Genomic DNA, 115,343 nt, shown 5'->3' with positions numbered 1-115,343 from the left:
ACGACCGCCGTATAGCGCGCGCAGGAATCCGACAGCACGGGCAAGGTTTGCAGATGCGCCTGGAGCTTGCAGGCGCCGCCGTAGGTATCGACATCGAAGGAATGCGCTTCCAGTCCGGGGATGTCCGGCCGCAGCAGTTCGCTGCCGACCGCGAGAATAAGACGTTCGTATTCGAGCGTGTCGTTGATGCCATCGACTTCGATATGCACGAGACGCTTCGCGGTGTCGATGCCCGTTGCCTTGCCTTGGATCAGCCGCACGCCGGTGGGATCGAGCACGCTGTCCAGCGGCACCAGCGAGGAATCGAGCGGTTGCTCGTAATTGCGCACTCGCACGCTGTGATAAGGCTGCGGATTGACGATCACGACTTCCGCTTTTTCTGCTGGCTCGTTGAGTTCATCGAGCTTGCGCGCGGCGGAAAGCGCGCTCCATAGCCCTGCAAAGCCCGCGCCGATCACCACGATTCGCTTCATGGCCTTCCCCATTCGAGTTCGTGCCTTGTCTACCCTCCGGCATGGACAGACGCGCTTAGCCGTTGCTTATTTTATAGGCGATTCGTGAGGGGAATGGGGCCGCGCGTGAATATTTGTTCAGGGACACTAAGTTCTGTCTAAGGGAAGCGCTGGAACATGAGTCATGGATTGGTCGGGTTTTCGCCAAAAGTGATTTCGTTCTTTCGGTATTTACCCTGATCTCCGACCTTCCTAAACTGTATTCAACGGTCGCTTAGGTGTCTTGGGACATCGAAGGCTGGCAAACCTTATTGGAGAAGGATCATGAAGAAGCTTATTGGTGTTGCGATTGCTTTAGCGCTGGCGGCGCCGGTTGCGTCGTTCGCGCAGTCGAATCAGCCGGTCACGCGCGCGCAGGTGAATGCGCAAATCGTGCAATTGGAGCAGGCCGGGTATAACCCCGCGCATTTGAACGATGCGAAGTATCCAGGGGATATTCAGGCTGCGGAAATGCGCGTTGATGCCGCGAATGGTTATGGCGGGGTGAATGATGGCGTGGCGCAATCGGGTGTGCGCGTTGCGGTTGCGCAGGATGTTGTGCCGACGTTTGCGCATCATTGATCGGGCGATGATGAGCCTGAGCGCCACGCTCAGGAAAAGCGCGGGGCGGCGAATGTATTGAGCCGCTCGTCATTTTCGACACGTGCAGCCCCGCGTGCATTTCCTCCTGTGCGTCGCGTTACTCCATAGCTCCGCAGGCGATCGATTCTTTTGGCAAACCTTATGAACCGGTCGGATGTCCCGGTGTCTTCGTTTGGTCCGTGAAAATCCCGCAAGCCGCGTCATCTACCGCAAAGGAATCGAGCGAAAGCCCAGGCCTTGATCAGCATAGTCCGAAACGATTGACAGTCGGCACCGAAATTAGGAATTTTCGTGGCTATCGGAATGTTTGCAGACCTCCGATAATTCGGCAGTGGTACCAATCATTTGGCAACGATTAGCCCTGTCCGATCATCGTTGCGCAGTCTTTTCCGGACGTGATCATTTATCGCCAGTCATGTTCGTTAAACATTGCAGAGTAGAGGAAGTCGATTTTCGGTTAGTCAGTAGTATCAACAAGCAAGATTCCGTCTGATGGACCCGCGTCTGCTCGCGGCCTACCTCGACGAAATTCGCTTCATGCAGGCGCTGGGTGGTGAATTTGCGCGGGCGCATCCAAAGATTGCTCGTCGCCTTGGCATGCTCGGAGAAGATGCAGAGGCCGAAGTAGGCGACCCCTACGTGCGCCGTCTGTTCGAGTCTTCCGCGTTCATCAACGCGCGCACGCAATTGCGCTTCGAGGACGAGTTCCCGCTGTTGACGCAAGCGCTGCTGTCCTCGGTGTATCCGAATTATCTGTCGCCCACGCCTTCGATTTCCATCGCACGGTTTTATCCCGGCGGCAAGGCGGGCGGCTTCACAACCGGCTATACGCTGGAGCGCGGCGTCGAGCTGAATGCCCTGAACTTACCCGGCGGAGAAAAGACCGCCTGCACGTTTCGTACAACGCAGGATGTCTCGTTCTATCCGGTGTCGATTCTGGATGGACGACTCACTCACGTTCCCCCTGATCTCCTGGGCCAGAGCCGTTACGTGCCGCCCGATCGCCCCGTATGCGGCGCCTTGCGTCTGCGCTTGCGCACGATCGGCGGCGTACCGTTCTCCTCGCTTCGCGGGCTGGACCGGCTGCAAATCTATCTGGCGGGCGATGAACGCGTCGCCTCGCATCTGCATGAGCTGATTCACACGGGTGCAGTGGTGTCGGTGATCGGCGGGCCGGGGCGCTTCAGCGAAGCGGGCTACGTGCCGCACGTCGTTCGATCGGATGCGGTCGTTCAGGACGGGCTCGGACCGGAAGAAACCGTGCTGCCGCTGGGGGCGCGCAAGTTTCTGGGTCACAACCTCGTGCAGGAATACTTCGCGTGTCCGAACCGGTTTTACTTCTTTACGCTGACGGGGCTCGAAGCCGGACTCGCGCGCATCGCCGGAAGCGAGGTGGAGATCATCGTGCTGCTGGACCGCTCCACGAGCGAACTGGCGCAGCAAGTGGATGCGTCGATGTTCGCGTTGTTCTGCGTGCCCGTGGTGAATCTGTTCAAGGTTCGCACAGCGCCCACGAAGCTGAAACAGGAAAGCAGGCAAGCGCGTCTCGTGCCGGTCGAGAACCGGCCTCTGGACTACGAAGTACATTCGGTGGAGATGGCCATCGGTCAGGTCGATAACGAGGAGGATTCGGAAGAGCTTCCCTTCTATCCGCTGCACGAGGCGCGCTTGCGCGATGAAGACGAAAACGGACGCTATTTCACCGTGCGTCGCGAACAACGCCTGAGCACGGCCAAAGGACGTTCCCATGATACGCGCGCACCGTATATCGGCACGGATTCGTTCCTGTCGCTGGTTGGCCGCGACGGCTTGCCCTATGTCGCGAAGGAATCTGGCGATAGCGATGAAGATCGCCGGATCAACTACCTCTCGCTGGACGCGTGGCTGACCAATCGCGACCTCGCAGGCCGCCTCGAATGCAACGGCGTGAGCGATCTGGACCTGCCGGAATCGACGCCGTTCTCGAGCGCGGGGCTGGTGCGCCCGCCCAGTCGATCGTTGCCACCGCTTGCCGTGGGCCGTAAGGCTTGGCTCATGTACGCGCAACTCAACATCGAATACGCGCACTTCGACGATTCCCACGACGAACCAAATTCGGGCGAAGGACTGCGCAGTCTGCTTCGGCTTTACGTGTCCGACGACCAGCCTGCGCTCAAGCGTCAGGTCGAAAGCCTGAGCGCGGCCACGCTCACGCCGGTCAATTGCGTGATACCCGGCAACGTGCCGCCCGTGGTTCGCGTGCTCGAATGTGCCATCACTTTCAATGAAGCCGGCTTTGACGGCGTGAGTCACCCGGCTGCTTCAGTCTGCGGCAGGTGATGCGCACGTTCATCATGGTCTCGTTGCCTTGGGAACGATCACCGAACGTCCTGTCGTGCCGGTCGAGCTTACCGGCTCGTTCACGAGGATGCGCGCTTCGGTGATGCGCCAACTGGTCAAGGCATCCGGGCTCAGGAACGTGAGCGAGAACGCGTTGGAGCGGGAAGTCACCTATGCCTTGCGCAGGCTGAAGATTCAAAAGCAACCGATGAACAAGGCCGTGTCGGTCAGGATGATGGTGATGATCGACAAGGAGACGCTCAAGGACATGCCTGCGCGTTTGAGCAAGGCGAAGCAGGCGCAATGGGCGGCGAGTGCGCTGCGCACGGCCGAGCAGGTCGAGGCGATGAACGTCGCCGCGCGGGAGCGACTCATCGCCGAGATACCGGTGACGGCGGCTGCGGCGAAGATGGGAGCGGGCGTGGCGAAGGCGGTTCCGGTGGTGGGCAATCTGATTGCAGCGTATGTGCAGATCGCGGGGATTGCCAGTACTGAGCAGGCGTTGGGAACGGCATCGGGGTTGGCGGAAGTGGAGAACAAGGCACGCGTGGCGGGTTCGGTGTCGCTGCTGGCGGCGACGTTTGCAGATACGGCTGATCGATTGATGCAGGCGATGGGGATTACTGAGTTGTCGGCGGGGCGGAGTGCTGTTCTGCGATTCATTGCGCGCTGGGCGCCGTTTGGCGCGAAGGTGTTTGGGGTGGTGGGGGCGGTGATTGGGGCGGTTTGTGATTTGCGAGAGATGCTTGTTGCTTTCGGCAAGGGCAAGCCCGGACTTGTCGCAGCCTATGGCTTGTCAGCGATAGGCGGAATATTGATCGCGATCGCCGTTGGCATCGGTGCCGAAGCTCTTCCCCTGTTGTTGGTTGGTGCCCTCGTATATCTGATTGCACAAATTTTGATCACCAAGTTTGGTGACGACGAATTGGCTACTTGGTTGAAGCGCTGTATATGGGGCAGAGACATATCGAACCGATATAAATCGTCTCAACAGGAAATGAGCGAGATGCCATCGTTCGCAGGAGTTTAAGATGGGCCCCAAAGAGATTTCTCAAGAAAATTTCCCCATTAACAGGGCGCTCACTGCGGAGGAACGGCAGAATCAGCTACGTCAGAAAGAGCGTCTGGACATTGTGCCGTTCTACAACGTATCGACGATTAAGTTCAATTCCACTTTTATGGAGCTGGTCGACCGCTGGTTTATATATCGGGGCTATGTGACGTTTGTTGGCCTATTTTTTATCGCGCTTACAGTGTTTATGGCGTTTATTGCGCTCACGGTCCCGGATTGGCATTTCGTGCCAACTTCAAAAGACTGGCTGGTTATCGTGTGCTGGTGGGCTATCTGTAGTCCAATCTGGGCCGGCCTGGTCTGGATGCTGTTAAAAGAATCATACCGCTGGACGCACTATCCGATCCGCTTCAACTACCGCAAACGCATGGTGTACGTCTTCTGCCTCGACGGCGTGATTCGCTCGGCCAAGTGGGACGATCTCTTTTTCACAGTCAGCCGGTGCACGCGGTCTTACACGGGTTCAGGCCCACAGATCTGGGACATTCGCGGCCACGCGCTCAAAGCAGACCGGCAAACTGTGGAATGGACCTTCGCCCTGCATGGAGACAGCGAAGAACCACGCCAATTGAAGAACTGTTGGGAATTCATCCGTCGCTACATGGAAGAAGGCCCGAAGGCGGTGTATGGCGATGTCCACTGGTGTCATCACGTCGCAAGCAGACGCGAGACGTTCCGCGAAGGCTTGTTCGCGCTGAACTTGAATCTGAACGGACTGCCCCGACTCATTCAGTGGATCTCCGCACCGGTGGTATGGCTCATTTCGATAGGCCGGCTCGTCGCGATCAGGACCAGCAAGATTCCGCAATGGCCGGCCGAAATCGAGGCGAAGTGCCAAATCGATGCATCGGACCCGTATCAGCGCACGGCAGCGCAAAACCCGCCGAAGTTTCCGATGGACCCGATCAGTGTCGTGCGTGAGCAGATCAGTCAATGAATGCTTTAACTAAGTTGGCTGAAGGCCCCGTTGTTACGGCGGGGCTACCGGAACCGCTCAGAAGAAGCACTTGGCATTACTCATCCTTCGGTATAGTACGCACTCAAAAATGACCAAGACCTTTCCAAGACGCATGAGATGAAGCGAATTTCTTTCCAACTTTGAAGTATTCCAGACGCGGAGGGCGACGATTGTGTATTGCATGACTTTAACAACCAAAAAGCGGATAAATACTGCCTTTAAGCATCGTATATCCACAATGCGTTCAAAAACTTCATAAAATCTCACTCAACAAACTCTATCTCCATATTGCGACAAACCTTATTTCCACATAGGATTGTCAAAAAGAGGCATGCAGTGATGAACACTGAGAGAATAGAGACATGAGTTTCGCGGCAATTAAAGAAAGTCGATGCTTCGAATCGAATTTGGAGCAGGGAGACAGGCAAGTACCGATGACCGGCAACCGCTATTTTGTGGGCCGATCAGCATTGCCCAATTAATTCAAAAGCCAGCGTCTCACACCTTCGAGAATAAAGGGTTTATATCCTATTCGGCGGCCACCACGTTCGCTGCGTTTGATTGCGTGCGGCTAAAGCTAACGTAGACATGCAAGAGCATGAGTCGGGCATCGCGTTGCTTAAAAGAAAAAGGAATTCGATCTTAGGGGATCTCAATGGCCTTCGATACTCCCATTACCCGCCGGACTTTCCTAAAAGTCATGAGCAGCGGCGCGGTAATTGCAATCTCAATCAGCAATCTACCCGCCGCCATGCTCGATTCATCGATGCAAACCATCGGCGACAACGACCCCGAATGGGCACCGATACCGGGAAAAGCACGCTTCAGAATCGACGGAATCCCAAAAGTCACCGGCCAGAAAATCTACGCACGCGACTTCAAAGCGCGCGATTTCCCCGGTTGGCCGCAGGAAGAAAACTGGTTGTACGCGCTGCGCTGCGACCGCGTCGATCGAGTCTATGAAGGCTACGACCTGAGCATGCTGCCGCCGGAATTGCGGCCCATCGCCATTGTCGATAACGATGCACTGCTCGCCCGAAAAATCGCGCTCGCGCCCGAACCCGATCCGATCGCGAATCAGGACATCTACTGGTTCGCCCGCAAGAGCAAGCTGGCGGATTGTTATGGCCAACCCGCCGCGATGTTGATCTTCGCAAACTTCGACACCTACCGCCGCGCCCGCACCCTGCTCGAATTCAACCATGCCGTGATCCGCTACGGCGCGCCGATCGAACCGCACGAGCGTGCCGCACCCGTCAAGTTCTCGCCGACGGCCACCTATGTGCGCAACGACGACACGGACTTCAACTACGTCAAGGATTATCAGACGGGCAGCGACGGCAAGCCCACGCCTCAATATCTTGAAGCGCTCGCCGCAGCCAGCGACAACATCGCGAAGACGATCAGGCGTAACGAGGATGCGGGCACGTGGTTCAAGGTCGGCGCATCGGGTGACAAGGGTTTCATGACGCCCGCCATGGACCCGATGTTCATGGAACCCGAAGCAGGGCTCGCGTGGTATGACGCGTCAAGCAGTGAACTGCGTCTGGTCCTCGGCACTCAGTCCGCAGGCGAGGATGCAGGCAGCGCAGCCGGACTGTTCGACAAAAGCGCGGTATCCGTCAAGAGCGTGCACATCTGCGCGTGTTACCCGGGCGGCGGCTTCGGCGGCCGCGACCGTTCCTACTTTCCGCTTTATTTGGCATTGGCCGCGCCGTTCGCGCGTGGCGCGCTGCGCTGGCAGCAATCGCGCTACGAGCAGTTTCAGGTCGGACTCAAGCGTTGCGAAACTCAGTTCACCGAGTCGCTCTGGTTCGATCGTCAAGGCAAGATTCAGGCAATCGATTGCGATTTCACGATGAACGGCGGCGGCAAGAAAAACCTCTCGCCGTATGTCGCGCAACTCGCAGCACTCAGCGCAATGAGCTGCTATGAGATCACGCGTGCGAGTGCAACCGCCGCTTCGCTATACACGCCGGAAGTATTCGGCGGTTCGCAGCGCGGCTTCGGCGGGCCGCAGGCGTTCATGGCCATCGAAACATTGATCGATGAAGCCGCGCTCAGGCTCGGCATGTCGCCATTCGCGATACGCCGAATCAATCTGCTGGGCAAAGCGCCTTCGCTCGGCAGAGGACGCGCGATCACCGGCGCACCGATCCTCTTCGATCTGCAACTCGATCAGGTGTTGGACGGCCTCGAAACGCATCCGCTCTGGCAAAACCGTGAGGTCATACGAGCGCAACGTCAGGCGCAGGGTTTGAGATACGGCGTCGGCGTCGCGATGGCGAACGAAGCGTTCGGCACCTCGGGAGACGGAATGTACGGCATGGTGGAGATACTTCCGGACGGCGGCATTCGGGTGCTCACGACCTATACCGATATGGGCAACGGCGCGGCGACCACGCTCGGGCTCGCTCCTTCCGAATATCTGGGACGCAACGCGCAGACCATTTCCATGAGCGTGGTCGAGCCGTTCAATGCGCTCGGTCTCGTCGGCATGAAGACGCCACGCAATCCTAACGAAGTGCGTTTTACCTCGGGTTCTTCGAGTGCATGTCTTGGCGCGTTCCATCAATATCACGCGGTAAAAGGCGCGGCTCAGGCGCTGCTGCTGCAAAGCGTGCTACCGGCGGCGTGCGCGCTTTGGCGCGAGAACGTGAAGGCATCCGAAATTAAATGGATGGACGGCGCGCTCACGACGAACAGCGCGAACAGGCCGCTTCCGTGGCGCGACCTTCTCCAGCAAATGCGCAACATGAACCTGCCGATCATCGCGGCCGTGCATGCGAGCTATGCCGGTTCGTTCTGGACGGGCACCTATCCGTTCGCGTCCGGTCCGGCGGATATCGAATACGACTACGTCGCCGTAGGCATGGACCCCGATCACCTCACGCCGCTTGATCGCGATCTGCATCAACCGATCGTCGATGGCGCGAAATTCCAGCGCACGACTTACGCGCCATCGGCGGCGCTCGTCGCCGTGTCCGTCGATGCGCTCGGTCGCGTGAAGGTCGAAGAAGTGGTGTCCTCGGTGAGCGTCGGGCGGCAGTTGTGTCCGGAACTCGTGCAAGGTCAATCGGAAGGCGCGGTCGCGATGGGCATCGGCAACGTGCTAACCGAAACGTGCCCGCTCGGCAACGAAGGACCGGGCGGCGGACGATGGAACCTCGATCGCTATCACATCACGCGTCTGACCGATATTCCCGTGCAGACCTTGCTCGCGCTGCCGCCACCCGGCGACGATCCGGCCAACGCGCGCGGCATCGCGGAGGCGGTCATGTGTCCCATCGCACCGGCCTTGCTCAACGCACTCGCAACGGCGACCGGCCAGCGTTTTCGTGAAACGCCGGTGACCCCCGAAATGATCAGGAGAGCAGCGTAATGAGCGGCGTTATTCGCATGCATGTAAATGGGCGCGCCGTCGAAGCATCGGCGGCGGATGGCGACATGAACCTCATCGATTTCCTTCACGAGCGACAGGATTTGACGGGCACGAAGCTGTGTTGCGGCATCGGCGTATGTCGTGCATGCACGGTCGGCACACGCAATCAGCCCGATGCACCGATGGAAAAAACGCTCGCATGTTCCACGCCCGTGAGCGCCATGCAGGACATGCACGTCTACACCGTCGAAGGGCTGGCGCAGGCGGGCAAACTGTCGCCGCTTCAACAGAGCTTTCTCGAATCGTTCGCGTTTCAATGCGGTTATTGCGCGTCGGGCTTTCTGATGGCGGCCACCGCCATGCTCGACCATCTGAAGGCGAACCCGATCGACGCGGCGCAACTCGATTCGGCAATGGAAGAATGGATCGGCGGCAATCTATGTCGCTGCACGGGTTACGTGAAATATATCGAAGCGATCCGAAAGATCGCGAAGCCTTATACCCGCGGCGGAGCGTGACGATGAGAACCTTCCTTCGCGCATTGCTAATCGTGCTCGCCTTCGCATCGCATTCGGTCTTTGCAGCCGATAAAGCCGAGCAATCGATCACGCAATACGGCCAGGAATGCGTCGATGAAATCGGCGAGATTCCCGCATTCGACTGCAACGCCGGCACGAACGTGCCGATCACGGTCAACAACAAGGTGCCGGAGCGCTACTTCGCGAACATGACCTGCGACCGGCCCGCTTTATTGCCCTACGATTCGCCGACCTCCGGACCCTGCACGCCTTACTCGAAGATCCTGAACCTCTCACACGGCGACACGCAGATTTCCGCGTTCTGCCGCAGAAAAATGATTCGCGCGGATAAAAGCCCGAATTACGATGAAGTCGATATCGTGTTGCATCACGCGAGCAACGGCAAGACGTGCTGGTTTCATGCGGAGCATTCAGGCAGCGCGAGCGGCTTCAATGCATCGCGCGTCCCGCCGCCGAATGAAAAGACGCCGCCGCCGGGCCACGTTTCGGCAGAAGCGTTCTGGTGGCCGCCCGCCGCGACGGCGACCAAGAAATGCATGTCCTGTCACGATGCAAGCCCGGTCATGTACAGCCCGTGGATCGGTCAGGTATGGAACCATGTGCCGACGGACCCGTGGGGCAAGTATCAGAATATTGGGGATTCCTTTGCATCGTGGACATCGCATGCGATCAGCACGCCGGGGAATACGTGCATCGGCTGTCACCGGATTGGCGACCAGCATAGCTGCGATATTTACGTGCCGCTCGCAGCGGGAATGCTGCCGCCGCCGAAGGGCAGCAACAAGCTCGCCGCGAGTTATCCGCTCAATCACTGGATGCCCATCGACAACAACAGAAGCAAGGCTGAATGGGACGCGGCGAACGTGGAGTCAGTGAAAAACCTGCTGACGTGTTGCTCGCCGGACGGCAAGAAGGACCCGAACTGTCACTTCTCGCCCGCCGCGCAGGGAAGTGCTAAACCTTGAAATCGGCCAGCATTACACCTTGTCGAATATTGTCGAGCGCGTGCGCGATATAGTCGATGGTCGGCTCAGGCGGTTCTTCCAATGGCGCCCAAACGAACCCGGAACACTTGTGCGGTTCCATGTTCGCGAGGGTGCCTGTCCATTCCCGGCACGTCAGAAAAAAGCTGATGCGGTTCTGTTCCGCATCGCGTCGCATCACCAGCGTGAATTCGAGTGAACCGGGAGTGATGATCACGCCCGCTTCCTCTTTCGATTCACGGATCGCACACGCTTCGATGGATTCACCGGGTTCCAGATGACCCGCGATCAGCGAATATTGCCCGTCTCTGTGCCCGGTGTTGGCTCGCTGAATAAACAGCACTTCGTTCCTTTCATTGCGGAACAACACGTTCACATCGACCACACTTTGCATTCTCGTCATTTTGTTCAGTAACCTAAATCCAAAGACTCAAAGCGGAAACCCGCTCGCAAACGCCTCGCGCAAATAACCGACGAATAGCGCGACCGCACGCGGCACATGCGGCGTATAAGGTCTCACCACATACAAATGCTCCGCGAAGCCGCCCACGGGCCGCCAATCCGGCAGCAGTACCACCAGCTTGCCCGACTGCACCGCCGCCTGCGCGGTGAAATCCGGCAATAGCGCGATGCCCAGATCGTCGAGCGCGGCATCGCGCAGAACTTCGCTGTTGTTCGCCGAAAACGGCCCATTGACGGCCAGCGTATGCGGCCCCGCCGATGACCGCCGCGCGCCCTTTCGCTCGAACGACCATACCGCCGCCGCCTGCGTGCGCGGATAAAACAGACAATCGTGCACTGCAAGCTCGGCGGGCGTGACAGGCGTGCCGCGACGCTTCAAATAAGCACGCGTCGCGACGATGACCGAATGCGTATCGCACAGCTTCCACGCGACATGCGTTTCCGGTGCCTGCGCGCTGTGCCGAATCGCCAGATCGAAGCCTTCGGTTGCAATCGAACTCAATCGGTCCGATGCATCGAGTTGAACCCGCACTTCGGGATGCGCATGCAAAAAGCCCTGCAATCGCTGCACGAGTTGTTGGCGCGCGAAGGCCATCGGCGCGGTCACGCGAATCAGGCCACGCGCCACGCCCGCCATTTCCCGCACGCTCGTGAAGCTCGCGGCAATGTGCTCGTATTGCGCGCGCGTGTCGTCCACGAGCCGGCGTCCTGCCTCGGTAAAGCGCACACTGCGGGTAGTGCGCGTGACGAGCGGCACGCCCGCCGCGCGTTCCAGTTCGGCAATCCGCTGGCTCATCGCCGCCTTCGACACGCCCAACCGCGCCGCCGCGCCCGTATAGCTGCCCTGTTCGGCCAGCACGGTAAGCCAGTGCAGATGCGTCCACAATGTTTCGATCTTCTGCTCGTCCATGCGTGGATTGTTTGTGGTTGCGAACAATGAGTTCAATCTTAACGTCTTTCCAGCGAACGCCGACGTTCTTACACTAGGCGTATTGTTCATCCAATCATCAGGAGACGAGATGCAAGCCTTCAACGATACCGCCGACGTGGTCCATTACATCAACGGCGAGCGCGCAAACGGCTCGGGCTCGCGCTCGCAGCCGATCTTCAATCCCGCGACGGGCGAGCGCCCGCGCAAGCTCGTGCTGGGCGAAGTGGCCGATGTGAACGCCGCCGTCGCGAGCGCGCAGGCCGCGTTTCCGGCATGGCGCGATACGCCGCCCATCCGCCGTGCGCGCGTCATGCTCAAGTTCCTCGAACTGATGAACAAGCATCGCGACGAACTGGCCGCGATCATCACCGCCGAACACGGCAAGGTCTTTACCGATGCGCAGGGCGAAGTGTCGCGCGGCATCGACGTGGTGGAATTCGCGTGCGGCATTCCGCAATTGCTGAAGGGCGATTTCACCGATCAGGTGTCCACCGGCATGGACAACTGGACGCTGCGCCAGCCGCTCGGCGTGGTCGCGGGCATCACGCCGTTCAATTTCCCGTGCATGGTGCCGTGCTGGATGTTCCCGGTGGCGATTGCATCGGGCAATGCGTTTATCTTGAAGCCGAGCGAGCGCGATCCTTCGGCGTCGCTGTTCATGGCGAAGCTGCTCAAGGAAGCCGGCCTGCCCGATGGCATTTTCAACGTCGTGCAGGGCGATAAGGTCGTGGTCGATGCGCTGCTCGAACATCCCGATGTGCGCGCGATCAGCTTCGTGGGCTCCACGCCGATTGCGAATTACATCTACGAAACGGGCGCGAAGCACGGCAAGCGCGTGCAGGCACTCGGCGGCGCGAAGAATCACATGGTCGTGATGCCGGACGCCGATCTCGAACAAGCCGTCGATGCACTGATCGGCGCGGGCTACGGTTCGGCGGGCGAACGCTGCATGGCCATTTCCGTGGCCGTGCTGGTGGGCGATGTCGCCGACAAGGTCGTGCCGATGCTCGCCGAACGCGCCAAGACGCTCAAGATCAAGAACGGCATGGAACTGGATGCCGAAATGGGTCCGATCGTCACGAAGCAGGCGTTGGAGCGCATTGAAGGTTATATCGCGCTGGGCGTGGACGAAGGCGCGAAGCTCGTCGTCGATGGACGCGGCTTCAAGGTGCCGGGTCACGAAGACGGCTTCTTCACGGGCGGCACGCTGTTCGATAACGTCACGCCGAACATGCGCATCTACAAGGAAGAAATCTTCGGGCCGGTGCTCTCGTGTGTGCGCGTGAAGGACTTCAACGAAGCGGTCGAACTGATCAACGCGCATGAATTCGGCAATGGCGTGTCGTGCTTCACGCGCGATGGTCATGTCGCGCGCGAATTCGGGCGTCGTATCGAAGTGGGGATGGTCGGCATCAATGTGCCCATTCCGGTGCCGATGGCATGGCACGGCTTCGGTGGCTGGAAGCGCAGCCTGTTCGGCGACATGCACGCGTATGGCGAAGAAGGCGTGCGTTTCTATACAAAGCAGAAGTCGATCATGCAGCGCTGGCCGGAAAGCACGGAGAAAGGCGCGGAATTCGTGATGCCGACAGCTAAGTAAGACTCCGAAGCAACATAGAACGCCCGCTCTTTCCGTGCAAGGATGAGCGGGCGTTTTGCCTTAAAGGGATATTCAACAATGAGCAAGAACGCATTGCTAAAGCTTCTTCGCATCGATACACCCATCATTCAAGCGCCGATGGCCGGCGTCAGCACGCCCGCGCTCGCGGCGGCGGTATCGAATGCGGGCGGTCTCGGCTCGCTCGGCGTTGGCGCGATGAACGCGGAAGGCGCGCGCAAGGTGATCCGCGAAACACGCGCGCTGACGGATGGGCCGTTCAACATCAACGTGTTCTGTCATGCGCCTGCCAAGATGAATGCGGACATCGAACGTGTGTGGATCGACTGGCTCGCGCCAGTGTTCGCGCAATATGGTGCAAAGCCACCCGAAACGCTGAGTGAAATCTATACGAGCTTCGTTGTCGATGAAGCCATGCTGAAGGTGTTCGTCGAAGAAAAACCGGCGGTGGTGAGCTTTCATTTCGGACTCCCGTCGAAGCGTTATATCGATGCGTTGCGCGAGGCGGGCATCACGCTTCTTGCATCCGCGACGAATCTGCATGAAGCCGAACAAGTCGCGAACGCGGGCATGGATGCCATCGTCGCGCAGGGCATCGAGGCGGGCGGCCATCGCGGTGTGTTCGATCCTGATGCGCATGATGACCGGCTTGGCACGTTCGCACTGACACGGCTGATCGCCAGCAAGTTCGACGCGCCGGTGATCGCAGCGGGCGGCATCATGGATGGCGCGGGAATTGCCGCTGCACTGGCACTCGGCGCGCAAGCGGCGCAACTCGGCACGGCGTTCGTGCCTTGTACAGAGACATCGATCGATGCGGGTTATCGTCGCGCCATTCTCGGCGATGCCGCCAAGCAAACCACGTTCACCGCCGCGATTTCCGGGCGTATCGCGCGAGGTCTCGTCAACAAATTCACCGCACTCGGCGACACCAACGATGCGCCTCGCGTGCCCGCCTATCCCGTCACCTACGACGCAGGCAAGGCCCTGCACGCAGCAGCAAAAGCACAAGGCGATTTCGCGTACGGTGCGCAATGGGCCGGACAAGCCGCAGCCCTCGCACGCGAATTGCCCGCAGCCGAACTCATGGCGAAACTCAAAGCTGAATTGCAGCAAAGCATAGAAGGATTGCAGCATTACGCGTCGCGCTGAACTCATGACGCAAACGATGTAAAGCTAAGTCGAAACGCTTCGTTGGACAGTGGGAAATCGAGTGCTTCAATGTCTGGACCGCATTTCAAGCGGCTCATTCGATTTCCCCCGCATTCCTACGGAGACCTTTCGATGTCCGACTTCGCCACGCTTTCAGCCAACGCCGCGCGTCAGCCTGCATCGCAACAAGAACCCTTTCAAGTGCGTCCCATCGGCGGACGGATCGGCGCGGAAGTGCGCGGCGTGACGCTCTCGGGCGCGCTCGATGATTCTTCCATCGCCGCGATCAACAGCGCGCTGCTCGAACACAAGGTGCTGTTCTTTCGCGGCCAGTCGCATCTCGACGACGAAGCTCAGGAAGCCTTCGCCGCGCGCTTCGGTGATACCGTGGCGCATCCCACGGTGCCATCGAAGGAAGGCACGAGCCGCCTGCTCGAACTCGATTCGAAGCACGGCACGCGCGCCAACTCGTGGCACACCGACGTGACCTTCGTCGATGCCTATCCGAAGATTTCGATCCTGCGCGGCGTGGTGATTCCGCCCGCTGGCGGCGATACGGTGTGGGCCAATACGGCTGCGGCTTATGGCAATTTGCCGAAGCCTTTACGCGATCTCGCGGACACGTTATGGGCGCTTCATTCGAACGCCTACGATTACGCCGCGACGCGCAACACGCCCGCCATCGATAACGAATCCGAGCGCGCCTATCGCAAGCAATTCACCTCCACGCTGTACGAGACCGAGCATCCGGTGGTGCGCGTGCATCCTGAAACGGGCGAACGCACGCTCGTGCTTGGCCACTTCGTGCAGCGCTTCGTCGGCCTGTCGCAGCGCGATTCCGACCGCTTGATCGAACTCTTTCACGATCATGTCACGCGTCTGGAAAACACCGTGCGCTGGCGTTGGACTCAAGGCGATGTCGCGATCTGGGACAACCGCGCGACGCAGCATTACGCCGTGGCCGATTACGGCGATGCGCACCGCGTCGTGCGCCGCGCGACCGTGCATGGCGATGTGCCGGTGAGCATCGACGGACGCAGAAGCCGCACGGTCAGGCAGGAAGCGCGCGCTTGAACTTGCATCGGCGATGGCATGCGTCATCGCCGCTTTCAAAACATACTTTCTATCGACGATGACATTGGGCCTGTTCAAACGCGCGCTGGGCGCGGCATTTCTTTCATTGTTCATCATGCATGCGCAGGCGGCTGAACCTGAAACCGTGCGTATCGGCGTGGCGCAGCAAGGCATGGGCGATCCGCCTACGTTCGGCGGCTCGCCTGCCGCGACCGCACAATTGCAGCATCGCGTCGAGGATGCGTTGCAACCGCAGCACGTCAAGGTCGAATGGGTCTTCTTCAAGGGCGCGGGACCGGCGGTGAACGAGGCGCTCGCGAACAAGCAAATCGACTTCGCGTATCAGGGCGATCTGCCTTCGGTGCTGGGTCGAGCGAATGGGTTGAAGACGCATTTGCTGCTCGCGTCGAACGTGCGTGCGGGCGTTTATCTCGCGGTGCCTGAAGGGTCCGACATCAAGAGCGTGAAGGATCTGAAGGGCAAGCGTGTCGGTATCTTTCGGGGAACGAATCTTCAGCTTGTCGCAGATAACGTGCTGAAGGAAAACGGCCTCACCGAGCGCGATCTTCACGTCATCAATCTCGATACGGCAGCGTCGCTCGCGGCGTTGGCATCGAAGGGCGTGGATGCAGTGTTCTCCGATTACACGCTGTTCAAGCTGCAACGTCAGGGGCTTGCGATGGTGATCTATGCATCGCGCGATGGCGGCATGCAACTCACGCGTCAGGCACATTTGCTCGTGCTCGATGACTTCGAACAGGCGCATCCCGATACGGTGCAGACGGTCGTGACCGCCGTCGTGCAAGCCGCGCAATGGCAATCCGACGAAGCGAACCGCAACGCGCTGTTTGCGCTGTGGGCGAAAAGCGGCGTGCCGGTGGAATCGTGGCAGGACGAGTACGCGAAGCAGCAATTGAAGGATCGTGGCTCGCCGCTGATCGACCCGTTTCTCGTCGCGCGTTATCAAGCTGTTGCCGATGACGCCTTGCGCTTGAACCTGATTCGTCAGCCCGTGAGCGTGAACGGATGGTTCGAGCCGAAGTATCTCGACCAAGCGTTGAAGACGCTCAAGCTCCAGAGCTATTGGCCGCGTTTCGATGCGTCGGGCAAGCCGCTTACGTCCTGATTTAACGGAGAACCGACTCATGGCGAACGCGCTTACCCGTGTTTTTCTGCCTGCGGAACGCGCTGGACATACCTTCTCCGGCGACACCTTGCGCGCGCTTGGTTGGTCTGCGCTGCCGTGGTTGCTGCCAATCGTGCTTGCATTGCTATGGGTGCTCGGCTCGCGCTATGGCTGGATTTCAGCGCAAGTGTTGCCGCCGCCTTCGCTCGTGTTCAGCACGCTCGGCGCGCTGGCATCGAGCGGCGACTTGTGGATGCACTTCTCCGCCAGCATGACGCGCGTCGCAGTGGGCTTCGGCGGCGGCGTGGTGCTCGGCGTGCTGCTGGGCGGAGCGCTCGGCTTGTCGCGCACGCTCGAAGCGTACGTGCTGCCGACGTTTAACGCCATCGTGCAAGTGCCCGTGCTCGGCTGGCTGCCGTTTCTGATGATCGTCGTGGGCATTGGCGAGCCGCTCAAGTTCTTGCTGATCGGCCACGCGGCGCTCGTGCCCGTCACGCTTTCCACGATGCAAGGCTTTCGCGAGACGCCGCCCGCGCTACGCGAAGTGGCCGCCGTGTACCGCTATTCGCGCTGGCAGACGGTCACGCGCGTGACTTTGCCATCGGCGATACCGGTGATCGGCACAGGCATCCGGCTCGCGTTCACCAAGGCTTGGCTCACGTTGGTCGTGGTGGAACTGGTGGCGTCGTCGGAAGGGCTGGGCTATCTGATCGTGTATGGACGGCAGCTTTTTCAACTCGATCTCGTACTGGCGTCGGTGCTGATCGTGGGCGCGGTCGGGTATGTCGCGGATCGTTTGCTCAGTCTGCTCGAAAGCAGGTTGCGGCGCGGTGAATTGAAAGGAAACTAAGATGTCCGATGTATCTATCGAACTTCAGGCGGCTCCTGCTAAAAGTGACGGCCAACGTTGGCGCGGCTTCGTGCTGCCGCTCGTGGCGCTCGCGATATGGTGGCTCGTCGCGCGCGACGTGAAGGGCGGGCATGGCATTTTTGTGTCGCCGGGGCAAGTGCTGCATACGGCGATCGAACAGGCGAAGAGCGGGGCGTTGGTGCGTGCGTTGTCGGCCTCTCTTGCGCGGGAGTTGACGGGGTTTGTCATCGGCACGAGTCTCGGGCTTGCGCTGGGCGCGCTGCTCGGCGTCTCGAAGCTCGCGAACCGCGCCATTGCGCCAAGCTTCAACACGTTCAAGCAAGTGTCGCTGTTCGCGTGGATTCCGCTCATCAGCGTGTGGTTCGGTCTCGGCGATGTCGCGAAGGTCGTGTTTCTTTCGCTCGCCGCATTGGTGCCCGTCGTCGTGCATACGAGCGATGGCATTCGCGCGGTGCCGCCGCGTTTGCTCGAAGTGGCGCGGGCGTTCCGATATAACCGCGTGCAGATGCTTGCGTATGTCGTGCTGCCGGCGTCGTTGCCGTCCATTTTCACGGGCGTTTATCTCGCGCTGATTTATTCGTGGCTCGCAACGCTCGGCGCGGAATATCTGTTGGTAGCGGGAAGCGGTATCGGCAATACGCTTGTGGATGGCAGCGAGCAGTTTCGGATGGACCTCGTTTTATTCGGCGTGATCGTGGTGGGCTTGACGGGCTGGGCGTTGAATTCGATCGCGCGTGCGGTGCAGCGGCGCTGGTTTTCCAGGGGGATATAAAGGATGGCTAAGGATGATGGACTCGCGTTGCATCACGTCAGCAAGCGCTATGAAGGCGATGCCGCCGCGCCGGTGCTCGAACGCATCGACCTCGATATTCGGCGAGGCGAATTTGTCAGCATCGTAGGCGCGAGCGGATGCGGTAAATCGACCTTGCTTCGGCTGATCGCGGGACTGGATGCGCAGTTCGAAGGCGAGATCGACTTCGAAGGCGAACGCGTGGTATCGACGGATCTTTCACGCGGCATCGTGTTTCAGGATCATCGGCTGTTTCCGTGGTTGAACGTGGAGCAGAACATCGCGGTGGCGCTGCGCAATGCGCCGCTTAATAAGCACGATAAGGCGCGCGCGGTGCAGGAGCATGTGGCGCTCGTTGGGCTGAACGGTTACGAGGCGCTCTTTCCGCATCAGCTTTCCGGCGGCATGGCGCAGCGGGTGGCGATTGCGCGCGGGCTGGTGAATCGTCCACGTTTGCTGTTGCTCGATGAACCGTTCGGCGCACTCGATGCCCTCACGCGCAGCCGTCTGCAACACGAGTTGCAGCGTATCTGGGCGCATGAGCGAATCACGATGGTGCTCGTCACGCATGATGTGGAAGAGGCGGTGCTGCTGGCCGATCGTGTCGTGGTGATGCAGGCGCGGCCGGGGCGTATCGGGGAAGTGATCGATGTGAAGCTGCCGAGGCCACGCGAGCGGAGCCATGCAGAGGTTGCGCGGTTGAGGGATGGGATTGTAGAGAAGTACTTCTCCGAGATTGAAGAAGCGTAGGGGATCACCGCCCCACATCAAGGCGGCGTGGGCGCGGCGCACGCACCGCACCGGCATGGACCGGGCTGCGGATGCGGTGCGAAACCTTCAGGCACAAGCGCTACGCCCACGGGCGTCCGTGAAAGATCGGCCACTGAGTTATTTCGCGCCAGCCAGCGAGAAGGCATCCCACTTCGGATCGATGGGCGTGTGTGGATTGTGGGCGAGCGCTTCCGCGACGAGCGGCTCGCATGCACCATAATCGGACCCGACGCTGTCGCTATGGGCCTGCGGGAAGTTCAGTTGCGTGACGCGTCCGCCCCAGCGATCCACCGTCGCCGTCATGCTGCATTTGCCTGCGCCGCCGACCTTGAGATCGAGAACGAGCGCGTTCAGGTCGAGCGCGGCATCGGAATTGGAAAAATTCCACTGCACTTCCATGCGGTCATCGGGACCGCCGTTGCTGACGAGTTTCATCGTCTTGTCAGGGATACCGACGGACTGCACCAGATCGAGCACATTCGAGCCGATCAACTGGCCCTGTGGATCGCGTGCTTCGTGAGTACGGTAGGCGCTGCAACCTGCGAGCAGCGAAACAACTAGCGAGACGGCTAGCGTCGAACGAGGCATGGAAACTCCTTGGGTCGTAGGGCGCGTTGGAATGCGGGTGGTGCGTGCGCGTTGATCGAAAATCGGTCCGACAGGAAGGGGAACGCACGGTTCCCGGGAATCGGTCAATCGTATGTTCTTTGGCAAGGGGTGTGCCTGGGGGCTTTGCGTTGATTACGCGCGCTTACTTAGTGAGTTGACAAGGAGGTTGAAAGGCGTTCGCTAGGAAACCACCGCGCCTGCCTTACGCTCAAATAACACGCGATCCAAGACCCAAACCAAAATCATCGTCCCTCCCATCAACGGAAACACCACGCCGAGCACAACCATCCCAACCTTCCACCCCCGCATCGGCGGCGACGACCGATCACGCGACGGCGCTCCAATCGCGCCTTTCGGCCTTCGCTTCCACCACATGACGAAACCGGTGATCGCCATCATCGCAAGACCCAATGAAATCCCCGCGCAAACGATCTGATTCGCCAACCCGAAGTACCGTCCCATGTGCAGCGACGTTCCATACGACACCGCCTGCGCCACGCCTCCATAGTCCTGATAGCGAATATCCTTGAGCACTTGTCCGCTGTACTGATCGATATAAACCGTGCGCTCTAGTTTAGGATCGGCGGGAAACCACGAAGCCGTGAACACGCCACTCGCCGAAGCAGGCAACACGAGATCGTATCCACCGCCGCCGCCGCTCACGCCCACTGAAGCAAGAATGTCCTTCACACGCTGCAAAGAAAGCCGCGTGCCCGCAGGAGTTTGCGAATCAGGCACCGTCGCATGGCTTACCGCCCAGGGCGTTTGCGTCAACGGTAAGTCGTCCATCACCATTCCGGGCATGGATGCATCGGCGTGGTGAGCGGTTGTCCCTGATTGCAACGCCAACCCGCCCCACGCACCCGCTGGCGTGCCCATGTTCGCACGCGTCGCCAATGCATTGAATTGCTTGCCCCACGATCCCGACCACGGCAACCCGCTCAACACGAAGAACAACGCACCGAGCGCGAGCCAGATGCCCATTACCGCATGCAGGTTCTTCCATAGCGGTCGGCCCTTGAGTGACAGACGCGGCAAAAACGCATGACGTGCAGTGGTTTTCTCGCGCGGCCACCATAACGCCACGCCTGTGCCGATCATCACGAGCGTCCAGCATGCGGCAAGCTCCATCAGCAATTCGCCGGTCTTGCCGAGCAAGAGTTTGCGATGAATCATGCGGTCCACCTGCATGAAGCGATCTTCTAAACTAAGCGTTCCGAGCACCGCGCCCGTGTACGGATTGACATAGACGCTTTGCTTTGCGCCGTCCTGGAGCTTGAATACGAACTCTGCGCTGCGCGATGGATCGTCGGATACGTGTAGGGTCGATGCAACCGCATTCGCTGGCATAGCGGCGCGCGCGTGTTCAAGCAAGGCATCTGCACTCAGCGCAGGCGTCGCGTGCGGCGTCACGATCAGCCGATCGTGATACAGCAAAGATTCGATCTGCGGCTGAAAACAATACAACGTTCCCGTTATCGCCAGCACAATGATAAAGGGCATCACGAAAAGCCCCGCGTAAAAATGCCAGCGCCAAAGCGTGCGGTATGCGTTCATGTCATGTTCCTTTTGATTCGGTGTCCGTTGCATCAAAACGCGTAGCGCATACCCGCGAAAATGCTGCGCCCTTCGCCCGGATAAAAGATCGCGTTCGATGCGGTGCGCGCATCGGCCACCGTGCTGATATCGCTTACGTAACGCTTATTGGTGAGGTTCCGCGCATCGACGAAGACTGAAAGGCCGGTGCGGAAATCCATGCCCGCCTGCACGCCAAGGAGCGTGTAGCCGGGCACGCGCAAGGTGTTGGCATCGTCGGCCCACGCGCCTGCGGGCACCCAATCCACGGACGCGGAAACGTGAAAGCCGTTGGGCCGCGAATAGCCGAGCATCGCGCGGATTACATTCACCGGCACGCCGGCAATGCGGTTCGAGCCGTATTGCGGATCGTCCTTGAAGCGAAAGTCGCTGAGGTTCCACACGCCCGACAAGGTGAGTTTGTCGCCCGCGCCCGCCTGCGCGAGATCGCGCATGACATCGACGGACACGCCTGCCTCGATGCCCTGCAACACGGTCTTGTTCGCGTTGAACGTGGCGGCGGGAATATCGGGATCGGTCGTGTATTGAAGCAGTTGATCGCGCACCAGCGAGCGATACGCGGTCAGATCCCAGCTCACGCGGTCCCGCGTGCCGCGCGTGCCGAGTTCGAGCGTCCACGCATGTTGCGACGCAAGCGGCGTGAAGCGCGTGGTGTTCGAAAACGTCTGCGTGAGATCGCCGAAGTCGGGCGTGTCCTGACTGCGCGTGATGTCGATATAAGCCTGAATATCGCGGTTCGGCTGCCACATGAGGCCAAGCTTCGGATTTACGCCGCTAAAGGCTTGGCTCGTCGATCTATAGTTGGGATCGGCCGCGAGACCGCCATGATCGACATACTGGCGCACATCGCGCAGCGCCTTGAAGCCTGCCATCAGCGCCACGGTCGGCAGAACGAACAAACGGTCCTCGACATACGCTTCGTAGTTATAGGCGCTCTGCGTCGAGTTGAGCGTCTGCGTGCCTTCATTGCCCGACACGTTCACATATTGCCGCGCCTGCGTGTTGCCGCCGAAAAAACGCGCGCCCGCGATCACGTCATTGCGCATGCCGCCGAGATCGAGCGTCGCCGTATAGCGCGGCGCAATGCCGTACGTCCAGCCGTCCTGATCGATCACCTGGAAGATCGGGTGATACAGGCTCTTGTGGATGCCCCAGGTCACGACGTCGAGTTGTCCCACATCGAGCTTGATGGTGGTTCGATTGGCGATGCGCTCGGTGCGCGTATCGCGCGCCTGATCGCCGGACAGGGCGCTTGCTGCTGCCTTTGTGGGATTGTTCAGCGCATCGCTCAAGGAAAGCGTGCCGGGCAGTTGTTGATCGATGACATATGCGCCGAGATAAAAGCGCGTCTCCACGTTCGGTGAGAATCGATAGCCGATGTTCGCATTGAATTGCTCATACTGGCCGCGATCGTGATCGCGATACCCGTCCGAATGATTCACCGAAAACGTGCCGATGAAATCGAGCGGCCCGGCCACGCGCGAGAACTGCGCACTGGCGCGCACGGTGCCGTAACTGCCACCTTCGAGGCGCACGATGTTGGGCGCTTCCGCCGTGTAGGCGCTTGGCGTGAGAAAGTCGATGGCACCGCCCAGCATCGATGATCCATACGCGAGACCGTTGCCGCCTTTGTACACATCGACGGACTGCAAGGCGAGTGGATCGATCTGATAGTAATCGCCGCTGCCATCCGCGAGATTGGTTGGAATGCCGTCCTGCAGGATTTCGAGCCCGCGCGTGTGATAGCCGCGCGCGATGCCCGAGCCGCGAATGGACAGCCGCAACTCTTGTCCATAGCGATTCTGGACGAACACGCCCGGCACGTTCTTGAGCACGTCGCGCAAGGTGAAAGCATAGGTGTTCTGATAATCCTTGCTATCGACGAAGCCTACCGAACCCACGGTCTGATCGATCGCGCGCTTTTGTTCGACGACGGTGGGCGAGGTCAGGGCGCGCTCGGCTTGGCCTTCGACGACGACGGCGGGCAACGTGGCCGGCGCGTCTTGCGCAAACGCTCGCGTGGCAAGTAACGCTAAAGCGAGCGCGGGCATGGACGGCACAAAGCCGCCGCGCGTGAATTGAACGGGCATGGGTTTTCTCTGATTGTTATGGTCGAACGTGGGCCGCACGTTTCATGGTCGACATGAAACGCACACAGGCACCGCTCTAAAAGGAAGCAACGATCAGATCAGAACCGGAGGTGCGCGAGGCTGCGCGAGGGTGAGTGGCGTAACGCGGCGTTCGCCTTGCACGAACGCGATGACGGGCGTTTGCGTTGCGTGGACGTCCAGCACGAAAAGCCCGCGCAGCGTGGGCAGTGCGGGCGCGTGCGCGAAGAAATGACAGTACGCGCAGGCCTGACCATCGAGATGCGCGAGGGAATCCGACTCGTGATTGCTACTGCCGGAATGATCGGCGACCTTTGCATGTGCCGAACATAGCTCTGTCGACAGATCAAAGGTGTGCTGCTGTGCTGCCAGCACTTGCGAAACCATCGGCGCGAACGTAATCAGCAGCATTGCGAGCAATGCAAGCATGAAACCGGTGCGTTGATGGAGACGGCGGCGCATGTGAAGCAGAGTCGTTGTGAAGATGGGAGTGTGCCGATTATGCCACTGACTTACGCTTGATTACATGCCTTTCGCGTGAAAAATTCCCGGTATTTTATGGGGTGTTGCTAGGTATTTGGCGAGGCTCGGGGTATCGGATAGCGGTGGGTGAGGTGTGGCGTTGTTCGTGCAATGGGCTTCTCTTGTATGTGCTTTTATTGCAGTAGCCGCCTCCCCGGCGGGGGGGTAACTTTCTTTGCTGCTGCAAAGAAAGTCACCAAAGAAAGCAGCTTTTTACCCCATGCACGATGGCTGGAGAGGGTTGGTCTGGATTAACGGATGCAGTGGCCGCAATAGGACTTCCCTCGCATAACCAGCCGCTTAGGCAACCTCGCGATCACGCGTTCAAAAAACAACCGCCAGTGGACCGCGCTCATTCATTCGGCCATGCGCTGCGCGCGCCGAGAACTTTAGAACGGAATCCCGCAGTCTATAAGCGCCCAGCCACATCACACTTACCCGCAAGATTGCTATTCGGTCCTACCTTGGTTAGTGCTCCGATTAAAAGGTGACTTGCGTTGGTATGCACGCTTTGCCCAGAAGCGCTTACCAAGGTAGGGCCGAATGACGACATAACGGTGAGGTGTGAGATGGCTGGGCGCTCATACGTTGCGGGATTCCGTTCTTACGTTCTCGGCGCGCGCAGCGCATGGCCGAAAGAATGATTGCGGTCCACTAGGCCAATAGAAATCGAGCGCGTGATCGCTAGGTTGCCTAAGCGGCTCGTCATGCGTGGACAGTCCTATTGCGGCCACTGCATCGGTTAATCCAGACCACCCTCTCCAGCCATCGTGCATGGGGTAAAAAGCTGCTTTCTTTGGTGACTTTCTTTGCAGCAGCAAAGAAAGTTACCCCCCCGCCGGGGAGGCGGCTACTGCAATAAAAGCCCAGACAAGAGAAGCCCCTTGCACAACAGAACAACAACATCACCCCGGCAACGACAGAAAAAACCAACCACCGTCCATCAGCCCAAGCGCCGCTGGCAAATTTTCACCTCTGCGGCGCCCCCTCCCACGCAGGCAAAGTCGCCCCGTGATAAACCGCAAGGATCGAAGAAGCCACATTCGCCTGCTGATAACTCTCGACAAGCGCTTTCACCCACGGCGCCTGCGCATCCTTTTGATTCACCGCGATGAAGTTGCGATACGGATTCCCCGTCACCTTCTCCTGCGCAATCCGTTCCTGCGGAATCTTGATTCCAGCCTTGATCGCCCAGTCGGTATTGACGACAGCAGCATCCAGATCGCCGATGGCGCGGCCCACAATCCCCGCATCCAGTTCCTTGATCTGCACATGCTTCGGATTGCTTGCAATATCGCGCGCGGTAGGCAGAAGCCCCACATTGTCACGCAGCTTGATGACACCATTGGCCTGCAACAGCAAAAGCGCCCGTCCTTCGTTGCTCGGATCGTTCGGCACGCCGATGGCCGCGTTCTGCGACAACTCATCGACGGACTTCACCTTGCGCGAATACAGACCGATGGGCTGCACATACGTGAATCCAACCGGCACGATAGCGTAATGACGCGCCTGAATCTGTGCGTCGAGATAAGGCTTGTGCTGGAAAGAGTTGGCATCGAGGTCATGTTGGGACAAGGCCTCGTTCGGCTGCGTGTAGTCGGAGAAGGTCGTGACCTTGACGGTCAGGCCGTGTTTCGCCGCATTCGCCGCGACCGCGCGCCACACGTCTTCGTCTTCACCGGACATGATGCCGACGCGCACCGTTTGATTCGCCGCGAACGACGGCTCCGCGCTCATCACGGCGCACGCGATCAGAACGGAAAACAGCACGGTTTGAAAGGGTCGCTTGATCTTCATGAATGGCCACGCATACGGGTTGAAAGAGACGTGATGCTAGAGGCGCGGCGCATGCACGGCAAATAACTTCGAACGCTATCGATATGCACGGAAGCCATTCAAGCGCTCTTTCATGAGTTGGAGTAACTTGGCGCGAGATTCCTTTCTCAAGCGACATCTCATGTCTTCAACCCGACAACTTCATCTCGGCGCGTTCATGCGCCCGGTCAGCCTGCATACCGGCGCATGGCGCTATCCCGGTGCGTATGCGGACGCCAATTTCAACTTCAAACATCTGAAGTACTTTGTGCAGACGCTCGAACGAGCCTGCTTCGATGCATTCTTCATGGCCGATCATCTCGCCGTGCTCAACATGCCCGTGAACGCGCTCAAGCGCAGTCACACGGCGACTTCCTTCGAACCGTTCACGCTGCTTTCGGCGCTGGCATCGGTCACGGAGCGGATCGGGTTGATCGCCACTGCATCGACCACATTCGACGAGCCGTATCACATCGCGCGGCGCTTTGCCTCGCTCGATCATCTGAGCGATGGCCGCGCGGGATGGAATCTCGTCACCACGTCCAATCCCGATGCTGCGCGCAATTTCGGACGCGAGGAGCACATGGAGCACGACGAGCGCTATCGCCGCGCGCGCGAGTTCTACGACGTCGTGACGGGCCTATGGGACAGTTGGGCCGATGACGCCTTCGTGCGCGATGCGGAAAGCGGTCTGTTCTTCGACCCGGAGAAGCTCCATGTGCTCGACCACAAGGGCGAATATCTTTCCGTGCGCGGGCCGCTGAATATCGCGCGGCCCGTGCAGGGCTGGCCGGTCGTGGTGCAGGCGGGTTCATCGGAAGCGGGCAAGCAGCTTGCAGCCGAAACCGCGGATGCCGTCTTCACCGCGCAATCGAATCTCGCTGCGGGCAAGCGCTTTTATGCCGATGTGAAAGGCCGCATGGAACACGCGGGCCGCGCGCGCGACGATCTGAAGATCTTGCCGGGCGCGTTCGTCGTGGTCGGCGAATCGCGCGACGAAGCGCAAGAAAAGCGCGCGCGGCTCGATACCTTCGTGCACGACGAAAGCGGTTTCGCGTCGTTGTCCATCGCGCTCGGGCATGACGTTTCCTCGTTCGATCCAGACGGTCCGTTGCCCGATATTCCCGAGACGAACGCCAGCAAGAGCGCGCGCGAACGCGTGATCGAGATGGCGCGTAACGAAGGTCTGACCGTGCGGCAATTGGCGCAACGCGTCGGCGGTTATTCGGGATTGCAGATGATAGGTACGGCATCCGACATCGCCGATGAAATGGAGCAATGGCTCGTCGAAGAAGGCAGCGACGGCTTCAATGTGATGTTTCCGTTCCTGCCGGAAGGGCTGGACGATTTCGTCGGCAAGGTCGTGCCGGAATTACAACGGCGCGGCATTTTCCGGCGCGCGTATGAAGGCACGACTTTACGCGAACATCTCGGTCTGACAAGACCCGCGAACCGTTTCTTCGATTCTCGCTGAAGCCATATCGTTATCACGATTCCTCGTTTAGCGGCTTGCTTGCGTGTTGCTAACATCGACCGAGTAAGGCATCGACGTTTATCGAGGAACTCACGCAATGTCCGATCGCAACACTCCGCCGTTTGTCCCCGCGCGCCGTCGCGCTATCTTCACGCTCGCTGCGCTCGGCGCAGGTTTATCGGCGGGATTCGCGCGCGCCGCCGATGCACCCAAGACCTTGCGCGTCGGCTATCAGAAGTACGGCAATTTCGTGGTGTTGAAGGCGCGCGGCACGCTCGACAAGCGGCTCGCGGCGCAAGGCGTGACCGTGCAATGGCTCGAATTTCCCGCCGGTCCGCAATTGCTCGAAGGGCTGAACGCGGGCGCGGTGGATATCGGCACCGTCGGTGAAACGCCGCCGATCTTCGCGCAGGCCGCGGGCGTGGATTTTGTGTACATCGCGCATGAACCGCCCGCGCCGCACGCGGAAGCGATCGTCGTGCCGAAGGATTCGAAGATTCAAAGCGTGGCGGAACTGCGCGGCAAGAAAGTGGCTTTAAACAAGGGCTCGAATGTGCATTACCTGCTGGTCGAGGCTTTGAAGAAGTCGAATTTGAAATGGTCCGACATTCAGCCCGTCTATCTCGCACCCGCCGATGCGCGCGCCGCGTTCGTGCAAGGCAGTGTGGATGCATGGGCCATCTGGGACCCGTATCTCGCCGCCGCCGAGAAGCAGGCGAACGCGCGCCAGTTGACGGATGCGAACGGCATAGTCAGCAACGTGCAGTATTACCTTGCCACGCGCAAGATCGCCGCCGCGCAGCCGCAACTCGTGCATGCGGTGCTCGAAGAACTCAATCAGGTGGATGCCTACGCGCGTGACAACGTCGCCGCCGTGGCCGCGCAGCTTTCGCCTTTGGTCGGTCTCGATACGGGCGTGCTCGAAACGGCGCTCAAACGCACTTCTTATGGTGTGCAGCAAATCGAACCGGCCACGCTTGCGTACCAGCAAAAGATCGCCGATGCCTTCACGGAACTCAAGCTCATTCCAAAGAAACTGGATGTGACCGAAGCACGCTGGAACGTAGCGTAAGCGTTCCTTATCACATCCGCATACATCCTTAGCGCGATTCAATGGTTCGCCCGTGGCCGACGCGTCGTTAGACTCGTCGGAGCGCTGGCGCATGCCCGCGATTTTTTACATCAACGTTACGACGAATTCGAAAGGCAGATTCCGCGATGAATGTTTTCTGGTTCATTCCCACGCATGGCGACAGTCGTTATCTCGGCACATCGCAGGGCGCGCGCTCGGCCAACTATGACTACTTTCGCCAGATCGCGGTCGCGGCCGATACGCTCGGCTATGAAGGCGTTTTGTTGCCCACGGGCCGTTCCTGTGAAGACGCATGGGTGGTCGCATCGTCGCTGATTCCGGCCACGAAGCGGCTCAAGTTTCTGGTCGCCATTCGTCCGGGATTGAGTTCGCCGGGATTGTCGGCGCGCATGGCATCGACCTTTGACCGGTTGTCGAACGGGCGTTTGCTCATCAACGTGGTGACGGGCGGCGATCCGAACGAACTCGCAGGCGATGGCGTGTTCAACGATCACGACACACGCTATGAAATCACCGATGAATTTTTGACCATCTGGCGCGGCATGCTGGAAACGTCGCATGAAAACGCAGGCTTCGATTTCGACGGCAAGCATCTGCGCACGCAAGGCGGCAAGGTGCTGTATCCGCCTGTGCAGAAGGCGCATCCGCCGCTGTGGTTCGGTGGTTCTTCACCGGCGGCGCACGAGATCGCGGCGAAGCACATCGACACGTATCTGACGTGGGGCGAGCCGCCCGCCGAAGTGGAAAAGAAGCTCGCAGATATTCGCCGTCGCGCGGCTGCCGAAGGGCGCGAGATGAAGTTCGGCATTCGTCTGCATGTGATCGTGCGCGAGACCGAAGAAGAAGCTTGGGCCGATGCCGACAAGCTCATCAGCAAGCTCGACGATGAAACCATCCGCCGCGCGCAGGCCTCTTTCGCGAAGATGGATTCGGAAGGCCAGCGCCGCATGGCCGCGCTGCATGGCGGCAATCGCGACAAGCTGGAGGTGTATCCGCATCTGTGGGCGGGCGTGGGCCTCGTGCGTGGCGGTGCGGGCACGGCGTTGGTTGGCAATCCGAAGCAGGTTGCAGGACTGATGAAGCAATACGCCGATCTCGGCATCGATACGTTCATTCTGTCGGGCTATCCGCATCTGGAAGAATCGTATCGATTCGCGGAACTCGTGTTTCCGCTGTTGCCGCGTTCTCAGCGCGAACAGGTGACCGGGCCGCTGTCGGGGCCGTTCGGGGAAGTCATTGGCACGTCGGAATTGCCGAAAGTTTCGCAAAGCTGAATATCGACATGAACGTGAATCCGAAACTGCGCCGCGTGGCCGCGCGTGCGCTTCCGTGGCTCGTGCCGGTGCTGATCCTGATTGCGTGGGAAGGCGCGGCGCGTTCGGGCGGTCTGTCCGTGCGCGTGCTGCCCGAACCGCTCGCCGTCGTTAAGGCTGCCTGGACGTTGATACAGTCCGGTGAGATGTGGGCCAACGTGAAGGTCAGCGCATGGCGTGCGCTGGTGGGCTTTGCGATTGGCGGCGGCATCGGCTTCGTGCTGGGCATGGCGACGGGGCTGTTCAAGCCCGCTGAAATCGCGCTTGATTCGACTGTGCAGATGATCCGCAATATTCCCGCCCTCGCGCTCATTCCGCTGCTGATTCTGTGGTTCGGCATCGGCGAGGAAGCGAAGCTCGTGCTCGTTGCGCTGGGTGTGTTCTTTCCCGTCTACGTGAACACGTATCACGGTATTCGCTCGGTGGATCGCGATCTGGTGGAGATGGCGCGAAGTTATGGCTTGTCTGGCTTTGCGCTCTACAGGCATGTGATTTTGCCGGGCGCGTTGCCGTCGATCCTCGTCGGCGTGCGTTTCGCGTTCGGGCTGATGTGGGTGATGCTGATCGTCGCCGAAACCATCTCTGCGCAAGCGGGCATCGGCTATATGACGATGAACGCGCGCGAATTCCTGCAAACGGATGTAGTCGTCGTCGGCATTCTGCTTTATGCGCTGCTCGGCAAGCTGGCCGACATGGCCGCACGCGCGATCGAACGCGTGACCTTGCGCTGGCATCCGGCGTATCAGAACGAGGCGCAATCATGAGCACGATTCATTCGACACTTGGCGGCAGAGCCGATGCGTTCATTCAACCGGTGCCGCGCAGCGCGCCGGTCGCACGCGCGCCTTCTTCCGGTCGAGATGCCGCGGTCAGTCTCAAAGGCGTGGAGAAACGCTTCGGCGAGCGTGCCGTGTTGCACGATCTCGATTTCTCGATCGAGCGCGGCAGCTTCGTTTCCATCGTCGGACGCAGCGGATGCGGCAAGTCCACCTTGCTGCGCCTGATCGCAGGACTCGATCAGGCGACGAGCGGTGTCGTGAAGCGCCATGCGGCTGCATCGGCGAACGAGTTGCAGGTGCGCATCATGTTTCAGGACGCGCGGCTGTTGCCGTGGAAGAGCGTGCTCGACAACGTGATGATCGGTTTGCCGCGCAGCAAGCGTGACGAAGCGCGCGCGACGCTTGCGGAAGTGGGCTTGTCGGAGCGCGAGAAGGATTGGCCATCGCGCTTGTCGGGCGGTCAGCGTCAGCGTGTGGCACTGGCGCGGGCGCTGGTGCATCGGCCTGATTTGCTTTTGCTCGATGAACCGCTTGGCGCGCTCGATGCGTTGACGCGCATCGAGATGCAGGGGCTTATTGAACGCTTGTGGCGGGAGCATAAGTTCACTGCGTTGCTGGTGACGCATGATGTGCAGGAGGCGGTGTCGCTGGGCGATCGAATCGTGTTGATCGAGGCGGGGAAGATTACGCTGGATGCTGCTGTGGCTTTGGATAGGCCGCGTATGCGTACGGCGCCGGGGTTTGCGGAGCTTGAGGAGAAAGTGCTGGAGAGGGTGTTGGGAGGGTGAGGTGTTGCGTTGTTCGTGGGAAGGGCTTCTCTTGTCTGGGCTTTTATTGCAGTAGCCGCCTCCCCGGCGGGGGGGTAACTTTCTTTGCTGCTGCAAAGAAAGTCACCAAAGAAAGCAGCTTTTTACACCATGCACGATGGCGGGAAAGTGTGGCCTGAATTAACGATGCAGTGGCCGCGTTAGGATGTCCCTCGGTTGATTAAGCGCGTGGGCAACCTGGCGATTTCGCGCTCGAATTCATTTACTTTAGTGGCCCGCATTCATTCTTTCGGCCATGCGCTTCGCGCGCCGAGAGCTTTAGAACGGAATCCCGCAGCGTATCAGCGCCCAGTCACCTCACACCTCCCCGCAAGATTGCTATTCGGCCCTACCTTGGTTAGTGATCCGACTAAAAGGTGACTTGCGTTGTTGTGTGCGCTTTGCCCAGAAGCGCTTACCAAGGTAGGGCCGAATAACGACATAACGACGAGGTGTGATGTGGCTGGGCGCTGATACGCTGCGGGATTCCGTACTAAAGCTCTCGGCGCGCGCAGCGCATGGCCGAAAGAATGATTGCGGTCCACTAACACGAAGGATTCGAGCACGCAATCGCAAGGTTGCCTAAGTGGCTCGTGATGCGTGGCAAGTCCTATTGCGGCCACTGTATCGGTTAATCCAGACCAACACTCTCCAGCCATCGTGCCTGGGGTAAAAAGCTGCTTTCTTTGGTGACTTTCTTTGCAGCAGCAAAGAAAGTTACCCCCCCGCCGGGGAGGCGGCTACTGAAATAAAGACACAAACAACAGCGGCCCCTCGCACGCAAAAAACCAACCCATCAACGACAGCAGACATATCAAAACGAGTGCCGCTGTCCACAGCTAATCGTCTTCCAAGGCGGCCATAACCGCCGCCTCCCCCACATGAAAAGCACTCAACTCATCCGGTTCGCATTGCGCGATCAAACCGGTCTCCCACGCGAGATATTGCCGAGCTGCATCGAGATTGCCGTCATGGCGATCATGCACGAAGAACAGATAGTCGATGCGCTCTTTGGGGTCCAGCCGGAACTCACTGCGATCCACTTCAAAACCAGCACTTTCCCAAGCATCCATCCCTTGAGCGAACACTGTCACATCGATAAAACCCGCATCGCGCAGATCCGCAGCAATGAGACTGGCTTGTCCCTTGGAATCGGCGAACAGCGTCAACGGCGTCGACTTTTCCGCATCGGCGTGAAGCAACGTATCGAACACGCGCGGACGAATGGTCCAATACGAATGCGCTGGACGTTCACGTTGATGCGCGGCACTCGACCGAACATCCAGCACGAGCGCATCGGGCTTGGGCGTACCATCGACGTCATCGAATTCAGGCTTGATCAAGCGCTCTTTCAACGCAAGCGTCGCATCCACAGTCGCGACTTCATAACCCATTTGCACAAGCCAATGCGCGACAACCGGCGCGCGTATGCCGTCATGATCGAGCAGCAGCAAACGCGCACCGCGCACCGCCACGTACTGATCGGTCGCCTGCACGAGCTGACCACCGGGCGCATGCTGCGCGAAAGCCCGCCCATCACGCTCGTATTCCTCGGGCGGGCGCACATCGAGCAGATAGGTGGTGCGGCTTGCATCGTCGATCCACGCGCGTGCGGTGCGTTCGTCGAGCGTGATTACGCCGAAGCGCCGCGCCAACGCCTGCGCACGACTCCGTGAGTCCGGCGATAATGATTCGTTATCCATATAAGTTCGACGGCTGCCATGTTCCAGTTCCAGCCCCGCGAGCGCCCAGCCTTGTGTACCGTTTTCCAGCGCGAATACATCGCGCCGAATGCCGAGATTGCGCAGGGTCTGCGCGCCGATGATACTGCGCGTGCGCCCCGCGCAATGAATCACGATGGTGGTATCCGGCGATCCGGCGAACGCATCGATGTGCGCGGCGAGTTCGCCGTTAGGCACGCACACCGCCCCGGGAATTGCCATTTTGCGATGTTCCTCGCGCGTGCGGCCATCGATCAACGCGATCGGACAGCCGCCACGTTCGGTGCGCCAGCGCTGTAATTGCGCAGCGCTCACATGCGGTGTGCCGTATTCGTGTTCGACGAGTTCGCCGAACGTCTTCGACGGCACGTTGACGCCGCGAAACAGCGTATAACCCGCACGTGTCCACGCATTCACGCCACCGTCGAGAGTCGAGATGTCGCGGTAGCCGAGTGTTTGCAATCGAATGGCTGCACGACGGGCGACCTGTTCGTCGCCATCATCGAACACGACGATGCGTACGCCCGCGCCCGGCAACAAGCGCGGCGCATCGAGTTCGAGACGGCTGAACGGCAGCGGCACCGCGAAGAACGGATGTCCTTCGCCGAACTGTCCGGCTTCGCGAACGTCGAGCAGGGCAAGCTCGCCGCCGTCGTTGAGCCAGGCGCGCAGGGTGGGTGCATCGATGAAGCGTAAGGCGTCGATGGGCATGGACAGGTCGTGTAAGTTGAACCGCGGTACAACGCTATTCTAGAAACGGTTCGGTTTCCGAAGGAACGAAACAATCATCCTATCGTTATTTCAACGTGTTCAAACGCTCACGGCTGCGCTGTGCCGTGGACGTGCCGAAGTCCACTACATCGATGGAATGAAGGCCATCGCGTTCGAGCTGCGCGACGAGCTGCAATTCCCACGCAAGATAGCCGTTCATTTGCGCGGCGACCTGATCGGGCTGCGCGTGATACGGGCTATACCACGCATCGTCGTCGCCGGTGAGGTTGTCCGTATCGCCCGAATCTTTCGGAAAGCCAAGCGCGAGCCAACGGCGCGTGCCGCCGATCAACGCGGCTACATCGTCGCGATGCCGCGCGAGTTCTGCCGCGACGACACCCGCGAGCACGCCATCGTTCGATGTCAGCACGAGCGGCGTATCGCGCGAAAGCCGGTGCAGATGCGTCGCAAGTTCGCTCGCCGCAATGAAGCGCGCACCCGCGATATGCGCACGCCTGAACGCAAGACTCCGATCGATATCGACCACTTGCGCACGCCCGTCGTTCAAATCGCGCGCCAGATGATCCGGCTCGATCCAGCGCGTGCGCGCACCATGCGGACGTACACGTAGCGGCTCCGGTCCTGCTTCGAACGATTCGGTGTCCAATGCATTGCTTGCCGCATCATCGAGGATACGCACGTCGAGATAGCCCAACTGCCTGAGCCACGACGCTGTCATGCGTGCGCGCACGCCATCGTCGTCGCGCAGCACCACGCGGGCGTGCAGCGTGCCGATGTATTCGTCCGTCGCCTGGACGAGTTGGCCGCCCGGCGCGGACCGCCAGCCTGCCGGATGGCCCGCCTCGTATTCGAGCGGGTCGCGCACGTCGAAGCGATACAGCGTGCGCTCCGTGCTTTCCTTCTCCAGCAAGGCAAGCGTTTCGCGGTTGATGACCGGCACGTCCGCTCGACGGGCGGCCGCCGCCGCGAGTTCACGCGCACGAGCAAGCGCGGCGGCACCCGGACGCGGCGCGGTGCGATTTCCCCCGTGTTCGAGTTCGAGTCCCGATAGAAGCCACGACATCGACCCGCCCGTGAGCGCGGCGACCGGATTCGGCACGCCCGCATTGATGAGCGATTGCGCGCCGAGAATGCTGCGCGTGCGCCCCGCGCAGTTCACGACGATCAGCGTCTCAGGCGAAGGTGCTGCCGCCAGCGCGCGATACACCAGTTCAGCGCCCGCGCAGTCGATGCCGCCAGGAATGTTCATCGTGTTGAATTCGTCGAACGGACGTGAATCGAGCACGACGAGATCATCGCCCGCATCCTGACGCGCCTTGAGCGTGAGCGCATCGATATTCGGCGTGCCGAGTGCATGTTCGATGACTTCGCCGAACGCCTTGCCGGGCACGTTGGTGCCGCTGAAGACTTCGAATCCCGCCTGCGCCCAGCCGTCCACGCCGCCTTCGAGTATCGAGACATCGGCATAGCCCCAGCGCGCGAGCAACGCGGCCGCGCGCGGCGTGTGCTCGCCGTGGGTATCGACGAGAACAACAGGCGTGCCGCGCCTCGGGACCAGGCGTTCGATCAGGAGTCCGAGCCGCCCCACCGGCGCGACCGATGAGTAGAACAAACGGCGACGCGCGGAAACACCTTCCTCGCGCACATCGAGCACGGCGAGTTCTGAACGTTGAGCAATCAGCGTGCGCAACTGCGCAGGGGAAACGGAGCGGGACATGAGCAGGAATCCTTTGCAATATAAAATCAGAAGAACGCGGCATGCGGCAGCGCGGCGCCATTCACGGCATGATCGCCGATGGCGCGCGCCTTGTAAGCCACCGGATTGTGCGAGGCAATCGTGCGGATGTTGCGCCAGTGACGGTCGAGCCGCGCGCGTTGCGTCGCCGCCGATGCGCCGCCTGCATCGAACAGACGCGTGGCCGCTTTCAACGCAATATCGTCGATGGCGACTTTCGACTTGGCTGCCTGCAACGCGGCTTCGATATAGAGCGCGTCGTCCTGCTTGCCCGCGAGCGACGAATCGAAGGCCGCGCCCAGCGTCGCGCCCGCGCGGAGCACGGCAGATTCCGCGATGAACGCCGCGCTCTGTAATTCGCCGACGATCTGTTGCAGGAGCGGATCGTCGGCGGGACGTTCGGCGCTTGCGTGGTAATAGTTGCGGCCGCGCGTCGCGACGAGCCGCGCGGCATCCGTTGCGATTCGCCGCACGATGCCCGCGATGATCGTGGTCAGCCACAACTGCGCGAAGGTGGCCTGATGCGCGATCTTCACGTCTTCGTCGAGCGGGAGTACGTCGCGCGCATCGACTTCGACATCGGTAAAGACGGTTGTGCCGCTTGCCGTCAAACGCTGACCGATGCCGTCCCAGTCGTCGCGCACATCCACGCCCGCTTGCCGCACGCCCACGCGCGCCACGACGAAGCGGCCATCCGGTGTCTTCGCATTCACCATGATGTGATCGAAGTACAGATTGCCGGTGCTGTAGAACTTCGTGCCGGTGAGACGAAAGCCCGCACCGTGCGGCACGAGGCGCGTGTTGCCATCGCCATCGCCGACATGTTGCGTGCCGTTTTCGCTTGCGCCGAGGCCGAACAGCTCGCCCGCGCGCACGCGTTCCAGCCAGCGCGCATAGTGCGGCAGATGCGCGGCGCGCTTCGCCTTTTCGACGAACGCAAAGTGATTGCGCAGGATGTGGGGGATATTCGAATCCGCCGCGCCGAGTTCGAGCACGAGTTCGTAGAGTTGCGGCAACGTGGCGCCCGCGCCGCCTTCGGAAACGGGCAGGCGGAATAGGCCCAGACCCGCTGCGCGAACGCGTTCGATGGCATCGCGTGTATCGGCTTCTCCCTGATCGCGCGCTTCGCTGCTCGCGGCGATATGGTCGATCAACGCGCGCAGTTCGCGGCTTCCCGGAAGGACGCTCTGCAAGGCGTTTCGAGGTGAGACGACGGCATTCATGTTTCGATTTCCTTATAAAAATTCAGCGATCGATTGCGATGCGCAAACCCGCTTGTTCCATCAACGGCAAGACCGCTTCGCCGAAGTACGCGAGATCCGGCTCGAAGTCGAAGAAGGTAAGTTGCACACCATCGACGCCCGCTTTTTTAAGGCGCAAGAGATCCTCCACCACGCGTTCCGGCGATCCGATGATCTGAATGTTCCCGCCCAGCACGCGTTGTTCGCGCTGATGGTTCGCCCACGCTTTCGCATCGCTACGGCGTCCGGTGAAGCCATCGACTGCGCCGAAGTCACCGTGCGAGAGAATTGCATCGTGATAGGCGTGCGCTTCGCGTTCGGTCGGGCGACACACGATCGTCGGATTGATCAGCGTGCGTATTTCGCGCTGGTTATCCGCTGCCGCTGCGCGAATCTGCGCGGTATGCGCGGGCAATACATCGAGCGCGGCATCGATCTGCGCGCCCGCCGAACTCGTGATGAAGATCAGGTCCGAATGTTTCGCTGCATATGCAATGCCCGCGGGCGAACTCGTCGCGTTGACGAGCACGGGCCGTCCATAACGCGGCTTCGGCGACGAGAACGCGTTCTTCGTCGAATACCATTCGCCGTCGAAGGTGAGGTTTTCGTCGAGCGTCCAGAGCTTGTCCATGAGTTCGACGAATTCAGCCGCCATGCGATAGCGCTCGTCATGCTCGAAATGCCCGCTGCGCCCGAACATTTCCGCTTCGTCGATGGAATGCCCCGTCACCATGTTGAGGCCCCAGCGTCCCTGCGAAATATGATCGAGCGTTGCGCCGAACTTGGCGAGATGCAGCGGATGCCAGTTGCCATAGAGAATGTGCAACGTCGAAACGAGCAGGATGCGCTCCGTGATCGACGCCAGCGAGGCAATGGTGATGAACGAATCCAGCGACAGATTGCGATAACGCATCTCGCCGCCGTGGCCGTCGCGCCCGAGCCATTGTGCAAGCCCGAACACAAGATCGAAGCCGAGCGCTTCGGCTTTTTTGGTTAGGCGTGCGTTGTAGTCGAAAGTCCAGTCGGTGGTGCGCGGCAAGGTGGACATCGACCAGCCGCCGCTTTGAATGGGCAGGAACAGGCCGAGCATCAAGGGCTGGCGCATGGCGCGCGAGAGCGGGCTGTCGGGAAATTCGGCGGGAGAGTTCATGCGATGTCGTGACCTGTGAATTGAACGGGACGTCAGGCGTTGCGCACGCCGGCCAGCGACGAATACGCGCCCATCGGCGTCGAACTGAAGCCGGTGAGATCCGCCGCGTGGATCGAATACAAGTGCAGTTCGAGCAGGTTGATCGAGGGCACCTGTTGCTGCGCGATGAGTTGCATGGCGTCGATGAAGGGCTTGCGTTTGACGGGATCGGCCTCGCTCACCAACCCTTCGATAGAGTGGTCCATCTCGGGCGTGCTGTAACCGCTCGCATTGCTCGACGTGGAGCCGGGCTTGATCTGTTTGGTCCAGTAGCGGCGCGTCACGCCGAGTTGCGGATCGGCGAAGGCGGAGTACCAGTTCGTGAGCGTGTCGAAGTCGTAATCGGCGTAGGCGCGGCGATTGAAGGTCGGCACGTCGGTAGCGATCAGTTGAAGCTCCACGCCGATTCGCCGTAACTGCGCCTGAATGAATTGCGCCGTCAGCGTGTATTGATTGCCGAACGGAAGCGGCAGATTGTTCAGGCGCAGGCGCACGTTGTCGCTGCCGCGCTTGAGGCCCGCTGCATCGAGCAAGGCTTCGGCCTGCGCGGGATCGAACTTGTATTGCGGCAGGTCCGGCTTGAAGAAGTCCTTCTGATAGCTCGGAATCGGTCCTTGCGCGGGCTTCGCGAGGCCATACCAGACGATGTGTGCAAGGGCATCGCGATCGATCGCATGCGCGAACGCTTGTCTCACGCGGATGTCCTGAAACTGCTTGCGCCGCATGTTGAAGTCGAAGAAGCAGACCGGCGCGATGCCATCGAACGCGCGGCTCGACACGACGAAACGCTTGTCGTTTCGCAGACGCGCGAGGTCGGGCAACGAGACGGCATCGGTCGGTGCATAGCGCAGGTCGCCGGATTCGAGCGCGGTCAGGCGCGCGCCCGCATCGGGGATGATGCGAAAGATGATCTGCTCGAAGTGCGGCGGATTGTTCTTGTCCCAGTAGTCGGGATTGCGTTCGAGCGACACGTAATTGCCGCGCTGCCACTCGTGGAACTTGTACGGTCCGTTGCCAATCGGCCGCGCGTTCAGCGGATTAGTGAGCGGCGGAGTGCCTGCGTAGAGATGCTTCGGCAAGATCTGTGTTTCGAAGCCGCCGAGTGCGGCCCACATGGCGGGCACGGGTGACGAGAAGCGAAAGACGGCGGTGTGCGCGTCGGGCGTGTCCACTGCATCGAGCGTGGCGAAGGTCGCGCCGCCGCGTGGATGGAAGCGCTTGGTCACTTCCATCAGCGAATACTGCACGTCGGCGGACGTGAAGGGTTGGCCGTCGTGCCACTTCACATCGTCGCGTAAATGGAAGGTCACGGTCTTGCGGTCGGGCGTTTCTTCCCATGAACGCGCGAGTTGCGGAACGGGCTTGAGCGCATCGTCGTATGTGATGAGACCGTCGAACAGATTCACCGACACAATGACCGCCGGATTGGAAATGTTCAGTCCTGCTACCCAGCCCGCCGGTTCAGGCACGATGCTCGCTTGAAGCACCGCGTGATCTTTGGCGCTGTCAGCAGCGAAAGCCAAGCCGGGCAGCATCGGCGCGGCGGCGGTGGCAGCGGCCATCTGAAAGAACTGACGACGCGTGATCAATTCGAATACTCCCCGTTCATGCAATGACAATAGGTTTAGCCGCGCTTTCTCCGGGCGCGACGCTGGTTGCTTCCTGATGCAGATGGCACGCCACTGTATGTCTGCGCGATAACGTCACCGGCTGCGGCTCGAGTTCGCCGCACACGCTCATGGCATGCGGGCAACGCTGACGAAATCGGCAACCTTGCGGAATATCGAAAGGGCTCGGCAATTCCGCCGACGTCGAATTCGATTCGGATGACGAACGAGATGCGCGAGAAGGAATGGAATCAAGCAGCAGTCGCGTGTACGGATGCGCCGCGTCCTTCCAAAGCCGCGCGCGCGGCACCACTTCGACAATACGCCCGAGATACATCACGGCAATGCGGTCCGCGAGATGTCCCACCGCCGCCAGATCGTGACTGATGAACAGATACGCCATGCCGCGCTGCTGCTGAAGGTCGCCAAGCAAATTGAGCACTTGCGCCTGCAAGGACACATCGAGCGCGGAAACCGGTTCATCGCAGATGACGATATCCGGGTCGATGGACAACGCCCGCGCGATGTTCGCGCGCTGCCGCTGTCCGCCGGAGAGTTCATGCGGCAAACGGTTCGCGAGCGATGGCGCGAGTCCCACTTGCGCGAGCAAGGTATCGATGCGTTCACGCCGGTCCGCACGCGTGCCGATGCCATGCAGTTGCAGCGGCAGAGAGAGCGTCTTGCGCACCGTCTTGCGCGGATCGAGCGCGGAGAGCGGGTCTTGAAAGACCATCTGTATGCGCTTGCGCCAGGGCAGTAGGCGGCGCGCGTTCAGTTGGGAGATGTCGGTGCCGTCGAGTCTTATCGCGCCGCTGTCCGCATCGATGAGACGCACCAGCGCACGGCCGAGCGAACTCTTGCCACAGCCGGATTCGCCGACGAGGCCCACCGTCTCGCCACGCGAGATGCCGAGCGAGACTTCATCGACGGCGGTGAGTACGCCGCGTCGCGTCCGGTAACGCACGCTCAGCGTGTCGATATCAAGCAGCATGAGCGTGCCTCGCTTCGATAAGTTCGGTATCCTGAGCGCGAATGCAACGCACGCCGTCTGCGCCGTGCACGTGCCACGGCGGCACGGCATCGCGGCAACGCGCTTCGGCGAACGCGCAGCGCGGAGCGAAGGCGCATCCGCCAGGTGCGAGACCGGGTGCGGGCACGGCGCCGGGAATTTCGGAAAGACGCGTGCGCGCGCCGCGTTCTTGCGCACCGTGCGGCGGACGCGCGCGCAGCAAACGCTGCGTATAGGGATGCAGCGGCGCATCGAACAGCGCATCGACGCTGCGTTCCTCGATCTTGCGGCCGGCGTACATCACCGCGACGCGATGCGCGAGTTGCCCGACGATGCCAAGATCATGCGTGATGAGCAGCAGCGCCATGCCCGTTTGCCGTTGCAAGGACGCGAGCAGCGCGAGAATCTGCGCCTGAATGGTGACGTCGAGCGCGGTGGTGGGTTCATCGGCGATCAACAGACGTGGTTCGCCCGCGAGCGCCATTGCGATCAGCACGCGCTGACGCATGCCGCCGGACAGCCGGTGCGGATAATCGTCGATGCGTCGCGCAGGCTCGGGAATGCCGACGAGGCGCAGCAATTCGAGCGCATCGCGGCGCGCAGCACGTCCACGCAATCCACGATGCAGCGTGATCGCTTCCTCGATCTGCCGTCCCACCGTGCGCACCGGATTGAGCGCGGAGAGCGGGTCCTGAAAGATCATGCCGATGCCGCCGCCACGTAGCGCGCGCCAGCCGCGTTCGTTGAGCTTGGTCAGGTCTGCGCCGTCGAAACGCATCGCGCGGCTCGTGACGTTCGCATCGGGTGCGGATAAAAGGCCCATGAGCGCGAGCGCCGTCGTCGATTTACCGCAGCCGGATTCGCCGACGAGCGCGAGCGTTTCGCCGGGCGCGATATGCAGCGAAAGCCCATCGACAGCCAGTGCCGATGCGCCATCACGCGTACGAAACGCGACGTTCAGTTCGTCCACCTGAAGAAGCGGTGAAGTCGTCATGCGCCGCTCCGCCGTGCGCCATGATGGCGCGGATTGGCCAGATCGTTCAGGCCGTTGCCGAGCAAATTCAGCGCGAGCACCGTGACCAGCACCGCGCCCCCGGGAATCGCGGTCATGTACCACGCGGTCTGCAAGGCTTCGCGTCCCGAACCGATCATGCTGCCCCACGTGACCACGTTCGGGTCGCCGAGACCAAGAAACGACAGCACGGCTTCGGTGAGGATCGCGTTGCCCGCGAGGATCGAGATCATCACGATGGCGGGTGTCATCACGTTCGGCAGCACGTGTGTCATGACGATGCGCGCCCGGCCCATGCCGATCACGCGCGCGGCCTGCACGTATTCCGCGCGGCTCACGCGCAGCGCTTCGGCGCGCACCAGACGCGCGACCTGCGGCCAGCTCGTCAACGCCACGCTCAGGACGATGGTCGGCACGCTCGGCCTCACCACGACCACCATGACGATGGCGAACAGCAGCGCGGGCATGGTCTGGAAGCATTCGGTGAGACGCATCAAGGCTTCATCGACGATGCCGCCATAGAAGCCTGCAACCGCGCCCACCAACGCGCCCGCGAGCGCCGCCAGAACGCCCGCCGCGATGCCGATTTCCAGCGACACGCGCGCCCCGTAGGCAATGCCGCTCAGAATGTCGCGGCCCATCATGTCGGTGCCGAGCGGAAACGCGCGGTCGGTGCCGGGCCACACGAACGGCGTGCCGACCATGTCCATCGGATCGTAGGCGGTCAGATGCTTCGCCGTTATCGCGATGATCAGGATAACGATAAACATCAGCGTGCCTGCAAACAAGCTCGGTGCGATGCGAAGTCTATTCAAGGTAAGGACGTGGCTCATCGTTCCACCTCGATACGCGGATCGAACCAGCCATAAGCCAGGTCCGCAAGTAGATTTACCGCAAGCACCAGCAACGAACTGACGAACAGAATGCCGAGCAGGAGATTGAGGTCGCGCGATGACACCGCATCCAGCGCGAGTTGCCCGAGGCCCGGCCAACTGAACACGGTTTCGATGGCGACGGACCCGCTAAACAGCGTGCCGAACTGCAACGCGGTCATCGTGACGATGGGCAACAGCGCGTTCGGCACCACATGCGACACCACCGCGCGCCAGCGCGATACGCCCTTGGCGCGCGCGGTGCGCACGAAGTCGAGCCCGGCCACTTCGAGCACCGAAGCGCGCATGAGCCGCGCGTAGATGGCGAGGTAATACGCGGAGAGGCAGAAGACCGGCATCGCCATATGCGCGGCGATGTCGCGAACATGCGCCCAGCCGTGCAGGTTCGCGCCGAGCGTGGTCATGCCGCCCGAAGGCAGCCAGTGCAGATGTGCCGAGAACAGCACCATCAACATGAGGCCGAGCCAGAACAGCGGCGTGGCGAAGCCGAGCGTCGCGATGACGGACACGAGCACATCGACCCAGCGCCAGCGCGATACGGCGGCCAACGTGCCCGCCGCGCAACCCACGATCAACGCGATCACGAGCGCGCTCACGAGCAGCAACGCGGTGGCCGGCAAGCGCTGTCCGATGAGATGCAGCACCGATTCGTTATAGCGGAACGACCAGCCGAGATCGAGATGCGCGAGGCGCTTGAGATACGCGATGAATTGAATCGCGAGCGGCTGATCGGTGCCGAACTGACGGCGCAATTCGGCCATGTATTCGGGGGTGGCCGCGCCCGCTTCCCCTGCGATCACGTCGGCAAGATCGCCCGGTGCGAGCCGCAGCCAGAAGAAGTTCGCAATGGCGATGACCGCGACCAACGGCAACGCCTGACACGCGCGTCGCAATGGATAGGGCCATGGCCGGTGCGTTACCGCGTTCGTGCTCATGTCGCACTCAGTCCCACATCGTCGAGCGACGCATATACGCCGATCGGCGTCGTGTTCACGTTTTGCAGACGCTTCGAATAGATGCGGAAGAACTTGAGTTCCGCGAGCGTGATGGAAGGCACGTCGCGCTGCGCGAGTACCTGCAATCGGTGAATGGCCTGCGTGCGCTTTTGCGGGTCCTGCTCCGTCTGAATGCTTTCGACGACCGCATCCATTTCCGGCGATGCATAGCCGGAACCGTTACTCCACGCCGCGCCCGCGATGATGTTCTTCGACCAGAAGCGGCGGATCACACCAATCTGCGGGTCGGCGAAGGCGGCGTAGAACGCGCTCATCGTGTCGAAATCGTGTTCGCTGAAAATCTTGCGCAGGTATGTCGGCAAGTCGTAGTTGATGAGCGTGACCTCCACGCCAATGCGTTTCAACTGCTGCTGAATGAACATGCCCGCGCGTTGATAATCTTCGCCGTACGTATGATTCAGATGATTGAAGCGAAGGCGCACGCCATCGGCGCCACGCTTCAAACCGGCTTCATCGAGCAAGGCTTCGGCACGCGCGGGATCGTAGGGATATTGCGGCGTGTCTGCTGTATAGAAGTTCTTTTGATAGCTCGGCACCGGCCCGGTCGCGGGCGTGGCGAAGCCATAAAACACCGCTTGCGCAAGCTGTTTCGTGTTGATCGCATGCGCGATGGCCTGCCGCACGCGCACATCCTGAAAGCGCTTCTGGCGCAGGTTGAAGTCCATGAAGAACATCGGCGCATTCGAGCGCCAGCCCTTCGAATCGATCACGAGATTCGGGTCTTGTTCGAGTCTGCGCGCTTCGATCAGCGATACCGGCGTGAGCGGTGCGTATTGCACGGTGCCGCTTTGAAGCGCGACGCTGCGTGCGCTTGCATCGGGAATGATGCGGAACACGAGTTCGTCCACGCGTGGCTTGCTCTTGTCCCAGTAGTCGGGATTTTTCGTCAAGCGGATGTAGTTGCCGCGGCTCCATTCCTTGAACACGAACGCGCCCGTGCCGACCGGTTTCGCGTTGTACGGATTGGTCAGCGGATCGGTGCCCGCATAGAGATGCTTCGGGAAGATGAACGCGGAGGACGTATCGAGGTAAGCCCAGATCACCGGCGATGGCTGCGCGAGACGGAACACGGCGGTGTGCGCGTCGGGCGTATCGACGGCGGTGATCTGCGCGAAAGTGGGCCGCGCGATGGGATGCACTTTCTTCGATACTTCCATGATCGAATACTGCACGTCAGCCGAGGTGAACGGCGTGCCATCGTGCCAGCGCACATCGTCGCGCAGCTTGAACGTGATGGTGCGGCGATCGTCCGATTCGGTCCATGAACGCGCGAGTTGCGGCACGGGATGGAAGTTTTCGTCGTAGGTAATCAGTCCATCGAATAAATTGCTCGATACGACATTGGTCGGATTCGCGGGCGTGGAACCCGAAGCCAAACCGGCTGGCTCGGGCAACGTATTGGCGACGAGCACCGTCGGCGCCGCGGCGTGTGCGGTCAAAGGCAATTCGAGCAAACCGGCGCTGGCGAGCGCGCTGCTTCTGATAAGAAATTCTCTGCGGCTGGGCATGGGCGATGAAGACGCGACTGCGTTGAGGCGGGAAGGGGAGAGAGAAATCGTAAGCCGCGTTCGACACCGTTCACAACGTAGGAAAAGTGATATTCGCTTCACATGCCACATGGAAAGCTTTTCAGCGTGCACTACGTTGGTTAAGCACTTTTGCTTGGTTTGAGCGTAAAGAACGGGGCGGGAGAATCTCGTATTTCTTTCATTCCGCTCACTCAGGTCGATTCTTATGAAGGCGTCTTTTACGAATCGCGTGCTTGTCATGGCATGCGCTTTCGTCGTGCTCGCGCTATCGGGCTGCAATAAATCTCATGAAGAACAAACGTCGTCCGCGCAAACGGAGGTGACCTACTTCAAGTATCCGGACAATCCCGCGTTCGATCTGGTGTATCTCGCCGACAAGCTCGGTTATTTCGATGGCACCCGCACGCGTCCGAAATATGTCGGCAAGATTTCCGCGCCGCAGATCATTCCGCTCGTGGGCACCGGCGAGATCGATTTCGGCACGCGCATGGTGCCGCTCGTCATATCGGCGATAGCAAGCGGCGCGGATATCAAGGTGGTGTCGGCAGGCGGTGAAACGCTGCCGGATGCACCGCATATGAAATATTTCACGCGCAGCGATTCAGGCATTCGCGGTCCCAAGGACTTCGAAGGAAAAACGGTAGCGTTCAACAGCTTCGGCGCGTGCGCGGAATTCGTCACCAAGAAATATCTCTCTCAGCATGGCGTGGACGTGTCGAAGGTGAACTGGCTCGTGGTGCCGGATAACCAGTCGCAACAGGCGCTCGTCACGAAGAACGTGGATATCGCGATCATTCATCCGCCGTTCTCGGGCGCGGCGGAAGCGGACCCGCAACTGCACAAGCTATGGAGCGACTGGGATGAGGATGGCGGCCTGGGCGGCATGGCGCCGTATAGCGTGAATGGCGCGTTTGCGCGGGCGCATCCGCAGGCGGTGAAGGACTTCGTCACCGCGATTGCGAAGGCGGGCAATTGGGTCAACGAGCATCCTGACGAAGCGCGCAAGCTCACGGCGGAAAGGCTCGGCATCGACGTGAAGCTGGTCGAGCGTTACGCGTATGTGAAGGATCTCGTCGTGACGGAGCCGCCGATTCAGTATTACATCGATATTCTTGAACAGGCCGGCAAGATTCCCAAGGACAAGGTTCACGTCAAGGACGTTTATACGAACGAATACAACGTGTATGCGGGCAAGCAGGCCACGGCAAGCGTAGCGACGCGCGCCAATCCGTCATGAGCGTGCGCAACAAGATCGTCGTGCGCGATGTCTCGCTCACGTATGTCAACGAAGCCACCGATGCGCGCCATACCGTGCTGGAACGCTTCGATCTCGATGTGCGCGAAGGCGAATTCCTCGCCGTGCTCGGTCCGAGCGGATGCGGTAAATCCACTTTGCTGAGTGTGCTTGCGGGACTCGTCGCGCAGACATCCGGCGCTGTCACGGTGGACGGCGAACCGGTGAGCGCCGCGCGCCGCAAGCTCGGCTTCGTGTTTCAGGGCTATGCGCTTTTTCCGTGGCGCACGGTGAGGAAGAACGTCGAAACGGGTCTTGAGATTCGCGGTGTGAAGCGCGCGGAACGGCGTATCGAAGCGGAGCGGTTTCTGCGACTCGTGGGCTTGCTCGATTTCGCGGAACACTATCCGCACCAGTTGTCGGGCGGCATGCGCCAGCGCGTGGCGATTGCACGCGTGCTGGCGTATGGCCCCGAGATTCTGTTGATGGACGAGCCGTTCGGCGCGCTCGATGCGCAAACGCGCGAATCGTTGCAACAGGAATTGCTTGGCATCTGGGAGCAGAGCGCGAAGACGGTCGTGTTCGTCACGCACAGCATCGACGAGGCGATTTTTCTGGCCGATCGCGTGGCGATCATGGGACGCGGGCCCGGGCGCGTGAAGGAAATCATCGATATCGATCTGCCACGTTCGCGCGATGCTTCCATCCGGCATGGCGCCGCGTTCGTCGCGTTAAGGCAGCGTGCCTGGGAGAGCTTGCGGGTCGAGCTTGCAGATGAACGAAAGGTGGAGGTTACGCTTGGCTGATCTTGCTATACCGTCTCGCCATGCGCGGACCGTGCGCATACGCTGGTCCGTGTTCGTCGAGCGTTCCATTGCGCTCATCGTGTTTGCGCTGTTGTGGGAGTTGTTGCCTCGGCTTGGAATAGTTAGCACGGCGTACCTAAGTCCGCCGTCGCAGGTCGCGATAGCGATCGCGCATCTCGTCGAAAGCGGTGATGTCTGGCAGCATCTCGGCGCAAGTGCGATGCGTTCCATCGCCGGACTCTTGCTGGCGGTAGCAGGCGGTGTCGCGTGCGGCTTCGCGCTTGGCTGGTTTCAGCGCGCGGAGCGTATCGTCGATCCGCTCTATCAACTGCTGCGGCAGGTGTCGGCGTTCGCGCTGTTTCCGGTGTTCATGCTGTTTCTGGGGATTGGCGAGGCATCGAAGATCGCGATCATCGTGTGGGCTGCGTTCTGGCCGGTGTTGCTCAATACGATTTCGGGCGTGAAGCAGGTGGAACGCGTGTTTGTGGATTGTGCGCGGTCGATGGGTGCATCGCAAGGTTTCATCTTCGCGAAGGTCGTGTTGCCTTCGGCGTTGCCCGAGATATTGACGGGTATCCGGTTGGCGGGTGCGTATAGCATCACCGCGCTCGTGGCGGCGGAAATGATCGGCGCGCGTTCCGGGCTGGGCTTTTATACGCTCAATTCGCAGGAGACGTTTCAGATTCCCGATATGTATGCGGGTATCGTGCTGCTTGCCGTGTTCGGGCTTGCCATCAATAAAAGTCTTTCGATGCTCGAGCGCCGTTTGCTGCGCTGGCGCGTGGGGCTTGCGCAGAATGGATAGGAGCGTTTATGCGCTGGCGGGTTTGGTCGTGCTGCTGGTGTGCATGAGCTTTTGTTCCGATGATCGTCCGTTCCCCGAAGCATTTGCGCGCGGTGCGTTGATCGTCGCGGTGCCATCGCGGCCCGCGCCGGCATTGACGGTCGGCAAGGTCGATCGGTCCGTGCGTTCACCCGATGCGTTCGCTCTGGCGTTGGCGGAGGATATGGCGCATCGGCTAGGTCTGCCTTTGCGCATCGTGCTTGCGGAGTCGAATGAAGCGCGTGCGGCCGTCGAATCGGGTCACGCCGATTTGGCGATTGCAGGGCTTTCTTTCGCGCCCGATGCATCGATTGCGTTTGCGCCGACGGCTTATACATCGGGGCGCGGTGTCGCGCTCGTCTTGCGGCATGGGAACGTGCAACGTATGAGCGATCTTAAAGACCGCGTGATATGCGCATCGCATGGGAATGAGTTTGCGGCGCGTGCCGGGCTTCGCTATGGCGCACGCGTGCAGGACTACGATCGTCCGCTCGATGCCTTGCTCGCCTTTCAGGCGGGCGAATGTGCCGCGCTCATCGATGATGAACTTGTCGTACGCGCGTTGATGAAGCAGCCGGACTGGGCGTATTACCGCATTTTGCCGAGCACAATTGCGCCGGTGCCTGCGTTCGTTGCATCGAAAGGCGGGGATATGGCGAGCGCTGCGTTCGTCGAACGCACGGTGAGCGGCTGGCGGCGCGAGCGGCGGCTTGAATCATTGCGTGAAGATCAGGCCACGCGGCTCGCGTTCGAGATGTTCAATGCGCAGAACGATCTGTACTGCCATTGAATGATGACTGACTTACTCGTGCACCACGGCAAGCTGTTGTTCTACGTCGTGGTAACCATCCGACTGCGCCGCGCCGAAAGCCAGCGCGAAGCTCGATGCCTGACGTCCCACCGTGCGAAGCTGTTCGACGACCTTTTCATCCGAGCACGTATCCGCCGTTTCGAAGCGCGTTTCCAGCGTGTTGACCGCGGCGCCGAAGGGCGTGGGCCATCCGCGCAGCGCATGCACGATCGAGCGCAGCGACGTAAGCACCGTGCCCGCCGCCTGCCATCCATAAGCCGTGACGATGCTGCCGACCGCGCGGCCATCGAGATAGGGACGTTCGTCCTGACGCAGTTCTTCCAGCGTATCGAGCGCGTTTTTCACGAGACCGGAAATGCCGCCGTGATAGCCGGGTGTCGCGATGATGAGTGCATCGGCCTGACGGACGGCTTCGATGAGCTCGCGCTGAGCGTCGGTTAGTTCGCGCGATTCCGGTGCGTAGTGCGGCAGGCTGTGCAGAAACGCGCCGCCGAACAGACGCACGCGCGCGCCGGATTCCGCCGCACCTTTCAACGCGAAGCCGAGTGCGCGTTCGGTCGATGAAGCGGGACGCGTCGTTCCACCGATGCCAACGACGAGCGGCCGGCGCGAAAAGTCATTTCGGGTCAAGGTTGGGGCTCCGGAGAAGTTTGCGGTGCTGCTTGGATTGGGTATGGTAGCTCGCGCGGGTGGGGTGTGGAACGTAGGAATGGTGTTAAGGATATGGGGATTTGGGGTTAGGGATTATTGTGGTCCGGAAGGGTTTGGGCTGTCTTTATGTCATGCAAAGGGCTTCTCTTGTTTGTGCTTTATATTCAGTAGCCGCCTCCCCGGCGGGGGGGTAACTTTCTTTGCTGCTGCAAAGAAAGTCACCAAAGAAAGCAGCTTTTTACCCCATGCACGATGGCTGGAAAGTGTGGTCTGGTTTAACGATACAGTGGCCGCAATAGGACTTGCCACGCATAACAAGTCGCTTAGGCAACCTGACGATTGCGCGCTCGAATAATCAAAGCTAAGTGGATCGCATTCATTCAATCGGCCATGCGCTTCGCGCGCCGAGAGCTTTAGAACGGAATCCCGCAGCCTATAAGCGCCCAGCCACATCACGCTTCCCCGCAAGATTGCTATTCGGCCCCACCTTGGTTAGTGCTCCGACGAAAAGGTCTTGCGTGGTGTGCGTTCTTTGCCCAGCAGCGCTTACCAAGGTAGGGCCGAATGACGACATAACGGAGAGGTGTGAGGTGGCTGGGCACTAGTACGCTGCGGGATTCCGTTCTTACGTTCTCGGCGCGCGAAGCGCATGGCCGAAAGAATGAATGCGGTCCACTAAAACCAAAGGATTCGAGCGCGCAATCGCTAGGTTGCCCACGCGCTTAACGAACCGTGGGACATCCTAATGCGGCCACTGTATCGTTAATCCAGACCACACTTTCCAGCCATCGTGCCTGGGGTAAAAAGCTGCTTTCTTTGGTGACTTTCTTTGCAGCAGCAAAGAAAGTCACCCCCCCGCCGGGGAGGCGGTACTGCAATAAAAGCACAACCAACAGCAGCCCCTCGGCCCACTACCGCCAACACTTTAAGACTATTCTGACTATCGAACCCACCCCAAATCCGATAAGGTCTGGCCCCCTAAGCGCGCGCACGCGCCAAGGGCTGATAAACGCTTGCTAAAAATGCACGACGCACCCGTTCCACTAAGAACCAACTACGCCGCCGAGGCCGATCTCCTGAAAGGCGTCGATCCGCTGTGCCTGCTTCCTGCGAGGCTTCACGAAGAAGCGCTCAAGTTCCTGACATGGCTAGGCGCGGTCAACGACATGATCCCCGCCGCGTGCCCGTATTGCAGCAGCACCACGATCAAAGCCGGAAAGCGCAGGAAATGGTCATCGCGGCGCGCCGAATATGTGTGCTGTGTCTGCGAGAAGTGGTTCACCGCATCGACCGATACCGCGCTCAAGGGATTGCTTTACCCGCATCTGTGGCGCGTGCATTTGAGTTTGTCTCTTGCAGGCTGGTCGGAGCCGCTGATCGCCACGCATCTCAGGATCACCCCAGGCGCCGCCGGACATTGGACGCAGGCCTTCCTGAGCGAAATGCAGCGGCGCGCGCCTTCCTTGCATGATTGGTGGCGCAGCCGGCCTCATCAAAACGATTCGAGCATGCCTCCGTCTTTGGAAGAGCAAGCTCGTGAATTTCTCGGCTGGATCGATGAATTCGCGCGTACGCCGAGCCTCTACGCAGACACGCTGTTCGACACGCCGCTCGTCGAGCAATACCTGCCTGCGGTGGCGCGCTTGCTCTTGCAGGGATGCAGCGTCGATGAAATCGAGCGGGATCTGGATTTGCGCCGCTACCGGTTCGTCGAATGGCGGCGCGGACTGGAGGATATCGTCCACGCGCGCTGGCCGTTGTTGCGGTCGTGGCTCGACTGGCAGCGAGAGCGGCGTTATCGTGCGGCGCGAACCGGACGCGCGGCGAAGAAAGCTGAGGCCAGCACTCAGACTTGCAATGAAGATCAGTGATACGAAGCACTCAAGAATAAAACGAAGGCTTCGGCACCGCCCCATTCAGCGCCCAGTCCCCCAACTCCCGCACCTTATAGTCGATCGGATCGTGCAGCGTATGCACGCGCACGTTCCGCCAGAACCGGTCGAGCCTGAGCGCCGCCGTGGTCGAACGCGCGCCCGTCACTTCGAACATGCGATGCGCGACATCCAGCCCCGCACGCGCCGATGCGACCTTCGCCGTCGCCACCGCAAGCGCCGCTTCGCCACGCTCGTCCGATGTCAACGCAAGACCGCGTGCCCATGCGCCATCGAGCGTTTGCATCGCGCGTTCGCAGAGCAGGCGTGCGCCTTCCAGCGCGACGAAGAACTCGCCGAAATGCGCCAGCACATACGGATCTTCGGCTGGACTCGCCGCCTGCGATGCAATCCACGGCCGCGTCTGCGCGCGCGTGGCTTCACGTGCGGCCTGCAACGCGCCTTCGCCCAGCCCCAGATAGATGTGACACAAGATCGACTGCGCGAGTAGCGGACGCAATGACGCAAACGCACTCGACATCGGTCCGGGATCGTTGAGCAATTCGTCCGCGCTTATTCTCACGCGCTCGAACAGCACCGTGCCGCTGTCCGTCTGACGCTGACCCATGTTGTCCCAGTCGTCGAGCACGGTGATGCCTGCTCGCTGCGTCGGCGTCACGCCGATCTGCAAGCGCCCTTCGTCATCGAACGCGGAAGCGATCAGCATGTCCGAATCCCGCGCGCCGGAACAAAAGCTCTTGCGGCCATCGAAGAAAAAGCCTTTCGCATCGTCCGATAGTGCACGCACGCCCTTGTCCAGCGGATTGAGCGCATTGCCCCAGAACCAGTCTTGTTCGACCGTTTGCGAAAGCCAGTGGCGAATCTGCGTATCGCGCGCAAAAAGCCGAATGGTTGCGAGTTGCAGATGATGAAACGCAAAGAGATGCGCCAGCGAACTGTCCACCTGCGCCATGCGCCGCACGACATCGAGCGTGGTGGCCCAGTTCGCGCCGTCGCCACCTAGTTCGACGGGAATGCTCAAACGCAGTAGCCCGCTCTCACGCAACAGCCCGCGTTCGTGAAACGCGGTGCCACCGGCTTTGTCGCGCGCGGCGGCGGTGCGTGACCATTCCGCGAGCATCGCGTTGAGCGGTTGCATCCACGCGGTGTCGTCAGTGCGGCTCATTCGGCGTCTCCTGTGCGTATTGCCTCAAGGGTATCAGCGAATGTCCGCTCAAGTCACTTGCCTGAAGAGCTTTTCGCGAAAGGTGCCTTCCGCATAAGCCGTCTTGTAGATGCCGCGCGTCTGCAATTCAGGCACGACCAGATCGATGAAATCCTCATGGCATTCGGGCGTCACGGTGCGCGCAAGATTGAATCCGTCGATGCCGGTTTCATCCATCCACGATTGCATGGCGTCGGCCACTTGCGATGCCGAACCGACGAGCGTCGTATAGCGTCCGCCGAGTTTGAGTTGGTCCAGCAGACGCCGCACGGTAAAGCCGCTCTTGCCATCCGTCACGCGCTGCACGGCAGTTTCGATGCCGCGTGCTTTATGCCCGCCCGGCGGCGCGAGTTCATCGTCGAGTGCGAAGGTCGAATAATCGATGCCGCTGCCCGCCGCGAAATGCGCGAGCCCCGCTTCAGGACTCGCATAACGCGCGTACTCTGCGAATTTCTCTTCTGCCTCGGCCTGCGTGCGCCCGACCACGACTGTGATGCCCATGATGATCTTGAGCGCCCCCGGCGCGCGTCCCGCAACCGCCGCTTGACGACGCAAGGCATCGACGATTGCGCGCGTGCCTTCCTTGCTCTGACTCGACACGAACACGCATTCGGCATGACGCACGGCGAACGCCTGTCCGCGTCCCGACGAACCCGCCTGAAACAGCACGGGCGTGCGTTGCGGCGACGGCTCGCACAGGTGATAGCCTTCGACATCGAAATAGCGGCCATGATGTTCGATCTTGTGCACCTTCGACGGATCGGCGAACACGCGGTTCTCGCGGTCGCGCTTCACGGCATCGTCCTGCCAGCTTTTTTCCCACAGTTTGTTTAGCACATCGAGATATTCGTCGGCGCGGTCGTAGCGCTCGTCGTGCGCGATCATTTCCGTCTGGCCCATCGCGCGCGCGGCGCTGTCCAAATAGCCCGTCACGATGTTCCAGCCGATGCGTCCATCGGTCAGATGATCGAGCGTGGAGAAACGCCGCGCCAGCAGATACGGCGCTTCATACGTGAGATTCACCGTGATGCCGAAGCCCAAGTTGCGCGTGACGGCGGCCATCGCGGAGACGAGCATCATCGGATCATTGACGGGAAGCTGCACGGATTCGCGCAGGGTGACATCCGCGGACTGCTGATACACGTCGTACACGCCGACAATATCCGCGATGAACAGGCCATCGAAGAGACCGCGTTCGAGGCGCGCGGCAAGCTCCGTCCAGTACGAGAGCTTGCGATAGTCCGTCGAACGGTCGCGCGGATGCGTCCATAAACCATGATTGATATGGCCGACGCAATTCATCTCGAACGCGTTGAGGATGAGTTGTTTCTTGCTGTGGCTCTGGCTCATGAAGGGAAGATGGCTCAGTTCTGCGCGTCGCGCTCGCGAGTGTCGGCGGGCGGCGTGCTGAAGCGTTCGCTCTGTGCTTCGCCATTCAGATAGAACGCGCCGATCGCCGCTTCGCGCAGCATGGCCGGATTGTGCGAGGCCAGCACGCGCGCATTGCGCCAGTAGCGGTCGAGCCGCCGCGTTTCGCTCGTCGCCGATGCGCCGCCCACTTCGAACAACAACGTAGTGGCTTCCAGCGTTTGTTCGATGACGATCTGCTGCGCCTGAAACGCCTGTATATCGAGGCGAATGTAGGCATCGTTACCGGCGTTGCCGAGCGCGCGCGCCGTGACGATCGCATCGAGCGATGCCGCGAGCGCCGCGACGATGCTCTGCGTCGAATAAGCAAGACTCGCGAGCCTGCCGATCACGCGTTGAACAAGCGGATTGTCGCGCGGACTGGACTTGCCCGGCACGCCGAAGGTGCGCGTATGGTTGCGAGAGAAAAGCGTGGCTTCATGCAGCGCCGCGCGCGTGATGCCCGCGAGATTGGCCAGATGCACGAGCTGATAGTACGGCGTGAGCAGCGTGCCGCGACGCGGTGCGCTGGCATCGAAACGCTTGTACAACTGATCGGCGGGCACGCGCACGCCATGAAAACGCGTGGTGCCGCTGCCGGTCAGACGCTGGCCGAAACCGTCCCAGTCATCGACGCGCTCAAGGCCGGGTGTATCGGCCTGCACCAGAATGCGCACATCGCTCTGGCCGTCGTGGGCGGAAGCATCGACCCAATCGGCGTAAAGGGAACCGGTGCTGTAGAACTTCTCGCCATCGAGCCGCACTTCGCCGTTCTCGTGCGTGGCCTTCAGCGTATTGCGCGTTTGCCCGGTACGCTCCGACACCGCCCCGCCGACGATCTCGCCCCGCACCACGCGCGCGAACCAGCGTTCGCGATGCTCCTCGTCATGGCTCTCGATCAGCGATTCGATGAAACCGCCGTGCACGCGCAGGATTTGCGGCAGGTTGGAATCCGCCTGACCGAGCCGCGTGACGAGCGCGAAGAATTGCGCGATGGATATGCCTTCGCCACCGTATTCGCGCGGCACGCGCAGGCGTGTATAACCGGCGTCGCGCAGCCATTGCACGGCGTCGTAGGCGAGCGTGCGGTTCTGCTCGCGCTTAATCGCGCCTTCCGCGATGCGGTCGAAAACCGGCTGGAAACGCTGCGTGAGCGGATCGGCGCCGAATAAGAGCGTTGCGTCGGCAATATGGGCCGGGGCATCGGGATAAGTTGTTTCGTGTGCGGTCATGTCGAGGCTCGAAGATGAACTCGCACGTTAGGCATTAAACGTGCATCAGGCAACGAAGCATTTTTTGGAAGGTTATGACGCGCGCGTTTAAAACCGGCTGCGGCGCGCAGGCCGGTTCCTCGCAATGAAAGACGCGTAAGATTGAGACGCCCTGACAGGTCATCGTCGCGAAACAACAGGACAATCCATGCTGCAGCCCTTTGCGTCGTCCGAGGCGTTCACGATTGGAGTCGAACTCGAAATTCAGGTCGTCAACACGCACGACTTCAATCTCACGAAAGCGGCAACGGAGTTGCTCAATCTCGTCAAGGCGCAGAATTTCGCCGGCGCGATCAATCCCGAAACGACCGAAGGGATGATCGAACTCTCCACCGGCATTTGCCGTCATTACGAGCAGGCGCGAAGCGAATTGCTGGTGCTGCGCGACACGCTCGTTCAGGCAGCCGACTTTCTGAATGTGGGCGTGTGCGGCGGCGGCACGAACTTCTTTCAGAACTGGTTCGATCAGCGCTCCGACGGACGCGAACGCTCGGACTATCTGATGGGTTTGTACGGCGCGCTCTATCAGCAATTCACCATCTTCGGGCAGCACGTTCACGTGGGCTGTCCCGATCCCGATTCGGCGCTCGTGTTGCTGCATTCGCTGTCGCGTTACGTGCCGCACTTTATTGCGCTGGCGGCATCGTCGCCGTATGTGCAGGGCAGCGATACGCAGTTTCAGTGCGCGCGTTTGAATTCCGTCGCGCCGTTTCCGTTGTCGGGACACGCACCGTTCGTCACGCGCTGGGCCGACTTCGAACAGTATTTCAATCGCATGGCGGACACGGGTCTGGCCAAGAGTCTGAAGGATTTCTACTGGGATATTCGCCCGAGTCCCGGCTTTGGCACGATCGAAGTTCGCGTGATGGATACGCCTTTGCGCGTCGAATGGGCCGCTGCAATTGCCGCTTATATTCAGACGCTTTCACGATATCTGTTGATCGATCGGCCTGTGAATCTTAGCGAGCGGGATTACGAGGTGTATCGCGCGAACCGCTTCATGGCGTGCCGTTTCGGATTGGATGGAATGTGCGTGAATCCCGAGAGCGGGCAGCGCGCGTCGATTCGCGATGACATTCTGGCTACACTCGATACCATCGGAGAACATGCGCAGGCACTGGAGGCGGAAGCCGGGCTCGATGCAATTCGCCATGCAGTCACGCAAGGCACGGGGGACGCCATGCAGCTAAGGCGAATTTATGGCGCGCATGACTCGCTGCACGAGGTGGTTCGTCAGCAGTGCCAGATTTGGCGAGGGAAGGAGCCGGCTTGAGCTTTTTTTCGACCACGCATGAACCGACCGCTTAAAGGCAAAGTTTAGAAAAAAGGCGCAATATCGCTTGCCGAATGATTTGATCGGCTAAGTCGTTCGATACTTTGGTATGGGTTTCACGGCGATTGAATTCATTCAATTCAAAAGAGAGGAAGACATGAGAAAGTCCCTGATTTCAGCCTTGATGATTGCGCTTTGCGCCACGGCTTCTGTCGGTGCGTATGCGCAATCTACCGACGCGCCGGCCATGACGGCATCGAAGAAAGCCACGCCTGCCGATCGTACGCTGGCTAAATCGGTCAGACGTGCGCTTGCCAAGTCACCCGGTTTCGATGTTTCCGGCGTTTTTGTCAAAGCCCGAGGCGGGGCGGTCACGCTGAGTGGCTCGGTGAAGAACGGCGATCAGATCGATAAGGCCGCGGAGATCGCGAAATCGGTCGATGGTGTGACGTCGGTCAATAACAAGCTCGGCTTGTTCCATGGAGGCAACGGCTGATATTCAGTTTCGCCAGACCATGCATGATGGTCTGGCGTTTCTGTGCATGCAGTCGCTTTTCAATTTGCCGATGCAGCGTTTCTCGGCGAAGCGAACAGCGCAACTAATTCCGAAGACACCGCGTTAAGAATCTGCTTCGATGCTTTCGGGTCCGGCACGGCACGCGCCAGACCCAATGCGCCGACCATGGCGCTGTAGATAAGAATGGCCTTGGCTCGCCGATTACCGTCTGTTCCTTCGGGCAGCTTGCTTTCCAAAGACGCCAGGCTCGCTTCCAAACGCTCGGCATAAACTTCGCGCGCATCTTCGGTACTTCGGGCGATATCGTTGACCAGAGAAGACATGGGGCATCCGTTGCCCACGTCTTCCCGGTGCTGCTCCGAGAGATAAGTTTGAATGCTTTTCTTGAGCGTGGACTGGGCGGTCAGAAAGGATTCTTCCATCTCCTGGCAGGCGGCCGCCATGGCTTCCGCCACGAGGTCATCGCGCGTGGCAAAGTGCTTATAGAAGCCGCCCACGGTCATGCCGGCTTCCTTCATGATGTCCGCCACGCTGATACCTTCAAGACCTAATTCGCGAAAACGCCGCGAGGCAACGTCCAGAATCCTTTGATGCGATTCGGCCTTTTCTGCCTGGGAATAACCCATAATCATTGCTCCTGCGCTGAGATTGTTGTGGAGAAATATGATAATCCACAATCCTCTATTCTCGCAGGTCTGGCCGATACGCGTCATCGGGTTTTTAGTTCGCGCTGCTCGGCCATGGGTGCTTTACGCGAACAAGCCCTGAGCTTCTCCATAGGGCAATGGGTTGTCATTGAGAACATCGGATCGGCCGTTGTTCAGGAAGTCCAGCGCCAAAACCTTTGTCTTGCCGAGAACAACCTGTGAGATGCCGCTTCCCGCGCTCAGCCGACGGACGCCGAGCTTGCCGAGCGTCGGCGCATCTGCGAGTCCGGGCAAGGCCATGACATTGAGCGGCAATGGAACTGCGTGTGCGATCTTTTCGATATCCGAAGGATTCGTGAGTGCAGGAAGGAACAGGCCGTCTGCGCCCGCCGATGCATAGAGATTGCCTCGATTGATCGATTCGTCCACCTGAGCTTCTTTCGCCACGAGACTGGCGAGAAACACATCGCTGCGCGCGTTGACGAATAAATCGACTCCTGCATTCGCTACTGCATTCTTGATCGCTTCGATTTTCTTCGCGAGAATCGATGGATCGTCCATCCCATCTTCGATATTGATTCCGGCAATGCCGAGTTCGACCAGCCCCATCACGTTGCTGGCGACCGTTTGCGGGTTATCGGAATAGCCGTGTTCGATGTCGATCGAGAGCGGCACCTTCAATACACGCACGATTCGGCGCACGGCACCGGTCACCTCCGCCATCGGAAGTATTCTGCCATCCTGATAACCCAAAGCCCACGCGAAACCTGCACTCGTCGTCGCCACGGCTTGCGCGCCCTGAGCTTCGATCAGTCGTGCGCTGCCGGCATCCCATGCATTCGGAAGAAGCAACGGAGTTGAGTTCTCGTGCAGCTTGCGGAAAACGCTTGCGTCAGACATGTGTGTGCCTCGATTGGATTAAAGGTAAGGGTGCCACGCGCTGTGTTTCTTCAGGCTGCCATTGCGTTTTTGCAGGCTGTTCTATTCGCGACACGCGCGATACGACGACTCGCGAGTTCGGACACGCCGACCGCCAGAAGCACCAGCCCGCTGGAGAGATACCCGAGGTTATGACTTCCGATGACCGGAATTGCCGCCGCGCCAATGACTCCTGCAAGCGAGACACCGACATAGGTCGCGGACGTATTGAGACCGACCAGCACCGCGGTCATCGGCGGATTGAGGCTTGCAAGGCGGAATTGTTGCGGGACCAGCACGCCCCATGCACACGCGCCCCAGATCGTCACGACCATGGCTGCGCTCCAGAGATGCGCGCTGGTGACCGGCATGGTGACGATGACCGCTGCCACCACCAGCAGTTTGACGATGACCACTTTACGAGCGCCGATCCGGTCGAGAATGCGCCCTGTCAAAAGGTTCGAGATCGTGCCCGCAAGCCCCCACAGCACGAGCAGCGCGCCGAGAACGATCGGATTGCCAACGGTGGCGCGATCGAACACCACAGCGAAGTAGCTGAAGATAATAAATGTTCCGACCTGCGCGAGAACCGTGGTGGCAAGCGTGAGGCCGACGCGGCTATCGGTCAGAGGTGAGAGGCGCTTGCTCAGAGAGATCGCGGGAGGAAGCGCGACTTCAGGCATGAAGGCCCAGATGCCGAAGAACGCGCCCGCACCGAGCAAGGCGACGAAGACCAGTGTCCAATGCCAGTTCGCCAGACCGCCAATCAGCGCGCCCAATGGCGAGCCAAGCGCCGTGGCGGTGGTGAGCCCGGCCACGATGATGGACAGCGCATAACCGCGTCGTTCGGGCGGCACGAGCATCGCAGCGGTTCCGCTCGCGGTCGGCGAGAACATGGCCGCGCCCAGTCCGGCCAAAGCGCGGGTCAGTAGCGCCAGCCCCAGATTGGGCGCCACGATGGTGCCGAGATTGGCGATGACGAAAAGCCCGATTCCGCTCAGCAATAGCGGCTTTCGCGGCACATTGGCGGCCAGTGCCGCAATGGTCGGTCCGAGCAAGGCGTAACTCAGTGCGTAGACCGTAATGAGTTGTCCGGCAGCGCCGATACTCACATCGTAAGAGCGAGAGATTTCCGGCAATATTCCGGCGAAAACGAAGCTGTCCGTGCCGAGCGCAAACATGCCGAGTGCAAGGGTAAGAAGACGGCGATCCATTTTGATTCCTTCAAAACCGAAGATCGGTTGCATGAAGAAACTATATGGAGTTCTTTCGCCATGCACTACTGAGCAGAAGCAGGAAGCTGTTCCCCGAAAGATGGTTAGATCGAGCGCTTATGAGCCGTTCGATTACTATTAGTATCTGGAATGTGAATGTAATCTAGGAGTTTCCCTTATCTTTAAGAATAGCAATGTGGTTCAAGTGCATCATCGGCGCAACGCTGATATTCTGGGCATGCACGAGACTATTCAAGGAGGTCGACATGCGCAGGAATGTTGAATTGCTCACAAGCATCCTATCCTTCATGCAAGATCACGAAAGCCCTACCCAGTGCTGTAAGGATATCGAAAACGGTGCGGGAAAAGCCGAAGGGTTTAGCTGGCCTGAGGTCAGGCTTCATCTTGCCTTGTTGAAGGACATGGGACTCGTGACCGAATGCACGACGCCAGCCGAATATCGATTGACCAGTGCCGGATACGACGTGATCGAAAGTGCCGATCCGGTCGCACAGATGAGTGCGTGGTCGAGGGTCGCCAATAATCCGAATACGCCGATGACAGCGGCGTTTGCATCGTCGCGTCATCCGCTGCCGCCGGGGATTCGCAGTCAAAGTTTTACTTGAGATGGATTTTTTGCATGGTGTGGAGAGTGGTGTTTGGTTTTGTTGTTCTTTTCGTGGAAGGGGCTGCTAGTTTTTGGGCTTTTATTGCAGTAGCCGCCTCCCCGGCGGGGGGTAACTTTCTTTGCTGCTGCAAAGAAAGTCACCAAAGAAAGCAGCTTTTACCCCTCCGCACGCTGGCTGGAAAGTGTGGTCTGAATTAACGATGCAGTGGCCGCAATAGGATGTCCCACGTTTCGTTAAGCGCGATGGCAACCTGACGATTTCGCGCCCGAATCCGTGAGTCTTAGTGGCCCGCAATCATTCATTCGGCCATGCGCTGCGCGCGCCGAGAACGTAAGAACGGAATCCCGCAGCGTATTAGCACCCAGCCACAGCACACCGCATCGCACCGCTCCCATTGGGCCCTACCTTGGTAAGCGCTTCTGGGCAAAGCACGCACACCAACGCCAGTCACCTTTTAGTTGGAGCACTAACCAAGGTAGGGCCGAATAGCAATCTTGCGGGGAAGCGTGGGGTGGCTGGGCGCTGATAGGCTGCGGGGTTCCGTTCTTACGTTCTCGGCGCGCGAAGCGCATGGCCGAAGGAATGACTGCGGTCCACTAACGCCAAAGGATTCGAGCGAGTAATCGCCAGGTTGCCCACACGCTTAACCAACCGTGGGACATCCTAACGCGGCCACTGAATCGTTAATTCAGGCCACACTTTCCAGCCAGCGTGCGGAGGGGTAAAAGCTGCTTTCTTTGGTGACTTTCTTTGCAGCAGTGTATAGACGGGAGACATCGCTGACAAACGTACGAGGACATGGTTGACACTTTCGGGTACTGAAACCCCGGTGCCGACCATGACTTGGAACATAAAAGACACGATGAGCCTGCGACAAGAATTCGTTCATTTGGCCACTCAACACACCCTCACGATGACGGAGTTGTGCGAGCGCTTCAACATCAGCCGGCAGACCGGCTACAAATGGCTCAAGCGGGGCGAACAGGCGCTGGCCGATCGCTCGCGCCGTCCCGCCAGCAGTCCTTCGAAGAGTTCTGAGGCTATCGAGCAGGAAGTGGTTCGACTGCGTCTGGCCCATCCGTGCTGGGGCGGACGCAAAATCAGCCGACGCCTTCAGGATCTGGGCTTTGAAGGGGTGCCGCACCCCAGCACCGTGACTTCGATCCTGCATCGGCACCAACTCATCCTGCCGGCCGAGTCGGCGCGGAGCGAGCCCTGGAAGCGCTTTGAGCACGCGCAGCCCAACGCGCTCTGGCAGATGGATTTCAAGGGACACTTCGAGACGCTGGACAAGCAGCGCTGCAGTCCGCTGACCGTGCTCGATGACCATTCGCGCTTCAATATCCTGCTGCGTGCCTGTGGCCCGACCGACACCGCAGCCGTGCAGGCGGGGCTGTGCGAGGCGTTCGCACGGTATGGCTTGCCTGCGCGCATCAACACCGACAATGGTGCGCCGTGGGGCTCGCCCAGCAGTCCGGGGCAACTCACCGAACTGGCGGTGTGGCTGATCCGGCTGGACATCGGCATCAGCTACAGCCGGCCCTATCACCCGCAGACCAATGGCAAGGAGGAACGGTTTCACCGCACCCTGAAGGCCGAAGTCCTGAACGGGCGATGCTATGAGAACCTGGAGCGCGTGCAGACGGTGTTTGAGCGCTGGCGCATCGTCTATAACTGCGAGCGGCCGCACGAGGCAATCGGCATGGCCACCCCCGAGAGCCGTTATCGGGCAAGCTCGCGCGCGTATCCCTCCGTCCTGCCGGAGATCGAGTACAGCCCGGACGACGTGGTGATGAAGGTCAGATCGGGTGGGCGCGTGGACTTCGAAGGACGACGCATCAAGCTATCCAACGCGCTTTATGGGCTGCCGGTTGCGGCTCGTGCAAAGCCGGGTGAAGACGGGGTATTTGACGTCTGGTTTGCCCATCATCGGATCATGACACTTGACCTGAGGAGCGAAAAAGCCTGACCATAAAACTGTCAACGATGTCCTCGTACATCTGTCAACCATGTCTCCGGTCTATACACAGCAGCAAAGAAAGTTACCCCCCCGCCGGGGAGGCGGCTACTGCATAAAAAGCCCAAACACCAGCAGCCCCTTGCACGCCAAAAAACAGCAGCCCTCGCCCCGACACACTAATACCTCAAGCACCCCCTAATACCCCTGAGCAACCCGCTCAGCCCCACCCCATCCCCCGCCCAACGCACGAAATGTCCTCACCGCTGCACGCGCCGCGTCGGCCTTCGACGCATCCAGTTCGTCACGGGAAAGCAGAAGCTGGCGGTCGGCATCGAGCACGTCGGTCAAGGTAATCGAACCTGCACGATAGGCTTTCTCCGACAGATCGCGCGCCCTGACCAACGCATTCACTTCTTCCTGCAACTCCTGCGTTCGAAGCTCCGTCTGCGATAAAGTCACGAAAGCATTTTCGACATCCTCGGTTGCCTTGAGCGCTGCCTCTCTATACTGCGCCAGCGCTTCCGCATAGCCGCCGCGCGCGTTCCTGACTTCGGCATCGACCTTGCCGAAATCGAACAGCCGCCAACGCAGCGCACCACTGCCAATCGGTTGAAACGCTTTCGCGCTGAATAAATGGTTGGTGGTCAGGCTGTCGAATCCCAATGCGCCCGACAATGAGATCTTCGGATAGTAATCGGAGAGCGCCACGCCAATTTCCTCGTTCGATGCCGCGAGGTGCCGCTCCGCCGCGATGATGTCGGGACGCCGGCGCAAGACATCGACGGGTTGATCGCCCGTGCCGATTGCGGGCACGTCAGGGATCACGGCGAGATTCGTCGAGTTCAGTTCCGCCGCATAGGTGCCTGGCTGCACGCCCATCAACACGTCGAGACGGTTCAACTGAGCTTCCAGATCGACACGCAATTCCGGCATGCTGGCACGCGCTTGTCTGAGCAGCGCCTGCGCCTGAGCCACCTCGCGCTCGGTCGCGGCGCCCGCTTTCTTGCGCGCCTGAACCAGGTCGAGCAAATGCGCGTCCGTATCGATCTGGTCCTGCACGATCAGAAGCCTCGATTGCAGTCCCCGCACCTGCATGTAGGCGTCGGCGGCATCCGCGGCAACGGTGATACGCGTGCCGGCTTGCGCGGCCTCCGCGGCTTGCTCCTCGGCGCTGGCCGCCGCGCGAGCGCGCCTCAATCCGCCCGCCAGATCGATCTCCCAACTCGCGGTCGCGCCCACCACGTATTCCTTCTGGTCGCGGCTGTAGTTCGGAAACGCGCTCGCAATGGAACCCAAGGGGCTTTGCGTGCTCTGATGCAGCGCCGTGTATGAAGCGCCCGCATCCACGGTCGGCAGCAGCGCCGCGCCCGCAGCCTGCGCCGCCGCGCGCGCCTGCGCCACGCGCGCAATGGATGCCTGCAGGCTCAGGTTCTGATCCAGCGCGCGCTGCACGATCTTTTCCAGCATCGGGTCATTGAAGCCGGTCCACCAGCTATCGAGCTTCGGCGCAGCGAGGGTCGTCTGGCGATTCGCCACGGCCTCGGCATTGTGGAACGGAGCCATTTCGGTCTTGGGAGCCACATAGTCCGGCCCCACCGCGCAGCCGGCCAGCGCCGCGCTCACGATCAACCCGCTGACGATCGCCTTCGATGTCCTGACGAGGAGATGATTCATTTCGCTTCTCCGCCCGTGAGTTTGGAAGGCGCGGCGGTTGACCCCCGGTTGGCTAACTTGCGAACGGCCGCATAGAAGGCCGGCGTGAATGCAAGGCCGAAGATCGTCACGCCGAGCATGCCGAAGAACACCGTCGTCCCGAGCGACTGCCTCATTTCCGCACCGGCGCCCGAGGCGATGGCAAGCGGCGCCACGCCTGCAATGAACGCAAAGGAAGTCATCAGAATCGGCCGCAAGCGGACATGCGCGGCATGGGTCGCGGCATCTTCCGCGCCGACGCCATCTTCCTGCTGACGCTGTCTTGCGAACTCCACGATCAGGATTGCGTTCTTGGCGGCGAGCCCCACGAGCACCACGAATCCGATCTGCGCCAATATGTCGATGGGCATGCCGCGAATGTCGAGGCCGATCGCGGCCGCGAGCAGGCACATCGGCACGATAAGCACGATCGCAAGCGGCGTGGTCCAACTTTCATACTGCGCGGCAAGCACGAGGAACACGAACAAGGCCGACGCCGCGAAGATGACCAGCGGAGACATGGTCTGCTCTTTTTGCTGGTGAGCCAGGTCGGTCCATTCGAGCGCGATTCCATTCGGAAGCACCTGTTCCGCGAGCTGTTCCATTCGATCCATCGCTTCGCCGGAGGAATAGCCGGGTCCGGCACCGCCCATCACTTCGGCTGCGGGATAGAGGTTGTAGCGCGGCACGCGATACGGCAAGGTCGTCGGCTTGAAGGTGGCCACCGAACTGATGGGCACCATCGCACCGTCTGCGTTGCGTACCTTGAGCCGTCCGAGATCTTCCGGCGTCTGGCGGAACGTTTCATCTCCCTGAACACGTACTTGATAAGTACGCCCAAAGTAATTGAAATCGTTCACGTACTGCGAGCCGAGATAGAGTTCCATCGTCGAAAACACATCGGTGGGAGTCAGCCCGACCTTTTCTGCTTTCAGACGATCGATATCCGCGAACACGGTTGGCGCACCGGCGTTATAGAGCGTGAACACGCCGCCGAAAGTCTTGTCCTTGTTGGCCGCCGCGACCAGCGTGTTCGCCGCCTGCGCGAGCGCTTGCGGCCCGAGCCCCGCACGATCTTCGAGCATCAGCTTGAAGCCGCCCGCCGACCCCAGACCTTGCACCGGAGGAGGATTGATGACGATGACCGTCGCGTCCTTGATGCCGGCGAGCCGTTGACGCAACCGGACCAGCATCGTCGCGGCGGTCACACCCTTCACGTGCTTTCCATAAAGCGATGGCAGCCCCGTGAACACGGTTCCCACATTCGGCGCAATGGTGTTGGTGGTGACGTCGAATCCCGTCACCGGCGAAGTGTGATCGATGCCCGGCGTCTTCAGCGCGATATCGTTGACTTCACGAACGATCTTGTCCGTGCGTTCGAGGCTCGATCCCGGTGGCAGCAACACGACGATGATCTGATAGCCGATGTCCTGTTCCGGAATGAAGCCCGTGGCCATTCTGGACATCTGCAATCCGGTCAAACCGATCAGGCAGGCGTAGACGACCAGCATCACCGTCGTGGCGCGCACGAGACGCGAGGTGACTTTCCCGTACTTCGTCGAGAGCCACTCGAACGCCGTATTGAACCGGCCGAAGATCGCATGGTGCAGACGTCCCATCGCGGTGCTTCCGCCATGCGTTTTCTCCATGTCATGCGGTTTCAGCATCACCGCGCACAGCGCGGGACTCAGCGTAAGAGAGACGAAGCACGAGATGACGGTGGAGGCCGCGATGGTAATGGCGAATTGCTTGAAGAACAGGCCCGAAATGCCGACCATCATGGCCGCGGGCCCGAACACCGCGCACAGCGTGAGCGCGATGGCGATGAGCGCGGTCGAAACCTCGTTCATGGTCTGGTGCGCGGCTTCCCGTGGCGTCATGCCCAGCGCCATGTTGCGCTCCACGTTCTCCACCACGACGATGGCGTCGTCGACCACGATCCCGACCGCCAGCACCAGCCCGAACAAGGACAGGTTGTTGATCGACGCATGAAACAGCGCGAGGATCGTGAACGTTCCCACCAGCGACACCGGAATCGCGATCACCGGGATGATGGTCGAACGCCAGTTCTGAAGGAACACATACACGACTCCGACCACGAGCAGGATGGCGATCACAATGGTCTTGATCACTTCCTCGATCGACTGTCCAACGAAGGTCGTCGGATCGTAGATGTTGATGTAATCCACGCCGGGCGGGAACGTTTTCTTGAGCTCCGCCATCTTGTCCCAGATCGCGTGCTCGACCTGAACGACGTTGGCATCGGGCGTCGCGATCACGAACCACGGTGTGCCGGGGTATCGGTCGGCGTAAGCCTTGGAACCGTAGTCCACCGAACCAAGTTCCACGCGTCCGATATCGCGAATACGGGTCACGCGGCCTTGCGGGTCCGACTTCACGATGATGTCGCCGAATTGCTCGGGCGAGGTAAGCCGGCCGAGCGCCTCGACATTGATCTGATAAGCGCCCTTGCTCGTGATCGGCGGCTGATTGAGCACCCCGGCCGATACCGGTGCGTTCTGTGCGCGAAGCGCGGCGAGGATCTCATTGGCGCTGATGTTATAGGACGCGGCACGGTCCGGATCGATCCAGATGCGCATGGAATACTGCCGCTCGCCGAACATCTGAAAATCCTGCACGCCGGGCAGGCGGGCAATCTGATCGCGAACCTTCAGCATGTAATTCGATAAGTATTCCGGACTTCTTGAGCCGTCCGGAGAATACACATGCACGCCGAGCAGCAGCGCCTGAATGGTCTTTCGGACCTGAACGCCCTGTGCCTGAACCGGCGCGGGCAAGCGCGACAAGGTATCGTCGACGCGGCGGCTCGTCAGCACGAGCGCGGTGTTTGCGTCGGTGCCGACCTTGAAGATCACCGTGATCGTCACCGAGCCGTTGCCGGTCGATTGGCTCGAAATATAGTCCATGTTCTCGACACCGTTGATCGACTGTTCGAGCGGCGTCGCGACGGTGCGGGCAATGGTCTCGGCCGATGCTCCCGGATACGAGGTCGTGATCTGAATGGTCGTGGGAACGATGCTCGGGTATTGCGCAATCGGCAGCGACACCATCGTGACCAAACCGATCAGGACGGCAAAGATATTGAGCACGGCCGCGAAGCGCGGATGCTCGATGAAGAAGTGAGTGAGTTTCATGATTTGCTTTCTCCCTGCTCGGGGGAAAACTCTATCGTTCCATCGTGCGGTGCAACCTTGGCGCCGGGTCTCACGGCCGGAATGCCGTCGATAATGATCTTGTCGCTCGCAGAAATGCCTGACGTGATGACGCGCAGACCACCGCGCAGGTCGCCCACTTCGACCTTTCTGGGCGTGGCGACATCGTCCGTGCCGAGAACGTAGACCATGTGATCCGTCTGATCCTGCAGCACGGCGGCATCCGGCACGAGCAAGGCAGGCTTCGGTGAGGAGGTCGCCAGACGAACGCGTGCGAAGCCGCCCGGCGTCATGCTGAAGTCGGCGTTGGGAATCGTGGCTCGCGCGTGAATCGTGCCGCTCGAGCGATCGAGCGTGTTGTCGATGAAGTTGAGCGTGCCTTTCTTTTTGAATGTGTCGTCGCCCGTCGGCGCGATGTTCACGGTGTCCGCCAGCGCGCCGGTTTGCCCTTCACGTGTGCGCTGAAACGTGGCGAAGTCGTTTTCGCTCATGTCGAAATCCAGATAGATCGGATCGAGCGAAACGATCGTCGCGAGCAAGGTCGTGGGGCTGCTGGCGGCGCGGCTGCCGGAGATCAAGTTGCCGGCCGATACCAGATGAGTGCCCATGCGGCCCGTGAAGGGCGCGACGATCTTGCAGCGAACCAGATCGAAGCGGGCGTCTCGAATCAGCGCGTTTGCGTTCTCGACCGCGGCTTGTGCGGCACGTTGCTCCGCGACTTTTTGATCGACGTTCTGCACCGTGCCTGCATCCGAACGCTGTAGCTCCTGCGCACGAGCGAGTTCTCGCGTGGCGAGCGCGGCGCGGGCGTTTGCCGAGGCCAACTCCGCAGTGGCTTCGTTCAGCTTGATTTCATAAGGTTCGGGATCGATCTCGAACAGCACATCGCCCTTATGAACGATATCGCCGTCCTTGAAGCGAATGTGCGTGAGCGTGCCGCCGACCTGCGCGCGCAACTCGACGCGATCGACCGCCGAGAATTGCCCGAGAAAACCAAGCCGCCCTTCGATGTCGCGATTCAATGGCGCACTGACCGCGACGGGCGTCGGTGGAATGTCGGCAACGGGCGCCGTTCCCGACTTGTGAAGATGCCACGCGGTGGCGCCCACTGCGACGACCACGGCGAGTGCAACAGCCTTGCCAACCCAGCGCGTTTTGCCGGGCTGCGTCGCGCCGGGATTTACCGGGACATCGGGGGCAGCGCTCCCCATCCCGGCTTGTTCTATACGATCATTCATAGCAATCCCAATGAAGTGAACAGGCCGGTGACGATGAGTAAGTTGCCCCGAGTCTGTTTAGAGTATCGACGTTTACTATCCGGCTGCAAGATAATAGGTATAATCCAGAATGTCAAGGCTAACGGCGTTGCGATAACTGTGGAACGATCGGAAGCAAGGAGTACCGTATGAAGAAGTCGCGTTCGGACACCGAAGAGACCCGCAAGCGAATCGTTCGCGCGGCGGCGCGCGCGTTCAGAAGTAACGGAATTCAAGCCACGGGTGTGGCGGAAATCATGTCGGCGGCGGGACTGACAGCCGGAGGCTTTTATCGTCACTTCGCGTCCAAGGAGCACTTGATAGCAGAGGCCTGCGCGGCGGGCATGGCATCGACCATCGAGTCGATCGATGCATCGGCAAGAGCAGGCGAGCAGGCTTTCATTGATCATTTCGAAGCCTATCTATGGGACGAGAATCGAAAGAACACGCTGATCGATTGCCCTTTGATCGCGATGGGTAGCGAACTGGCGCGAGCCGACGCCGAAACGCGACGCGCCGCCACGCGTGGATACCGCGAGTTGATCGGCTTGATGGCGTCTGTCGGCGCGTCCGACGAAGGCTCTGCGATGTTCGCGTTCTCGGCGATGCTCGGTGCGCTCACGATTGCGCGCATCGTCGATGATCCGGAGCTTGCGGGGCGTATCCTCGATGAGACAAAAAAGCATACGGCGGCGCTTTGGCCTATCGCGGCGGCGATCGGTTTCGTGAAAAAACTATAAGAGAAAGCATTGCGTCACACTACTTATGAAAAGCAGGAAGGTGTTCCCCGGAAAGCGGGAAAGTCGAAGCGCAGTGCTTAAAGTAGTATCGTTTTCATCATGTACAGAAAACGGCTTGACGGAATCGACTGCTCTGCTGCCCGCGCACTGGACGAAGTGGGCGAGTGGTGGACGCTCTTGATTGTCCTGCAGTGTCTGCAAGGTAAGTCACGATTCGACGAATTGCAAAGCAGCCTTGGCATCGCGCGAAACGTCCTTAGCGCTCGCCTCGAACGCATGATCGAACTTGGCGTGCTCGAACGCTTTGCCTTGACGGAACGTGCGAACACATGCGGATACAGACTCACACAAAAGGGAATGGATTTAAACCCAGTCCTGATCACGCTGACGAATTGGGGCGACAAATGGCTTTGTCCAACAGCCGCGCTGCCTGCGACCTTCGTTAAACGGAATTGAAAATCGCCGACAATTGCACCACAGTATCGTCACGAGCATCGTTCGAATGTTTATGATGTGACGATAAGGCCTTCAAAAGACGAGCGCGCATGCGTTCAAGCGAGGGGCAGGTGGCAATTCAGGCAAGGCAACGAATCAGGATCTTCGTGCAGCGCTTCTGGCAACCCACCAGCGCCTGCATGACCTGCATGGTAGGAAGTTGGGGAAATGTCTTTAGCGTTCCGCATTGGATCGTGGCGCTGCACACGGGATTACTCACCGGTATTCTCGCCGTGCTGCTGACGTTCACGCCTGTGCGCAGAATGTACGAGAACCGCTACGGCAATGCTTTCCTTGTCGGTTGCCTGACGGCCATTGGCGATGCATACGCGCACGTGAGCGCCTATCACTTCCACCTTCTGGAGCATCTGCTTACGGGTCTTGTCTCTGGCATGCTGGCGCTTGCGGCTTCGTTTGTTCTGGAAGACCGTGCGCGACGGTTGCGCGCAATATGGACGCGATTGGCTAGATAGCATGAGGCGGCGGCAGCGAGTCAAAGCAATGCATTCACCACACGCCTGAACTGCCACGGCGATGACTTCCGATCAGATGCGTATCGATCATTCCAATGGCTTCCATCAGCGCGAACATATTCGTTGGACCCACGAACTTGAAGCCGTGCTTGCGGAGCGCCTTGCTCAATGCAATGGATTCTTCGGACGACGTAGGTACATCACTGAAGCGCTCGGGCGCTGGAGTGGAGGCAGGCTTGAAAGACCAGATCAGATCCGGCAAGCCGCCTTGTTCGCGAAGACGAATAGTCGCTTTCGCATTGTCGATCGTTGCGCGAATCTTGGCCGTGTTCCTAACAATTCCTTTGTCCGCCAAAAGACGCTCGATGTCAGCGTCGCCGAAAGCCGAGACACTATCCGGGGAAAAATGGTGAAACGCGTGGCGAAATGCCTCGCGCTTAAGCAATATCGTCGACCACGATAGTCCGGACTGGAACACTTCCAGCGAGACTCTTTCGAACAAGCCGCGCTCGTCGCGAACCGGCATGCCCCATTCGGTGTCGTAGTAAGTTCGCATCGGACCTTCGCTGGCCCATGCGGGCCGCGCGAGCCCGTCCGGGCCTAGAATCAAAGCATCGGAATTCATGGGTATTTAGCCTGTATGCATGTTGCGTCATGCCTTGATGACTTTCGTCGCAAGCGATTTGCCTCCGTCATAGCGGGCATAAAGAAAAAGAGTGCTCCAGGTCCTTCCAAGGACGCAGATCTTATTGCATCTGGATGATACCGATCATTCTGAGTAGGCGCTTGCGGCTTTTCGTTTGATGACCGCTTGGTAGTTTGCAAAAGAAACGTGGTCTAGGGTGGATTATAAATTGTTGATTTTTAGTCGTTTATTTTGACCTCACCTTTTGACCGGTGCAAAGAAATTTGATCCGGCTTCCAATGTCTAGTCGAGCGGATTGGCAAATAAAAACTGTTCTGGCACGTAAGTTGGAGACTCGCGTAACAGAGCTTATCGAGGCCACGCATCGACTTTTGCCTGTTGCCAACAAGCTACGCGAGCGAACTGGTTTTAGGTGCCGTGCGGTCTGCAGGGGGAACGATCACGGCGTTCGCACTGATTCACACCTGCCAACACTGCTAGCACTTGCATGCGAGTGAGTCACGGACGCGTACCGCATTACTGATTCATAGACACGGCGAGCATCAGCTGAAGCCCCGACCGTCGCTAAGAAAGTGCGTCAGACCTCGCCGCCATCATCACTATTTCGTTTCCCATGGAGCCCACACAGACTCGGTACGCGGAAGTTCGATTAACGAGAGAATCCCAAAATGCTCCGATGCAATTTTCATTTCCCGCACCTTAGTTTTCTCGTGAGCATCGGGAAACCATATTCTTGCGTCGAGCGGAACGCCTTCCGTTTCGCGACTTATGCTTTCTTCCGCTGCAACAGAACCCTTGGGCACCTCGATGACACTCATCCGTGCCCTGAGAAACGCTCCCGATTCACGGGCTGATTTGCTCGAAAACGACCAGCGAATGAATCCGTCCACTGAAGAGACGAGCACAAGCTTCGCGTCAGTCGCGTCAACCCAGCGTAAAGCAGCGGCTGTCAGCGAGACACCGTAGCGCGTGGCGCAAACACCAATTTGGTCGAAATCTACGCTATTGGATATTTGTTTGCGGAAATCATCGAGAGGCATCAACAGGTTTGCTGCGAATCTGTCGGCCTCGGTTTCAATTATTTTTTCGTCAGCTTGCCAGTCATCCATGTCGTCGGAAGTGCATTCGAAGCTTGTACGGGTCTTCCGATGGAGGATGTAGTGCCCTAACTCGTGGGCTTGAGTAAACCGAATCCGTCCTGAAGACGCTGCCTTATCGTTATAGATAAGCGCCCATCCTTTATCTTTGCCACGGAAAGTCAAGCAACCGTCAAAGCCCGGCAGATCAGCGCCCACAACTTTCGTGATGGGATCGTTCCATTGAAATAGTTCGTGACATCCCTCGGCAAGGCGAGGCACGTCAATGGGGAAACGCTCGTCACCATGGATGGTACTCAGATGGTTGAGCACATTCGTTAACTTGAAGGCTGCTTTCTCTGGCGTCAGCGCAGTTGACTGCATCTTAATCTTTCAGGGCATCAAGGATTTTTCGAAGACGCTCTTTCGAGTCCGAATCGAGCTTCTTGTAATTGCGATAGAACGCTTCGTCGAGATGGTGCTGTTCTGGCGTCAACACGTCATCCTCAACCAGAAAATTAGAGCTGACTCCGAGAGCGTCTGCTAATGCAAGCAACTTTTCAGCGGATGGCCGCTGCGACTCACGATTTTCCAGCTCCCATAAATAGCTCTTGCTCACGCCTGCCTGCGTAGCTAAAGCCTCAAGGGTCAGTTTTTTCCCCTTACGCAACTCGCGAAGTTTTTCGCCGAGCCGTGTGGCCATGGTGGTCCTCCGAAGCACATGCCACGAAAATACCACGATTCCGAACTTCCTAATAGTCGTTATCGAAAAAAACTTGTTGACTTCGGAGCAAAGGAATAGCACACTACAAAAAAGTTCGGAGTAGCGGAAATAGGTTGACAAATTTAACTCATCCCGTTGGTTGCAAACTTTCTTATGGGAGTGTATCACTATGACCAAGCACTATCCGAAAGGTCTTGACGGACGTCAGCGCGATGCCGATGGCGAGATTCGTAGAAAGCGCGGCGACACCAAGGTAGGTACACTTCGCAAGGAGTATGGTGACAACTTTGCTGCGGGTGTGCGCTCGGATGCTCGGCTTGACACAGTGCTGAAACGCACTGGTGCAAATTCCTTGAGCGAACTGCTGAAGACGAGTAAGTAGAGCGATAGGTAAAAGGTACCGGTAATTTATTTGACAATATAGGTAAATTCTTTTTATCGGAGCCATACTGCATCTTGTGCGCAGTATGCTCAGCGGACACAAGATGTGCTTATTGTCTTCGAGAGTTCAGCCGTTCTCCTGCGAGGGGGGCGGATCGATGCCTGGATGTGCGACTTTTGATGAAGTGAAGTGAGCCAGGCCGTAAACCCCGCTACGAGCGGATAAGGAAAACCAAGTGTCTGATATTGCCGACGCGCATCTGACGCGCATCCACATTAACCGCGAACCTTACAAGTCTCCCAATCCGACGTCAGGAGAGGCGCTCTACGCTCTCGCTAACATCGGCAAGCGTGAAAAGCTCTACCGTGAAGTTGATGGTGACGAAGAAGATGAGCGGATTCCGCGCGATGAGGCACAGATTCATCTGACGCAGGATGCACACTTCTACAGTCAGAAGGTGTTGGACATCCTCGTCAACGGTGATGACCACGAGATCGACACGGAAGAGATTACTTACGCCCGGGTTGTCGATCTCTATGTTGGCAGCGGCGGTAAGCCCTCGAATGAATATCTCGTCAAATACTCACACGGTCCTGTCGAAAATCAGAGCGGCACGTTGCCGCCCGGTCAAAAAGTGAAGGTGAAAGATGGCATGCGCTTTCGGGTTGCTGGAACTGGCGAGTCATAACGCCTTCATCAAGGATCTTCAGGAGACTGGATACGAAATCGACTTCGTCGGCGCGTATCTGGTCCTGCACGGTCTACCCTATCTCGACAAAGATGGGCAGCTCCAGCATGGCGATTGGGTAAGCCCGGTCGACTTGAGCGGGGCGCTCATCGATCCACCCTCAAACCACCAGGCTTGGTGGCGTGGCAGCAGGCCCTGTGATCAACAAGGGCGCGAGCTTAAATTAGGCGGTGGCCCACATAGCATCACGGTTACGGCTGGTCTCGTCACCGATTGTTCATTCTCCTACAAACTGCTTGACGAAAACGGTGCGATGCGCGTCTACCAGTCGTTTGAGGAAAAGGTTACGACCTACCTTGATACAATCACGGCTCCAGCGTTGAGCGCCTATCCTCATGCAACGCCCTTGCATGGCATCACGGTCCAAGCTGCCGCTCAGGGTTCTCCCCTCAGGTTTCCCGATACGATGTCGTCGCGGTATCACATCAACGACTTGTCCTCACTCCTTCGCGGCAAAAAAGTGGCGATCATCGGGCTCGGAGGAACGGGTTCCTACATCCTCGATTTCATTGCACGCACGCATCTGCAGCAGATTGCATTGTTCGACGATGACAAGGTGCACGTCCACACTATATTCAGGCTTCCAGGGTTCATTCCTAATGCGATTGGAAAGCTCAAAGTCGAAGCACTGGCTCAGCAATATGGGCAGTGGCGCTCGGGAATCGAGCCGGTTGTTGAGCGTATCACAGTAGAAAACGTCGAGCGCCTGAATGTATTTGATTTTGTCTTTGTTTCGGTCGATGACGGGCCTTCGCGCCTGCTGATCGTCGATTGGTTGAGTTCCAACGGTGTTCCGTTCGTCGATTGTGGGATGGGCCTCACTCGCTCGACTGTTGGTCTCAGCGGTTTTGTGCGTATCACCGGCGTCGACCGTCAGGCCTTTGACGACAACGCCGGAACGGTGCGGCTGCCTACTGAAAACGCGAAGGACGACGAATATCGCAAGCGCGCTCAAATCACTGAATTGAATGCGCTGAACGCAACGATGGCTGTCATCAGGTTCAAGCAGCATTTCGGTCTGTTCGACCGGGAAAGCACGGCGACAGCAGAAATTTTCGATTCTGTGACGTTCGAAATCGATTGATAGAAGGCCGTACGATGAAATTCGTTTATCAAGCCGTTGAGCGCCTTCCCAAACAACTGGGTAGCGGCGTGGTTTACCACAGCCAAGAGTTCGAGGTCGGCGCAATGCTTTGCGCTTGCGGTTGTGGTCATCGCGTCAGCCTCCTAGTGCCTGACAGTCATCAGATTACGTCTGATGGCACCTTAGCGACGATTCGTCCATCGATTGCCGTGTGTGACGCCCCCTGCAAATCGCACTATTACATTACGGCAGGCCACGTGGAGTGGCTTCCGGCTTTTTCAGACGCCATAGCGGCATCTGTTATGCATAACCAGATATCGCGTCATGTCGGCAATGACGCAACTGTCTCGAGGGACGCAAAGGCACCGTCTTGGCGGAGCCGGATCCAAGCTGCAGCCGCAAAAATCTACGGCATGCTACGGTCATTTCTGCGATTCTAAATGTTCAGCCTTGGACGAGTTGAACGTTGTCCCACGGCTGTGCCGACCTTGTCAAACTGCTCGGTTCGCCATGCCGGTCCCTGGATGACGACGCCGAGCTTTTTCGGAAGTGTGAGGTACACCTAAGCTTCGCACCAGAAATCGCGGGCGCAGGTGACACGACTATGCCGCGCATGCCCGCGCCTGCGCAGAACGTAGACCTCCCCAATGTTTGCAAAGGCCGATGACTTCTCGGCGAGTGCCGGCTCGGAATGACCGTTCCACTCCGCTGACAGCCATCGGTCATGTGCAGCAACGAACGGCTGGGATGGATGTGCGCCGTAAAAAGGTGGCGCTTTCCAGCGGGTGCAAGCCCCGCCCGGCAGCCGCTTCAGCCGGAAGCAACTGGAGCAGCGATGGAGTAGGCAGCGGCGGCATCGCACGTACAATTCTCGCGCAGCCTCACTAACGGGAGAAACGCACGGAGCAGGCTTACGCGGCAATCGGGCGTGCGGTCATCGCGATGCAGATGTTCGAGGTGGCCTTCGTGTCGATCCACGAAGGCTTCAAGATGATCACCGATCCCGCGTACGTTCAGGCGACGGGCGGGATGATCGAAGAGGGGCGGTACAAAAACGCAACCGCGAACGTGGTGAAGGTCCTCTCCCAGCGCGGGCAGATCGCGGCAGATTTGGAGGACCGACTCAACACCCTGATTGACCGCCGCAACCAACTCATGCACCGCTGGTTTCTTCGCAACGGCTGGCCCGCGAACGACGACTATGACCCGGCCAGCTATGCGGACGTAATTCGGCTCGCGCAGTGGGTCCGTACCGAGGCGGATGCGATCACGCACATGATGGCGGGCTACATGCTGAAGTACGCCCATCCCGACCAGCATGAAAAGAACCCCGAGGCGGTCAACAAGGCCGTCACAGAGATGTTCCATCGGCTTCGCGTGCAGGAGTAGACGAAGATGCACGTGACAAAAATCGACGCCGCCCGACGGCAACTCGTTACTGCCATCCGCCTTTTTTTCGATGGCGGCGATCCCGTTTCCGTGTACTCGCTGGCATCGAACGCATGAGAGGTCATCGATGTGCTCTGCACGAGCGCGGGCGTGGAAAGCTTCTCCAAGCAGGCCCGCGAAAATCTGCCAGCGGGACACACGCTGAAGTACTACATCAACGAGCCGTGTCGAAACTTCTTCAACCACGCCGAGCACGACCGGACCCCGATAGCTCGGTCGAACTGCGCGAGGCCAACGTTGCCGCCATCCTGTTTCTGGCAGTTGAGGATTACATTCGATTTCGTCAGGGCGGCCCCGTAGAGGCGCAAGTCTTTCAGCTGTGGTTTATCGCCGTCTTTCCGGAGAAAGTCGCCGAAGATGATCCTGTGGCTCAATCAAAACTCGAAAGCGCCAGACTCGCGTTTCCCGGCATCGCCACCACTTACTTCGTCCGATAAGAACGAGATGGGGCGGCAGGTACTGGAGGCCGCGCGCAAAGATGTCGGACTCGCGGCTGACCCGAAACCGAGCCAAGCCTCTGACCCTCCATTAACCTCAGCGCATCCAGGTTGCTTTATGCCATTTGCATAAGAGGCCAGACCTCGTGGCGATCTCCGCGCTCGGTCGTCGAGCGCTTGTCGGCCCAGAGTGTGTCAAAACCCCAATAACAAGGGTTGGCCAGAACAGTGTCAACGGCGGCGGACGAAGCGTCGTCCGTAGAAGGTTCTGGTGCCGTAGAGTCGCGTGTGCGACACGATGAGGTGCGATCCTCCTGCCTGCCCATCAACTCGCTGCTTGCACGCTTCGATCTTGAATTGCGCAGATCAAGTCCGCCGAGCCGAGTAGTTTGATGACCCGCTTCATGTTGTACGCCAGCACGTGCAAACTCATCTCAGTGCTGACCTTCTCAATAGTTCTGGTCAGGAAATGTGTTGCGCCCATCCAGGCCTTGATCGTCCCGAACGGATGCTCGACGGTTTGCCTCCGGATACGCATCATGTCCGGTGCATGGTCAAGACGCGTTTGCATTTGTTCTAGAACGGCCTGATGTTCCCATCGGCTCACCCGTCGTTGAACGCTGGGAGTGCACTTCTCTTTTAGCGTGCATTGCTGGCAATTCGAACTCCAGTAGCGATGAAGTCTCAGACCGCTCTCCACGGTTGCATACCGCCAGATCAGACGCTCACCCGCCGGGCATGAATATTCGTTCTTCGATGCGTCATAGATAAAGTCGTCTTTGCCGAAGCGACCATCGGCAGTGGCACCCGAGGTTACCGACTTTGGCACAAACACTGTGATGCCTGCTTCATGACACGCGAGGATTTCTTCGCTCTTGAAGTACCCTCGGTCAGCGACGACGGTGAGGTTATCAACTCCCATTTCGGCTCGCGCGAGGCGCGACATCGACGTGAGTTTGTCCCGGTCGAGGCCGGTGTTAGTAACTTCATGGGCAACAATGAGATGATGCTTTGCATCGACTGCCGTTTGCACGTTATAGCCAACCACGCCCGTGCCTCGCGTCTTCATTGAGCGGGCATCAGGGTCGGTCAGCGATAGTTGTTTATCCGGTGACGCATTGAGCTTCACCTCGATATCCCTGAGCACCTGCATCTGCTCCTTCAGCGCCGAAATTTTGTCTTGCAACCGCCCTGCCTTTGCTTTGGCGATCGTCGGCTCCTGACGGTCAGCTGTCTCAAGCGCCACGAGATAACGGTTGATGCTTGACTCGATATCTTCCATACGCCGCTTCAGCTTTGCGCTCGTGAAGTTGCGGTCCCGGTTGTTGACCGCCTTGAACTTGCTGCCATCAATTGCGACGAGCGCATCGGCGAATAGATCCAACTGTTGGCACAGCATCACGAACTGCCGGCACACGGCACGAATCGCCTTACCGTTATCTTTGCGGAAACGGGCAATCGTTTTGAAGTCTGGCATCAATCGCCCCGTCAACCACATCAGTTCGATATTGCGTTGAGCCTCGCGCTCCAGTCGTCGACTGGACTGAATGCGATTGAGATAGCCGTAGATGTATATCTTCAGCATGACTTCGGGATGATATGACGGCCTGCCAGTATCAGCCGGTTCAACACCGTCAAAACCCAGTTGACCAAGGTCGAGTTCGTCGACGAACACGTCGATCACGCGGACAGGATTCGTGTCCGTTACATAATCGTCGAGCGATTCAGGAAGCAGGATGCTTTGCGTACGACTGTCGCCTTGAACAAAACGCTTCATCTCGTTCACCCTGTAACCTGATGCCACCATGATAGGTGTTCAAAATGCGTTTTGACACACTCTGGGCCAGTTTCGGTCGTTCGCCGACCGTCTTTCACAGTCGGCCGAATGACTCCGTGACCCCGGAAGCGGACAAACCCCACGCCACTCAAAACGCACCATTATTAATGGGATGGACGCCCCCACCCCGAGCCGCGATCTGCCAAAGTGGGCACGTTTTTCCCCGGCCACTTGAACGATGGGAGCGTTTGATATGAAGATCACGACTATCGGCATTGATATCGCGAAGAACATCTTCGCATTACATGGTGTGAACGATCATGGCAGAGCCGTGTTGAAGAAGGTGCTCAAACGCGATCAGGTTCTGCCTTTCTTCACGAACCTCTCGCCCTGCTTGATCGGAATGGAAGCGTGTGGAGGCGCGCATCACTGGGCCCGCAAACTCCAGGCTATGGGCCACACCGTTCGCCTCATTGCTCCACAGTTCGTTAAGCCGTATGTCAAAACAAACAAAAACGACGCGGCGGACGCGGAAGCAATTTGCGAAGCCGTTGCACGTCCAAACATGCGGTTCGTGCCAATCAAAAGCATTGAGCAGCAGTCGGTCTTGTCGTTGCATCGAGTGCGCCAAGGCTTCGTGCGTGTCCGTACCGCGCAGGCAAACCAGATCCGTGGCCTGCTGAGCGAATTCGGGTTAATCGTCCCACAGGGAATTTCGCACATCGCCCGGCGAGTGCCCGAACTGATTGAAGACGCGAGCCACGATCTGACCGGTTCGTTTCGGCTGCTTATAGTCCGCTTGATGGACCACCTGAAAGAACTGGACCGGCAGGTCAAAGACCTCGAATCAGAGATTGAAGCATGGCACCGCGAGAGCGATGCCAGCCGCAAGCTTGCAGAAATACCCGGCATCGGCCCGATCACCGCAAGCGCACTAGTTGCTTCCGTTGGCGACGCGAAAACTTTCGCAAACGGTCGTCAGCTCGCCGCATGGCTTGGTCTTGTGCCCAGACAGAACTCCAGTGGAGGCAAGACCGTACTGCTCGGTATCAGCAAAAGAGGCGATACGTACCTTCGAACTTTGCTCATTCACGGGGCGCGCGCAGTGATGCTGGCTGCTAGCCGTAAGGAAGACAAGGGAGGATGGTTGCAGCGCGTGCTACAGCGTCGGAATCCGAATGTCGCGGCCGTGGCTCTCGCGAACAAAAACGCACGCGTTGTTTGGGCCATGTTGACCAGCGGAAATCATTACCAACGCGGACATACCGCGACAAGGCTAGTGAGTCTCGCTCGCTGACCGAGACCGCAACTTTCTTGCAGGAGACTTCAACCGATTGCCAGGGCAGTCGTGACGTGATGGCTAACAGGTAAGACCGTGGTCGGGAAAGTCTGATTACTCGAGGTGCGCGACAGCACGCATTATTGATAAGACCCCGTCCAGCAAATTCCATCAGGGACCGCCGGCTTGCGCCGGACATCAAAGTCCGGATGCATGGCTGCAATCTTATCCTTCGCCGTTTCACACGAAAGCTTGGCAAACCGGGGGCCTCCATGCATGGAGTAATGATGCAAAGTAAAGAAAATGCAGGAGAGTTACAAGTGTCGAATCGTGTCGAGATTCACCTAACTCTGAACATTTTCTGAACTCCCGAGCTGCGTAGCGCGCGTGGCTCGGTTGGACCCAGGCAGTTCGACCGAGCGCAGGTGGAGATTTTAGAGGGGGCAGATGGAGGGCGGGCGAAAGGCTTGGGCGCGGTAGTCGGCCGAGTCAGTGTCTCCCGGCCCCGTCATCCCAACGCTTATCTGCGCCGACAGCTTCTTATTTGCAATCTTCTTTCACAGACGGTTGAGTTCTTCTTCGAAGGCCTTCCGGACGTAACTCATAGAGTCGCGCATACGTCCTTCTTCGTGGCTTCGAGCCGCCACTACACGGTAGTGGTCGGGCGAGTCGAGCTTCACGGTAATTTTCTTGGCGGCGAATGGGACGAGGAAGTCGATTGGGGTCACTGTTTCCCCGTACTTTTTCATCGGCACGGCGTTCTCGAGGCGCTTCACGAAATCCTCACCGTGGGTTGTGTCATGATCTTCGCCAACAAGATAGCGAGCCCGAGGCACCGGATGTGACCTTCGCTGAGGACCTGGAGCGCGTCGCGTTTGTCCCCATCCTCGAACTCGATCTCTATATTTTCGCCTACGGCCGTCGGCGACCTCAAGGACTTGAGCCTGTCGGGAGGGTGGTCGCTCTTGTTGATCTCGTTGTAGAACTTGAGCGTCTTCTCGTTGAGATCCGCAGCCAGGGCCAAGGGCAGTTCTGCGTTGTAGGCCAGGAGCTTCCCGCGGAGAGAGACGTAAGCGATGCTGTAGCTCAAGTTTCTAGCGACTCCCAGTTTCTCTGCTTTCACCTCCCTGATGAGCTCCTCGTTCTCCCGGTTGAACTTCTCGATAGCCTGCGTCGCCTCCGTCTCGCTCTTCGCATTCGCAGCGACCAGAATCGCGATGGCCACAATTTCCTCGACCTCCTTGGCGATCGCGACGCTATCGTCCTCGAGCTTCTTGATCGCGGCTTTGGATTGTTCGACCTTTCCGTTATGAGCCGCAGTCGCGTCCTTCAGCGCCTGAAGTAGTTCGCGCTTTGCCGGCACGGCTTGGAGGAAGGTATCGATGCCCGCAGCGTCCTTTGCGTCGGAAGCCTCGGCGTTGAACGAGCCGACCTCATGTGCTCCGCCGAACCCGACAGCACCGGCGGAAGCCGGAAGCATGGCGATTTTCGAAAGCAGGTCCGCCACCCGAGGTTGAGGAACTCCCGGATTTCCTTTATCCGCCCTTCGGCCTTCAGGGCCGCGTCGAATTGCTTCAGCTGTTCTTGGGCGTTGCCGTACGGATCGACAGGAACCGCGAGTCGACCGTCGCGGTAAAGTGCGGAGGCGCACGCGGGACACTCGTTCCCGAACCTTTCACGGTTCCCCAAAATCGCGCCGTAAAGATCTCGCATTTCCAAAACGCCGCGGACGCTTCCGCTTATCATTTCATGTGATATGATACAAACAACGTGAAAAAATTTGGAGACGATAGTGAAGCTGCGCTTAGAACGACACGATTCATATCCGGTAATGGAGATGTGCGTTGGAGACGCATTGGACGAAGCGGCACGGAAATGGTCTGGTCGGGTAGGTTGGGTTTTCGAGGACTACAGGATCACCTTCCAACAGATGAAGGAAGAAGTCGACCGCGTTGCTCTTGCGCTGATGGCTTCCGGAATTGGACGGGGTGACGTCGTTGCTGTATGGATGCCAAACCTTCCGCACTTCGCGTACATTCAGCTTGCTTGCGCGAAGATCGGAGCAATCATCGGAGCCATCAACACACGTTCGAAAGTGTTCGAGGTCGAGCACTTCCTTAAGCATAGTCAGGCAAAACTTCTGATAATGACTGATCGGTTCCTTAAGCACGACTTCGTCGATACGCTCGATCAAGTCTGTCATCAGGGGACGCGTGAGACCGACGGCGAAGTCACTGAAGGCGGAATCGGTTGTCTACGGAAGGTAGTCAGCATATCGCCAGAGCCCGACAGCCGCGCGCTGGCGTGGGAAGCTTTTCTCAAGCTTGGCGAAGCAGTGCAGGTAGACAGAGTGGCGGAAGTTCAACGCCAGCAGAACATCGAAGACCCGATTCTAATCCAGTACACATCCGGTACGACGTCCCTGCCTAAGGGGGCGTTGTGCAATCATCGCTATGTGCTCAACTTTGGCGGAGCCCTTATGCAGCGACTCGGGATGGAAGAGGGCGACGCTTTCCTGAACACGCAGCCGTTCTACCATGTCGGTGGTTCTTGCGGTGCAGTGCCTGCTCCACTCACATTAGGGTGCAGGGTTGTAAGCGCCGAATACTACGAAGTGGAACGCGTCCTATCATTGATCGAGCGCGAACGGTGCGTAGCACGATCTGGCTATGGCGCCATGTACGTTATGGAGATGAATCATCCGCGATTTCGTGACTTCGACTTGTCCAGCTTGAAAGCAGGTTGGTGCGTCGGTACTGCTGAACTGATGAACAGGGTACGGCGAGAGATGGATATGCCTGGGCTGCTTCAAATTTACGGAGCAACAGAGGTCGGCGGTACCAGTGCTTGGGTCGATGATCCGTGGGAACTCCGCTCCGCTGGCTGCGGCTCGCCGATCCATGGCACAGAGTTGAAAATCGTCGATCCGACCACAGGCAAGGAATTGGCGCCGGGCGAGATCGGCGAAATCTGCATGCGTGGTTGGTGGAAGATGAACAGCTATCTGAAACAGCCGGAGGAAACCGCCAAAACAATCGACGCCGACGGATGGGTGCACACCGGCGACCTTGGGCACGTGGACGATGAAGGGAATCTGTTTTTCTCTAGCCGTTTGAAAGACATGCTGAAGATTGGCGGCGAGAACGTCTCAGCTCAAGAGGTTGAAGCCGTACTGCTCAGCCATCCACGGGTTGCGCAGGCTGCGGTGATCGGCGCGCCAGATGATCGGTTAACCGAAGTTGTCATGGCGATTGTCGAACCACGCCACAACGAGCAGGTGACCGAAGAAGAACTGATTAGCTTTTGTGCGGCACGGATGGCGAATTTTCGCGTGCCTCGCTACGTCCGTATTACTCAGACGTGGCCTCTCACTGACAGCGGAAAGATCCAGAAACACAAGCTGCGTGAGACATATCTAAGCTGACGTCCCGGTGAAGTTGCCCCGTTTGGGCCAAATGTAAGCCCATGATCCAGGACGACGTCGCGCCTGCCGTACTCGAGGAGTCATCAAGTGAGGAACGTTACGTATCCCAGGTCGTCGCTAGACAGCAAGCCGTACTGGGACGGATGCAATAGCGGAGAACTTCGTTTCCAGCGATGCCTTCAGTGCTCCGAAGTCGTATTCCATCCGCGAGCATTATGTCCCTACTGTTTGTCCGACGCACTGACTTGGTCTGTATCACGCGGTAGAGGGAAAATCTATTCGTTTTCGGTGCAATACATTGCGCTGCAGCCAAAGGACGGCGGGAACGCTTTGCGGGCACTTGGAATCGCCGAAGTCGACGAAGGATTTCATATGTTTTCTGAATTCCTTTGCGAAGATCTCGCTTCCCTAGCAATAGGAGATCCTCTAGAAGTAGTATTTTCTCGAGTTGACGATTCGCTGGTCCTTCCCAAATTTAAGGTGCTGGCACGATGAGCGCGACTACATTGCGTGGCAAAGCGGCTATTGTTGGGTTCGGCGACAGTTACTGTAGGCGTGGGGAATTCAAGACCGCGCTAAGGCTTGCGCAAGAAGCAACACGCCGCGCGTTAGACGACGCGGGCCTTAGAAAGGACGAGATCGACGGCTTGCTGACCGGTCGGGCACCGATGTCGGATCAGCGACATCAGTGGAACAATATATTCGCTGCTTATAACAAAATCACGCCGCGCTATGCCTCGGAGATCACGATCCACGCGGCGGGGATGAACTCGATGCTCAAGCACGCTGCGCTTGCGGTCACGAGTGGCGTTGCGCGCTTCGTTCTGTGTGTTGGGGCAGACGCGGTTGCTGCCTCGCCAACCGCGCGCTCTCAGATTGGAGCCATGGATGCGGATCCAGAGTTCGAGCAACCGTACGAGCCGATAATTCCGACCCTTTACGCGCAGATGGCACGTCGGCTTATGCATGAATATGGCCTCACCGAGGAAGATTTTTCGGCGGTTTCGGTGCAATGCCAAGAATGGGCGGTCCATCATCCCTACGCGGCCAAGGCGCACAAGGGTCTCGTGACGATTGACGATGTCATGCGGTCGCCGATGGTCGCATCGCCTTTGCGCTTGTGGCACTGTGCGCCGTGGGGCCCCGCTGGTACTGCTGGCGCCGTTATTGTGACTGATGCCGACACTGCGCGTTCTATGTCGGATACACCAATCTATCTGCTTGGCGCGGGCGAATGCCAAACGCATGAATATTTGACAGATCGCATGGCGTTGCGCCGCAGCGCCTTACCGCTCGGAACACTTCCAAACATAACGTCGACAGGATGCAGGGCTGCGGCTGAACAGGCCTTTCAGATGGCGGGTCTGCGGCATGCCGACATCGATATCGTGCAAACAGCGTCGCAATTTGCCCATGTTGAACTCCAGGTTCTCGCCGAGCTCGGTTTTACTGAGCTGCATGGGGCAGGAGAGTTCGTGCGTTCCGGTGCGACCGGCCCTGGAGGCAGCTTACCGACCAACACAAACGGCGGGTGGCTCTCCTTCGGTCAGCCAGGGGTTTCCTGCGTCATGGACAGCATCAGCGAAACAATACGGCAGTTGCGTCAAGAAGCTCTAGGCCTCCAGGTGCAAAACGCGAGTGTCGGACTTGTGCACGGTAACGGGGGCATACAAGCTTGCCATAGCGTTGCAATCCTCGGGCGCGCGCCATGAATCCGCTGTCGCTCGCTGCGATGGGCAGCTATATGGTCGGTGGACGCGCTGTCACGGTCGCAAATCGTCCAAGCCGGACGATAGGGCTCTCGGCAGGACTAGGCATTGAGCACGATCCAAACGGAACGTTCTGGATCGAGCAGGCATATGTTCAATACTTCGTACCGGAGGTGCGGCGCATTGACTATCCGCTCGTACTAATCCATGGCGGCGGACTGACCGGCAGCGCATGGGAGACGACGCCGGACGGGCGCCCTGGCTGGTTGCACGATTTTCTGTCCGCTGGCGTGGTAGTGCATGTAGTTGACAACGTGGAGAGAGGGCGATCCGGCTTCTGCGCGCTCGATGGAGAGTGGGACGGAGTGCCAATCGTGCGCAGCGAACAGGAGTCGTGGTCGCTATACCGCATCGGTGACGCAGTTGACTTTGAGCGTCGCCTTCCATATGCCGGGCAACGATTCCCATGGATGCAACTGAACGAGCTAACGCGGCGAACCGTGCCTCGTTGGTCGACGACTATAGACGCGCAACGTCGTGCCTTGCTCAACTTGATCGAGGGACTTGGCTCGTGCATGGTGCTTGGGCATAGTCAGGGCGGAGGCTTTGCCATTGAACTCGCTGCGGCTCGCCCAGACCTAGTGCATGCGGCGGTTGCATTAGAGCCGCACGGCGACTTTTCGTCGATAGGATCCGTGGACTTAGACGGTCGACCGTTGCTTCTTGTAACAGGGGATTACGTTGAAAAGTCGTCGCTTTGGCAAGACTTGACCATCAAGGCACAAAGTGCGCTTCTCGCCTGGCAAAGGGCGGGCGGGAAACCACATACGCTAGATCTCAACAAGCAGGGAATGCCAGGCCATTCTCATATGATGATGATGGACGAAGGCAGTGACCAAATCGCGAAGATGGTTGTGGACTGGCTTAGCGACGTGATGGCGAGATAAAATGGATAACAAGATGAGGCAAGAAATCCCGTCGGACGACACTGGAAGTCCGCTTATCTCTACGCTGGACAAAGGGCAGCTACGTTACATCACCATTCGCCGCCAGCATCGCGCGAATGCGCTGTCGATAACAATGCTCGATGCCATCGCGAATGCGATTACATCACTCACACACTGCAAATCGATCGGTGCGGTTGTACTGTCAGCTCCCGGGAAGACGTTTTGTGCGGGCGCTGACATGGAAGAACTCAGATTCAATGGCGATAAGCAATATGAAGCATTGAGAAACTTGATTGAGGCGTTCCACAAACGATCGGTACCGGTCGTGTGCGTTATGCAAGGAAAGGCTTTTGGAGCCGGATGTCTGCTCCCTGCGCTGGCAGACGTCGTGATCGCCTCCGATGCCGCAACATATAGTTTCCCCGAAATCAAGTTTGGTTTGTACCCCTCTCTTATTTACGCCGTGCTCACTGAAAAGCTGTCAGAGCAACTGGTTTATTCCTTGTGCATTGGTGGGAAGTCGCTAAGCGCACACGATGCGTTGTACCACGGACTGGTGACAGAGATACTTCCTTCGATCGATTTTTCGGCTGAAGCACAGAAGCAGGTGGACTTCTATACGGCCAGGACCACCGCCCTCAACAGTGGGCGCGAGATGAGAGTTCGGTCGGCCGGTCAGGCATTGATGGAGCGAATCAGTACAGCCGAGGACGTCATCGCGCGCAACCTTGCTGCGCCCGACGTTGACGCAATGCTGACGGAGTATAGGAAGTAATGCGATGAAACAGGATCTTCCGGAAGAAAGCGATGGGTGGTTGATGGCTACGCCGGCAGCAGTGGAGGAGGCATGGATTGACCACAACGGGCACATGCATTTGCCTTTCTATACTGTGCTGTTCATCCGCGCGATCTCCGAGGTGATGGAATTGCGCGGGGTCGGCGAATCGTATGCGTCGCTGGGCCAAGGCTCGTTCTTTGGAGCGGAAAACCATATTCGTTACCTTCGAGAGTTAAAGGCAGCCGAATGGGTCAATGTCGAAATCTGCTTGCTTGAATGCGATGTGAAGCGACTCCACTGGTGGGCGCAAATGGTAACGGCAGCGCGCGTGCCAGTTGCAACATTCGAACTGCTATCGATGCATGTCGACCAAACTGTGCGACGTGCCGCGCCGATGCCGGATGCGCTCCACAGCGAGATGCGCGATCTTGCACGTCGGCAAAGGAATGTTGGTCCCCCTTCCAGCGCATGGCGCGTCGGAAAGCTTGCAACGCCGCTTTAGCCGATTACTCGTTCACTAACAATTCCGGCATCGAAGCGTCCCTCAAGGAATTTGTTCATGCAGTCTCTCAGGGGCCCCTCTTCGGGGCCATTCGCCGGCGCTAGTGCGCCGGTCTTTTTCGCTCGCGTTATATCGGCACCTGAAAACTACGTCATGACGAGCACAAAATCATCTGCGCTGGGGACCGGCTGTGTCTCGTCCGATACACTCCGACGGAATCCCGCCCTATGGTTACGGCTATCGCGTTGCATGGCACGCGTAGCCGAAGACACAGCCTTCGTATTTGTTGAGTAAGAGCCAATGACTCGCAACCTCCCAACAGCCTGCGCGTTGAACGAACGGGTAAAGGCAGGCCCGATATGACATCATCGCGCTTGATTCGACAACTCGACCTCACAACGCTAAGTCTTTTCGTGGCCATCTTTGAGGAGGGGACACTGACGCGGGCGGCGCAACGGGAGGCAATCGCTATATCCGCAGCGAGCAAGCGCCTCGCCGCGTTGGAAGATGCAGTCGGCACAGCGCTCTTGCAACGCAGCGCTCGAGGTATGGCGTTGACTTCGGCAGGAGAGTCTATGCTGCATTATGCCCGTCGGCTGCTCTGTATGTTTCAGAGCATCGATTCGGAACTGGCTGGACACGCCGCCGGCGTTCGCGGGTATGTGCGGATGACGGCAAATCTCTCAGCGATCGTTGAGTATCTGCCAGAGGACCTCCGTGCGTTTCTGACGATGCATGATCAGATCAAAATTGATCTCGAGGAGCGGCCGAGCAGCGCTATCGTGGACGGCGTGTTATTGGGTCTCGCCCAAATCGGCGTTTGTTCTGGGGATGTTGACACTTATGGGCTTGCCGTGGCGCATTACCGGTGGGATCGGCTCTGCGTCATTACGCCCAGCGATCATCCGCTAAAACAGCACAAGAGCGTCACGTTTGCGGAAACTCTCGATTTCGATCACGTCGGACTGAACTCAGCAAGTTCTATCAACGCGCGAATCCACCTTGCCGCGCGACGGGCAGGCAAGGCGCTGCGATTGCAGATTCAAGTACCGAGCTTTGACGCCGTCTGCCGCATGGTGCAGGCGCGTATGAGTGTGGCAATCATCCCGCACGCGGTCTTTGATGCGATGGGGCGGCACTTAAGACTTGAGGTAGTCCCCCTCACAGAAGAGTGGTCGACTCGAAACTTGGTCATCGTCGCACGCGAGATTACGGCGCTTTCACCGGTTGCCCGCCTGTTATTCAATTACCTCGGTTCAGTGGAAGCGGCCATAAGTTGAAAGGGGCACGCGTTCGAGTTTGACGAAGGGATGTTGCCGAAACGCGGTTGGACACAGGGTGGTTAGGACTTTTATCATTAACATAACGACATGTATTCGGAGACGAACGTTATGAGCGGACCTCTTCAGGGCATTCGCGTCATCGAAATCGGCACGTTGATCGCCGCGCCGTTCGCGGCACGCATGCTGGCCGAATTCGGCGCGGAAGTCATCAAGATCGAAGCGCCGAATACCGGCGATCCCCTGCGCAAATGGCGCAAGCTGCACGAGGGCACTTCGCTCTGGTGGTACCTGCAATCGCGCAACAAGAAGTCGGTGTGCGTCAACCTCAAGTCGCCCGAAGGCGCCGGCGTCATCAAGCGGCTCGCGGCGGACGCGGACATCGTCATCGAAAACATGCGTCCCGGCGCGCTCGAAAAGCTCGGCCTCAGCTGGGACGTGCTGCACGCCATCAACCCGAAGCTGACGATGGTGCGCATCTCCGGCTACGGACAGACCGGACCGTACCGCGATCGTCCGGGCTTCGGCGCGATCGGCGAAGCGATGGGCGGCATCCGCTACACGACCGGCGACGCCGAAGGGCTGCCGGCGCGCGTCGGCGTGAGCCTCGGCGATTCGCTCGCCTCGCTGCACGGCGTGATCGGCGCGCTGATGTCGGTGCTGCGCGTGAAGACCGGTCAGGGCGACGGACAAGTGGTCGATGTGTCGCTCGTCGAAAGCGTCTTCAACCTGATGGAAAGCCTCGTCCCCGAATACGACCTGCTCGGCCATGTGCGCGAGCGCAGCGGCGGGGCGCTGCCCGGCATCGCGCCGTCGAACACGTATCGCACGGAGGATGGCGGCTTCGTCGTGATCGCGGGCAACAGCGATCCGATCTACAAGCGCCTGATGCACGTGATCGGCCGCGCCGATCTCGCCGAGGATCCCGCGCTCGCCCACAACGACGGCCGCGTGAAGCAGAGCGCGATGCTCGACGAAGCGATCACCGCGTGGACTTCGCATCACTCGATGAACGAGGTGCTCGCGACGATGGAGCGCGAGGAAGTGCCGGCGGGCCGCATCTATTCGGTCGCGGACATCGTCGAGGATGCGCACTATCAAGCGCGCGACATGCTGTTGCAGGCGGACCTGCCGGGCGGCGTCGCGGTGAAGATGCCGGGCATCGTGCCCAAACTCTCCGACACGCCGGGCGAAGTGCGCTGGCAAGGCCCGGCGCTCGGCGAGCACACCGCGCCGGTGCTCAAAGCGCTCGGTTTCGATGCGGACGAAGTGGAGCGGCTGCGCGCCGCGGGAGCGGTGCAATGAATTACGAATGCAAAGACCCCTTGATCGTTCAGGAAGTCGCGCCGCGCGACGGCCTGCAGATCGAAAAGCAGTGGGTCGAGACGGAAGACAAGATCGCGCTGATCGACGGCCTTTCCGCGTGCGGCTTCAAGCGGATTGAGGCAGGCTCCTTCGTGTCGCCGAAAGCCATTCCCGCGTTGCGCGATGGCGAGGCAGTATTCAACGGCATCCGTCGCGGACGAGGCGTGATCTACGTCGCGCTCGTGCCGAACGTGAAGGGCGCTGAGCGCGCGCTCGCCGCGGGCGCCGATGAGCTGAACCTCGTAATGTCCGCGAGCCAGACGCACAACCGCGCGAATATGCGTATGAGCTGCGACTCGTCGCTGGCCGGTTTCGGTGATATTGTGCGGCTCGTTCATGGGGCCTCCGATGTCACGATTAACGCCACCGTCGCCACCGCATTCGGGTGTCCGTTCGAAGGGCGCATCGACGAAGAGCGCGTCGTGTCGATCGCGCGGACGTATCGCGAAATGGGCATCAAGGGCATCACCCTCGCCGATACGACCGGCATGGCGAATCCGCGTCAGGTAGCCAGGCTCGTCGCGCGCGTGCTTGAACACGTGCCCGCCGCCGATCTCACGCTGCACTTCCACAATACGCGCGGCCTCGGGCTCGCCAACGTGCTCGCCGCTTACGACGTTGGCGTGCGCCGCTTCGACGCCGCGCTGGGCGGTCTCGGCGGCTGCCCGTTTGCGCCAGGCGCATCGGGAAATATCTGCACCGAAGATCTCGTCAACGTGTGTGACGAGATGGAGATTTCCACCGGCGTCGATCTGCAAAAGCTGATCGCGCTGTCGCGTACTCTGCCCACGCTTGTTGGACATGACGTGCCCGGGCAGGTCGCAAAGGCCGGTCGGAATTGCGACCTCCACCCGGTCCCCAATCAGGTTGCTGCCTTGTAGTAGATAACGCGGGACTCGCGCAGACCGTAGAGTTGCTGCGGCAAGCGTCTTCGTTTGAAGCGACTAGCGTAATGCTATTGCATATGCCCGCTACCAGCGGTCCGCAAACCGGCATCTATCAGAGAGCGCAGATATGACGGAAGTATCGAAAACCGACCGCATATCAGGTGTGTCGAAGGCGAAGGGCTAGCAAACCGAAGGAAGCCGGGACCTTGATCCTTCAAAAAACCGCGTTGTAGGACGAGGCGGTCATCGCCGTTCATTTTCCTGCGATTGCTCGCCACAGTACGATTGGATAAACCACCATCCAACTTTTCAAACTACCGAGTGGTGACGGGAAAACCGCCCAACGAGAAAAACGCCGGCCGGGGCTGTGCTAGCTGACAACTATAGTGCTCCCCGCGCTTGAGATTCAGAGCACCGCGTCGGCGAACAAGCCAGATATCAAATCCACAGAATGGACAACCATCCAACAATCAACCGGCGATTCGAACCTGACTTACTTGGACTCGTCATCGAGGACGACGTCAGGCGGAAACGTCTCGAAAGCCCGGTCAAGCTTTGCAATGAGACCGAGCAGTTGCTCGCTGCCCTCGGCGTGGATAGCGGCCCGCACTTCACTTTCAAACTGCTCGAGGACTTCCAAGATGCCGCTATACAGAGCCCAACCGCTGTCGGTCAGCGTCAGCAGAATCAGACGTTTGTCGTTCTTGTTGACTGCCCGCGTAAGCTGGCCACCTGCCGTTAGGCGTTGGGTAGCGCGGCTTACTTTGGCGCGGTCCATGCCCGTATTGTCGGCTATCTCGAAGGTAGACATCGGCCCCTTTGAAGCGAGGACATTGATAACGCGGGATTCGGCAATGGTGACGCCCAGCCGATCCGCGTAACGCTTTGATGCGATCGCGGTGAGACGAGCCGTAATGCGGAGCAGGCGATAGGGCACAAAACATTCAAGGTCGAAAGGGGGTGCAACTTTTTTGGGCAATTTTTCAGTTTTCGACGATCGCTTAGCTGTATTCATTTACTGTATTAATGTTGGAACGATCGAGCAGCCCAGGCCACCTTCGACGGCGGGGTCCCATTACTAGCGAGATCGTATCATTGTAATTGAAATCGTCTTAAAGTGAATTGCCAGATAGCGCTCGTCTCGTGTATCGATGAACTTGGTTGCCCTTTCAAAACAGAGTGCGCATCCCAAGTTGAAACACCCTGGAAGTGGTGTCTGGCACGGCGGGGGCGCCGTAGTATAAAGCGGCGCCAAGCGAGTACGCCGATCCGTTTTTGTTATTAACCTGGCTGTACCCGCCGTATACAGCAGTCTTCTTTGAGATCTGATAGTTCATTTCGATGGCTTCGACATATGCGTTTTGCGATGCGGTCAGTCCTTCGGATGTGTTGATGATCTTCGACACCTGTCCGATCAGCGCGAGAGATGGGGTGATCGCGTATTTGAGACCCAGATTCGCGATTGCGAACCGCTGCGTATTTTTTAGGGTTGCCGGCGAGGTCGTATCTGGGTAACTATCTTTCGTGTAACCCACAAAAAGTTTGGCTGGACCTATGGCATAGCTTCCGCCTACCCCCCATTCGACGTACCGGCCCACATCAAGTGGGTCTTTCATATGGATGTAGCCTGCGTGTAGTGCGAGCGGTCCGTTTGAATAATTCAGCGCTCCGCTGAGGGTAGTGCCGCTGCTGATGGAGCCGGGGACTCCGCCGACACCGTACATTAGGCCGAAGGAAACTCCCCGTATATCAGGTGATGAATAGACAATCGAATTATTGGTTCGGCAAGTAATGATGTTCGTCATAAGCGTACTTTGGACAGTGCCATTGGCCAGCGTCCTATCGACGTTCCAGAAGCTCCCGCCCAGGCCGGCACTGAATGCATCGTATTCGCTCACCGCGAGGAACTCCGGCGCATATTGTCGTCCGAACGTAATCGATCCTTGCGGGCCCTGCAATCCCACCCACGCTTGACGGCCGAAGAGGGCGCCGCCTTGTTGGATAACGCCGGTATTTGGCGCAAACCCGTTCTCGAGTTTGAAGATCGCTTTGTACCCCCGCCCAATATCCTCCGCACCGGCGAACCCAATCCGGGATCCAGCGAGGCCGCCGTTTGTCATTCTGGTCAGTGTTCCATGTCCCTGATTGGAGATATCTAGAAGAATGTCGACCATTCCATATAGAGTGACACTGCTTTGCGCGTGAACAGCGCACACGAACCCGCCGATCACGACGGCTACTGCCGGCCTCAAAAGTCTCAGCATAAAGTCTCCCCAGCCGCGCCGCCTTTGTCATGCGGCGCGGGGTAACAAGGTTTTTTTTGGTTAGTGACCGGCGACGGCGTCGCTCTTCGAGCCCAGGCCGATCTCGGTATGCAGCCGCAGGCGCTGAAACCGCGCGTCTGTGTCAGTGTCGGGCCGAAGTACCGTCCCGAGCCAGCAGAGTACAAAGCCTATTGGGATGCTAATGATCGCGGGGTACTTGAGAGGAATGACGGCTGCTGCGCCCATGACCATCGGTGAGAGTACGATGACAGCGATAGATACAACGAGCCCACCTACAAGTCCTGCGATTGCACCCGCACGAGAGAACTTTGGCCAGAACAGGGTACACACCAGTGTGGGTAGGTTAGCGCTTGCCGCGACCAAGAATGCGAGCCCTAGCAGAAAGGTTATGTTGAAACCAGTACCCACCGCGATGCTGAGTAGTGTGGCCAGCATTCCTACCATGACCGATGACAAGCGCGCCATCCTGCGCTCGAGATGTTCAATGTTGGGGCGGTCGCGCCAAACAATGCCCGCGAAAATGTCATGGGCGACGGTTCCAGAAGCAGATACCAGAAGTCCCGAGACTACCGCGAGAATGGTTAAAAAGCAGACACCGGAGATGAAAGCCATAGCAAGAGCACCGCCTACGGAGCCTTCGCCGCCGGATAGCGCGGCCGCGAGAATCGGCGCAACGAGGTTCCCGCCGACTGCAGCAGCAGCATTTGCATCACTGCCATGCAGGATTGCACGCGCCCCTATCCCAAGGACAACAATCATGAGGAAGAAGGTGCTCATTACCGCTACGGCCCAACCCAACGAGCGACGCGCCGCGTTGCCGTCCCTCACCGTAAAAAACCGAATTAGCACATGCGGCAGGCCCGCAGTGCCGAGCATGTACACAAGGCCGAACGACAGAATATCTAGAGGATGAGAAGGCGACAGGAGCAAGCCCGGCTTGAGGTACTCGACTCCTCGAACATGCGCTGTCGCGGCCATCTGCATCAAGGTGCCAAGTTGCCAGCCGCTCCGTGAAAACACAGTTACGGACATTACGGCGCCGACGATCAACAGGATGACGGCCTTTATAATCATCACCCAGGACGCGCCAAGCATTCCTCCAAAAGCCACGTATATCGTCATCAGGATGCCGGTTATTACGACCGCTACCGAATACGGAAGGTTCGTCAAAGCTTGCAACAAGATTCCAGCGCCCACGAGTTGAGCAATGAGATACAGGAGGCTCACGGCGAGTGACGTGAGCGCAGTGACGCCGCGCAGCGCCTGGTCGTCAAACCGGCGCGCGAGCACTTCCCCAAGCGTGAAGGCACCGGCGTTTCGCAGACGCTCAGCAATTAGCAATAGCGGTAGAAAGCCGAAGATGGCGGCCACTAAAATAAGCGTGCCGTCGAATCCGTAGAGATAAATCAGTCCCGTCGTGCCAAGAAAAGTGCCGGCGGACATGAAGTCGCCGGCTATCGCCAGGCCGTTTTGCGCCGCGGAGATGTTGCGTCCAGCGGCAAGGAAATCGGCGGATGTTTTCGTTCGTCGGGCAGCGCGACCTATGATCACGAGCATGATCAACACGAGGCATCCGAAAACGACCATCGTGAGTGCGGCGTTATGTCTCATTTGGAGGAATCCTTACAATCTACTGCGGCTGACTTCCGGAGCAACGCCTCGCGGACCTTAGTCTCCAATGGTTGAATTCGCTGGCCGCTGTGTCGCAAGTATTGCCACGTGGTCGCCCAGGCGACAACGTACATAAAAATCATCGCGACGAAAGCAAGCGATCCCCACGCGCTTATCAGCATGCCAAGCCACTTATAGGCGAATGCAACGAGTAAGAAGAAGCCGACATAGCTCACCATCACGACGATGATAGTGATACGGCCGAGTCTTTGACGGGCACTGACAAGTTCGTCAAGTCCTGGGACGACGACCTCGGCTCCCTCCGGTTCTTCGGGCCAAGTCGATGAGGTGTGTATCGAAGTGGTTGGCATTGTCCCCTCCAGTTTTGAGTGTCGGTATGAGTGATCCAGCTATTTCGATTTCATCTCATTTGAAATGAATTGACAAACGGTACTTACCCGAGGTGCAACAACACAGACCATGTCACGACTTGCATCATTTCATGTGATATGAGATAAAACGGGTGGACGCTTTGGCTTTTTGCCGGGAAAGCGCACTCGTGCGCGCTGCGGGCTAGCAGTGCGCTCAGTAACCGACCTGTTTAGAGGAGACACCGATATGACACGCTCGCTGGAAGACAAGGACCAAATTCACGATCTGCTGTCGAGCTTTTGCGACACGATGGACCTGCAACGCTTTGACGAATTCGCTTCGTTGTTCACTGAGGACGGGATCTTCTTCGCTGATGACGTGGGTCAACCGAAGGGGCGCGCAGAGATACGTGATTTCGCAGCCGCGATTCTTCCCGTGGAGGGAGAGGGACCGAAGCGGAAGCACATCATGACAAACATTTTTGTGAACGTCGACGGAGATGAGGCACGCTCGAACAGTACGTTCATTATGGTAAGAGAGGGGGAGGGGAATATTGTTATTGCGGCTGCCGGGCGTTACGAAGACGAGATCGTCCGTGACAAAGGGACTTGGCGTTTCAAGACCCGGCGGCTAATCATCGACTTCAGGATCGACCTGGGCCTAAAGGACCATAGGTCCGCGCAGTAGGTGGCTGCTTCGACCCTCTCCGGCGATGTTGCAGGCACGGCATGTATCCGAACGTTCGCTTGCAGCTGTGCGTTGAGGCGGCTGTCGCCGAGTTCTCAACATGCTGATCATCGCCGCATTTTTTTGCGGCCTATGCGCGTGATGTTTGACTGATCGGAGATTCCCTCGATGCCCGTTGAGCCCCCTCAAACACTGCTAGACAAACTTTGGAGAAGCCACCTGGTCGACGATCCAACCCATGGCCCCTCGTTGTTATACATAGATCGGCACCTTGTTTATGAGGTGACGAGTCCTCAAGCGTTCGAGGGCATGAGACTCTCAAAGAGGAGGCCGTGGCGTACTGAGACAGTGCTCGCCGTTGTCGACCACAATATACCCACCGTGCCTGCCGAGCGATCGAGCATCCAAGCGATTACTGATCCGCTTTCCCGAGCACAGGTCGCTCAACTCGATGCAAACTGCAGAGAGTTCGACATTCGGCTGTATGGCATAAACGATGCTCGACAGGGAATCATCCATGTATCCGGGCCTGAGCAAGGGGCAACTCTGCCGGGAATGACCGTAGTTGCAGGAGACTCACACACGAGCACGCATGGCGCTTTTGCATGCCTCGCATTCGGCGTCGGGACGTCCGAAGTCGAACATGTGTTGTCCACGCAGTGCTTGCAAGTCGAAAAAATGAGCTGTATGCGTATTAAGGTGGACGGCGTCTTGAAGCGCGGCGTAACGGCGAAGGATATCGCACTTGCGATCATAGGCCGGATCGGTGCCGGCGGAGGCACTGGGTGCGCGGTTGAATTCGCGGGAAGCACCATTGAATGCCTATCGATGGAGGGGCGTATGACCCTCTGCAACATGGCTATCGAAGCTGGCGCGCGCATAGGGCTAATCGGAGTTGATGACACGACGGTCGAGTACCTAAAGGGGCGGCCCTACGCGCCTAAAGAAGCGCATTGGCCCGCTGCCGAGGCCTATTGGAGAACGCTCGTCAGCGACGACCGTGCGCGATTCGACAGGGAAATACTCATCGATGCCAGCGAACTACGTCCGATGGTTACTTGGGGAACGTCGCCGGAAATGGTCGTCTCGATCGACGGGGCCGTCCCCAATCCATCCGATGAGCCAGATCCAGTGCGCCGCGCCGGAATGTCTCGCGCATTAGCCTATATGAACCTTCAACCCGGCAGTCCCGTGGCGAGTATCGTGCTCGACAAAGTCTTTATCGGTTCCTGCACGAATGCTCGCATCGAAGATCTTCGTGCTGCAGCAGCCGTTGTGAAAGACAGGCGCATCGCGCCGAATATCATACAAGCGCTGGTCGTGCCAGGATCAGGACTCGTTAAAAAGCAAGCAGAGTCGGAAGGGCTGGACATAATTTTCAAAAACGCCGGCTTCGAGTGGCGCGAGGCGGGTTGCTCAATGTGCCTGGGTATGAATGATGATCGTCTGCGTCCGGGCGAGCGTTGCGCATCCACCTCAAATCGAAATTTTGAGGGCCGACAAGGTCCGGGCGGCCGCAGTCATTTAGTAAGCCCTGCGATGGCGGCGGCCGCCGCGATTGCAGGTCACTTTGTCGACATTTCATAAGGTTTAGCGCGATGAGACCATTCACCACGCTGGAGTCGCTTGTTGTGCCGCTGGACCACGCGAATGTCGACACCGACGCGATCATTCCGAAACAATTCATGAAATCGATAAAGCGGACGGGCTTTGGCGATAACCTCTTCGACGAATGGCGCTACTCCGATCACGGAGTGCCAGGGCAGGATATATCGACTCGAAAGCCAAACCTTGGGTTCTCGCTTAACCAACCTCGGTTTGCCGGCGCACAGATCCTTCTCGCGCGAAGTAATTTCGGTTGCGGATCGAGTCGTGAGCATGCGGCGTGGGCGTTATCCGACTTCGGCATTCGAGCTCTAATAGCGCCAAGTTTCGCAGATATTTTTTACGGCAATTGTTTCAAAAATGGGTTGCTTCCGGTCAAGCTGGATGATGCTCTCGTCGGAGACTTGTTCATTAAGGTAGATCGCACGCCAAGCTTTCGGCTTGCGATTGATCTTCACCAGAGGCGAATTCGACTGCCGAACGGAGAAGAGATCGAGTTCGATATAGATGAGGAGCGCCGGCATCGCCTGCTTAATGGCCTCGATGACATTGCACTTACTCTTGAGAAAAGTCATCTCATTCAAGCTTACGAAGCTGCCCGGCGTGCTCGGGAACCGTGGCTTTTCGGGCCGACGTAGTCACGCGCGTGGGTCGCCGATCGATGGGAACGATTCATGGGGCGGCCGTCGACGCCGGACTGCAGTACACCCAACGAGAGTTGGACAGCGATGCTGTACACGTGGCATCAACTGCAGCTAGAAAGTTGCAACTGAGCTTAACGATCGTCGGAGGATAAGTTGACTCGATGCAGGATCAGTCTTGATAGGCAACTGACCATCCGACTGTCGGTTTCACCTGTCTTTATAAGGCGTATCAGCCGCAGGCGGTAGGTAGCATTCGTTGATGTCCGAGACGCTCCTGTAAATCGCGCAAGCATGCTGCTGGGCGACCACTTCTCACGTAATAAGGCCGGCGTACGTCAGGGGCTATAGAGGAACATTGATCGAGATATGGTAGCTACGTGCCTGGTAGTCTGCGAAAGGATTGAATTCAAGAGCGATGAGATCGACAATCACTGAGTCATTGAGGGCTTGACCTCCCCCTCTCGGGCGGTTGAAGGCCGAGGCCGAGTTGCAACAGGCAGGGGTGCGAATCAGGAAGGCTAAGTGCAAAGCGGAGTTGCATTTCCCGACTATTAAGCTTTGGAGAATCTGTACGATGCTGCTCTATCAATTTCGAATGGGTACGAACCCGCGGCGCGTCATTCTATATCTAGCCGAGAAGGGTATCGACGTTCCACGTTACGAGCTCGATTATGCGCACGGCGAACATCGTTCGGACCGCTACCTGAAGATAAACCCGGCAGGCAGGGCGCCTACGCTTGTGACTGATGACGGCGACGCGATAACAGATTCTGCGGCCATCGTTGAGTACCTTGAGGAATGCCATCCGGACAAGCCGATGATAGGCTCGGGCCCTCAATCGCGAGCGCGGGTGCGTTCGCTTGAGAGGCTTGGAAGTGATCTTGTCGCGCGAGGCCAGTTGTGGCTCTGGAATGAAACTCATGCATTCTCAGGAAAGGAGCCAGATCCGTCGAAGGACACGGCGGATCGCATCTCCCGCTACGTCTCGGAAGTTCTCGATGTCTTAGAGACTGAAATCGGCGAGAACGAGTTCCTTGCCGGTCCTGAACCAACGATTGCCGACTTCACCGTCTTTCCGATCTTTCAAACGGCGCGCGAGAGGTTCAACCTCACGTTCGGAGAGAATCACCTGCGCTTGGACACTTGGTACAAACGTTTCCGGTCACGTCCGAGTGCGGACTATTAGACAATAACGAGAGCTGAGCCCAAACCAACGGATCGCCTGACCCCGAAATGTCGCGTTTTCGAGCCGCATATAGGGTCGTCAGGCTCATTCGCAGGGGCCGACCTGCCGTCGACCAGGCCGCCGGCGAACGATAGCAAACGGACGTGCAGCAGCCACATAGTCCGTGATTGGCAAAGTGTGGCTATGGTGTTGATTTGCACTGGAAACTGACCCACTGCAACGCGGTCTCTTTTTGGCTGCCTTACATGATTCGCATGTTTTTAAGTAGGACGGCGACTCGGGCAGGAGAGGAGCCATTACAGCGGTCAGCAAGATTGGGAGTACGCCGCCGAACCGGAACACTCCCCGCCAACCGGTCACGGGAAGAAGGAAGGCAGCAATCACTCTGCCAAACGCAGCGCCCAATGTGAATCCGAACGAGACCCACATCATCAAAGATGTTCGTTGTTTTGCGGGCTCAATTCTTCGGCCAGTGCAATAGCGTTACCCATGATGCCGGCAAGAGAGAAGCCTGTCAGAAGGCGCAACACTATCAATTGAGTGAGAGACTGAGCAGCAGCAGAAATCAGCATGAAGACGCCGACGAAAGACATGGTGACGATCGAAACTGGCCGTCGACCAATTCGGTCGGCAAGTGGACCGAGGGCTAGTGATCCGATCATCATCCCGACGAGACTGGCTGAGAAAACCGGGCCGAGTTCAGCTCGGGAGACGGACCAGCTGTGGATGATGGAGGGTGCGATGAAGCCCATTGATTGCACGTCAAATCCGTCGACAATCAGGCACAGCGCGATCAGGACGATTGAGGGGACCCAAGCGCATGGCGCCGGAGTTGTAGCCTTCGCAGAAGAGACATTTCGGAAGAATCTTTTTGCGTGTCTCGTGAGCAGCCCGCGTTTGGCTTTTTTTCAGCGCCGTCACTTATAGGTTCACCGTCGATGAGTTCGGGCGGCTGATGGCTTATAGGGGCAGACATTTGGCTCTGTTGAACTTAATCGGATGCGAGATAGGCAGACGAGCCCGCTGCGTCACGCTTCTTGGACATTCACCATCAAGGAAGCCCCTAGCAATTCGTTTCGCGTCCGGAAAATTGGATCGCCACCACAAGGTTACGGATACCCATGGATTGGAAAAAGATACACAAAGGAAAGAGTTTTTCAGTTGATGGAAATCTGCGAAGCCGTCACGATCGGTACGAAGGCCCTTGGACGTTTTGCATGCGTGAGTCATTTGGCGGAAGCCGTTTCCCAGTTGGAAATGTCGATGAGTTTTTCTCGCGTACGCGGGCGAGGTGCAGCTGGCATTGGGATGGTGAACAAGCCATTTCCACATTTTTTAAGTGAAAATTATTTGTGGCTCGACGGACGATGTTGAGCGGCTTAAATCAAGAACGATCAACTTATACTATTTATATAGTAATAAAGTTTATTAATATTGCACCGTTACCCGAATAATGGTGCGTTCTGCGCGACTTATATGTATCACAATCGCCTACGCACGCCGTAGAACAAGGTATCGCGACATGATTACGGTGCGTCAAATTTTGTTGATCGTTTCGGACGTTCAGATGACGCATCCAAAGCGGATAGCGGCCATAACGTATGGCTTTGAGCGACCGGCGGCTAAGGGTCGTCAAGACTCGTTCGCCGATCCAGGAAGCCGACGTTTGACTGCGCCGCATCGCGAACGACAGCGAAGTGGCGAGCTGCAGCCGTACGGACGATGAGCGGCGAGCGCCGGCTATGGTCGAAACGCCAACATTCAAAAGTGCGACAAGAAACTTGAGCAAGGCTTGGCGATTCTAAAAAGATTTGCGTCACAGGCCGCTCTTGCGACGGCCTTCCAAAACCGGCGCCGTCCGGACCTCTTTGGTCAACGTCGCAGTCACATGCGGCGTCCTGAAGCGTAAGATCGGTCAGCATTGCAATGTGGTGCAGGACGGAGTCGGTTTAGCCGCACATGCCGAACCTGCTTCGAGTGATAGGAGAGCCCGTTGGCAATTGATGACGCACTTGCGGGCTCGGGTAGGCGTTCAACTTGCGCGTGCTAAATCGTCTAAGAGCGACCGATGGAGATAGCGAAGGCTGCTAGCGGGCTCGACGGGCCCGATCGGCGCTTTGAGGTAACGCCGGATTCTGCCGGGAGGTCCTCTCACCGACGTCGGGAGCATAGCGGCTTACCCTATCTTAGGCAGGATGGCATGATCGGCTTGGGGTCGTACCGGAAGGTCGCTGTTGGATTGTAGGCAGCCACACCGTCGACACGGCGCGGCTCACCAGGCCGGTTGCCAGCGCGGCTGCGATCGAAACCGAGAGACGCGCGACGGGGAATGAAGTTCTAACGCTCAATGCAGCGCCGTAACTATCGGCTCGCGTAGCGGACACCAATTTGACCGTACGATAATCAAGGTTACTCTAAACTCGTGATGTGTGTAGTCACACGCAATTGCGCGGGCTAAGAAGTCAAACAATACCGAGCTCGCTGACCCTGCTCCCCGTCGACCTCGCTTCAAACACGCACCAAAGTAAAGAACACAGTGACGCTCCGCCGAGATGCAGATTGCATGGACGTCGCGTACCCCTGTATGTGGCCAAGCCTGTTTGACATGCGAAGGCTCTGCGGGACCATAGTGTCTGCGATGATCCGTTCATGCGGAGGTCGTTGCGCTCGCTCGCGCATGAACACACTGTCTCACATCCAAAGCGCTTCGGCATATCACAAACATGCGGACGGCCAGATGAGCAAGAATATCGGTGATGGGCAGCCAACGACTCAGCTGCCTTCATCAGACGACGTCCCAGGGCAAGAGCATTCTGCTTCAGCACGGCTGTTGCGAGCAGAAGTGCTGTGGCATGACAGCCGCATGGCCGAAAGCCCGCCATCGGCACGCATAGTGGCCGCGTTTGATGTCATCTATTTGTGCTGCCTGCACTGCAAAGAGCTGACTCCGCGCGAGGAAAATGACGATGTACACGCGAACTCCGATGTTGTATTGGCCGTGGCAGATCTAATTGCACCAGCGATCGGAAAGCTTAGCTTACCTGAAGACGACATTGGCCTTGCCCTCCGACTTATGCAGTGGAGTTTTTTCGGGCTTGCTGAAGACACACCATGCACGCCCGGGCGCGCATCGGATCTTGCGCAAGATGTTTTACGTTCAACACAGCAGTTCCATTCGAACAGTGGCGATAATCGACGATAGCGGGCGCTCGAACTCATTGGCGTTCCGGCTCTTCGTGGAGGACGGGAAGCCTGAACACCGTCTTTTGCATCGAATTGCAACGGCCCGATAGCGCACGTATTTTTCTATCTGACCGAACACGTAAGCGTTCGCTCTGGCGAAACTACAGCCTTCACCAAAAAGCTTGCGCGCTCGGGCGGTCAACTCCCCAACGCATTTTGTGACTTCGAGGTCACTTACGTGCTGCGCTGACGTGTGCGTGCAGAGCTTCTCCAAATTGTGCAACGCACCGCCTAACAGCAAGATGGCGGCCGATTCTCTTTTTCTTTCGTAGCCAATCAAGGGGGAAAGGGCGGCTGCAGGGAAAGTTAGAAGGCAGAGCGCTTCTTATCCCCTCGCTGCACCACGCCAACAGCATTGCTCAGAAGGAAGAATTCGAGCGTGCGGCGACAACTGGCTCACCAGCCGGGGACGCAACGGCTGTTTGAGTTGCTTCGCGACTTTTCTGCCGCCGCGATAGCTGCCTCGGAAACGCTTGTGCCCGCGATACTGTACGCGCACGCAAGTGCAATCGTGCTCGGAGATCGCTGACGATCGGCGTCGACCGCAGATCCGAGCTGTAACTCTACAAGACTAAGCACATATACGGCCAGTCGCAGATATTAGAGACTCGCCGTATCTCTTTCCTAGTCGTTAGCCAAGTCAGAAGCAACCGCGCTTTCATTTGAACTTTGGCAAGACCGCGTCAGCCTGTCCATCGCCTCAGCAAGAGCCGTAGGAGATGGGACTTGAGTGAGGTCATGGACAGTCGTTGCGAACCGAGGGCGTGGATTCAACTTTTCAAATTCTTCCGCTTTCGTCCATTGAACCCATTCTCTTGGAAGGTTGCTAACAGCGGCTAATTCGAGGAATAGATTAAACTCATAACCTACAAGGGCCGTCTGCTCTCGAAATACATACAGTATGGGAAGGATGCGCTTAAACCTAAATAGATGTGGCCATAGTGACGCCGTATGGACATAAAGCGCTTTGTTCAGGCGGAGAAACAGTCCGGAGTCTTCGTTGCAATCCGCTTGATAGCCTTGGAGGGTCAGACCGTAGTCGGATTCCAACATGTCTTCCGCGTCAAGCCAACCTTCTGGCGCCTGCACGATAAAGGCAAAACCCTCATGCACGAGAGACGAAAAAGGCTGAGGAAGTGATGACCTCTCCACAACAAAGCAGTTGGATGCCATCATCTGGTCGCCACGGATGGTTCGGATAAGCGCATTGGACTCGCTACTCAAGATAGGCACCGCAAGCGCGTTCTTCGGTCGAATAGCACGGCGTTTTACCATTGCCCATACACGTTCTGCCCAAGCATCACCGAGTTTTCCTGGGGGAAAGTCTGTGTTTCTAATCAGGGCGTTAATGATTTGCGTTACAAGCGCCTCGTCGTTCGAACGCAGCAGGAGCATCCGTATTGGATAGCTCAGCAATGTCCAATACCGCTCCACGTTAAGCATCTGCCGTACAAATTCTCTTACAGTAGCGGAGAACGATTCGACTAGTCCGTCCGCGATAATCCGCGCGGCGGCCTCTGGCATATCGTGCGTAAGCCAATCACCCGCGACGGTTGCTTGAGTTGCGTGCCAATATCGATGTGCCCCGTCATCGCATGCGAGAAATTGCGCCTTGGCATATTGAAACGCAGCATCAGTACCCATCGGAAGCTCTGCGTCAAGCAGGTCGGGAATGGCAGGCGAAGTCGAGGTCGCATTCGGTGGCACTAGCGTTGGGCCAGTGAATTGAAGTTCGCCTCCCACATCGCGTTGCGGGAACGGACGATATTTTTCGTCGCCATAACGCGAAGTTGCCGCACGAATTACGCGCTCGATTGAACGTTTTCCGGAAATATTGGTGCGCCGCCACACCCTAGACCCGAGTTGATGGCAAAGATGCTGCAAAGTCAGATAGCCTTCATCTTCTCCCGGAACACCCCAGAAGACGGCTTCAATATGGGCGCGCCGGAATCTCTCGGCTGCCTCACGAAGCGGTCGGAGGTGTTTGAGCATTTCCAGAAACTGCGCATAGCCGCCACTTTCGCGTAATGGCGCTACAAGTTCTGGCTTGACTTGTTCAACTGCCCACGCGATAACTTCGGGAACGTCGGTGGCATTTCCACTGCCAGCGCATTCGTCCATGCGCGCCATGAAGCGAATGGCGTAATATAGAGCACGTTCCACGTGGTTGAAATTTTCAGTTATATGGTCCATCTGTTCGATTGCGTTTGTTTCAGACAGTCCAGTTAAGGGAGCGGTGTTTAAACGCTCCCCGTCCTTAAAGCGTTAGTGGTTCCAGATTTTCACTTGCGAAAACTGGAAAATCGGGCCGTCCAGGTGTATTCGACTTTGAGTTGCTGCGGTCAGACGCTGGTGTCGAGAAGCGGGGTAGCCCGATGCCGCGGATTAGCCATTCGCTCAGCGGCTGAGAACGCGGGGCGCCTCATGGTGGGCTCGAGTCTCCTGCGAGGAGCGTGCGAGGCGTCCGAAGATCGCGGGTGGTGGGTGCAGAGAGCCGACCGATTAACACGGTCTTGCACGAGGGACGGATGCAACTGGTGGCTCACGCCGAGTTGCGGCGACTTTCCCAAAGCGGGGAGCGGGAAGAGCCCGTGAGCTAACCTCCAAAATCACCAGGCGGAGCAGAAGAACGTCTCTTTGAGTAAGTGCTCGAAGACGCTCCTCAGGAAATTCGACCGAACCTCATATAAAGCGCCGCCCTACACGTCCTCGCTAACAGGGAGGACAATTTCAATGCTTGGACTTCAACCGTTTCAATATGCAGCCGGCGCGTCTGCCAGTGCGCGACGCGTGTCCCTCGTCCAGACCCCGGAGTTCAATGACCTACTCAGCACCACGACTGAGCATGGCGACGTCGGGGATCTTCACTGCTTGTGGGGAGCTCTTCCGCGGACTACCGCGTCTCGCGGTAGAAGATGATGCCCTGATGGTTGTGACCGTTCCACAGCACGTCGAAGTTGATTGGCCTCACCAAACTGCAGATTGGCTCATTCCATTCAACTCGTCTGATTGGGACGGTGGGCCCGTGCAAACAATGCTTCGGCTCGGCACCGGCTCAATCGCCCTCGACTACGTCGCGGCCTCACCAATCCTCGAGCGGGCGGTTGACGCTTTAACCGTCGTATATGTGCTTTCAGATTGCGTTGCATCGGTACGCTACCGATGGAATTCCTTGCTGCTGGACTGTCTCAAGGGACTGTTCCAAGCGACCAAGTTCTACGCTTCCGTCATCGCGGAGAGCGCGACTTCCCTTGAGCGAACAAAGCTTTTGAAGGACCGGAATCACCAGCGCCAAGTCTACGGCTCTATCAGCGCCGCCGGTGCTGTGAGCTTCAACTGGTAGGCAAGGTCTATCTCTACGGGCGACTCCGCCTCGACCTAAAACGCGTTGCTAAGGCATGAGCTGCGCGTGGCGCTGACTCGCAGCGTCTCCCCGTTTTAGATGAGCATGATTCTCCGTTTTAGGAAAACGATCGCGGTGTAAATCGCTATATGTCAAGGAAGCAGCGTCGCGCGACCAGTGACAACAGCTGTCCAAGACGTGAATTGTAGAACCGGTAGGCAACCGGAATCCAAACAAACTTAAGGTAATTGATGAAAAATAAGCTCGACCAGACCACGGGATTTTTTGCGATGGGGGAAATTGCCACAGCCTCGCATTTCAGGGAGGGATTCCAGATGGCTCGGTCTTTACCTAATGATTTCCCAGTTCTAACCGCCTCACTTGAGCATCCTAATTACGTCGCTCTGTTGGCCGCGCTGAACGCACACGGTCCCGTGTCGTTCACGTCCCAGTTAGTGCAGCACCCCTTGGCCACGTTGCGCCATCTGACGCTAAGAACTTCAGGCCTGCATGTCCATTGGTTATCTGAGCCAAACGCCACGGAAGTATGCTCCGCGATGCAGACCTGGAGCAATGGTGGCAAAAGTGCTGTCGCCCTGTTCTTGCCGGACGGAGCCCCATGCAATTGCTTTTTCATCGCGCCGCACAATAGTCTGTCGGTGCAGACGGAAACGTCGCAGTTGCACGAAGCCCAACCGACGACATTAGGCGCGCACGATTTGATGACGGCCATAGTGGCGGTTGGAAACGGCCTTAAATCTAAGAACACCTCGGGGAAGAGGGCGTCAAGTCCACGGCATCTGGTCACCGTGCTATTGACGAGCAGCATCGCAGAGCATTTGAGCGATACCGGCTCGTTTGCGAGCGCCCTGCTCACAAGCCGTGGAACAAATGTCCTTCATTGAACTGGACGCAATAGCGCCGCTGACAGTGTGCGCCGCGGCCTGTATGCAAAATGTACGTGGGTGTTTGGCCAGTGCTCGGCACCCGCTTACGATGCAACACTTGCTAAAACGCCGTTTGATGAGCGTACTGGCGCAATCGGACTTCGCCGACCGAGCTTTCCCGGCCCGCAACCCCGGCCTTCAACACTTAGAAACCTGCGGTAGCTGCACTGCGCCGCCATTTAGCGATCAACCAAGAAACGAAGGCTCCGTAAATACTTGTCATGCGGCTCGATCTGCGAAGGCCTACGAAAGGTTAGCTGTTGTTCAAACGCGCGAGCAGTTTGAGAGCCACCAGCAGAGATAAATAACTCGGCTACACGGCCAGTAGTAATTCAAACAACTTATCTTTATGAATCAAAATATCAACTCTATACCTAAAGCGGACCATAACCCCCTTGATAACGTAGCAGATGACGGGTATGTGCTTATCATCGCCGACGATAATGACGGCTGGTGCCCTTTTGACCCTTACGACCCGACGGTTGGCATGGAACCGTTGACGCTGACGTCGCTCTTAGACTCGATAGAGGAATTTGTGTTTGAAGCAGCCTCCAGACGAGAAAATTATAAGGATGCTTGGAATGCACTCACTGCAACTAACGTCGTCCCCATTATGCAAAAAAGGCTTTGGCTCGTCTCCGAGCAGCTATGGCGAAATCCTGCGGTAGAAGAAGCGTTCGAGGAATTACTACCACGTTGGCTCGACCGAATGCAGGCCGTTGCATCAGAGGTACAGCTCGTCATTGATTCATGTCGACTATCATCAGAAAAGGGTGATGTGGAAAAATTGCGCAAAGCAGACACAAGCCAGCAATTTGCCTTCACCGGAGCCAACGAACGCAATGCTGAGCTCCATGAATTTGAATTTGCTTATCGGAAGATGCTTAACGCGGCGCTTGACCGTCATGTGGCGAAGGGAAGTGACGTGAAAATGCTCTATTGGACAGAAGATGCCTCCGAATCGATTAATCAGCTTCGAGAGAGCAAGTACAAAGACAACACATTCTACGTGTTGCATAAGGAAGCTCTCCCTGTGTCGTTGCGGGACCACATTGCGGGAGATAACTGCGTCGCGCTGTTTGTACCGGAGGAATGGCTTGAGAATTGCCGGTCTTACATAACCTATGATGCACCTTCCCTTGCAACTGTCCCGGCGGCGAGGGAATATGACTCATATGTCATGGAACTTGCGTCCGGGACGATACGGTTAAGCGCACACGAACTATACTGGTACTTTCTAAGGCATCGCAACCGCGATGTGCCTGTTGTGTTTATTGGTGCGCAACGGTGCTGCCTTGCGCTTCATGATTTTGAATTTATTCCCGAGTGTCTACACATGTCCGCGGTATTGCACCCCAATACGCATGCAGCAGTGTACGGTGAGGAGGTGCGAACATTGAGCATTCCACTTAGAGAGAAAGGCTGGGTGGACGTGCGGGGTAGTCGCGTAATGACCGTTGAACGCTTGGTCGCCTTTGATAGTGTGTTCTATGACGGCGCTTTAACTGACGACCCTGCGAAGAGTACAGAGATTCCGTGCTAGGCGGCTGCGGAAAGGTTTATCGAAGTGCCTGGCGGTACCTACGAAGTGCGGTAGGTGGCTACCTATGAACTGCTCACCATCAGCGTCAAATTGCTCTGTTGAGTGGAATGTTGGCCCCATGATGCTTGTCGTGCATTCGAGAGGCCGAGGCGTATGCTTTGGCTCTCATCGGCGTTCCGTTCGTCGAGCCTGACCTCTGCCAGACGTATCGCGTCTGCAATCAACATAACGGCGGGCTGCACGCCCGCACGTTGTAGTGGTTCAGCTTGACCCGCATCTGCGCGCGCTATAGAGCAGAATGATAGCTAGAGTGCTGTGCCGGCCGTTGTGTTCTACGACGCCTCGATAGGTTCCACGGTCGTTGAGAGAAGCGCCGCGCATTGCCGCAGATCGGCTTCGAGCCCGTTGAGGAGATTCACCCACTGAGCCGCTGTTGGGCGCCTGGCGGGATCGAGGCCGAAGGCAGCTTCAAACGCTGCGATCAGGGACACGGGAAAATCTTCAAGTCCGATTGACCCCGAAGGCGGGACGGTCCGGGTTGCGCTTATCAGCTTATCAGGCGATCGAGAAGGCGAGCCGATCTTGCGCGATCGACTCCCCCGAGGCTCAGATCGGCGTCCAAGCTGCGGCCGGCATAGGGCTGCCGCCCCACCGCCAATGACTAAAAATGGTGACCTAAGCCGAAAATGATCGTGCGCTTCTGTCCGCTCGATTCGCTTTCCATCTGCGGCTCGTTGATCGTCAACCAACTGCGTCCGGCAACACTGCGGATCAGATCTGCGAACGCTTGAGAATTGCGGAGCTGAATGGCCCAACGTGTCGTGCTTGCGAGACGCAGAACGAAAGGGTTTTAGTTTCCCACAGTCGCAACAACTTTCCTCCTTACGCCCCGCCGGACCTTAGATCTCGCTCCCGGCTGCAGCCAAAAGTGCGCGGACTGAACCTTCTTCTGTTCGTGCAGGTACAGGCGCACGAACTATGTTGGTCTCATTTAGGTTCACGTCAACGTCGGGCGCTGTCTTCGCGCAGCCAGCGATCATGCAAAAGCAGGCGTTGCAATCGCGACGGGAGATATTCTCGGATGTTTCATTGCGGTTGTTCTTTTTGGTTGTGGGATCGAAATAGTTGCGCGCTCGGTCGCGACGCGTTGAAGCGGACAAGCTCATAACGAGTTGAAGTGGGCGCGACGTTCTTGTTGTTCGGATAATCGACGTATCGCTCTTTGACCACACGGCCGACGCTCGGCGCATACCAAGCGGTTTCCTTGGCGCGACCTGCGTCGCTGCCACCTGAGACACCGCTCCACGTGATCGTGGATTCAATGCGAAATGTGTCAAATGAACCGGCCGGCGTCTCGACGCGCTCGAATGAGACGACTTTCGCTTCGCGGCGATCATTTGCTTCCCAAGCGCCTCCTGTGAAAAGGTAGTCTGCCGACCAAGCTTTGCCAATGAACAACGGGAAACGAAGGGCCTCGTTGTTTGGCACGAAGGCGACCCCAGGGCCGTGAATAATGCAAGCGTTTTCGTCGAGTTCCGCAACGCCGGGAGCGCCATTCACAAGCACGGCAAGAAAAGCGTGGCCGTTCTCGACGCGCTCGACGCGCTGCGAGTAACCGCCGCTCTTCGATGCGTCGATTTCATTGACGAACGCGAAAACCCATTTCTGGCCAACTTCAAACACTGGCGCGTCAGCGCGCGGCGCCGGGGCCGACGCGGGGATTGGCGCTGGGAATACCGGGGGCGAACTTGGCGCGCAAGCCACGAGCCCCGCGCACGCGAATGCGAATGCGAATGCGATCAGGCGTCTCATGGTGGACCGCCTCTCAGTCCAAAATTCGCGGCAATGCGAGGCCAGTCGGCGCGCGCACAGCCTTCGAGACAGGGTTGATTGTCGTGCCCGTCGTGAACGACCAACTCACCGAGAAGGGCGTTGCGGTCGGGATCGTCGTGTTAGTAAGCGTGCCCGTCGTCACGACCTTGTAGGTAGTGTTGTCGGCGAAGACAATTGGTGAAACGCACATCGCCAGGCGCGTCGCTTCGCTGTTGTTGCTATTATCCGTCTCGTCGCATGGCACGTTGTTGCCGCTCGCGTCCGTGATTTTGAAGACCACGTTCGAGAAAGCGCCGTTGCCCGAGGCGCTCAACGTGATCGGGTAGCCGACGTATTGGCCGACCAGATTTGGATGGTTCTTCGCGATCGGGTTTGGCGTTTCGATCGCTTGCCACTGCGGCTTGACGTTCTTCTGGCCGTCATACGGGTAGGCGATCAGCTTGTTGTCCGGCGTCGAAGCGACGTAGTCGACGAAGTCGCCCACGAAGGTCGAATATTTCGACGAGTCGGTGGTCGTCGCCTGACCGAAGCCGACGCCCGTCGTGTCAAACAGGAAAATAGCGCGGTGGAACGGAGCGTCGAAGAGGCCGTCGATCGCTTCGGTCGAGCTTGCAAACGCTCCCGGAAAGCCTGCGGCAATTTCGCCAACCGAGTTGGTCGTATATCCAACGGCCGCAACGCGGTCGGTCGGTGAGACTCCCGTGAAGTCGGGCTGGCCTGCGACTTCATAGTGGCCAATGAGGCCCGTCGCCTGCATGTTCAATGCATGATGTGCCGCCGCTTCCGCCGCAGCCGGCACATATTTGAGTTGCGCAAGTCCGAGCTGAGCGCGCATCGCGTTGGTGTAGGCCAGCGAGTCGTGGACTGCATCGCCGATCGCGGTAAACGACGCCGCGCCCGCGCCCGCTGGCGTTAGTAGCGAGATCGCCGCAGTCGTCGTAGTCCCGGTGCTTGTGCCTGCGCCTGCGTCCGTGTTGCTCCCCGATCCGTTGCCCGTCGTCGGCGTGCCGCCGTTGGAACTGCCGCCCCCTCCACAGGCAGACAGAAAAAGCGTGAAAGCAACCGTTACGGCAATTCGTTTCGTTTTCATTTGATCCTCGGTTATGGCAAGGGAGGCCGCAAAAATTCGCAACAATTAGCGTGAGCGGCGAGAGTTGCTCGACGCGACGACCCGCGCCGCAAGGAAGAAGCGCCCGTTTAAACGTCTCTCAGGCAGTCCGCTTGTCAATCAAGAAGTCTTCCTCGCGCAGAGCGATTGCAGTCTTTCTAATCACCCATCGGCGTCCCTTTCTGTTGGAAGCCGCTTTGCGCGGTCGTCGTCGAATGACGCAATCTTCTTTCAAGGGGGCGGCGCGTCGCCACTCGATTTGTCCGCGACTTACTCTCATTTCGTCCCGCGCCTGTCATTTCGCCGGCAATGACCTTCGCGCCGTCGCTCTCGCCGAATAAAATTGCCGAAAAACAACGGAGCACTAAATGCCGAAGCCATTGCAATTCGACAGCGACATCGTCGGTCGAACCGACGCAGAAGATATTTGGCGCGAGGCGTTGCGCGCCATCTACGAGATTGATCGCTCGAAAACAGTGTTTTCTGCAAGGATCGAGACGTGGGACCTCGGCGGGAAGATGCTGCTCACCAAGCATTTCGCGCAAGATGAAGTTCAATTCAAAAGAACTCGTCGTCGCATCGCGACTTCCGGAGTCGACCACTATCTCGTCCACTGCCTTCTGGGCGGCAGCCTTGCTTCCGAGTCGGCTGACGGTCAGCAACGAGTGGCGCTCAACTCCATCGCCGTACGCGACACTCTCGTCGAGAATCTTGGGTTCGCAGTAAATGCGCCAATGCTCACCCTGAGCGTTCCGCGAGCGGCTCTTGACCGATTGATGCCTCAGCATGCCTCACTCCACGGGGCCACGTTCGCGGCGGGAGACCCCGTGGGCGCAATGATGGCCTCTCACGTCATCGCTCTTGCGAACCTGCTGACCGACATGTCGGCGGAACAGTCGCGCGTTGCGGCCGAAGCAACCATCGGACTGCTTGCGTCGTGCCTTTTGCCGCAGGTCGCGACTCTGGAGTCAAGCCGCCCCGACGCACGACTCGCGCCGATGCTTCGCGCGCGCGCGTTGTCGCTGATCGAGCGGAGCCTTCTGGACGCCGACCTTGGCGTCAATTCCCTCTGCAGGGCGTTGCAGGTGTCGCGGACTTCCCTCTACGATTTGTTCGCGGAGCTGGGTGGAGTGGCCACCGTGATCCGCAGCAAGCGTTTGGATGAGGCCCTGAGGCGGTTAACCGATCCCACGCGAGCCCGCGAGCGCATTGGGGAAATCGCCTACTCGGCTGGATTTTCTAGCGAGTCGACATTTCACCGGGCGTTCAAGGAGCGATTCGGATGTTCGCCCAGCGAGGCGCGCAGCGAAGGCGCCGACCCTAGGCCGGCCTCGGCATCCGAAAATTTGGAGGCGTTGGCCGCAAAATATGAGGCGGCTGTTCGGAATATACGAGGCTGACGTTGCGGCCGCCTGGCCCACCGGCTTTGCGAGCAGCGCTGGCTTGACTGGATGTGGCGACTTGTCGAGTGCGCCACCAGCGAGCCATCTGGCCTCTAAACTGCTGGCCCCACAGATGTTGTAGTGGCTGCTCAACCCATGGGAGGGGCATGGCCAATCAGTCCGCCAGCCTCCTCATATCGTACTGCCAGCGTCAGTCGGATTACGTATCTCAAGCAGAGAAAGATGTTGATAGCCTGCTCGCGGGCCTAACGCGTGAATATCGGCCATTGCTCAAGCTGCGCGCCCGAGCGCGGACAACGAAAATGAGCAACGATCAAGTGCTCATCCTTGGCGAGCCGACCAGCGACATTTGGCTATTCACTCAGCACTATCCGGATTTGGTTACACGATTGACTCGGCAAAAAGGCCTGTCGTTCATTAAGCTGAATTTGAAGCGGCGAATCCAGGTGCGCGGTTCACTTTCGAGATGACAGACCTTTGGGTCCAGCTGCTCGACGAATCCCGGGAAGATTTAACTCAGGCGGATGAAAATGACAATTACTGGTGGCCGTTGTATCTTCGCGTCCGGATGGTGCCTCCGGCATCTGACCGCACAAGAGCTGGACGAGAGCGTGGAGAACCGGTACATGGTAAGCGTAACCTATCATGAACAGCATGTACCTAAGGACAAGGTCGCGCGTGTACACGCCGCGATGGTCAACACCTTTCCGGAACCGGATAATAACCGGCGTCAGAGTGCCAACCTGCGCCGGATTGCCAAGCAGGAGGTCCTAGAGAGCAATCCGATCGACGTGTTGCAACGCAGGTATCGCTTCCTTGCAATCGCACTGCAGGCGGCATAGGAGTGAGGAAGGATGATCGAAGTGCCTTGTTAGCGGCCCTCGAGTGCTCTACTGTCACCCGGCGGTAGTGGGTCGCCAAGCGAAGCCCGCCCGCTATCGCGTTCAGCGGCGTGCCGCGCATCCGACGAACTTCGGGTATCGGCCAAGGGATCGCACCAGCCCCAAGATCACCGCGGACGAGGCAACGCCGTTGTAACGCCAGATAGCCTAGTTCTTCGGTCTTGGAAACAAGGCGTTCCAAGGTTCCTGCCCGCTTGTACTAGAGTGGAGGAGAGGCAGTGTGTTATTTGGAACGGTATCGGGGAATACGAGCAGAGCGCCTTGGTCAGCATATCCCAATGGAGCGCTTCTTTGGACGCGCTGTCCTATGCGTTGACAGAGTTCTTTAGCGCGCTCGCGTTCCACCGCCGATTGCCAGATTTTCTCGCCCCCATCCTCAAATGCCAAGCACGACTCGTCGATCGGATGAAGCACCGTCAGTTCCGAGTCAATGTCCAACTTGCTCAGCGTCTCTCGCACCTTTTGTTCGCCGCGCTTTGTTGCTGTTAAGGCAACTACGAGCAACACCATGTGTCGTTCCATGAACAGCGCGTCGTTGTGCTTGACGAAATTCTCGACGTTCGAACTGAGCGATCGTCCCGATCCAATAAAATCATCGACGATGACTACGGCGCAAACGCTGCATTCGGCTTGATCTTCATATCGTTGCAGAGCCTTCTCGAACCCATCTGCTGGAAGAAGGGCTTTGCTCCAGATCTTGTTCTCTTCTGCATAAAGAGCTGCGTGCTTATTGCCACTTTTTCCCTCACCATCGACCCAAGTGATCGCGATGTCCTTCCGTCGGTCGGTACGTTTCTCGGACACAAACGGCGCGATTTGTCTCGCAACAAGTGCATGAGCGTCGCGAAGAGAATGCCTCACTTCTAAAGAAGAAACGAAACGTAGCGTTTTCAGCAACTTAAACAGAAGCCGCTGCTCCTGCGGCGACTTGACTTGTTCTAACCATGACCTGATCCTTTCGGCACCGACCTCCCGGCCTTGGTAAGGGCCCCAGCGATCTGCGAGTTCCACCAATTCCGATGAAGTAACTCTTGCTTCCTCATCAGCCTGTTGCTCGGCAGTTTCGTATTCCTCGGCCAGAGCGTCGGACATCAGTCGTGCTGCACCTGCCTCTGTCAGCCATCGCTGGAAGATCGGGATCGAGAACTGGAACGTGTTGTGTTCAACGGTTTCCACCACGATTCCGCGACGTATGTAATCGTTAAAAATTGGAGCTATCTCGTGTTGTGCGATCTTCAAACCTTGGCGGAACTGCGCGATTGTCTCCACACTGACAGATTGACCGCTTTTAAGAGTTCTAGCGCAGGCGGATAGAAATCGTCGGCGATTTAGCTCGATTATCTCAGCACGTTCGCGGTCTTCACTAATCCCGTCTTTCCATAGGTGCGCGAACGAATTACTGTCGATCTCGCTTACTACTCGGTCCTCACACCGGTGAACATCGGTATCCGTAACAACGGCATCCCTCTCGTCCACGGCACGTTGATAAACCGCGGCACAAAGTAGTTTTGTGTAGTAAGGATGGCCGTTTGTAGCGTTGAATACGGCCTGAACCGCTGCATCGCTCCACGTCAGGACACCGCGCGAAGGTTTCCGGACGAGTTCAACGTAATCTTCCCACTCCGAGGCGCTGGAAAAATAATCAAGTCCTTCGCTGACGAATCGATTCAGTTGGTCACCTTGTGCCGACATGACAAAAGGCATTTTCTCGCCACCCACCAAGAGGAAGGATATGTTTCGCTTCGAACTCAAAGTTCGGAGGTTTGAGAAAAACGCCTCTGCCAATGGACCGAACCTATACATCTCGGGATGTATTTCGTCGAATTCATCGAGTATTAGAAGAATTTTACGACCTGGCGACTCTCGCGCAAGCACGTCCGCTAGTCTAGAAAGCGGAGCAAGAGAGCCTCGAAAGTTCAGCTTTGTCTCGTCGACGTCCGCTTGGATGTAGGAAGCAAGGAATATTGCTATCTCGGTGCCAAGTGCTTCGACCGTCTCGACCGGGTCCATACGGGAATATTGACCCCATTCAAGATAAAGGACCGCAAAGCGAGAATCCGCAACGGTCAGTACGCTTTCCACAGCGCGAGCAAGCGACGTTTTACCGACG

General features: G+C 58.5%; 100 protein-coding genes and 1 pseudogene (2 of these 101 cut by a window edge). 58 read left to right on the top strand and 43 right to left on the bottom strand.

The window, feature by feature from the left end:
* On the bottom strand, window positions 1-473 hold the 5' portion of the coding sequence (locus tag ACZCWR_RS26425; RefSeq protein WP_487305974.1) for an NAD(P)/FAD-dependent oxidoreductase. Its footprint begins 772 nt before the window's first position; only the first 473 of its 1,245 coding nucleotides appear in the window; it begins with the start codon at window positions 471-473; the stop codon falls past the left edge of the window.
* 303 nt (window positions 474-776) lie between these two features.
* Between ACZCWR_RS26425 and ACZCWR_RS26420 the strand changes: the two genes are divergently transcribed.
* The 7 genes from ACZCWR_RS26420 to ACZCWR_RS26390 all read left to right on the top strand — a co-directional run bounded on the left by ACZCWR_RS26420 (window position 777) and on the right by ACZCWR_RS26390 (window position 10,329).
* A complete protein-coding gene (locus ACZCWR_RS26420) occupies window positions 777-1,073 on the top strand; it encodes a DUF4148 domain-containing protein (protein WP_487305973.1) in 297 nt (98 codons plus the stop codon).
* A gap of 513 nt (window positions 1,074-1,586) precedes the next feature.
* Window positions 1,587-3,413 carry a type VI secretion system baseplate subunit TssF gene (gene tssF, locus ACZCWR_RS26415; protein ID WP_487305972.1) on the top strand — a complete coding sequence of 609 codons (1,827 nt, stop codon included), beginning with the start codon at window positions 1,587-1,589 and terminating at the stop codon, window positions 3,411-3,413.
* A 28-nt stretch (window positions 3,414-3,441) separates the two neighbouring features.
* Complete coding sequence (locus ACZCWR_RS26410) at window positions 3,442-4,443, top strand: hypothetical protein (RefSeq protein ID WP_487305971.1); 1,002 nt, start codon at window positions 3,442-3,444, stop codon at window positions 4,441-4,443.
* A gap of 1 nt (window position 4,444) precedes the next feature.
* Complete coding sequence (locus tag ACZCWR_RS26405) at window positions 4,445-5,422, top strand: DUF6708 domain-containing protein (RefSeq protein WP_487305970.1); 978 nt, start codon at window positions 4,445-4,447, stop codon at window positions 5,420-5,422.
* Between the two features lie 676 nt (window positions 5,423-6,098).
* The gene (locus tag ACZCWR_RS26400; RefSeq protein ID WP_487305969.1) at window positions 6,099-8,825 is read left to right on the top strand and encodes a xanthine dehydrogenase family protein molybdopterin-binding subunit; all 2,727 of its coding nucleotides are present in this window, start codon (window positions 6,099-6,101) and stop codon (window positions 8,823-8,825) included.
* Entirely contained in the window at window positions 8,825-9,343 is a 519-nt protein-coding gene (locus ACZCWR_RS26395; protein ID WP_487305968.1) for a (2Fe-2S)-binding protein, read from the top strand. The genes ACZCWR_RS26400 and ACZCWR_RS26395 overlap by 1 nt, the downstream gene beginning before the upstream one ends.
* Before the next feature lie 2 nt (window positions 9,344-9,345).
* Window positions 9,346-10,329, top strand: a complete 984-nt coding sequence (locus ACZCWR_RS26390; protein ID WP_487305967.1) for a hypothetical protein — start codon at window positions 9,346-9,348, stop codon at window positions 10,327-10,329.
* Here ACZCWR_RS26390 and ACZCWR_RS26385 read toward each other — a convergent pair.
* Window positions 10,319-10,750: an NUDIX hydrolase gene (locus ACZCWR_RS26385; RefSeq protein ID WP_487305966.1), complete on the bottom strand. Its 432-nt coding sequence runs from the start codon at window positions 10,748-10,750 to the stop codon at window positions 10,319-10,321. The two genes, ACZCWR_RS26390 and ACZCWR_RS26385, sit on opposite strands and share 11 nt — an antisense overlap.
* A gap of 27 nt (window positions 10,751-10,777) precedes the next feature.
* Window positions 10,778-11,719, bottom strand: a complete 942-nt coding sequence (locus ACZCWR_RS26380) for a LysR family transcriptional regulator (protein ID WP_487305965.1) — start codon at window positions 11,717-11,719, stop codon at window positions 10,778-10,780.
* A gap of 109 nt (window positions 11,720-11,828) precedes the next feature.
* On the opposite strand from ACZCWR_RS26380, the gene ACZCWR_RS26375 reads away from it, so the two are divergent.
* The 7 genes from ACZCWR_RS26375 (at window position 11,829) to ACZCWR_RS26345 (ending at window position 19,121) form a co-directional block, all read left to right on the top strand.
* Complete coding sequence (locus ACZCWR_RS26375; RefSeq protein ID WP_487305964.1) at window positions 11,829-13,340, top strand: CoA-acylating methylmalonate-semialdehyde dehydrogenase; 1,512 nt, start codon at window positions 11,829-11,831, stop codon at window positions 13,338-13,340.
* Window positions 13,341-13,418: 78 nt separating this feature from the next.
* Window positions 13,419-14,510, top strand: a complete 1,092-nt coding sequence (locus tag ACZCWR_RS26370; RefSeq protein WP_487305963.1) for an NAD(P)H-dependent flavin oxidoreductase — start codon at window positions 13,419-13,421, stop codon at window positions 14,508-14,510.
* A gap of 132 nt (window positions 14,511-14,642) precedes the next feature.
* On the top strand, window positions 14,643-15,584 hold the full coding sequence (locus ACZCWR_RS26365; RefSeq protein WP_487305962.1) for a TauD/TfdA dioxygenase family protein: 942 nt from the start codon (window positions 14,643-14,645) through the stop codon (window positions 15,582-15,584).
* Window positions 15,585-15,699: 115 nt separating this feature from the next.
* Window positions 15,700-16,710 carry an ABC transporter substrate-binding protein gene (locus ACZCWR_RS26360; RefSeq protein ID WP_487306154.1) on the top strand — a complete coding sequence of 337 codons (1,011 nt, stop codon included), beginning with the start codon at window positions 15,700-15,702 and terminating at the stop codon, window positions 16,708-16,710.
* A gap of 19 nt (window positions 16,711-16,729) precedes the next feature.
* Complete coding sequence (locus ACZCWR_RS26355; protein WP_487305961.1) at window positions 16,730-17,560, top strand: ABC transporter permease; 831 nt, start codon at window positions 16,730-16,732, stop codon at window positions 17,558-17,560.
* Between the two features lies 1 nt (window position 17,561).
* A complete protein-coding gene (locus ACZCWR_RS26350; RefSeq protein ID WP_487305960.1) occupies window positions 17,562-18,353 on the top strand; it encodes an ABC transporter permease in 792 nt (263 codons plus the stop codon).
* Window positions 18,354-18,356: 3 nt separating this feature from the next.
* Window positions 18,357-19,121, top strand: a complete 765-nt coding sequence (locus ACZCWR_RS26345) for an ABC transporter ATP-binding protein (RefSeq protein ID WP_487305959.1) — start codon at window positions 18,357-18,359, stop codon at window positions 19,119-19,121.
* 138 nt (window positions 19,122-19,259) lie between these two features.
* Here the strand turns inward: ACZCWR_RS26345 and ACZCWR_RS26340 are convergent, their stop codons facing one another.
* The 5 genes from ACZCWR_RS26340 to ACZCWR_RS26320 form a co-directional block, all read right to left on the bottom strand.
* Window positions 19,260-19,730 carry a hypothetical protein gene (locus ACZCWR_RS26340; RefSeq protein WP_487305958.1) on the bottom strand — a complete coding sequence of 157 codons (471 nt, stop codon included), beginning with the start codon at window positions 19,728-19,730 and terminating at the stop codon, window positions 19,260-19,262.
* Between the two features lie 201 nt (window positions 19,731-19,931).
* The gene (locus ACZCWR_RS26335; RefSeq protein ID WP_487305957.1) at window positions 19,932-21,308 is read right to left on the bottom strand and encodes a PepSY-associated TM helix domain-containing protein; all 1,377 of its coding nucleotides are present in this window, start codon (window positions 21,306-21,308) and stop codon (window positions 19,932-19,934) included.
* Between the two features lie 32 nt (window positions 21,309-21,340).
* Window positions 21,341-23,398 (bottom strand): TonB-dependent receptor family protein, encoded by a 2,058-nt coding sequence (locus tag ACZCWR_RS26330; RefSeq protein WP_487306153.1) that lies wholly within the window; start codon window positions 23,396-23,398, stop codon window positions 21,341-21,343.
* A 132-nt stretch (window positions 23,399-23,530) separates the two neighbouring features.
* A complete protein-coding gene (locus tag ACZCWR_RS26325) occupies window positions 23,531-23,917 on the bottom strand; it encodes a DUF2946 domain-containing protein (RefSeq protein WP_487305956.1) in 387 nt (128 codons plus the stop codon).
* Window positions 23,918-24,946: 1,029 nt separating this feature from the next.
* Window positions 24,947-25,774 (bottom strand): MetQ/NlpA family lipoprotein, encoded by an 828-nt coding sequence (locus tag ACZCWR_RS26320; RefSeq protein ID WP_487305955.1) that lies wholly within the window; start codon window positions 25,772-25,774, stop codon window positions 24,947-24,949.
* 160 nt (window positions 25,775-25,934) lie between these two features.
* On the opposite strand from ACZCWR_RS26320, the gene ACZCWR_RS26315 reads away from it, so the two are divergent.
* The 5 genes from ACZCWR_RS26315 to ACZCWR_RS26295 all read left to right on the top strand — a co-directional run bounded on the left by ACZCWR_RS26315 (window position 25,935) and on the right by ACZCWR_RS26295 (window position 31,239).
* Window positions 25,935-27,266: an LLM class flavin-dependent oxidoreductase gene (locus ACZCWR_RS26315; RefSeq protein ID WP_487305954.1), complete on the top strand. Its 1,332-nt coding sequence runs from the start codon at window positions 25,935-25,937 to the stop codon at window positions 27,264-27,266.
* 97 nt (window positions 27,267-27,363) lie between these two features.
* The gene (locus ACZCWR_RS26310) at window positions 27,364-28,338 is read left to right on the top strand and encodes a sulfonate ABC transporter substrate-binding protein (RefSeq protein ID WP_487305953.1); all 975 of its coding nucleotides are present in this window, start codon (window positions 27,364-27,366) and stop codon (window positions 28,336-28,338) included.
* A 146-nt stretch (window positions 28,339-28,484) separates the two neighbouring features.
* Entirely contained in the window at window positions 28,485-29,633 is a 1,149-nt protein-coding gene (gene ssuD, locus ACZCWR_RS26305; protein ID WP_487305952.1) for an FMNH2-dependent alkanesulfonate monooxygenase, read from the top strand.
* Window positions 29,634-29,641: 8 nt separating this feature from the next.
* The gene (ssuC, locus tag ACZCWR_RS26300) at window positions 29,642-30,436 is read left to right on the top strand and encodes an aliphatic sulfonate ABC transporter permease SsuC (protein ID WP_487305951.1); all 795 of its coding nucleotides are present in this window, start codon (window positions 29,642-29,644) and stop codon (window positions 30,434-30,436) included.
* Window positions 30,433-31,239 carry an ATP-binding cassette domain-containing protein gene (locus ACZCWR_RS26295; protein WP_487305950.1) on the top strand — a complete coding sequence of 269 codons (807 nt, stop codon included), beginning with the start codon at window positions 30,433-30,435 and terminating at the stop codon, window positions 31,237-31,239. The genes ssuC and ACZCWR_RS26295 overlap by 4 nt, the downstream gene beginning before the upstream one ends.
* A gap of 857 nt (window positions 31,240-32,096) precedes the next feature.
* Here ACZCWR_RS26295 and ACZCWR_RS26290 read toward each other — a convergent pair.
* The 10 genes from ACZCWR_RS26290 to ACZCWR_RS26245 form a co-directional block, all read right to left on the bottom strand.
* Entirely contained in the window at window positions 32,097-33,689 is a 1,593-nt protein-coding gene (locus ACZCWR_RS26290; RefSeq protein WP_487305949.1) for a rhodanese-like domain-containing protein, read from the bottom strand.
* A gap of 85 nt (window positions 33,690-33,774) precedes the next feature.
* Window positions 33,775-35,427 (bottom strand): rhodanese-like domain-containing protein, encoded by a 1,653-nt coding sequence (locus tag ACZCWR_RS26285; RefSeq protein WP_487305948.1) that lies wholly within the window; start codon window positions 35,425-35,427, stop codon window positions 33,775-33,777.
* A 26-nt stretch (window positions 35,428-35,453) separates the two neighbouring features.
* A complete protein-coding gene (locus tag ACZCWR_RS26280; protein ID WP_487305947.1) occupies window positions 35,454-36,668 on the bottom strand; it encodes an acyl-CoA dehydrogenase family protein in 1,215 nt (404 codons plus the stop codon).
* 22 nt (window positions 36,669-36,690) lie between these two features.
* Window positions 36,691-37,836, bottom strand: coding sequence for an LLM class flavin-dependent oxidoreductase (locus ACZCWR_RS26275; protein ID WP_487305946.1), 1,146 nt, complete (start codon window positions 37,834-37,836; stop codon window positions 36,691-36,693).
* Window positions 37,837-37,868: 32 nt separating this feature from the next.
* Window positions 37,869-39,464 carry an ABC transporter substrate-binding protein gene (locus ACZCWR_RS26270; protein WP_487305945.1) on the bottom strand — a complete coding sequence of 532 codons (1,596 nt, stop codon included), beginning with the start codon at window positions 39,462-39,464 and terminating at the stop codon, window positions 37,869-37,871.
* Window positions 39,465-39,480: 16 nt separating this feature from the next.
* Entirely contained in the window at window positions 39,481-40,473 is a 993-nt protein-coding gene (locus ACZCWR_RS26265) for an ABC transporter ATP-binding protein (RefSeq protein WP_487305944.1), read from the bottom strand.
* Complete coding sequence (locus ACZCWR_RS26260) at window positions 40,463-41,485, bottom strand: ABC transporter ATP-binding protein (RefSeq protein ID WP_487305943.1); 1,023 nt, start codon at window positions 41,483-41,485, stop codon at window positions 40,463-40,465. The genes ACZCWR_RS26265 and ACZCWR_RS26260 overlap by 11 nt, the downstream gene beginning before the upstream one ends.
* Window positions 41,482-42,273 (bottom strand): ABC transporter permease, encoded by a 792-nt coding sequence (locus ACZCWR_RS26255; RefSeq protein ID WP_487305942.1) that lies wholly within the window; start codon window positions 42,271-42,273, stop codon window positions 41,482-41,484. Before ACZCWR_RS26255 ends, ACZCWR_RS26260 begins: the two co-directional genes overlap by 4 nt.
* A 59-nt stretch (window positions 42,274-42,332) precedes the next feature.
* Window positions 42,333-43,331, bottom strand: a complete 999-nt coding sequence (locus ACZCWR_RS26250) for an ABC transporter permease (RefSeq protein WP_487305941.1) — start codon at window positions 43,329-43,331, stop codon at window positions 42,333-42,335.
* Window positions 43,328-44,851 (bottom strand): ABC transporter substrate-binding protein, encoded by a 1,524-nt coding sequence (locus tag ACZCWR_RS26245; protein WP_487305940.1) that lies wholly within the window; start codon window positions 44,849-44,851, stop codon window positions 43,328-43,330. Before ACZCWR_RS26245 ends, ACZCWR_RS26250 begins: the two co-directional genes overlap by 4 nt.
* A 295-nt stretch (window positions 44,852-45,146) precedes the next feature.
* On the opposite strand from ACZCWR_RS26245, the gene ACZCWR_RS26240 reads away from it, so the two are divergent.
* From ACZCWR_RS26240 to ACZCWR_RS26225, 4 genes are read left to right on the top strand one after another with little or no spacing between them, the layout of a single operon-like run.
* Window positions 45,147-46,178, top strand: a complete 1,032-nt coding sequence (locus ACZCWR_RS26240; protein WP_487305939.1) for an ABC transporter substrate-binding protein — start codon at window positions 45,147-45,149, stop codon at window positions 46,176-46,178.
* A complete protein-coding gene (locus ACZCWR_RS26235; RefSeq protein WP_487305938.1) occupies window positions 46,175-46,981 on the top strand; it encodes an ABC transporter ATP-binding protein in 807 nt (268 codons plus the stop codon). The genes ACZCWR_RS26240 and ACZCWR_RS26235 overlap by 4 nt, the downstream gene beginning before the upstream one ends.
* Entirely contained in the window at window positions 46,974-47,786 is an 813-nt protein-coding gene (locus ACZCWR_RS26230) for an ABC transporter permease (RefSeq protein WP_487305937.1), read from the top strand. Before ACZCWR_RS26235 ends, ACZCWR_RS26230 begins: the two co-directional genes overlap by 8 nt.
* Window positions 47,779-48,594 carry a type 2 periplasmic-binding domain-containing protein gene (locus ACZCWR_RS26225; RefSeq protein ID WP_487305936.1) on the top strand — a complete coding sequence of 272 codons (816 nt, stop codon included), beginning with the start codon at window positions 47,779-47,781 and terminating at the stop codon, window positions 48,592-48,594. The genes ACZCWR_RS26230 and ACZCWR_RS26225 overlap by 8 nt, the downstream gene beginning before the upstream one ends.
* Before the next feature lie 12 nt (window positions 48,595-48,606).
* On the opposite strand, the gene ACZCWR_RS26220 is transcribed toward ACZCWR_RS26225, so the two are convergent.
* On the bottom strand, window positions 48,607-49,245 hold the full coding sequence (locus ACZCWR_RS26220; protein WP_487305935.1) for an NADPH-dependent FMN reductase: 639 nt from the start codon (window positions 49,243-49,245) through the stop codon (window positions 48,607-48,609).
* Between the two features lie 1,043 nt (window positions 49,246-50,288).
* On the opposite strand from ACZCWR_RS26220, the gene ACZCWR_RS26215 reads away from it, so the two are divergent.
* Window positions 50,289-51,137 carry a transposase gene (locus tag ACZCWR_RS26215; protein WP_487305934.1) on the top strand — a complete coding sequence of 283 codons (849 nt, stop codon included), beginning with the start codon at window positions 50,289-50,291 and terminating at the stop codon, window positions 51,135-51,137.
* A 10-nt stretch (window positions 51,138-51,147) separates the two neighbouring features.
* On the opposite strand, the gene ACZCWR_RS26210 is transcribed toward ACZCWR_RS26215, so the two are convergent.
* From ACZCWR_RS26210 to ACZCWR_RS26200, 3 genes are read right to left on the bottom strand one after another with little or no spacing between them, the layout of a single operon-like run.
* The gene (locus ACZCWR_RS26210) at window positions 51,148-52,323 is read right to left on the bottom strand and encodes an acyl-CoA dehydrogenase family protein (protein WP_487305933.1); all 1,176 of its coding nucleotides are present in this window, start codon (window positions 52,321-52,323) and stop codon (window positions 51,148-51,150) included.
* A gap of 48 nt (window positions 52,324-52,371) precedes the next feature.
* Window positions 52,372-53,712 (bottom strand): LLM class flavin-dependent oxidoreductase, encoded by a 1,341-nt coding sequence (locus tag ACZCWR_RS26205; protein WP_487305932.1) that lies wholly within the window; start codon window positions 53,710-53,712, stop codon window positions 52,372-52,374.
* A gap of 14 nt (window positions 53,713-53,726) precedes the next feature.
* Window positions 53,727-55,001, bottom strand: a complete 1,275-nt coding sequence (locus tag ACZCWR_RS26200) for an acyl-CoA dehydrogenase family protein (protein ID WP_487305931.1) — start codon at window positions 54,999-55,001, stop codon at window positions 53,727-53,729.
* A 187-nt stretch (window positions 55,002-55,188) separates the two neighbouring features.
* Here ACZCWR_RS26200 and ACZCWR_RS26195 point away from each other — a divergent pair, with 187 nt between their 5' ends.
* On the top strand, window positions 55,189-56,313 hold the full coding sequence (locus tag ACZCWR_RS26195) for a YbdK family carboxylate-amine ligase (protein ID WP_487305930.1): 1,125 nt from the start codon (window positions 55,189-55,191) through the stop codon (window positions 56,311-56,313).
* A gap of 109 nt (window positions 56,314-56,422) precedes the next feature.
* Complete coding sequence (locus tag ACZCWR_RS26190) at window positions 56,423-56,809, top strand: BON domain-containing protein (protein WP_487305929.1); 387 nt, start codon at window positions 56,423-56,425, stop codon at window positions 56,807-56,809.
* Between the two features lie 59 nt (window positions 56,810-56,868).
* On the opposite strand, the gene ACZCWR_RS26185 is transcribed toward ACZCWR_RS26190, so the two are convergent.
* The 3 genes from ACZCWR_RS26185 to ACZCWR_RS26175 are packed head-to-tail and all read right to left on the bottom strand — an operon-like array spanning window position 56,869 to window position 59,609.
* Window positions 56,869-57,543, bottom strand: a complete 675-nt coding sequence (locus ACZCWR_RS26185; RefSeq protein WP_487305928.1) for a TetR/AcrR family transcriptional regulator — start codon at window positions 57,541-57,543, stop codon at window positions 56,869-56,871.
* Window positions 57,544-57,579: 36 nt separating this feature from the next.
* The gene (locus ACZCWR_RS26180) at window positions 57,580-58,377 is read right to left on the bottom strand and encodes an isocitrate lyase/PEP mutase family protein (RefSeq protein WP_487305927.1); all 798 of its coding nucleotides are present in this window, start codon (window positions 58,375-58,377) and stop codon (window positions 57,580-57,582) included.
* 50 nt (window positions 58,378-58,427) lie between these two features.
* A complete protein-coding gene (locus ACZCWR_RS26175; protein WP_487305926.1) occupies window positions 58,428-59,609 on the bottom strand; it encodes an MFS transporter in 1,182 nt (393 codons plus the stop codon).
* 266 nt (window positions 59,610-59,875) lie between these two features.
* Between ACZCWR_RS26175 and ACZCWR_RS26170 the strand changes: the two genes are divergently transcribed.
* Both ACZCWR_RS26170 and ACZCWR_RS26165 read left to right on the top strand, forming a co-directional pair.
* Entirely contained in the window at window positions 59,876-60,235 is a 360-nt protein-coding gene (locus tag ACZCWR_RS26170; RefSeq protein WP_487305925.1) for a hypothetical protein, read from the top strand.
* 841 nt (window positions 60,236-61,076) lie between these two features.
* Window positions 61,077-62,207 (top strand): IS481 family transposase, encoded by a 1,131-nt coding sequence (locus ACZCWR_RS26165; protein ID WP_487300626.1) that lies wholly within the window; start codon window positions 61,077-61,079, stop codon window positions 62,205-62,207.
* Between the two features lie 186 nt (window positions 62,208-62,393).
* Here the strand turns inward: ACZCWR_RS26165 and ACZCWR_RS26160 are convergent, their stop codons facing one another.
* From ACZCWR_RS26160 to ACZCWR_RS26150, 3 genes are read right to left on the bottom strand one after another with little or no spacing between them, the layout of a single operon-like run.
* Window positions 62,394-63,872, bottom strand: a complete 1,479-nt coding sequence (locus tag ACZCWR_RS26160) for an efflux transporter outer membrane subunit (protein ID WP_487305924.1) — start codon at window positions 63,870-63,872, stop codon at window positions 62,394-62,396.
* On the bottom strand, window positions 63,869-67,045 hold the full coding sequence (locus tag ACZCWR_RS26155; protein ID WP_487305923.1) for an efflux RND transporter permease subunit: 3,177 nt from the start codon (window positions 67,043-67,045) through the stop codon (window positions 63,869-63,871). Before ACZCWR_RS26155 ends, ACZCWR_RS26160 begins: the two co-directional genes overlap by 4 nt.
* Window positions 67,042-68,301, bottom strand: a complete 1,260-nt coding sequence (locus ACZCWR_RS26150) for an efflux RND transporter periplasmic adaptor subunit (protein WP_487305922.1) — start codon at window positions 68,299-68,301, stop codon at window positions 67,042-67,044. The genes ACZCWR_RS26155 and ACZCWR_RS26150 overlap by 4 nt, the downstream gene beginning before the upstream one ends.
* A 167-nt stretch (window positions 68,302-68,468) precedes the next feature.
* Between ACZCWR_RS26150 and ACZCWR_RS26145 the strand changes: the two genes are divergently transcribed.
* The 3 genes from ACZCWR_RS26145 (at window position 68,469) to ACZCWR_RS26135 (ending at window position 70,027) form a co-directional block, all read left to right on the top strand.
* The gene (locus ACZCWR_RS26145; protein WP_487305921.1) at window positions 68,469-69,059 is read left to right on the top strand and encodes a TetR/AcrR family transcriptional regulator; all 591 of its coding nucleotides are present in this window, start codon (window positions 68,469-68,471) and stop codon (window positions 69,057-69,059) included.
* Window positions 69,060-69,158: 99 nt separating this feature from the next.
* On the top strand, window positions 69,159-69,515 hold the full coding sequence (locus ACZCWR_RS26140; RefSeq protein WP_487305920.1) for a winged helix-turn-helix transcriptional regulator: 357 nt from the start codon (window positions 69,159-69,161) through the stop codon (window positions 69,513-69,515).
* Window positions 69,516-69,604: 89 nt separating this feature from the next.
* The gene (locus tag ACZCWR_RS26135) at window positions 69,605-70,027 is read left to right on the top strand and encodes a hypothetical protein (RefSeq protein ID WP_487305919.1); all 423 of its coding nucleotides are present in this window, start codon (window positions 69,605-69,607) and stop codon (window positions 70,025-70,027) included.
* 34 nt (window positions 70,028-70,061) lie between these two features.
* On the opposite strand, the gene ACZCWR_RS26130 is transcribed toward ACZCWR_RS26135, so the two are convergent.
* From ACZCWR_RS26130 to ACZCWR_RS26120, 3 genes are all read right to left on the bottom strand, one after another.
* Window positions 70,062-70,553 carry a DNA-3-methyladenine glycosylase I gene (locus ACZCWR_RS26130; RefSeq protein WP_488876525.1) on the bottom strand — a complete coding sequence of 164 codons (492 nt, stop codon included), beginning with the start codon at window positions 70,551-70,553 and terminating at the stop codon, window positions 70,062-70,064.
* A 719-nt stretch (window positions 70,554-71,272) separates the two neighbouring features.
* Window positions 71,273-72,133, bottom strand: coding sequence for an ImmA/IrrE family metallo-endopeptidase (locus ACZCWR_RS26125; RefSeq protein WP_487305917.1), 861 nt, complete (start codon window positions 72,131-72,133; stop codon window positions 71,273-71,275).
* A 1-nt stretch (window position 72,134) separates the two neighbouring features.
* A complete protein-coding gene (locus ACZCWR_RS26120) occupies window positions 72,135-72,452 on the bottom strand; it encodes a helix-turn-helix domain-containing protein (protein ID WP_487305916.1) in 318 nt (105 codons plus the stop codon).
* Between the two features lie 190 nt (window positions 72,453-72,642).
* Between ACZCWR_RS26120 and ACZCWR_RS26115 the strand changes: the two genes are divergently transcribed.
* The 6 genes from ACZCWR_RS26115 (at window position 72,643) to ACZCWR_RS26090 (ending at window position 76,573) form a co-directional block, all read left to right on the top strand.
* Entirely contained in the window at window positions 72,643-72,855 is a 213-nt protein-coding gene (locus ACZCWR_RS26115; protein ID WP_487305915.1) for a hypothetical protein, read from the top strand.
* A gap of 235 nt (window positions 72,856-73,090) precedes the next feature.
* Entirely contained in the window at window positions 73,091-73,543 is a 453-nt protein-coding gene (locus ACZCWR_RS26110) for a multiubiquitin domain-containing protein (protein ID WP_487305914.1), read from the top strand.
* Entirely contained in the window at window positions 73,503-74,687 is a 1,185-nt protein-coding gene (locus ACZCWR_RS26105) for a ThiF family adenylyltransferase (protein WP_487305913.1), read from the top strand. Before ACZCWR_RS26110 ends, ACZCWR_RS26105 begins: the two co-directional genes overlap by 41 nt.
* Before the next feature lie 14 nt (window positions 74,688-74,701).
* Window positions 74,702-75,127, top strand: a complete 426-nt coding sequence (locus tag ACZCWR_RS26100; protein WP_487305912.1) for a ubiquitination-like system serine protease family protein — start codon at window positions 74,702-74,704, stop codon at window positions 75,125-75,127.
* A 508-nt stretch (window positions 75,128-75,635) separates the two neighbouring features.
* Window positions 75,636-76,076 carry a hypothetical protein gene (locus ACZCWR_RS26095; RefSeq protein ID WP_487305911.1) on the top strand — a complete coding sequence of 147 codons (441 nt, stop codon included), beginning with the start codon at window positions 75,636-75,638 and terminating at the stop codon, window positions 76,074-76,076.
* 224 nt (window positions 76,077-76,300) lie between these two features.
* On the top strand, window positions 76,301-76,573 hold the full coding sequence (locus tag ACZCWR_RS26090) for a hypothetical protein (protein WP_487305910.1): 273 nt from the start codon (window positions 76,301-76,303) through the stop codon (window positions 76,571-76,573).
* Between the two features lie 325 nt (window positions 76,574-76,898).
* Here ACZCWR_RS26090 and ACZCWR_RS26085 read toward each other — a convergent pair whose 3' ends face one another.
* Window positions 76,899-78,350, bottom strand: coding sequence for an IS1182 family transposase (locus ACZCWR_RS26085; RefSeq protein ID WP_487306150.1), 1,452 nt, complete (start codon window positions 78,348-78,350; stop codon window positions 76,899-76,901).
* Window positions 78,351-78,603: 253 nt separating this feature from the next.
* Between ACZCWR_RS26085 and ACZCWR_RS26080 the strand changes: the two genes are divergently transcribed.
* Window positions 78,604-79,647: an IS110 family RNA-guided transposase gene (locus ACZCWR_RS26080; protein WP_487305909.1), complete on the top strand. Its 1,044-nt coding sequence runs from the start codon at window positions 78,604-78,606 to the stop codon at window positions 79,645-79,647.
* Window positions 79,648-80,186: 539 nt separating this feature from the next.
* On the opposite strand, the gene ACZCWR_RS26075 is transcribed toward ACZCWR_RS26080, so the two are convergent.
* A complete protein-coding gene (locus tag ACZCWR_RS26075) occupies window positions 80,187-80,405 on the bottom strand; it encodes a hypothetical protein (protein ID WP_487305908.1) in 219 nt (72 codons plus the stop codon).
* Window positions 80,402-81,109, bottom strand: a complete 708-nt coding sequence (locus ACZCWR_RS26070) for a hypothetical protein (protein WP_487305907.1) — start codon at window positions 81,107-81,109, stop codon at window positions 80,402-80,404. The genes ACZCWR_RS26075 and ACZCWR_RS26070 overlap by 4 nt, the downstream gene beginning before the upstream one ends.
* Before the next feature lie 375 nt (window positions 81,110-81,484).
* Between ACZCWR_RS26070 and ACZCWR_RS26065 the strand changes: the two genes are divergently transcribed.
* The 9 genes from ACZCWR_RS26065 to ACZCWR_RS26025 all read left to right on the top strand — a co-directional run bounded on the left by ACZCWR_RS26065 (window position 81,485) and on the right by ACZCWR_RS26025 (window position 90,515).
* Window positions 81,485-83,053 carry a class I adenylate-forming enzyme family protein gene (locus tag ACZCWR_RS26065; protein ID WP_487305906.1) on the top strand — a complete coding sequence of 523 codons (1,569 nt, stop codon included), beginning with the start codon at window positions 81,485-81,487 and terminating at the stop codon, window positions 83,051-83,053.
* Between the two features lie 87 nt (window positions 83,054-83,140).
* Complete coding sequence (locus ACZCWR_RS26060) at window positions 83,141-83,548, top strand: Zn-ribbon domain-containing OB-fold protein (RefSeq protein ID WP_487305905.1); 408 nt, start codon at window positions 83,141-83,143, stop codon at window positions 83,546-83,548.
* Window positions 83,545-84,765: a thiolase family protein gene (locus tag ACZCWR_RS26055; protein WP_487305904.1), complete on the top strand. Its 1,221-nt coding sequence runs from the start codon at window positions 83,545-83,547 to the stop codon at window positions 84,763-84,765. The genes ACZCWR_RS26060 and ACZCWR_RS26055 overlap by 4 nt, the downstream gene beginning before the upstream one ends.
* Window positions 84,762-85,709 (top strand): alpha/beta hydrolase family protein, encoded by a 948-nt coding sequence (locus tag ACZCWR_RS26050; RefSeq protein WP_487305903.1) that lies wholly within the window; start codon window positions 84,762-84,764, stop codon window positions 85,707-85,709. The genes ACZCWR_RS26055 and ACZCWR_RS26050 overlap by 4 nt, the downstream gene beginning before the upstream one ends.
* 1 nt (window position 85,710) lies before the next feature.
* Window positions 85,711-86,484: an enoyl-CoA hydratase/isomerase family protein gene (locus ACZCWR_RS26045; RefSeq protein ID WP_487305902.1), complete on the top strand. Its 774-nt coding sequence runs from the start codon at window positions 85,711-85,713 to the stop codon at window positions 86,482-86,484.
* Window positions 86,485-86,488: 4 nt separating this feature from the next.
* Window positions 86,489-86,989, top strand: coding sequence for a thioesterase family protein (locus ACZCWR_RS26040; RefSeq protein ID WP_487305901.1), 501 nt, complete (start codon window positions 86,489-86,491; stop codon window positions 86,987-86,989).
* A 359-nt stretch (window positions 86,990-87,348) separates the two neighbouring features.
* Window positions 87,349-88,269, top strand: coding sequence for a LysR family transcriptional regulator (locus ACZCWR_RS26035; RefSeq protein WP_487305900.1), 921 nt, complete (start codon window positions 87,349-87,351; stop codon window positions 88,267-88,269).
* A gap of 111 nt (window positions 88,270-88,380) precedes the next feature.
* A complete protein-coding gene (locus ACZCWR_RS26030; protein WP_487305899.1) occupies window positions 88,381-89,574 on the top strand; it encodes a CaiB/BaiF CoA transferase family protein in 1,194 nt (397 codons plus the stop codon).
* Window positions 89,571-90,515 (top strand): hydroxymethylglutaryl-CoA lyase, encoded by a 945-nt coding sequence (locus ACZCWR_RS26025; protein ID WP_487305898.1) that lies wholly within the window; start codon window positions 89,571-89,573, stop codon window positions 90,513-90,515. Before ACZCWR_RS26030 ends, ACZCWR_RS26025 begins: the two co-directional genes overlap by 4 nt.
* Before the next feature lie 499 nt (window positions 90,516-91,014).
* Here the strand turns inward: ACZCWR_RS26025 and ACZCWR_RS26020 are convergent, their stop codons facing one another.
* The 4 genes from ACZCWR_RS26020 to ACZCWR_RS26005 form a co-directional block, all read right to left on the bottom strand.
* Window positions 91,015-91,536 (bottom strand): MarR family winged helix-turn-helix transcriptional regulator, encoded by a 522-nt coding sequence (locus tag ACZCWR_RS26020; protein WP_487305897.1) that lies wholly within the window; start codon window positions 91,534-91,536, stop codon window positions 91,015-91,017.
* A gap of 154 nt (window positions 91,537-91,690) precedes the next feature.
* Entirely contained in the window at window positions 91,691-92,785 is a 1,095-nt protein-coding gene (locus ACZCWR_RS26015; protein WP_487305896.1) for a porin, read from the bottom strand.
* A 60-nt stretch (window positions 92,786-92,845) separates the two neighbouring features.
* Window positions 92,846-94,417 carry a solute symporter family protein gene (locus tag ACZCWR_RS26010; protein WP_487305895.1) on the bottom strand — a complete coding sequence of 524 codons (1,572 nt, stop codon included), beginning with the start codon at window positions 94,415-94,417 and terminating at the stop codon, window positions 92,846-92,848.
* Complete coding sequence (locus ACZCWR_RS26005) at window positions 94,414-94,788, bottom strand: DUF485 domain-containing protein (protein WP_487305894.1); 375 nt, start codon at window positions 94,786-94,788, stop codon at window positions 94,414-94,416. Before ACZCWR_RS26005 ends, ACZCWR_RS26010 begins: the two co-directional genes overlap by 4 nt.
* Before the next feature lie 247 nt (window positions 94,789-95,035).
* On the opposite strand from ACZCWR_RS26005, the gene ACZCWR_RS26000 reads away from it, so the two are divergent.
* From ACZCWR_RS26000 to ACZCWR_RS25985, 4 genes are all read left to right on the top strand, one after another.
* On the top strand, window positions 95,036-95,476 hold the full coding sequence (locus ACZCWR_RS26000) for a nuclear transport factor 2 family protein (protein WP_487305893.1): 441 nt from the start codon (window positions 95,036-95,038) through the stop codon (window positions 95,474-95,476).
* Between the two features lie 168 nt (window positions 95,477-95,644).
* Window positions 95,645-97,063 carry a 3-isopropylmalate dehydratase large subunit gene (gene leuC, locus ACZCWR_RS25995; RefSeq protein WP_487305892.1) on the top strand — a complete coding sequence of 473 codons (1,419 nt, stop codon included), beginning with the start codon at window positions 95,645-95,647 and terminating at the stop codon, window positions 97,061-97,063.
* Between the two features lie 11 nt (window positions 97,064-97,074).
* Window positions 97,075-97,719, top strand: a complete 645-nt coding sequence (gene leuD / locus ACZCWR_RS25990; protein ID WP_487305891.1) for a 3-isopropylmalate dehydratase small subunit — start codon at window positions 97,075-97,077, stop codon at window positions 97,717-97,719.
* A gap of 580 nt (window positions 97,720-98,299) precedes the next feature.
* Entirely contained in the window at window positions 98,300-98,911 is a 612-nt protein-coding gene (locus ACZCWR_RS25985; protein ID WP_487305890.1) for a glutathione S-transferase family protein, read from the top strand.
* A gap of 84 nt (window positions 98,912-98,995) precedes the next feature.
* Here the strand turns inward: ACZCWR_RS25985 and ACZCWR_RS25980 are convergent.
* Window positions 98,996-99,663 (bottom strand): annotated as a pseudogene (locus ACZCWR_RS25980) (MFS transporter).
* Window positions 99,664-101,648: 1,985 nt separating this feature from the next.
* Between ACZCWR_RS25980 and ACZCWR_RS25975 the strand changes: the two are divergent.
* On the top strand, window positions 101,649-102,113 hold the full coding sequence (locus ACZCWR_RS25975; RefSeq protein ID WP_487305889.1) for a hypothetical protein: 465 nt from the start codon (window positions 101,649-101,651) through the stop codon (window positions 102,111-102,113).
* Between the two features lie 665 nt (window positions 102,114-102,778).
* Here ACZCWR_RS25975 and ACZCWR_RS25970 read toward each other — a convergent pair.
* Window positions 102,779-104,347, bottom strand: coding sequence for a hypothetical protein (locus ACZCWR_RS25970; protein ID WP_487305888.1), 1,569 nt, complete (start codon window positions 104,345-104,347; stop codon window positions 102,779-102,781).
* Between the two features lie 625 nt (window positions 104,348-104,972).
* Here ACZCWR_RS25970 and ACZCWR_RS25965 point away from each other — a divergent pair.
* The 3 genes from ACZCWR_RS25965 (at window position 104,973) to ACZCWR_RS25955 (ending at window position 107,987) form a co-directional block, all read left to right on the top strand.
* Window positions 104,973-105,497, top strand: a complete 525-nt coding sequence (locus tag ACZCWR_RS25965) for a hypothetical protein (protein ID WP_487305887.1) — start codon at window positions 104,973-104,975, stop codon at window positions 105,495-105,497.
* Window positions 105,498-105,748: 251 nt separating this feature from the next.
* Window positions 105,749-106,402: a hypothetical protein gene (locus ACZCWR_RS25960; RefSeq protein ID WP_487305886.1), complete on the top strand. Its 654-nt coding sequence runs from the start codon at window positions 105,749-105,751 to the stop codon at window positions 106,400-106,402.
* Between the two features lie 391 nt (window positions 106,403-106,793).
* On the top strand, window positions 106,794-107,987 hold the full coding sequence (locus tag ACZCWR_RS25955) for a hypothetical protein (RefSeq protein ID WP_487305885.1): 1,194 nt from the start codon (window positions 106,794-106,796) through the stop codon (window positions 107,985-107,987).
* Between the two features lie 1,086 nt (window positions 107,988-109,073).
* Here ACZCWR_RS25955 and ACZCWR_RS25950 read toward each other — a convergent pair.
* Together ACZCWR_RS25950 and ACZCWR_RS25945 are read right to left on the bottom strand one after the other, a co-directional pair.
* Window positions 109,074-109,799, bottom strand: a complete 726-nt coding sequence (locus ACZCWR_RS25950; RefSeq protein WP_487305884.1) for a TapB family protein — start codon at window positions 109,797-109,799, stop codon at window positions 109,074-109,076.
* A 13-nt stretch (window positions 109,800-109,812) separates the two neighbouring features.
* Window positions 109,813-110,910: a CAP domain-containing protein gene (locus tag ACZCWR_RS25945; RefSeq protein ID WP_487305883.1), complete on the bottom strand. Its 1,098-nt coding sequence runs from the start codon at window positions 110,908-110,910 to the stop codon at window positions 109,813-109,815.
* A 386-nt stretch (window positions 110,911-111,296) separates the two neighbouring features.
* Here ACZCWR_RS25945 and ACZCWR_RS25940 point away from each other — a divergent pair, with 386 nt between their 5' ends.
* The 3 genes from ACZCWR_RS25940 to ACZCWR_RS25930 all read left to right on the top strand — a co-directional run bounded on the left by ACZCWR_RS25940 (window position 111,297) and on the right by ACZCWR_RS25930 (window position 113,173).
* A complete protein-coding gene (locus ACZCWR_RS25940; RefSeq protein ID WP_487305882.1) occupies window positions 111,297-112,328 on the top strand; it encodes a helix-turn-helix domain-containing protein in 1,032 nt (343 codons plus the stop codon).
* A gap of 149 nt (window positions 112,329-112,477) precedes the next feature.
* Complete coding sequence (locus tag ACZCWR_RS25935) at window positions 112,478-112,801, top strand: hypothetical protein (protein ID WP_487305881.1); 324 nt, start codon at window positions 112,478-112,480, stop codon at window positions 112,799-112,801.
* 60 nt (window positions 112,802-112,861) lie between these two features.
* Window positions 112,862-113,173: a hypothetical protein gene (locus tag ACZCWR_RS25930; protein WP_487305880.1), complete on the top strand. Its 312-nt coding sequence runs from the start codon at window positions 112,862-112,864 to the stop codon at window positions 113,171-113,173.
* A 207-nt stretch (window positions 113,174-113,380) separates the two neighbouring features.
* Here the strand turns inward: ACZCWR_RS25930 and ACZCWR_RS25925 are convergent, their stop codons facing one another.
* A protein-coding gene (locus tag ACZCWR_RS25925; protein ID WP_487305879.1) for a phosphoribosyltransferase-like protein crosses the window boundary here: on the bottom strand, window positions 113,381-115,343 show its 3' portion. 1,277 nt of this gene lie beyond the right edge of the window; 1,963 of the gene's 3,240 nt are visible here — the last part of the coding sequence; its start codon lies beyond the right edge, outside the window — the gene reads right to left on this strand; its stop codon occupies window positions 113,381-113,383.

The organism is Caballeronia sp. A2-2 (assembly GCF_057612605.2).
Note: the sequence above shows the minus strand (reverse complement) of the source record. Positions and strands in the feature narration are given on the sequence as shown.

What these genes read in the sequence shown, in the direction of transcription:
- ACZCWR_RS26420 (WP_487305973.1), top strand. Translation starts at nt 777, where the DNA reads ATGAAGAAGCTTATTGGTGTTGCGATTGCTTTAGCGCTGGCGGCGCCG.
- tssF (WP_487305972.1), top strand. Translation starts at nt 1,587, where the DNA reads ATGGACCCGCGTCTGCTCGCGGCCTACCTCGACGAAATTCGCTTCATG.
- ACZCWR_RS26405 (WP_487305970.1), top strand. Translation starts at nt 4,445, where the DNA reads ATGGGCCCCAAAGAGATTTCTCAAGAAAATTTCCCCATTAACAGGGCG.
- ACZCWR_RS26400 (WP_487305969.1), top strand. Translation starts at nt 6,099, where the DNA reads ATGGCCTTCGATACTCCCATTACCCGCCGGACTTTCCTAAAAGTCATG.
- ACZCWR_RS26395 (WP_487305968.1), top strand. Translation starts at nt 8,825, where the DNA reads ATGAGCGGCGTTATTCGCATGCATGTAAATGGGCGCGCCGTCGAAGCA.
- ACZCWR_RS26390 (WP_487305967.1), top strand. Translation starts at nt 9,346, where the DNA reads ATGAGAACCTTCCTTCGCGCATTGCTAATCGTGCTCGCCTTCGCATCG.
- ACZCWR_RS26385 (WP_487305966.1), bottom strand. Translation starts at nt 10,750, where the DNA reads ATGACGAGAATGCAAAGTGTGGTCGATGTGAACGTGTTGTTCCGCAAT.
- ACZCWR_RS26380 (WP_487305965.1), bottom strand. Translation starts at nt 11,719, where the DNA reads ATGGACGAGCAGAAGATCGAAACATTGTGGACGCATCTGCACTGGCTT.
- ACZCWR_RS26375 (WP_487305964.1), top strand. Translation starts at nt 11,829, where the DNA reads ATGCAAGCCTTCAACGATACCGCCGACGTGGTCCATTACATCAACGGC.
- ACZCWR_RS26370 (WP_487305963.1), top strand. Translation starts at nt 13,419, where the DNA reads ATGAGCAAGAACGCATTGCTAAAGCTTCTTCGCATCGATACACCCATC.
- ACZCWR_RS26365 (WP_487305962.1), top strand. Translation starts at nt 14,643, where the DNA reads ATGTCCGACTTCGCCACGCTTTCAGCCAACGCCGCGCGTCAGCCTGCA.
- ACZCWR_RS26360 (WP_487306154.1), top strand. Translation starts at nt 15,700, where the DNA reads ATGCATGCGCAGGCGGCTGAACCTGAAACCGTGCGTATCGGCGTGGCG.
- ACZCWR_RS26355 (WP_487305961.1), top strand. Translation starts at nt 16,730, where the DNA reads ATGGCGAACGCGCTTACCCGTGTTTTTCTGCCTGCGGAACGCGCTGGA.
- ACZCWR_RS26350 (WP_487305960.1), top strand. Translation starts at nt 17,562, where the DNA reads ATGTCCGATGTATCTATCGAACTTCAGGCGGCTCCTGCTAAAAGTGAC.
- ACZCWR_RS26345 (WP_487305959.1), top strand. Translation starts at nt 18,357, where the DNA reads ATGGCTAAGGATGATGGACTCGCGTTGCATCACGTCAGCAAGCGCTAT.
- ACZCWR_RS26340 (WP_487305958.1), bottom strand. Translation starts at nt 19,730, where the DNA reads ATGCCTCGTTCGACGCTAGCCGTCTCGCTAGTTGTTTCGCTGCTCGCA.
- ACZCWR_RS26335 (WP_487305957.1), bottom strand. Translation starts at nt 21,308, where the DNA reads ATGAACGCATACCGCACGCTTTGGCGCTGGCATTTTTACGCGGGGCTT.
- ACZCWR_RS26330 (WP_487306153.1), bottom strand. Translation starts at nt 23,398, where the DNA reads ATGCCCGCGCTCGCTTTAGCGTTACTTGCCACGCGAGCGTTTGCGCAA.
- ACZCWR_RS26325 (WP_487305956.1), bottom strand. Translation starts at nt 23,917, where the DNA reads ATGCGCCGCCGTCTCCATCAACGCACCGGTTTCATGCTTGCATTGCTC.
- ACZCWR_RS26320 (WP_487305955.1), bottom strand. Translation starts at nt 25,774, where the DNA reads ATGAAGATCAAGCGACCCTTTCAAACCGTGCTGTTTTCCGTTCTGATC.
- ACZCWR_RS26315 (WP_487305954.1), top strand. Translation starts at nt 25,935, where the DNA reads ATGTCTTCAACCCGACAACTTCATCTCGGCGCGTTCATGCGCCCGGTC.
- ACZCWR_RS26310 (WP_487305953.1), top strand. Translation starts at nt 27,364, where the DNA reads ATGTCCGATCGCAACACTCCGCCGTTTGTCCCCGCGCGCCGTCGCGCT.
- ssuD (WP_487305952.1), top strand. Translation starts at nt 28,485, where the DNA reads ATGAATGTTTTCTGGTTCATTCCCACGCATGGCGACAGTCGTTATCTC.
- ssuC (WP_487305951.1), top strand. Translation starts at nt 29,642, where the DNA reads ATGAACGTGAATCCGAAACTGCGCCGCGTGGCCGCGCGTGCGCTTCCG.
- ACZCWR_RS26295 (WP_487305950.1), top strand. Translation starts at nt 30,433, where the DNA reads ATGAGCACGATTCATTCGACACTTGGCGGCAGAGCCGATGCGTTCATT.
- ACZCWR_RS26290 (WP_487305949.1), bottom strand. Translation starts at nt 33,689, where the DNA reads ATGCCCATCGACGCCTTACGCTTCATCGATGCACCCACCCTGCGCGCC.
- ACZCWR_RS26285 (WP_487305948.1), bottom strand. Translation starts at nt 35,427, where the DNA reads ATGTCCCGCTCCGTTTCCCCTGCGCAGTTGCGCACGCTGATTGCTCAA.
- ACZCWR_RS26280 (WP_487305947.1), bottom strand. Translation starts at nt 36,668, where the DNA reads ATGAATGCCGTCGTCTCACCTCGAAACGCCTTGCAGAGCGTCCTTCCG.
- ACZCWR_RS26275 (WP_487305946.1), bottom strand. Translation starts at nt 37,836, where the DNA reads ATGAACTCTCCCGCCGAATTTCCCGACAGCCCGCTCTCGCGCGCCATG.
- ACZCWR_RS26265 (WP_487305944.1), bottom strand. Translation starts at nt 40,473, where the DNA reads ATGCTGCTTGATATCGACACGCTGAGCGTGCGTTACCGGACGCGACGC.
- ACZCWR_RS26260 (WP_487305943.1), bottom strand. Translation starts at nt 41,485, where the DNA reads ATGACGACTTCACCGCTTCTTCAGGTGGACGAACTGAACGTCGCGTTT.
- ACZCWR_RS26255 (WP_487305942.1), bottom strand. Translation starts at nt 42,273, where the DNA reads ATGTTTATCGTTATCCTGATCATCGCGATAACGGCGAAGCATCTGACC.
- ACZCWR_RS26250 (WP_487305941.1), bottom strand. Translation starts at nt 43,331, where the DNA reads ATGAGCACGAACGCGGTAACGCACCGGCCATGGCCCTATCCATTGCGA.
- ACZCWR_RS26240 (WP_487305939.1), top strand. Translation starts at nt 45,147, where the DNA reads ATGAAGGCGTCTTTTACGAATCGCGTGCTTGTCATGGCATGCGCTTTC.
- ACZCWR_RS26235 (WP_487305938.1), top strand. Translation starts at nt 46,175, where the DNA reads ATGAGCGTGCGCAACAAGATCGTCGTGCGCGATGTCTCGCTCACGTAT.
- ACZCWR_RS26225 (WP_487305936.1), top strand. Translation starts at nt 47,779, where the DNA reads ATGGATAGGAGCGTTTATGCGCTGGCGGGTTTGGTCGTGCTGCTGGTG.
- ACZCWR_RS26215 (WP_487305934.1), top strand. Translation starts at nt 50,289, where the DNA reads ATGCACGACGCACCCGTTCCACTAAGAACCAACTACGCCGCCGAGGCC.
- ACZCWR_RS26210 (WP_487305933.1), bottom strand. Translation starts at nt 52,323, where the DNA reads ATGAGCCGCACTGACGACACCGCGTGGATGCAACCGCTCAACGCGATG.
- ACZCWR_RS26205 (WP_487305932.1), bottom strand. Translation starts at nt 53,712, where the DNA reads ATGAGCCAGAGCCACAGCAAGAAACAACTCATCCTCAACGCGTTCGAG.
- ACZCWR_RS26200 (WP_487305931.1), bottom strand. Translation starts at nt 55,001, where the DNA reads ATGACCGCACACGAAACAACTTATCCCGATGCCCCGGCCCATATTGCC.
- ACZCWR_RS26195 (WP_487305930.1), top strand. Translation starts at nt 55,189, where the DNA reads ATGCTGCAGCCCTTTGCGTCGTCCGAGGCGTTCACGATTGGAGTCGAA.
- ACZCWR_RS26190 (WP_487305929.1), top strand. Translation starts at nt 56,423, where the DNA reads ATGGGTTTCACGGCGATTGAATTCATTCAATTCAAAAGAGAGGAAGAC.
- ACZCWR_RS26185 (WP_487305928.1), bottom strand. Translation starts at nt 57,543, where the DNA reads ATGACGCGTATCGGCCAGACCTGCGAGAATAGAGGATTGTGGATTATC.
- ACZCWR_RS26180 (WP_487305927.1), bottom strand. Translation starts at nt 58,377, where the DNA reads ATGTCTGACGCAAGCGTTTTCCGCAAGCTGCACGAGAACTCAACTCCG.
- ACZCWR_RS26175 (WP_487305926.1), bottom strand. Translation starts at nt 59,609, where the DNA reads ATGGATCGCCGTCTTCTTACCCTTGCACTCGGCATGTTTGCGCTCGGC.
- ACZCWR_RS26170 (WP_487305925.1), top strand. Translation starts at nt 59,876, where the DNA reads ATGCGCAGGAATGTTGAATTGCTCACAAGCATCCTATCCTTCATGCAA.
- ACZCWR_RS26165 (WP_487300626.1), top strand. Translation starts at nt 61,077, where the DNA reads ATGACTTGGAACATAAAAGACACGATGAGCCTGCGACAAGAATTCGTT.
- ACZCWR_RS26160 (WP_487305924.1), bottom strand. Translation starts at nt 63,872, where the DNA reads ATGAATCATCTCCTCGTCAGGACATCGAAGGCGATCGTCAGCGGGTTG.
- ACZCWR_RS26155 (WP_487305923.1), bottom strand. Translation starts at nt 67,045, where the DNA reads ATGAAACTCACTCACTTCTTCATCGAGCATCCGCGCTTCGCGGCCGTG.
- ACZCWR_RS26150 (WP_487305922.1), bottom strand. Translation starts at nt 68,301, where the DNA reads ATGAATGATCGTATAGAACAAGCCGGGATGGGGAGCGCTGCCCCCGAT.
- ACZCWR_RS26145 (WP_487305921.1), top strand. Translation starts at nt 68,469, where the DNA reads ATGAAGAAGTCGCGTTCGGACACCGAAGAGACCCGCAAGCGAATCGTT.
- ACZCWR_RS26140 (WP_487305920.1), top strand. Translation starts at nt 69,159, where the DNA reads ATGTACAGAAAACGGCTTGACGGAATCGACTGCTCTGCTGCCCGCGCA.
- ACZCWR_RS26135 (WP_487305919.1), top strand. Translation starts at nt 69,605, where the DNA reads ATGCGTTCAAGCGAGGGGCAGGTGGCAATTCAGGCAAGGCAACGAATC.
- ACZCWR_RS26130 (WP_488876525.1), bottom strand. Translation starts at nt 70,553, where the DNA reads ATGCCGGTTCGCGACGAGCGCGGCTTGTTCGAAAGAGTCTCGCTGGAA.
- ACZCWR_RS26125 (WP_487305917.1), bottom strand. Translation starts at nt 72,133, where the DNA reads ATGCAGTCAACTGCGCTGACGCCAGAGAAAGCAGCCTTCAAGTTAACG.
- ACZCWR_RS26120 (WP_487305916.1), bottom strand. Translation starts at nt 72,452, where the DNA reads ATGGCCACACGGCTCGGCGAAAAACTTCGCGAGTTGCGTAAGGGGAAA.
- ACZCWR_RS26115 (WP_487305915.1), top strand. Translation starts at nt 72,643, where the DNA reads ATGACCAAGCACTATCCGAAAGGTCTTGACGGACGTCAGCGCGATGCC.
- ACZCWR_RS26105 (WP_487305913.1), top strand. Translation starts at nt 73,503, where the DNA reads ATGGCATGCGCTTTCGGGTTGCTGGAACTGGCGAGTCATAACGCCTTC.
- ACZCWR_RS26100 (WP_487305912.1), top strand. Translation starts at nt 74,702, where the DNA reads ATGAAATTCGTTTATCAAGCCGTTGAGCGCCTTCCCAAACAACTGGGT.
- ACZCWR_RS26095 (WP_487305911.1), top strand. Translation starts at nt 75,636, where the DNA reads ATGTTCGAGGTGGCCTTCGTGTCGATCCACGAAGGCTTCAAGATGATC.
- ACZCWR_RS26085 (WP_487306150.1), bottom strand. Translation starts at nt 78,350, where the DNA reads ATGAAGCGTTTTGTTCAAGGCGACAGTCGTACGCAAAGCATCCTGCTT.
- ACZCWR_RS26080 (WP_487305909.1), top strand. Translation starts at nt 78,604, where the DNA reads ATGAAGATCACGACTATCGGCATTGATATCGCGAAGAACATCTTCGCA.
- ACZCWR_RS26070 (WP_487305907.1), bottom strand. Translation starts at nt 81,109, where the DNA reads ATGCTTCCGGCTTCCGCCGGTGCTGTCGGGTTCGGCGGAGCACATGAG.
- ACZCWR_RS26055 (WP_487305904.1), top strand. Translation starts at nt 83,545, where the DNA reads ATGAGCGCGACTACATTGCGTGGCAAAGCGGCTATTGTTGGGTTCGGC.
- ACZCWR_RS26050 (WP_487305903.1), top strand. Translation starts at nt 84,762, where the DNA reads ATGAATCCGCTGTCGCTCGCTGCGATGGGCAGCTATATGGTCGGTGGA.
- ACZCWR_RS26045 (WP_487305902.1), top strand. Translation starts at nt 85,711, where the DNA reads ATGGATAACAAGATGAGGCAAGAAATCCCGTCGGACGACACTGGAAGT.
- ACZCWR_RS26040 (WP_487305901.1), top strand. Translation starts at nt 86,489, where the DNA reads ATGAAACAGGATCTTCCGGAAGAAAGCGATGGGTGGTTGATGGCTACG.
- ACZCWR_RS26035 (WP_487305900.1), top strand. Translation starts at nt 87,349, where the DNA reads ATGACATCATCGCGCTTGATTCGACAACTCGACCTCACAACGCTAAGT.
- ACZCWR_RS26030 (WP_487305899.1), top strand. Translation starts at nt 88,381, where the DNA reads ATGAGCGGACCTCTTCAGGGCATTCGCGTCATCGAAATCGGCACGTTG.
- ACZCWR_RS26025 (WP_487305898.1), top strand. Translation starts at nt 89,571, where the DNA reads ATGAATTACGAATGCAAAGACCCCTTGATCGTTCAGGAAGTCGCGCCG.
- ACZCWR_RS26020 (WP_487305897.1), bottom strand. Translation starts at nt 91,536, where the DNA reads ATGAATACAGCTAAGCGATCGTCGAAAACTGAAAAATTGCCCAAAAAA.
- ACZCWR_RS26015 (WP_487305896.1), bottom strand. Translation starts at nt 92,785, where the DNA reads ATGCTGAGACTTTTGAGGCCGGCAGTAGCCGTCGTGATCGGCGGGTTC.
- ACZCWR_RS26010 (WP_487305895.1), bottom strand. Translation starts at nt 94,417, where the DNA reads ATGAGACATAACGCCGCACTCACGATGGTCGTTTTCGGATGCCTCGTG.
- ACZCWR_RS26005 (WP_487305894.1), bottom strand. Translation starts at nt 94,788, where the DNA reads ATGCCAACCACTTCGATACACACCTCATCGACTTGGCCCGAAGAACCG.
- ACZCWR_RS26000 (WP_487305893.1), top strand. Translation starts at nt 95,036, where the DNA reads ATGACACGCTCGCTGGAAGACAAGGACCAAATTCACGATCTGCTGTCG.
- leuC (WP_487305892.1), top strand. Translation starts at nt 95,645, where the DNA reads ATGCCCGTTGAGCCCCCTCAAACACTGCTAGACAAACTTTGGAGAAGC.
- leuD (WP_487305891.1), top strand. Translation starts at nt 97,075, where the DNA reads ATGAGACCATTCACCACGCTGGAGTCGCTTGTTGTGCCGCTGGACCAC.
- ACZCWR_RS25985 (WP_487305890.1), top strand. Translation starts at nt 98,300, where the DNA reads ATGCTGCTCTATCAATTTCGAATGGGTACGAACCCGCGGCGCGTCATT.
- ACZCWR_RS25975 (WP_487305889.1), top strand. Translation starts at nt 101,649, where the DNA reads ATGAGCAAGAATATCGGTGATGGGCAGCCAACGACTCAGCTGCCTTCA.
- ACZCWR_RS25970 (WP_487305888.1), bottom strand. Translation starts at nt 104,347, where the DNA reads ATGGACCATATAACTGAAAATTTCAACCACGTGGAACGTGCTCTATAT.
- ACZCWR_RS25965 (WP_487305887.1), top strand. Translation starts at nt 104,973, where the DNA reads ATGACCTACTCAGCACCACGACTGAGCATGGCGACGTCGGGGATCTTC.
- ACZCWR_RS25960 (WP_487305886.1), top strand. Translation starts at nt 105,749, where the DNA reads ATGAAAAATAAGCTCGACCAGACCACGGGATTTTTTGCGATGGGGGAA.
- ACZCWR_RS25955 (WP_487305885.1), top strand. Translation starts at nt 106,794, where the DNA reads ATGAATCAAAATATCAACTCTATACCTAAAGCGGACCATAACCCCCTT.
- ACZCWR_RS25950 (WP_487305884.1), bottom strand. Translation starts at nt 109,799, where the DNA reads ATGAGACGCCTGATCGCATTCGCATTCGCATTCGCGTGCGCGGGGCTC.
- ACZCWR_RS25945 (WP_487305883.1), bottom strand. Translation starts at nt 110,910, where the DNA reads ATGAAAACGAAACGAATTGCCGTAACGGTTGCTTTCACGCTTTTTCTG.
- ACZCWR_RS25940 (WP_487305882.1), top strand. Translation starts at nt 111,297, where the DNA reads ATGCCGAAGCCATTGCAATTCGACAGCGACATCGTCGGTCGAACCGAC.
- ACZCWR_RS25935 (WP_487305881.1), top strand. Translation starts at nt 112,478, where the DNA reads ATGGCCAATCAGTCCGCCAGCCTCCTCATATCGTACTGCCAGCGTCAG.
- ACZCWR_RS25930 (WP_487305880.1), top strand. Translation starts at nt 112,862, where the DNA reads ATGACAATTACTGGTGGCCGTTGTATCTTCGCGTCCGGATGGTGCCTC.